The following is an 85,629-nucleotide window of genomic DNA, read 5'->3' as shown; positions in this document are numbered from 1 at the left end:
CGGTGTGCCCGTAAGTAAGAAAGGGGTCCCGGCGATCGTGGTGACCTGCTCGGGGTGTCCCGGGGGATGTAACCGTGCGGGCCGGCCAGCCATTCTGGCGGGGCCCGGGTGTTGCGGGTACCGGGTAGTCAACCGACCCGGGCGGCCGGTCATTCCCGGCGGCCGGGGGTCGGTCCCCGGGGCCGGCGACGAGGCCGCGCGGCACACCATGTTCAACGACCCGGGCCCGCCCATGATTCCGCCGCCCGGGTGGCCCCGACCACGGGACGCGCCACCCCGAACCCGGACACCGCACCCAACCCGGGCAGCCCGCGAACGGGACACCCGGCGCAATCGGGATCCGGACGCCGACCGGACGAGCCGGTCGGCTTCGGGGCGATCGACTCGGGCTCGTCGAAGTCGCGGTATCCGGGCACCGGGACACCCAGACATCACGGAACCCGAGTGGATCAGCCCCCGGCACGGGCGCGAAAGTACATATCTTCCGGCGGGCTTCAACCGCCGCGGTCGCTAGCCGGCGTGCCACATCGGCGCGCTGCGGTTGGCCGTCTTGACGACGACGGCCGGCTCGGCGAGGGCGGCGGCGAGCCGGCGGGAGGCGGCCACCGCGAGCGGGCCCAGTGTCGGGTGGCCGATCAGGGCGTGGCACGCCTGCAATCCGATCTCGGCCAGCTCACGCCGGTTCAGCTCGATCCGCCAAGGGTGGTCCCGCCGCTCGGCTGCCGCGGCCCGGATCCGGCGGCGCAGTTCGGCCTGCTCGTCGCTGGTCTGCCGCATCACCTCGACCGACCAGCGCCAGGCCTCGGCGAGGACGAGCAGGTCGGTCCGGTCGGGCGGCTGGTCGGCGAGCAGCAGCTCCTCGTGGCAGACGCGCAGGGCGGCGGCCGGCTCCCCGTCGTCGAGGAGCAGCCGGGCGAGCAGTCCCGCGCCGATCGTCGCCGGTTCGCCGAGGTCCTGCGCGGCGGCCGTCCGCAGTCGGTCCAGCCGGGCTCGCGCCCGGTCGGTGTCCCCGCAGGCGTGATCGAGCACGGCCAGGAACTCCTCGATGCCGGGCTGCGCCCGCCCGGGCCCGGTTCCGGATCCCGTCCGGCCGGGCTCGGCCGCGTGTTCCGCCGCGCCGACGCCGCCCGCCAGTCGGCGCAGCTCCTCAGCGGCGGCACGCAGCTGCGTCAGCGGCGCACCGGCCGCGATCAGCCGGGCGACGACATCCCGCTGCGCGGCCAGCGACGCCGGCACGGCGGGCGGCGGGAGCGGGGCCAGCAGGTTCGTCAGGCGACGCCACTCGCCGGCGGCAGCGCCGGCCAGCAGCGCGCGGCGCAGCGCCGCCACGGTGAGGTCGTCGGCGTGCCCGATGCTCGCCGCCCGGGTCTGCGTGACGTCGGCGAAGATGCCGAGCGCCTCCGTCCAGTAGCCGGCCCGGGCCAGTTCGACACCGAACTCCTCCCGCAGCCGGCTTCCCCGCCGCCCGGCCGCCGACCCCGCGGCGAGCCGGCTCTGCATCCGGCTGTGCCGGAACCGGTAGGCGCCGGCGGCGTCGCGCAGCAGTCCGACCGTTTCGGCGTACGCCAGGAAGCCGAGCAGCCGGTGCGGCGTGTGGCCGCGGATCGCGAGGGTGGCCCGGGCCAGGGCGAAGCGCAGCCACGCCCCGCCACCCCGCCGGTGCAGCCACCAGCCGAGCCCGAGCCCCGTTCCGGCGTAGACCAGTGCCGGCAGCGGTGGCACGGCGGGCAGCACCCCGGTGAGCCGCAGCGCCGCGACGACGACGAGCAGCCGGAGGAAGGCGTTGGCGACGCTGGACAGTGCGGCGGCGACGCTGGCGGCGCGATCCGCGTCGACGGTTTCAACCACGCTGGTGGCGCCGAGTTCGGCCGCGGGCGCGGCGACGTCGACCCGCAGCCCGGCCCGGACCGCGTCGTAGGCCCACCACAGCAGCCCGACCAGCACGGCCGCCCGAGCCGGGTCGGACCACGACGGCAGTCCCGGAACCCGGTCCAGCAGCGCGACGAGCTGCGCGGACGGGGTGACCGTCGAGAACAGGGCCAGCGTCACGAAGGCCCAGAACGCGCCGCCGACCAGGCCGGTGAGCAGTCCGGTGCGCAGCGCCCGGAGCCCGCCGACGAACGCCACCCGGCGTGGCATCTCCCGGCCGGCCCGGCCCGCGCCGCGCACCAGCGACACCGCGGTGGCCAGTAGGAACGCCATGACGGTGAAGCCGACCGTCTCGCGGGCCAGGCCCTCGAGGAGTTCCCGGGTTGCCGGATCGGTGACCTGGGCGGCGGTCGCGGTGAGGGCGTCGCCGGAGAGCGTCAGCGCCAGGCACACCGCCACCGCGGTGCGCAGGCCGGCAGCGAGCGCCCAGAACGGGCCCGGCTGTGCGGTCGCCAGCTGCCACCAGCGGAACTCCCGGGCGTCCAGCGACTCCAGGTGCGCGGCGAGGAAGGCGAGGTACCGCCGGGCGGTCTCCGGCTCCCAGCGCCACAACCCCTGCCCACCGCCGCGGGACCGCAGGGCGGCGTCCACGGCCCGGGTGAGCAGGTCGTCCTCGACCGAGCGGCGTCCCCGCTCCCGGGCCAGCGGCACGAGGTCGCGAGGGTCGGTGCCCGGCTGGTCGAAGGCGCTGCGGGCCAACGCCACCATCAGCGGCGTGGCGAGCGCGGCGGTCAGCTCCGGGTCGTCACCGAGCGTGTTGGCGACGGTGGACCAGTTGTCCACCTGATGCAGCGGGGCGGCATCGATCAGGTAGTCGGCAACCTCGGTGGGCGCGGGCGGTTCGAGCACCACCACGGCGGTGCCGCGCAGCTTCTCCCCCTGGCCGAGATAGCGCTCGTAGACGGTGGTCCGGCAGGTGAGGACGAAGCGCTGCGTCGGCAGCGCGTTGAGTTCGTCGAGGCAGGCGACCAGGCGCTCCTCGGGCACCTCGTCCAGCCCGTCGAGGACCGGGACGATCAGGTCGGTCTCGACCAGGTCGCGCAGCACGTCGTCGCGGCTCGGGTGGTCGGCCGCGAGCTGCGGATACCGCCGGCCGATCCGGTCGACCAGCCAGTCGCGGAAGCCCTCTCGGTCGGGGTCCCAGGAGTCTGCCAACACCAGCACCGGGATGGGCGCGTCCGGCTCGCGGTGCAGGGGCAGCTCCCGGGCCAGTCGCAGCGCGATGACCGACTTTCCGGAGCCGGCCGGCCCCAACAGCAGCAGCCGCCCGGAGGGTACGGCCTGATAGCAGTTCCACAGTGTTCCGTTGCGGCCGGCGAGATCCACCGGAACCGCATCGCTGGACCGGCCGATGGCCCGCCATGAGGGAAGGAACCGGTCGGGAGCGTTGCGCCACCGCACCGGCAGCGGGTACGGCTCGTCGACGGCGCGCAGCAGCGCCTCGTCGGCCGGGTCGCGGCGGATCAGCTCGGCCAGCTCGTCGGCGGCCGCGCGCCGGTGCGCGGCCGCCGCGGCGAGGCTGGCCGGCCCGGCGCGGAAGACCTGATCCAGCAGGACGTAGACGGCGATGACCCCGGCCACCACGCCCCAGGTCCAGTTGACCTTCTCGAAGTCGTAGCGCAACCACACCCACGCGGTGCCGCCCGCGGCCAGCGCGGCCACGACCGCCAGCAGTCCCCACTTCCACACTCGACGCCGCACCGCATGATTGTGATCGAGCCCGGGCCGCCAGGACACCCCGCCCGTTCCCCGCGAATTGAGGGCTTCCCAGGGCGGTAACCCTTCCCCTCTATCGGGCCGAGAGCGAATGGGTCATACGGGTCAGCTCGCCGAGCACAGCAAGTGCTACTGGTAGGTCTGCGAGCCGGGCGGCGTGTCGCCAGCGCCAGGCGTTCCGGCGGCGCGGCACTGATGCGGCCGCCTTCAGGTGACCGCTCGGCGCAGGGCGGCCCAGTGGTTGGGATCTCCGGCCGTCACGATCCGCCGTCGTCGTCGAACAGTGGCCGCAGTTGATCCAGTAGCTGCGCCCTGCTGACATTCCTGGGAAGGTCCAGCTTCATGTCCAGCCCCGGCCCCTTCACTGTGAGAGTCACCGAAGGCCGCGGATCGCGTAGCCGCCAATTGCGTATCGCTGCGACAAGAGCCCCTACCTGCGGTTGCAGCGTCGCCAACGTCGCCAGGTTCGCGGCCACGCTGATCCCCTCGATCGCCAGGGTGACCGCCGATACATCTCGAACACCTTCATAGGGCAGGTCGAGTTCCTCGAGAACCTCTGGCGGCAGCAGCAGCTTGACGCTGGACATTGTCACCTCTCACCCGTGTCGCAATTTCTTCCCGCACCGGTTGGCTCAACAGACGGAGTGACGCGGACGGCGCTTCGCCGCAGAAGAAGCCCTGAACATGGTGGATCCCGAGGTCGTAGATCTGCTTCAGCGTCACTGGCGCCTCGTCGTCGAAGCCCTCGACCACCACCGCTCGCGGACTCGACGCCTGCCCCAAGTCGCTGGCGTAGCGGGCCACCTGCGCGACGAGGGCAAGCTCCTCCATCGCCAGGTCGTGATGCAGCACCGCTCGATCGACCTTGATCTGGGTCAGCTGCAGTTCGGCCATTCGGGCCAAGGAGGAGTAGCCGACGCCGAAGTCGTCGACGGCGAAGCTGATCCGCAGGTCTCGCGCCAGTGCTGTCAGTCGCTGGTGGAAGTGCGCCAACGGCTCCTGCGGCCATTTCTCGCCGGGTTCCGGATGGATTGGATCCTGCTCGGAGATCTCGAGGGTCACGATCCGTGGGTTGAGGTCCGCCTGCTTGATGGCAGTCTGGACCTGGTCGATGTAGGAGTCGCTCAGCAGTGAGCGGACCGCCACGTTGATCGAGAGCGGCTTCGTGCCATCCCACGGCGTCTCCGCATCGGCGACGGCATAGGAGCGAATCGCCTTTGTCAGGAGCAGGCCGTCGCGCTCGATGATGAAGCGGTCGCCCCAGACGTACGCCATCTGAAGGGCAGTGAGCGGTGCCCGCACGTCGTCTTCATGCCGACGGGCCAGCGCTTCGTAGCTGTGGGTGCGCACGCCTGCCGGTCGCAGGTCGAGTTCGACGACCGGCTGGAACACCATGGTCAGGGACCCGATCAGCTTCTGGTAAAGGCTGAAGGCGTGCTCGTACAACGTGAGGGGCAGCCGCCCGAAGGCCGTCCGCAGTGCGGTCATCACCTGCATCTCGGCATGCAGGGGGTCGTCCAACAGGTTGGAGCTCCAAATCGCCTGAAGCATCACCGCCAGCGGCTCGCCCATGTCGAGGGACGCCAGAGCAGGGTCGACGACGATCAGCGTGAGCGTTCGACCGTTCTGGTGCGAGAGGGGGACGCAGAGGACCCGACGACCGGCGTCGTTGGACACGATGTGTCCCGGCGACCAGGTCCGCCTGGACGTCGCGTCGGCGGCGCTCAACTCGAGCAGGGGCCGTAGCTCCTCCTTGTTGAAACGGGCCGTCGAGCTGACGGGGCCGATGCTGGAGCCGGCGAACTCGACCACGGCCACGGCGTCCGCATCCAGGGCAGCCCGGATCACCTCCACCCGTTCGGCGTTCTCGCTGCGCCGCGGTTGAGGGGCGGGCCGTGACTCGGCTCGGAAAACCCGACCGAGGAGCTGGAGAACCGAGCTGGACATGTCATCGAGCGGGTTTCGGCACGGCCGGGTCGTGCCCGGATTGGCCGGTCCGCTGAGCGGGCGCCGGTCGTGCCGGGAAACCGGTGGCTGAGCGAGCACGGTCGTCGGGCCCCACATCTGCACGAGCTGCACCGGCGGTGGCTGCAGCCCTTGCTCGGCCACGAATGTAGCCATCTGCGCGAACGTCACCCGGCCGTTCGGGTCACCGGCCTCCCCCCGCAGCGCCCGCAGGAGATGGTGGGTGAGCACTCCGTGCCCATGCTCCTGACTCTCCCGGGCTGCGGAGCCGCTCGGGCACGCCAGCAGGGCGCTGTGGCGGTCGACGTTGGTCCGGTAGGTCTGCATCGCCTCGACATGACGCAGGTGGGCGTCGAGGTACATGCCGGCGTGGCAGCAGTCGAGGACGAGGAACGAGGTGCCCGCGAACGGCTCGAAGACGTCACGCTTGAGAAAGGCCATCCGCAGACCATTGTCCGGCTCGTGTTGCAACGCCTGCGAGTCGAGGTCAGCCGTGACCAGATACGCGTCCGGCTGGGTGCTCCATTCGGGTACGAGGGCGTGACCTGCGAAGTACACCAGCAGAACGTCGGAGGGACCCGATTCCATCGCCAGCTCGCGCAGCCTCGATTTTATCTTGCGCCAGGTTGCGGTCTCACCGGTGTACAGCGTGATGTCATCCGGATCGAAGGTGCCGATCTCCTGGTCGAGCAGGACGTCCCGCATCGCCTCCGCGTCGCTCTCGGCGTAGCGGAGTGCGGGCAACTGCACCTCGTAGCCACACTGGTTGACTCCGATCAGCACCGCCCACCGCCGGCCCGGCTTCATCGCGAACCCCCATGGAGAACCGCCACTTAGCTACGTTGTGGAATCGGAGTGACACTTCGCGTAACCCTATCGGATCTTCGAAGACGCTGGATCTGACCAGTGAGTCAGATTCCTGTCAGGGCGCTGAAGCGCCGCTCACGGAGCGCGAGGCGGTTCAGGGAGAAGCTGCCGTCCCTGGGGCGCCGATCAGGCCCGGTGCTCAAGATCAGCAACGAGGCGCAGACCTTCATTGTCGCGAACCACAATCTCTCGGTAGCCCGTGACAACAACGCCAGCTGCACGGAGTTCACTGAGCGCCTTCTGCAGGCTGATCTCAGCCGCGCCGCAGAGCGCGGCCAACTCACCCTGAGTCAAGCGGACGTTGATCACGATGCCGTCCGCGCTGCGTCGGCCATATGCGGCGGCTATCTCCCACAACACGCGCGCCAGTCGGACCTTGACCGGGTAGGAGGCGAAGTCAACACGGCGTCGGTTCGCCCAGCGAAGGCGGTCCGCAACAATGCCCGCCACCTCCATCGCCGCCCCTGGGCTCTCGCGCAGGAAGGCACGGAACGCGTTGCGACACACCGGCTGGAGGATCTGCTCGGAGAGAAGCTGCACAGCGGTGACGCCTTCGAGCAGGCCACATCGTTTGATCTCCTGATCGAGCAGCTCGGGCGTAGATCCGGTGCAGCACCCAGGCAACCGCGCGAGCCGTCAGCAGCCCGCAACGGATCCGCGCCGAATCCGGGCCGAACCGAATGATGGCAGGTTCATCCCTGGGAACGAATTCCGTCAGAGCGCCACGGGGCTGCCCACATCCTACGAGGTGGCTGAGCGCCGCGTCCGCGCCAAGAAACGCCTCGTGACGGTGGGAAACCTGGGCGCCTGGATGCTGAAGTCAACCCCAAGGTGTGGGATCTGGCAGCCTTCATCAGGGACGGCAAAGAAACCCGCCCTCGCGCAACTTGAGGGAAGTGCAGGCCTCGGCGGGCCGGGAAGGGGACAACTTCCCTGAAGTTGCGGCAACCGCAGAGCCAGAGCCGCCGTCAGCTCGGGACGTCGCGGTGGCGGAAGGCGGCGACGCCGGCGGCGAGGAACACCGCCGCGACCCCGGCGAGCAGCACCAGCGGCAGGACCGCCGGGTCGACCGCGGGCACGGCCGGGACGTGCGTGTACGGCGAGAGGTTCAGCGCGGCCTGCGGCAGCTCCAGCACCGCGCCGAGCTGCCCGAGCAGCAGGAAGACCAGCAGCGCCGTCCAGGAGAGCACCACCGACCAGCGGGGCAGCAGGCCGAAGAGGGCGGTCACCACCCCGGCCACCACGAGCAGGGCCGGCAGGCGCAGCAGGGCGGCGCCGGCCAGCGCGGCCGCCTCGCCGAGCGGGTCGCCGGTGACCAGGCCGTAGCCGAGCCCGGTGGTCAGCCCGGCGATCAGCAGCAGGGCGAGCGCGCCGACGGTCGCGGCGAGCACCTGGGTGCCGAGCCAGCGGCTCCGGCTCACCGCGGTGGCCAGGGCGGCCTCCAGCACCCCGTCGGACTCGTCGCCGCGCACCCGCAGCAGGGCCTGCACCACGTACGCCCCGATGGTCAGCGCGAAGAGCCCGAGCATCGCGGTCAGGTACGCGTCGATCAGGTTGGCGCCGCCGCCCATCGCGTTGATCGCCTCGGCGGCGGCCGGGTTCTGCTCGATCATGGCGTTGAACTCGTCGCCGGCGACGCCCATGGAGAGGCCGAGCACGGCCACCCCGACGGCCCAGCCGAGCAGCGTGCCGCGCTGCATGCGCCAGGCCAGCCCGACGGGGCTGAGCAGCCGCGCGGTGGCGCTCGCCGGGCCGCGCCGGGGGGCGACCAGCCCGGCGCCCTGGTCCCGCCGCTCCGCGAGGGCGTACGCCGACGTCACCCCGGCGATCAGCAGCGCGACGGGCAGGGCGAGCACCCACCACCGTTCTCCTTCGAAGGCGCGTACCTGGTTGCCCCAGCCGAGCGGGGAGAGCCAGGACGGCCAGGCGCTGGCCACCCGGGTGCCGCCGGCGCTCTGCTCGCCGAGCACGTCGCCGGCGGCGCGCAGCACGAAGGCGAGGCCGACGGCGGCTGCGGCGAGCGCGTTGGCACCCCGGGCGGTGACCGAGAGCTGCGCGGTCACCGCGGCGATCGCCGTGAAGGCCACTCCGACGCCACCGACGGCGGCGGTCCCCGCGACGGAGCCGGCCAGCGGCAGGCCGGCGCCGGCGAAGGCGAGCGCGAGCAGCGCCGCCGCCAGCACGTTCGCCGCGACGACGACCAGCAGCGCGGCGGTGAGCGGCGCGTACCGGCCGACCACCGACGCGCCGAGCAGCTCGGCGCGGCCGGTCTCCTCGTCCTGGCGGGTGTGCCGGGTCACCGCGAAGGTGCTCACCAGCGCGACGATGAGGGCCAGTGTCACGTACGTCTCGGCGACCACCACCGCGCCGAGGTCGGTGCCGGCGATCGGGCCGTTGAAGGCGCGGGCGACCAGGCTGGACGCGGACGTGGTGGCGTAACCCTGCCGGGCCGCCTCGTCGGGGTAGACGCCGGCCACGCTGCCGGCGAGGGCGTAGCCGAGCAGCGGGGTGCCGAGGATCCAGATCGCGAGGCGGACCCGGTCGCGGCGCAGCACGAGCCGGGCCAGCCGGCGGGTGCCGGTGAGCGCCCTCATCGGACGCCGGCCCGCGGCGCCTCGGCCGGCCGGCCGCTGTCGGCGGCGGCGCGCTGGTCGCTGTCGGCGGCGGCGCGCTGGTCGCCGTAGTGGCGCAGGAACAGCTGCTCCAGGGTGGGCGGGGTGCTGGTCAGCGCGCAGACGCCGAAGCGGATGAGCTGCCCGAGCAGCTCGTCGAGGTGCGCCGGCTCGACCTCCAGGTGGGTGCGCCCGTCGACCTCGCGTACGTCGTGCACGCCGGGCAGCGTCTCCAGACCGGTGACCGGGCGGGCCGTCTCGACGGTCACCGCGGTGCGGGTGAGGTGGCGCAGCTCGGCGAGGCTGCCGGACTCGACGGTGCGGCCCTCGCGAATGATGCTGACCCGGTCGCAGAGCGCCTCGACCTCGGCGAGCACGTGGCTGGAGAGCAGCACGGTGGCGCCGGCCTGCTTGATCCGCCGGACCTCGTCCTGGAACACCGCCTCCATCAGCGGGTCGAGGCCGGAGGTCGGCTCGTCGAGCACGTACAGCTCGACGCCGGAGGAGAAGGCGGCGACGATGGCGACCTTCTGCCGGTTGCCCTTGGAGTAGGTGCGGCACTTGCGGGTGGGGTCGAGGTCGAAGCGTTCGAGCAGTTCGTCGCGGCGGCGCCGGTCGAGCCCGCCGCGCAGCTCGCCGAGCAGGTCGATCGCCTCGCCGCCGGTGAGGTTCGGCCAGAGGTTGACGTCGCCCGGCACGTACGCCAGCCGGCGGTGCAGGCGCACCGCGTCGCGCCACGGGTCGGCGCCGAGCACCTGCGCCGTGCCGGAGTCGCGGCGCAGCAGCCCGAGCAGGACGCGGATGGTGGTGGACTTCCCGGCCCCGTTGGGCCCGAGGAAGCCGTGGACCTCCCCCGCCTCGACCCGCAGGTCGAGCCCGTCGAGTGCCCTGATGGTGCCGAAGGTCTTGACCAGGTTGTCGATCGAGATGACGGGCATGTGCCCCTCCTGCCGTGTGAACGCTTCGATCGGCCTCACTGTACTGACCGATGGAAAGTCGACTCAACGGTGACTCCGCCCACCGGTCAGGACGCCGGCTAGGCTGGCCGGCATGACCGGCGAGCCCGCGGACGACACCCGCACCCGGATCCTGCGTGCCGCGCTCGACCTCTTCGCCGAGCACGGCTACCAGCGCACCTCGCTGCGCCAGATCGGCGAGCGGCTGCGGTTGACCAAGGCGGCGGTCCTCTACCACTTCCCGGCCAAGGAGCACCTGCTCTCGGCGCTGGTCGAGCCGCTGCTGGCCGACCTGGAGGCGCTGCTGGACGTCGCGGGAGAGCAGCCGACCGAGCAGGCCCGCTGGACGGTGCTGGAGGGCTGGGTGGACACCATGCTGGCCCACCGTCGCCCGCTCGGCATGCTCTTCCACGACATCGCCCTGATCACCCGCGGCGACACGTACCACCGCCTGATGGGCATCGCGATGCGGGCGAACGACCTGATCGCCGGGCCGAACGCCGGGCGGCGGGAGCGGGTCCGGGCGGTGCAGGCGGTCGCCACGTGCAGCGACCCGGTGGTCTTCTTCAACGACGTCTCCGACGAGGTGCTCCGCGCCGACATGCTCGACGGCGTACGCCGGCTGCTGACGGCGCCGGGGCCGGCGGCGACCGCGGGCGTCGGGGCCGCGGACGCCGGGGTCGGAAGCGTCGGCCGCGCGGATGCCGGGCCGGCGGCCCGCCGGCGGCGGCCGGGCCGGCCGCGGGCGCTGGGACGCGAGCAGGTCGAGGCGGCCCGGCGGATGCACGCGGCCGGTACCCATTCGGTGGACGCCATCGCCGCGACGCTGGGCGTCTCGCGGGCGACCGTCTACCGGCACCTCGAGGAATGAATAATGAGACGGTTTTAGCGACAGTTTCGAGACGGTTGTGTGACCGCCACGCCCCGGGCGCCCGCGTGGCAGCGGGTCAGCACCGGTCGGCTCGGTCGGCCTTGCCGACCTGCTCGAACGCGCGGGCCAGCTGGACCAGGTCGATGCCCTCGAAGTGGTCGAGGAACCGCCGCCGCACCGCTGCCAGGTGACTCGGCCAGGACTCCTCCACGCGGGCGAAGCCGGCGTCGGTGAGCACGGCGTTCCAGCCGCGGGCGTCCTGTTCGCTGCGAACCCGCTCGACCAGGCCCTGCGTCTCCAGCCGGATGACGGTGCGGGTCATGCCGCTGAGCGAGAGCTGGCAGGCCGCCGCGAGTTCGCTCATCCGCAGCTGGCGGTCGGGAGCCTCGGAGAGCACCCGCAGGGCGGTGTACTCGGTGAGGGGCAGCTGGCGGTCGCCCACCATGTCGGCGTCGATCAGCCGGGGCAGGGCGTACATCACCTGGCCCAGGGCGCGGACGAGCTTCTCCTCGTCGGGGCTGAGGGGCCGCAGCGGTTCTGCGGTGGGGCTGGACATGCATCCATCCTAGTTGCTTGAGCGAACAACAGTGTGACCTCAAACATACCCCTCATATTTGCTTGACCAAGCAAGGTATAGCTAGCGTCTACGAGCCAGGCAAGGACTTCTCTGGAAGGGCACCACACACATGACCAGGATCGGGATCATCCTCGGCAGCACCCGCCCGGGGCGTAACGGTGAGGCCGTCGCCCGTTGGGTTCTCGAGGTGGCCAAGCAGCGCTCGGACGCCGAGTTCGAGCTGATCGACCTGCTCGACTACCAGCTGCCGCACCTCGACGAGGCGTACCCGCCCTCGATGGGCCAGTACACCCAGCCGCACACGCTGCGCTGGGCCAGCACCATCGCGTCGTTCGACGGGTTCGTGATGGTCACCCCCGAGTACAACCACTCGACCTCGGGCGCCCTCAAGAACGCCATCGACTTCCTCTACGCCGAGTGGAACAACAAGGCCGTCGGCTTCGTCAGCTACGGCTCGGTCGGCGGTGCCCGGGCGGTGGAGCACCTGCGCCTGATCTCCGGCGAGCTCCAGATGGCCGACGTGCGGTCCCAGGTGGCGCTGTCGCTCTTCACCGACTTCGAGAACTTCAGCGTCTTCAAGCCGGGCCCGTTCCAGCAGGACGCGTTGAACACCACGCTCGACCAGGTTGTGGCCTGGAGCACGGCGCTCGCCCCGCTGCGCAACAACCGCTGAACCGCACGCCGAGCTGACCGGAAAGATGGCCGCGGGGCTTTCCCGCGGCCATCTTCTCCGCATCCGAGCCCGGCGCGGTCAAGTCGTGGTGTCCACGCCGCCGAGGCGCCTGCGGTGGGTAGGACTCGCGGCGCCGCGAAGCTCAGGCGGCCAGGGTCGCGTAGCGACCGTTGCGGTCGATCAGGTTGTCGTGGGTGCCGCACTCGACGATCCGGCCGTGATCGAGCACCGCGATCTGGTCGGCGCCGCGCACGGTGGAGAGCCGGTGCGCGATGGTGACGGTGGTCCGCCCCTCGGCGAGCGCGTCGAACGCCCGCTGCACGGCCCGTTCGGTCTCGGTGTCCAGGGCACTGGTCGCCTCGTCGAGGATCAGAACCCGCGGATCGCGCAGCAACGTACGGGCGATGGCCAACCGCTGCTGCTCGCCGCCGGAGAACCGGTGCCCGCGCGAGCCGACCATCGTGTCGTAGCCGTCGGGCAGACCGGCGATCAGGTCGTGGATCTGCGCGGCGCGCGCGGCGGCCTCGATCTCGGCGTCGGTGGCGTCCGGCCGGGCGTAGCGCAGATTCTCCCGCACGGTGGTGTGCAGCAGGTAGGTCTCCTGGCTGACCACGCCGACGATCGCGGCCAGATCGGCCAGGGACAGGTCGCGCAGGTCGACACCGTCGACGGTGATCCGGCCACTGTCCGGATCGTGCAGCCGGCTGACCAGCGCGGCGAGGGTGCTCTTGCCGGAGCCGGTCTCGCCGACCAGGGCCAGGCTGCTGCCGGCGGGCACATCCAGGCTCACCCCGGCGACCGCGGCGGTGTCGCTGCCCGGGTAGCTGAAGGTGACCTCCTCCAGGCGCAGGTGGCCACGGACGCGGCGGGGGTCGAGCCGGACCGGGTCGCTCGGGTCGGCCACCTCGATCGGCAGGTCCAGGTACTCGAAGATCCGGGCGAAGAGCGCGAGCGACGCGGTCAGCGAGACGCCCACGTTGAGCAGACCCATCAGCGGACGGAACAGCCCGTTCTGCAGGGCGGTGAAGGCGACCAGGGTGCCGATGCTGAGCGTGCCGGCGGTGCCGGGCAGGCCGGCGCTGAGGTAGATGACCGCCGGGATGGCGGCGAAGAGGATGCTCATCGAGGCCATCCGCCACCGCCCGGCCAGTTCGCTGCGCAGCTCCAGGTCGACCAGGCGGGCGGAGGAGCTGGTGAACCGCTCGATCAGGGCCGGCCCGGTGCCCAACGTCTTGGCCAGCCGTACGCCGCTGATCGACAGTCCCTCCTCGACGGTGACGTTGAGGTCGGCGAGTTCGCGCTGGCGTCGGGCGGTGATGTCCCGGCGCAGGCGGGCCACCCGGCGGGTCAGCCAGATCGCCGGCGGCAGGATGACCAGGGAGACCAGGGAGAGCCGCCAGGACAGCGCCACCATGGCGGCGGCGGTGGCGACCACCGTGGTCAGGTTGGCCGCGACGGCGGTGGCGGTGGAGGTGACCACCGACTGCATGCCGCCGATGTCGTTGGTGATGCGGGACTGCACCTCGCCGGTGCGGGTGCGGGTGAAGAAGCCCAGCGACTGGCGCTGAAGGTGGGTGAAGACGTCGGTGCGCAGCCGGTGCATGACCTGTTGGCCGACCCGGGTCGAGATCCAGGTCTGCACCACGCCGAGCACGGCGGTGACCGCGGCCACCGCGACCATGCCGAGGACCAGCCAGACCAGCAGGGTCACGTCACGCGCCGGCAGGGCCTGGTCGATCACGTGCCGGAGCAGGAACGGCGAGGCCATCGCGACGATCGAGGAGGCCACGATGATCGCGGTGACCGCGCCCAGCGCGCCTCGGTGCGGGGAGAACAGCCCGGCCACGCGACGCAGCGAGACCTGCCGGGCCTGCGCCTTCTCGTCGGCGCTGACGGTACGGGGGCCGCGGTCGCGGCCGTGGGGGGTGGGCTCCAAGAGGGTACCTGCCTTCGTCGGGGACAGTGCTGAGGTTACCTCATCATGAGGGAACAACCGTACCTGCTGCTACGGTATTCCCCGTGATCGAGGCGGACGGCGACGACGAGACCCTGGCCGAGGCCTTCTGGGGGGTGGCCCGCCGACTGCGCCACCGCACCCGGGAGTCGCTCGAGCCGTGGGACGTCACCCCCAGCCAGGCCCGCGCGCTCGGCGTCCTGGCCCGGCACGGCGTGCTGCGGCCCAGCTCGCTCGCCGAGCACCTGCGCATCGCTGCCCGCTCGGCCACCGAGGTGGTCGACGACCTGCAGGCCCGGGGGCTGGTGGAGCGCCGCCCCGATCCGAACGACCGGCGCGCCACCCTGGTCGCGCTCACCGCCGAGGGCGGCCGGACCGCCGCGGCCATCCGGGCTGCCCGGCAGGCCGAGGCGGACCGGTTCTTCGCCGACCTCGACCCGGCCGACCGGGAACAGCTCGCCCGGATCCTGCGTACCCTGCGCGGCTGAACCGCCGCGGCACCCGACCCGCACGCCCGCGGCGCCGGGTTTGCGCAACCCCGCTGCGGGTAGCCGAGCCGCCCGTCCGATGGACGGGACCGGTGCGTGACGGGAGGGAACCGCGGTGCCTGTGCTGACCCCTGTGACCCACCGGCGACGCTGATGTGCGGCGTCACCGGCGAGGCCCGGTTCGACGGGTCGACCCCGGACGCCGCGGCGGTGACCCGGATGACCGAGGCGCTGCGGTCGCGGGGCCCGGACGGCGAAGGGCTGTGGAACGACGGCTGGATCACCCTCGGGCACCGCCGGCTCACCATCATCGACCTCTCCGAGGCCGGCGCCCAGCCGATGGTCCGCGCGGACCTGGGGCTCGCGCTGGTCTTCAACGGCTGCATCTACAACTATCCGCAGCTGCGCGAGGAGCTGCGGGAGGCCGGCTACACCTTCCACTCCACCAGCGACACCGAGGTGATCCTGGTGGCCTACGCCCGGTGGGGTGAACGCTTCGTCGACCACATGGTCGGCATGTTCGCGTTCGCGCTGGTCGACCAGGCCCGGCGGCGGCTGGTGCTGGCCCGGGACCGGCTCGGCATCAAGCCGCTCTACCTCGCCGAGTCCCCCGGCCGGCTCCGGTTCGCCTCCAGCCTGCCGGCGCTGCTGCGCGCCGGTGACGTGGACACCGGCATCGACCCGGTGGCGCTGCACCACTACCTCTCCTGGCACTCGATCGTGCCGGCGCCCCGGACCATCCTGCGCGGGATACGCAAGCTGCCGCCCGCCACGATGCGGATCGTCGAGGCCGACGGGCGCAGCCGCGACGAGGTGTACTGGCAGCCGGAGTACGTCCGGGAGCCGGCCCACGCCGCCCGGGACGCCCGCGGATGGCAGGCGGCCGTCGGGGACGCGCTGCGCACCGCCGTACGCCGGCGGCTGGTCGCCGACGTCCCGGTCGGCGTACTGCTCTCCGGCGGGCTGGACTCCAGCCTGATCGTGGCGCTGCTCGCCGAGGCCGGGCAGCGGCACCTGCGCACGTTCAGCATCGGCTTCGACAGCCGCGGCGACGAGTCGGGCGACGAGTTCCACTACTCGGACCTGGTGGCGCGGGCCTTCGACACCGACCACCAGCGCATCCGGCTGGCCGACGACGACCTGGTGCCGGCGGTACGCCGGACCGTGCTGGCCATGACCGAGCCGATGGGCAGCCACGACGTGGTCGCCTTCCACCTGCTGTCCGAGCAGGTCGCCCAGCACGTCAAGGTGGCCCAGTCCGGGCAGGGGGCCGACGAGGTCTTCGCCGGCTACGGCTACCACCAGCCGCTGGCCCGGGTGGCCCGCGAGGCCGCCGCGGCGGAGTTCGCCGACGCCTTCTTCGACCGGGAACACGCCGAGCTGAACCGGGTCGTCGGCCCGGCGTACGCGCTGGAGCACGACGCCAGCCGGGAGCTGCTCGACGCGCACCTGGCCGCCCCGGGAGCGCAGACCGCGCTCGACGCGGTGCTGCGGCTGGACACCCACCTGATGCTCCCCGACGACCCGGTCAAGCGGGTGGACAGCATGAGCATGGCCTGGGGGTTGGAGGTGCGCACCCCCTTCCTGGACCAGGACCTGGTGGCCCTGGCCGCGCAGTGCCCGCCGGAGCACAAGGTGAGCCAGGGCGGCAAGGGGGTGCTCAAGGAGGTGGCCCGGGAGGTGCTGCCGGCCGAGGTGGTCGACCGGCGCAAGGGCTACTTCCCGGTGCCGGCGCTGCGCAACGTGGACGGTCCGGTGCGCGAGCTGGTCGCCGAGGCGTTGCAGGCGCCGGCGGCCCGCGAGCGTGGCCTGTTCCGTCAGGAGTACGTCGCGCGCCTGCTCGCCGAGCCGGACCGGGCTGCGGCGGCGGCCGGCAGCAACAAACTCTGGCAGCTCGGCCTGCTGGAGATCTGGCTCCAGGCACACAGCATCCGCTGACTGACGGGGCGCCGGGGCGACGAGGCGTGCGTCAGCCGCGGGTCTGGGCGGCGAGGTCGGCGAGGACGGCGCGCAGGTCGCCGGTGCGCTCGAGGATGCGGCGTTGCCGGGTCGCGCCGGTGCCCTCGTCCCGCAGCCGGGCCAGCTGGGCGACCACGTACGCCAGGTCGCCGTGGCGGACCAGCGCGGGGGTGACGGTGGCGAAGAGCTCGTCGACCAGCGCCCAGGCCGGCCGGGCGCCACCGGCGCGCAGATCGATCAGGTCACCGTCCAGGCCGTCGTGGGCGGCCCGCCAGTGCGCGGCGGAGACCAGGCAGTCGCGCACGGGCGGGGCGAGGATCCCGGCCCGGACGTCGTCGAGCACCGTGGCGACCAGCGCGCGCACCAGCGCGGCGACGAGCACGGTGTCGTCGACGGTCGGGCAGACGTCACCGACCCGGATCTCCACCGTCGGATAGGCGGGGGACGGCCGGGCGTACCAGTAGACCATCGCGGCGTCGAGCATGATGCCGGCGGCGATCAGCTCGTCCACCGTGCGGTCGTAGTCGGTGGCGGAGGCGAAGTACGGGGTGGGGCCGATGCTCGGCCAGCGCTCCAGCTGCATCCCCCGCCAGCTGGCGTGCCCGGTGTCGGCGCCGTCGTGCAGCGGCGAGTTGGTGGTGATCGCCTGCACCACCGGCAGCCATTGCCGCAGGTGGTTGCAGACCTGCACGGCCAGTTCGCGGTCGGGCACCCCGACGTGCACGTGACAGCCGCAGACCGCGGGATCGTGCGCCACCGGCCCGTATCGGCGGGACATCGCGTGGTACCGCGGTTTGTCCGGCACCGTCCGGTGCGGCTCGCGCAGCGGCGTCGCGCCGACAGCGACCAGCCGGGCCCCGGCCGCCTCGGCCGCCTCGGCGGCGGAGCGGCGCAGCGCCACCAGTTGGGCGCGCAGCTCGGCCAGGTCGGCGGTGACCGGGGTGACCATCTCGACCATGCTGTGCCGGAACTCCTGCCGGCTCTGGTCCCGGGCCGGGCCGGGCAGCGCGGTCAGCACCCGGTCGGCGACCGGCAGGTTCTCCCCCGTCTCGGGGTCGAGCAACAGGAATTCCTCCTCCACGCCGAGGGTCAACGTGGTCAGCTCGGGCACCGCGGTGGCGACTGTCGGCCGGTAGGTCATGTGCGTCGGCGTCCGTTTCGTCGGGCGGCGCCCCGGGGCGCCGCACTCCGGCGCCACCCGCGTTCCCGCCGCCCCGACCGGCAAACGCCGCCGCGATCGGGCCCGGGCCGGATCAGGCCAGCCGCTGGGCCCGAGCCGTCAGGAAGGCCCGCTCGGCCGCGTTCAGCGTCGCGGCGGCGGCCGTCCGGTACGCGGCGGCGGCCTCCGTGAACCGACCGAGTCGGACCAGCAGGTCGGCGCGGACCGCGTGGAACACGTGGTAGCCGGCCAGGTCGAGCGGCTCCACGGCGGCCAGCGCCGCCGCCGGGCCGGCCACCTCGGCCAGCGCCACCGCCCGGTTCAGCGCCACCACCGGCCCGGGGTCGAGCGCCGTCAACTGGTCGTACAGCTGGAGGATCTGACCCCAGTCGGTCTCCGCGACCCGCGCCGCGTCGCTGTGCACCGCGGCGATTGCGGCCTGGATCTGGTACGGGCCGGGCCGGTCACGCCGCAGGCAGCGGCGCACCAGCGCCTGCCCCTCGACGACCAGCTCGCGGTCCCAGCGGCCGCGGTCCTGCTCCGGCAGCGGCACCAGGTCGCCCTCGTCGGTGGTACGCGCGCCGCGCCGCGCCTCGGTCAGCAGCATCAGGGCGAGCAGCCCGAGCGCCTCGGGCTCGTCCGGCATCAGCTCGACCAGCAGCCGGGCCAGCCGGATCGCCTCCGCGCACAGCTCGTCGCGGACCAGCCGCTGCCCCGAGCTGGCGGTGTGCCCCGCCGTGAAGATCAGGTAGAGCACCGCGAGCACGGCGTGCAGTCGCTCCGGCAGGTCGGCGTCGCGCGGCACCCGGTACGGGATCCGGGCCGCCCGGATCTTGGCCTTGGCCCGGACCAGGCGCTGCGCCATGGTGGGCTCGGGCACCAGGAAGGCGCGGGCGATCTCGGCGGTGCTCAACCCGCCGAGCAGCCGCAGGGTCAACGCCACCCGGGCCGCCGGGGCGAGCGCCGGATGGCAGCAGGTGAAGATCAGACGCAGCCGGTCGTCGCGCACCGGTCCCTCCTCGGCGGGCGTGGTCGGGGCGTGCAGCAGGGCCGCCTGGGCGTGCCGGTCGGCCCGGGACGCCTCCCGGCGCAGCCGGTCGATGGCCCGGTTCCGGGCCGTGGTGATGATCCAGCCGGCCGGGCTGGGCGGCGGCCCGGTCTGCGGCCATCGCCGCACCGCCACGGTGAACGCGTCCTGGACCGCCTCCTCGGCGAGGTCGAGGTCGCCGAGGAGGCGGGTCAGCACGGCGACCGCCCGGCCGTACTCGGCGCGGAACACCGCCGCCACGTCGGCCGGCTCGCGGTCACCCACCGCTCAGCCCTGGAACGGGCGCACCTCGATGGGCAGGGTGGTCGCCAGCGCGTACCGCCGGCCCCACTCCAGCGCCGCGTCGAGATCCGGCACGTCGATGATGGTGAACCCGCCGAGATACTCCTTGCCCTCGACGAACGGTCCGTCGGTGACGAGCACCTCGCCGTCACGCGGGCGCAGCACGGTGGCCGTCTCCGGCGCGTGCAGGCCCTGCCCGAAGACCCACGACCCGGTGGCCGCCAGCTCCTCGCGGATCACCCCGAGCTCGCGCATCACCGTGTCCAGGAACTCCGGGTCGGGCAGCCCGTCGCCCGCGGGCTCGTAGATGCTGAGCAGGTACTGCGCCATGTCTTCCTCCTCGCACGGCGGCCGGCCCTCGCCGACCTCTCATCCTCCACACGAACGCCGCCGACCGGAATCGACAGGCCCGGAGCAGGAATTTCCGGCCGTTGGCGAGATCGACGCCGGGCCGGGCCGGGCGCGCCGGCACGCCGATGACCGGTGCGGGCGCGGGTCCGGTGGGGCTGCGGTGTCGAGCCGTCCGGGCCGGCTCCGATGGTGTAGAAAGGCGGAGTGAGCGCAGCGCTGACCCAGGTGCGGGACACCGACCGTGAAACGGTCCACGGTGGCTGACCACGACCAGCTGCCCGCGCCGGTAAGCCCCGGCGCCGCGCTGGTGCAGCTCGGCGACGTGCCCCTCGCCGATCTGCTGGCCGGCGCCGGTGACGGTGTGCTCGCCCACGTGTTGGGCACCCTCGTCACCGGTGACGACCCGGGCCGACCCGGCGACGTGTCGGCGTTCGAGTCGAGCTTCTGACCATGCCCGCCGACGCGCTGCCGTCGGCCACCCGGCCCGGCCCTGACCGTGCCGCCGACGTGCCGGCAGGGCCCGACGAGGGCCCGGCGCCCCGGGTACGCCAGCTCGTGCTCAAGCTGCACAGCCGCTGCAACCTCGCGTGCGACCACTGCTACGTCTACCGCAACGCCGACCAGGGGTGGCGGGAACGACCCCGGGTGATCGGGCCGGGCACCGTCGACCGGATCGCCGACCGGCTGGCCGCGCACGTCGCGCGGCACCGCACCGAGCGGGTCCGGGTCGTGCTGCACGGCGGGGAGCCGCTGCTGGCCGGGCCGACGGTGATCGACCGGACGGTACGGACGCTGCGCGCCGCGATGCCCGCCGACACCAGCCTGGACGTCGGGGTGCAGACCAACGGGGTGTTGCTCGACGAGACCTTCCTCGACCTCTTCCGCACCCACCGGGTCGACGTCGGGGTGAGCCTGGACGGCGATTCGGCCGCCAACGACCGGCACCGCCGGCACGCCGACGGGCGGGGCAGCCACGCCGAGGTGGCGAGAGCGCTGCGGCTGCTGGCCCGACCCGAGCACCGCGCCCGCTACGCGGGGCTGCTCTGCACGGTCGACCTGGCCAACGACCCGGTCCGGGTCTACGAGGCGCTGCTGGAGTTCGCCCCGCCCCGGCTGGACCTGCTGCTGCCGCACGGCAACTGGTCGCAGCCCCCACCGGGGCGCCGCCCGGGCGGCACGGACGCCCCGTACGGCGAGTGGCTGATCGCCGTCTTCGACCGCTGGTACCGCGAGACGCCACGGCGCACCGGGATCCGGCTGTTCGAGTCGCTGATCGCGCTGGTGCTCGGCGGTCGCAGCGGTACGCAGGCGCTCGGCGGCGCGGAGCCGGACATCATGACCATCGAGACCGACGGCACGATCGAGGGCACCGACACGCTGAAGACCACCGCCGAGGAGTCGATGCGCACCGGCTACGACGTCTTCCGACACTCCTTCGACGAGGCGCTGCGGCATCCGTCGCTGGCCGGCCGACCGACCGGCCCGGCCGCGCTCGCCCCGACCTGCCGGGCCTGCCCGGTGGTCAGCGCCTGCGGCGGCGGCCTCTACGCGCACCGCTTCCGCGCCGGCGCCGGCTTCGCCCACCCGTCGGTCTACTGCCCGGACCTGTACCGGCTGATCCGGCACGTGCGCTCCGTGGTCGCCGCCGACGTCGACGCGCTGCACCGGCGGATCGCGCCGCCCGTCCTCACCCCGGCGAGCGGCGCCGTGGGCGATGGCCCGCCGACGGCCGGCGGCACGTCGGGCAGGGCGCGGCCGGCCGGCGGCACGCCGGGCAGGGCGCAGACGCCCGGCGGCACGCCGGACAGTGCGCGGCCGGCGCGGGTGCCGGCCGGGCGGTAGCCGGTGGCCGTGCTCTCCCCCGGGCAGCTGGCCGGGCTGGCCGCCGGCCACGGCGACCCAGCCACCCTCGACGTGCTGCGCGGTGGGCAGCTCGGCCGACGCCGGCTGCTGACCGTCGCCGCCGCCCGGGCCTCCGTCGACCAGCCGCTGGTCCGGCAGAGCCTGGCCCTACTCACCCGGGCCGAAGAGACCGCCCCGGCCGCGGTGGCCGAGGTGCTGGCCCACCCGCCGGTCGCCGGCTGGGCCCGCGCGGCGCTCGGCGGCAGCGCCGACGCCGGTTACCTGGCCACGCTCTCCGCCGCGGCGGCCGTCCGGGCCGGGCTGACCTTCGAACTGGCCCTGCCGTGCCCCGACGGCACACTGCTGCTGCCCACCCTCGGCGCGGCGGCCGGCCTCGCCCCCGGCGTCGTGTGCCTCCGCGGCGCGGCGGACGGCCTGTCGATCCGCGCCCAACGCGATCCGGTTCGCGACGTCGGGCTGGTCGCGGCGGCCGGCGGCCGGAGCGGCCGGGTCCACGTGGACGGCGCGTGGTCGCCCGCCCGGCGGATTCCCCTCGGCGGGGCACGGGAGGTGCTCCTCGACGACCAGGATCCGTGGCGGCAGCAGTACCACCGGCCGTCGGCGTCCCGACTGGACGACGCGGCGGCGGACCGGTTGACCCGGCTGACCGGCCAGGCGTGGGAATGGATCAACGCCCACCTGCCCGAGCACGCCGACGGGCTGGGCGTGCTGCTGCGCTCGCTGGTGCCGCTGGAGCCCCCACCGTCGGGCAACCCGGTCAGCGCCACCAGCCGGGACGCGCTGGGCGCCATCGCGCTCTCCGTGCCGGCCGACCCGCAGACCCTGGCGCTGCTGCTGGTGCACGAACTCCAGCACACCAAGCTCGGTGCGCTGCTCGACCTGCTGCCGTTGCACGACCCCGGCGGGCCGGCACGTTACCGGGCACCGTGGCGGCTCGACCCGCGCCCGGTCGGCGCCCTGCTTCAGGGCGCGTACGCGCACCTGGGGGTCGCCGAGGTGTGGCGCTGCCGCCGGCACGACGGGGTCACCGCCGCGTTCGAGTACGCGTACTGGCGGGAGCAGACCGCCCGGGCGGTCGGGCAGTTGACCGGCTGCGCCGAGCTGACCTCGGCGGGGCGGGCCTTCGTCGCCGGCATGGCCGCCACCCTGCACCGCTGGCAGGACCCGGGGGACTCCCCGGTGGACGCTCGGGTCGAGGCGGCCGTACGGGACGTGGCCGACGGCGGCGCCCTGCGCTGGGGCCTGACCAACCTGACCCCGGACCCCGACGACGTGCACCGGCTGGCGGAGGCCTGGCGGCGGGGCCGGCCCCGGCCAGCGGGCCGGCCGACGGCGACGATCACGCCCGCTGCCGCCCGCCCGGCGCTGACCACCGGCAGCGGCCCGGAGGCAGCGGTCCGGCGTCGGCTGCTCGGCCCGTCCGGCGATCCTTCCGAGTTGGACCCGTCCGACCAGGCGTACGCCGCCGGACACCCGGCGGGAGCGCTGCCCGGCTACCGCAAACGGTTGGCCGCCGACCCCGGGGACGTGGACGCCTGGGTGGGGCTGGCCCTCGCCGCCCGGCGCGGCGGCCAGCCGGCAGCGGCCCGGGCCCTGACCAGCCGGCCCGATCTGGTCCGCGCGCTCTGCCGGGCGCTGCCCGACGCCGACCCGCTCACCCTGGCCGGCTGGCTGGCCGGAACCACCGCGCCCGACGCCGGTTGACCGCGATTCCCGGGCGCGCCCGAGCCAGCCGCGTGGTCAGAGCAGGGCCGGTTCGATGTAGGCGTTCGAGCGCTCACGCTGACGGGCCTGCACCACTCGCGGATTGTCCCCGCCGAAGACCTGCACCAACTGCCCGAACGCTTCGTCGTAGAGGGCCCGGCCGGCGTCCGCCTCGCTCTCACTGGCCAGCCGGCTCAGCGCCAGGTTGACCGAGGCGGAGAGGGTGTCCGGGTGGTCGGCGCCGAGCGCCCGGGTCAGCTCCACATAGGCGGTGGTGTCGAGCAACAGGGCGGACTCCCGGTCGCCGAGGGCGAACAGGTCGTTGGCCAGGTTGAGGGTGGCCAGCAGGGTGTGCGGGTGCCGCTCGCCGAGGCTGGCCAGCAGTTCGTCGCGGACCCGCTCGGCGAGCTCCCGGGCCTGGAGGTGGTCGCCCTGCTTGCGCAGCAGGACGGCGAGGTTGTTCAGGCAGGCGAGGGTGATCGCGTGCGTCTCGCCGAGCACCTCGTTGTAGCCGTCGCGCAGCCGCCGGGCCATCCGCACGGCGGTCTGGTTGTCACCCACCGCCGACCAGGTGGTGGCCAGCGCCATCTCCGCGGACAGGGTGTCGGCGTGGTCGCCGCCGAGGGTGCGCTGGTAACGCACCACCGTCCGCTCGATCAGCCGGTGCGCGTCGGCGAACCGGCCGAGCTGGCGCAGGGTGAGCGCCAGGTCTTTGGCGGTACGCAGGGTCTCCGGATGGTCGGGGCCGATGACCTTCTGCTGGACGGCGTAGGTGCGGTGCAGCACGGAGTGCGAGCGCCACAGCTCGCCGGTGTCCCGCAGCCCTCGGCCGTAGTTGCTGGCCGAGGCGAGGGTGGACGGGTCCTCCTCGCCGAACCGGTCCCGCCGGCGCTCGTGGATGTGCTGGTCGAGCTGTACGGCGCCGCGGAAGTCCCCGACCAGCCGCAGCGACACCGCCAGGTTGTTCTCGGCGGTGAGGGTGCGGCCGCTGTCCTCGCCGAAGCTGCGGATGCTCAGCTCGAGCGTGAGCCGGTCCCGCGCCTCCGCGTCGTGGTAGCGGCCCTGGGCGCGCAGGTCCGCGCCGAGGCTGCGGGCGGTCATCAGGGTGTAGAGGTGGTCCTCGCCGAAGATCCGGCGCTGCCGCTCGTAGACGTCCTGGTCGATGGCGTACGCCAGGTCGAAGTGGCTCTGCGCGCGCAGCACGTTGGCCAGGTGGAACCGCATCCGCAGGGTGGTCGGGTCGTCCTCGTCGGTGTCGCGCCAGTGGGCCAGCGCGTCCTCGGCGAGTGCCCGGCTGGTCTCGTAGTCGCCGCGCCGGTAGAGGTAGCGCACGGTGTCGGCGACCAGTTGGCGGGCCTCGTCGGCGGTCGAGGCGTGCAGCCCGGACGGGCGGACGTGCGGCCACAGCTCGGCGTACCGCTGCCAGTTCGCCGGCTTGTCCGGGTCGCGCGGGCTGGCCGCGGCGAGCAGCAGCTGGGCCTGCAACCGGGCGTCCTCCGGGTCGTCGAGCTGGTCCTGGATGACCAGCTGGACGAGCCGGTGGATGCGGACGGTGTTGTTCTCCGCGTCGACCTGGGCCAGCCCGTAGCGGCCCAGCTCGCCGGTGACCAGCCCCTGCAGGATCGGGTCGGTCAGCGTCGGGTCGAACGGCGCCATGAAGGCGGCGAACCGTTCGCCGGTGAGCATGGCGACCGGGATCGGCTCCGGCGCGTAGAAGGAGCAGAGCTCCAGCAGGCGCGCGGCGGCCGGCTTCTCCTGGCGCAGCTGGCCGAGGGTGACCAGCCAGGTCGCGGCCAGCGCCTTGGAGTAGCCGGCGGACTGCCGCCCCTCCAGGATGCGCAGCAGGCCGGGAGTGTCCAGCGAGGCGAGGTACTGCTCGACCGGCAGCGCGGTGGCCCGCAGGTACGCCGCGCCCTGCTCGACCGCGAGCGGCAGGTCGCCGAGCTTCTCGGCCACCTGGGTGGCCTCGTCGTCGGTGAGGCCGCGTACCCGGTCGCGCAGCAGCTGCACGCTCTCGGCCCGGTCGAAGACGGTCAGCTCGGTCGCGGTGGCGTGTTCGCTCCAGCTCTGGTCGCGGGTGGTGAGCAGCACGTGCCCCGGGCCCTGCGGGATCAGCGCGCGGGTGGCCCGGGTCGGCTCGTCGGCGTTGTCGAGCACGATCAGCCAACGCCGGTCGGCGCCGCCCCGGCGCAGCGCGTCGAGCACCCGGCGGACCGCCTCGCCCCCACCGCCCACGCCCAGGCCCATCGCCTCGGCGAGGTCGGCCAGGCCGCCGCGGATCCGCTCCTCGCTGTCGGCCGGGATCCACCAGACCAGGTCGTAGTCGCGGGCGAAGCGCAGCGCGTACTCGGCGGCGAGCTGGGTCTTGCCGACCCCGCCCAGGCCGTGGATGACCTGCAGGCCGGCGTCGGACGACGCGGTCAGCCGGTCGCGCAGCGCCTCGAGCTGCCCGGACCGGCCGACGAACGGGGTGCCGTGCTGGCGGACGTTCCACACCGGGGGGAACACCGCCGGAAAGCGCCCGACCGGGCGGCCGCCGGCGACCACCGGCGCGCCGGCCACCTCCAGCAGCCGGGCCCGCGCCGTCGCGGGGTCCACGTCGGTCAGTTCGAACGGCGCCCGGTCGCTGTACGGAGTGGCCAGCCGTGCCTCGTCCACCCGCAGCGGCACCAGCACGCCGCCGGTGATCTGATCCCGGCTGGCGGCGAGTTTCCAGGTGTCGGCGGCGAGCGGGGTGGCGGCGAAGTGTCGGGTGAGCACGGCGAGCACCCGGCTGGCGGCGCCGACCGCGCGGTCCAGCTCGGCCCGCCCACCGGCACCCAGCGGCACGTCCAGCGCGCGCCGGTCGACCCGCAGCCCGGCCTCCTCCAACTGGTCGCCGATCCACTCCGCCCAGAGCCGGTCCGCCGCGGCGTAGGCGACCAGCACGCTCTGCTCGGCGCTGAGCCGGGAGCGTTCGAACTCCGCCAGCAGGCGGCGCCGGTCCTCCTCCGGCATCGGCTCCAGCCGGGTCACCCGCCCGCCGGTGACCACCGAGGTGAGCTGCTCGTACGCCGCGAGCAGGGTGCCGCCCTGCTCGGGGCGGTCACCGAACGCGGCGAGGATCTCCTCGTAGGCGTAGAAGGTACGGTAGGGCACCTCGATGGTGTTCCAGTAGCGTGCGGCGGCGGCGTCGGAGAGGTGGTCGAGGAACGGCGCGAACTCGGCCCGGAGCAGGTCGCGCCCGGTCTCCAGCTTGCGCAGCTCGGCGTCCTCCACCCGCATCGGCACCGGCAGCAGCAGCGGCGGATCCTCCGGCCGTTGCGACCGGATCGAGCGGGCCACCGCCGCCGCGCCGCGGATGCTCTGGGTGGACATGGTGAAGCAGTTGACCACGATGTCGGGCAGCTGCACGGTGCAGATGCCGGCCACGTCGCTCAGGCCGGTGCGGCTGTCGACGAGGACGACGTCGTACTCGGCGCGCATCTGGGCGCGGACGGCGTCGATGAAGGCCGCGCCGCCCTGCCGCTCGTAGAAGTTGGCCCAGTCGAAGGTGCTCACCAGCCGCGAGTACGCCGAGTCCTGCTGGCCGGCGGCCACGAAGTCGATCACACCGCCGTGGCTGAACTCCCAGTTCAGAGAGACCGCCCGCCGCTGGATCTTGGCATGCCCGGCGAGCAGCTCCTGGGAGTCCTCGTCCCGGTTGCGCTGCATGGTGGCGACCGAGTAATCCCAGATCATCTCGATCACACCGGGGGTCGCCCGCAGCTCCTTGTCCCGCAGGAACGGATGGAAGTAGCGGTGCAGACCGGGCGACTCGAGATCCCAGTCGACCACCAGCACCTGCAGGCCCTGACTGGCCAGGATCCAGGCCATGTTGGCCAGCGCCATCGTCCGCCCGGTGCCACCCTTGTACGAGTAGAACGTGACGATCTGGCCGCGTGCCGCCTCGTTTCCCGCCATGGCCTGCCTCCCCTAGGGACCTTCGAGGATCGGGCGTTGCCCGGGGCCGTCGGAGGGCGGCTCCTGGTAGACCGTGCCCGTGCGGTAGATCCGGCCCTGCGCCACCACCAGCACGTCCTCCAGCTCCTCCTGGAACCGCGCCGAGCTGGGGATCTCCGTGCGCCACACCTCCCGGTCGTTGCGCAGCACGTGGTGCGGCAGTATCCGGGCCAGGGTGTCCCACATCCGCCGGTTGCCGCCGGCCGCGGCGTCGTCGGCCGCCGTCCAGGGCACCAGCACCGGCGCGACCGAGTCGACCTCGCGGTCGTGGCTGATCAGGGTGAGCTGGTAGCGGGGCAGATCGGCGGACCAGACGTCGACCACCAGCACGACGATCTGGTTGTGCTCGCGGGCCCACTCCCGCACCGCGGCGAGGTCGGTGGCGTCCTCGACCGTCCAGCCGTAACGCTTGGTGGTGGCGATGGCGCCGGCCCAGCTGCCGATCGGCACCGGCAGCTCGGGTTGGTAGGGCCGCCAGTCCCGGGCCACCGCGCCGTAGCGGTCCTCCGCGCCGGGACGGGTGCCGACCAGCTCCGCCGAGCTGCCGGCGGCGAGCACGAAGTAGACGTGCCGGACGCTGGTCGCCCGCGGGGTGTGGCTGGCCGGGACCGGTCCGGACTCCGTCCGGGGCTGCGCCGGCTCGTCGAAGGCGCTGGTCACCTTCGCCAGCACCGGTCGCTGCGCGGGGCGGTGCAGGGTGTGCGCCTTGGCGGTACGCACGATGTGCTTGGCCAGCGCGTCGACGAAGTCGTGGTACTTGTCGTGGTGACGGTGGCGCTGCTTGAGGGTGAGCAGGCCGTCCTCGGCGTAGACGGAGTCGGCCAGGAAGTTGCGGTACTGGAAGCCGGTGATCACCCGCGGCAGGCGGTCGCAGGGGATCCACCGGATCGGCACCAGCGCCGGTGGGCGTACCTCGAACTGCCGCTCGTGCTCGTCGATGCGGTCGGCGAAGACCCGGAACTCGCGTCCACAGTAGTCGCTGACCACGTAGTGCGGTGAGGTGAGCGCGATCAGGCAGGCGCTGCTGGAGAGCGCGTCGGCCAGCTCCTGCGACCAGGTGGTGCCGAGCGGCATCTGACCGTCGATGAACCCGGCCTCGTCCCAACCGACGCCGGCCAGGCCGGCGACCGCGTCGCGGAGGTGGTTGAAGAAGTCCTGCACGTGACCGTTGCGGTTGTCGTCTTGGGCGTAGCTCAGGAAGAAGAGTGGCACGCCCGCCTCCGCTCACGGGTTCCACGACCGGTACGCACAGTATAGGACCGTCGATGCCCGCACACCTGCCTGGCGATCATCGTCGGCGCACCGGCGCAGTCGCGTACCCGACGCTTGCCGGCCGAGCGGCACGGCCGACGGGCCCGGCCACAATGCCCGCCGGGCCCGTCGATGCGGTGCGCTGGTTACGGGTAGGTGGTCAGATACACCTGCTGGTTGGCGGCGTTCGCCGTCCCACCGGTGTTGTTGATCACCCGGTTGATGGTGCCGACGCCGCCGAGTGACACGGTCACCATGTTGGTGAACCGCACGTTCGGATTGGTCGGCACCTCGTAGGCCCGGTCGGCGACCACCGCGGGGTTGACGTTGAAGTAGCAGTAGCTACCGGTGCCCCATGCCTGGTGACTGGTGACCCCGTCGGCCACCTTGTACGCGGCGTAGCCCCGGGTCGCGCCGTTCATCCAGGCCGCCTGGTTCGGCGGGTCGTACGGCATCTCGTTCTGGTAGAAGTACGTCCGGCCGCCGTTGCCGTTCCAGACGGTCTGGTACTTCTGGTAGTGCTCCACGAAGAGTCCGTACATGGTCACGTTGTCGCCGTTGACGGTCAGGCCGGTGTCGGCGGTGTTCAGCGTCCACCCGGTGGGTACGCCGGCGGCGGCGTGGTCGGCCCGCCACAGCCACATGTGGTCGCCGATCACGTTGTCGCTGTTGACGGTCAGCGTGTTGGTGGCCTTGCCGACGTGCGGCCCGCCGATGCGGAAGAACACGTCGTGCAGCGAGGTCGGGTTCGCGGCGTGGCTCGCCGCCGACCCTGCCGGGCCGACCTCCATCAGCACCGGCGAGTTCGTCGTGCCGGCTTCGAACATGATGCCGGCCACCTTCACTCCGTCCACGTCGGCCACCCGCATGCCCACGGCGCCGTTGTCGGCCTGGATGGTGGCCAGGCCGAGGCCGAGGATCACCGTGTCGGGGCGGTTGACCTGGATCGGCTCCGTGACGTGGTGCACGCCAGGGGTGAAGAGCAGGTGCTTGCCCTGGGCCAGGGCCGCGTTGATGGCGGCCGCGCTGGTGCCCTGCTGCACCACGTAGAACTGTGACAGCGAGATGGACGAGCCGGCCGGGGTCTTGCCGTACCAGCTGGTGCCGGTGGAGTTGGTGCGCAGCGCGGGTACGAAGACCCGGTACTCACCGGTGCCGTCGACGTAGAGGAACGGCTTCTCCCGCACCTGCGGGGTCTGCGGGATGACGGTGTGCGACGGGTTCGGGAAGCTCGGCGGCGGCGCCCCGGTGACGCCCTGGAAGACCATGTTCCACACCGAGCCGGTCCAGCCGTTGCCGAACTCGCTGTTGCGCGAGTACCACTGCTGCTGCGAGCCGGAGACGACCAGGCCGTCAACCCGGGTGTCGGCCATCAGGCCGCCGCTGGACCAGCCGTCGCCGCCGTTCCAGAGCTGGATCTGGTTCTGCGCGCCGCGCAGGTGCATCCGGCGGTACGGCGCGGCCTGCGACACCGCCCACCGCTCCACGCTCACCCCGGCGGGCAGGGTGACCGACAGGTTCTCGGCGGCGCGCCAGAAGTTCTGGGTGGCGTTGCCGCCCATCCAGAACGCCTCCACCCGGACGTGCCCGTTGAGGTTCACGTCGTCGGGGCTCATGCCGAGCCCGGCGACCTGGGTGAAGAAGCCGAGATTGACGTCGGCGGTGTAGGTGCCCGGCTTGAAGAGCACCGCGTAGCGCTGCGGGCCGAACTGGTTCTGCTCCTGCTGGGCGAAGAGGGTGTTCAGCCGGCTCTGGATGGTCGACGTCGGGGTGCTCGGGTCGAAGACGAAGGTGTTCGGCCCGAGGTTCGGGTTGCGCGGGTCGGTCGGTGGCACCGGGTCCACGGTCCCGCCGCCGGTGGTGTTCACCTGGAACTCCCAGAGCGAGTAGCCGTACGCGGTGCCCCGCGCCGTGCCGTTCATCCGGATGTACCGGCCGCTGCCGGTGACGTCGAGGGTCTGCGAGCCCCCGGTGCCGGTGGTGGTGCTGTAGATCGTCGTCCAGGCGGAGCCGTCGGCGGAGGTCTGCACCTGGAACGCGCGGGCGTAGGCGGCCTCCCAGTTCAGCACCACCCGGCAGATCGACTGGGTGCTGCCCAGGTCGACCCGGAGCCACTGCGGGTCGCTGGCCACGCTGGCCCAGCGGGTGCCGGTGTTGCCGTCCACCGCGGCCGAGGCCGCCAGCGCGGCGCTCTCGGTGGAGGAGGCGGTGGCCGGCCGGCCCTGGGCGGCGTTGGTGCTGCCGCAGGTCGGGGTGGTGCCGCCGGTCTCGCCGTAGACCTGGAACTCCCAGAGCGAGTAGCCGTATGCGCTGCCCCGGGCGGTGCCGTTCATCCGCACGTAGCGGCCGGCGCCGGTGACGTTGATGTTCTGCGTGCCGCCGACGCCGGTGGTGGTCGACCAGATGGTGGTCCAGCTGGCCCCGTCGTCGGAGGTCTGCAGCTGGAACGCGCGGGCGTAGGCGCCCTCCCAGACCAGGGTCACCTGACTGAGGGTGGCCCGGGCGCCCAGGTCGACCTGGAGCCACTGCGGGTCGCTGAACGCGCTGGACCAGCGGGTGCCGGTGTTGCCGTCCACCGCGGCGGCGGCCGGGGTGCCGGCGTTCTCGGTGGACGACGCGGTGGCCGGGCGGCCCTGCGACAGCAGCGTCGGTGCGGCCTGTGCCGGCGCCGCGACGGCCGGGCTGAGCGCCGCGACCAGGGCCACGGTCAGCCCGATGAGCAGGCGCCGGACCGCGGGTCGCCGGCGCGCTGCCGAGCGTACGGATATTGCGGGTGATGTCATGACTTTGCCTGTCGATAGGGGGCTGCGGACGCCGGGCGCGACGGGAAGGGTTTCGAGCACGACCACGGGGCGCCGGGTGGTGCTGCCGGGGGCGACGCCGCGGGTCGGAGAGCGCTCTCGTAGGAGTGTTACGGCGGGGTTGCGACGCCGTCAAGACATCGATCTATAACACTGTTATTTATCCCGAAGGTCGGTCATAGACGACCCGTGCCATACCCTCGCACCGACCACCGCCGGACGACCTCGGCGGAGACTTACGGGTCACCGGAGCTGTCGAACTGCTCCAGATATGAACCACCCACTTCCCCGTCCCGCCGGCCGCTGCCGCTGCCCCTCCCGGCTCCCGCTGCCCGCTTCCCGTCCCGCCGCCCGCCGCCGCTGCCACTTCCCCACACCGCCGCCCGCTTCCCTCCCCGCCGCGGGTGCCGAACGTCACCGCGCCAAGGTCGCCGACATCACCGGCGCCGTGGGCGGACAGGCAGGGGGATGTTCATATCTGGAGCAGTTCGACAGCGGCGAAGACGCCCTTGCCTGCTCTGGACCGAGGGCGATGACACCGCTCATTCGCCTCGGCGAGGGCACGCGGCAGCCGTGACGGCAGCCGTAGTGGTTACGGCAGCGGCAGTGGTGGTGGCGGCAGTGGTGGTGGTGGCGGCGGTCAGCGGCGCACGCCGCCGTCGCCGAGGAACCGGGCGATGGGCAGGGTGGCCGCGCCGAGCGCGACCGCGTCCACGCCGAGCCGGCACAACTCGATCGAGGCCTGCTCGTACGGCTGGCGCAGCGCCTGCCGGCCGGCGGCCTCGCGGACCGCGGGCAGCAGCTCACCGAGAGCCATCGCCGTCCAGCCGCCCAGCACCACCCGCTCCGGGTTGAACAGGTTGATCAGGTTGGCCACCCCGGCGCCCAGGTAGGCGGCCGTCTCGTCGAGCACCCGACGGGCGGTGGCCGACGTCGCCGCGGCGTCGAGCAGGGCGGCCACCTGGGACTCCTCGTCCTCGCCGGGCACCGGGCGGCCACGGCGCGCCTCCCGGTAACGCTCGATGATCGCCTCCGCGCCGACGTACGCCTCCAGGCAGCCACGGGCTCCGCACCGGCACGGTCGGCCGCCGTAGACCAGGGTGGTGTGCCCCCACTCCCCCGCGCTGCTGGACGCGCCCCGGTAGGTGACGCCGCCGGCCACCACGGCCGCCCCGACCCCCGAGCCGACCAGGGCGAAGACCGCGTGCCGGGCGCCCCGGCCGGCGCCGAACCACATCTCGGCCTGGCCGAGCGTCTTGGCGCCGTTGTCGATGTGCAGCGGCAGGTCGGTCCCGGCGCTGATCAACCGCTCCAGCGGCACCCGGTCCCAGCCGAGGGCCTGGGCGTGCACCACCGCCTGCGCGCCCTGCTCGACCACTCCGGAGACCCCGATCCCGACGCCGAGCACGTCGGCCGGGGCGACACCGGCCTCGCCGGTCACCGCGTCGATCCCGGCCAGCACATGCCCGGCGACCACGGCCGGCTCGGTCCGGGCCGGGTCGAGCGGGTACTCCACGCTGGCCAACTGCGTCATCACGAAGTCGAAGAGCTCGACCCGGACCCGGGTCTCCCCCACGTCCACCCCGATCACGAACGCGAACCGGGGCGCGACCCGCAGCATCATGCTGGGCCGACCGCCGTCGGATTCGGCTACGCCGGCCTCGACGACCGGCCCCTCCTCGATCAGGTCGCCCACCACGTTGCTCACGGCCGGCTGGCTCAGGCCCGTGCTGCGGACCAGGTCCTGCCGGGTCAGCGGACCGTCGAGGAAGAGCTTGGTCAGCAGGGCGGACCGGTTGCGCAGCCGGACGCTCCGGTTGGTGGCTCGCGCCAGCTCCACTCGTCACCTCGATCCCGTCGGTCGTCCGAGGCACTCTAACCGCCCCGTGCTTGACGACCCACTGGACAACCACTTTAATGACGACATTCATTAAGCCGTGATGTAACTCCCGGGAAACGCCGGTGGACTCCCGCCGACGCCACCCGGAACCCCGTCCGCCCGGCCGGCCACCCCGTCGCCCCCACCCCTTCGACGGCAGCGCCAGCGGACTCCCACCACTGCACCGGAAGGGCTGATCGTGTCGACGAGACGACACCTCGGGATATTCGCCGCCGCCGTCCTGGCGGCCACCACGCTGAGCGCGTGCGGCGGCTCCGGCGACGACGCCGGCTCCGCCAAGACGCTCACCTACTGGGCCAGCAACCAGGGCGCCAGCCTGGAGGCCGACAAGGCCACCCTCCAGCCGGAGCTGGACAAGTTCGAGAAGCAGACCGGCATCAAGGTCAACCTTGAGGTGGTCCCCTGGTCGGACCTGCTCAACCGGCTGCTCGCCGCCGCCACCTCGGGCCAGGGCCCGGACGTGGTGAACATCGGCAACACCTGGTCGGCATCGCTGCAGGCCACCGGCGCGCTGGTCGAGTTCGACGACGCCACCCTGCAGGCCGTCGGCGGCAAGGACCGGATCGTGCCCGCCGCGCTCGCCGCCGCCGGCGCCTCCGGCAAGCCGCCGGCCGCCGTGCCGCTCTACAGCATGGCGTACAGCCTGTACTACAACAAGAAGGCGTTCGCCGACGCCGGCATCACGGCGCCGCCGACCACCTGGGAGCAGCTCGCCGAGTACGGCAAGAAGCTGACCACCGGCGGCAAGTGGGGCCTGGCGATCGAGGGGGCCAACCCGTCGGAGAACGCCCACCACGCGTTCACCTTCAGCCAGCAGTACGGCGGTGAGTGGTTCGACTCGGCCGGCAAGCCGACCTTCGACACCCCGCAGAACGTCGCGGCGATCAAGCGGTACGTCGACTTCATGGCCGCCGACAAGATCACCAACCCGAGCAACGCCGAGTACGCGCAGAACCAGTCGGTCTCCGACTTCGCCAACGGCAAGGCCGCGATGCTGCTCTGGCAGTCCGCCGGTTCCAACCTGAAGACGCAGAACATGGCCGCCGACGCGTACGGCATCGCGCCGGTGCCGTTCCTGGCCAGCCCGCCGGCCGGCGGCAAGAAGGTCAACAGCATGGTCGCCGGCATCAACATGGCGATCTTCAAGCACACCAAGAACAAGGACGGGTCGCTGAGCTTCGTGAAGTTCATGACCAGCGACGAGGAGCAGACCATCCTCAACAAGACGTACGGCTCGCTGCCCGCGGTGAAGACCGCCGGCTCCGACCCGGCGTTCACCGCCCCGGAGCAGAAGGTGATCCAGGAGACCCTGGGCACCACAGCCGCCCCGCTGCCCCAGGTGCCGGACGAGAGCACGTTCGAGACCCTCGTCGGCACCGCCATCAAGGAGCTCTTCGCCGACGCGGCCGGCGGCAAGCCGGTCACCGAGGAGTCCGTGAAGAAGAAGCTGACCGACGCGCAGCAGAAGATGCGCTGACCTGGCGTCATCGGTGGCCGCGGCCGGGCGCTCGACCGGCCCGGCCGCGGCCACCACCTTCGAAAGGACCCTGATGGCAACCAGCACCACCGCGCCGGGCGCGGCTCGCCGGCGCGAACCCGGGGCCGCGACACCGCCCGACCGCCCCCGGCGGCCCCGCCGCCCGCGGCGCTCGCTCCTGCCGTACCTGCTGCTCGCCCCGGCCATCGTGCTGGAACTCGCCATCCACGTGATCCCGATGGTCGTCGGGGTCTGGATGAGCATGCTGGAGCTGACCCAGTTCCAGATCCGCAACTGGTCCACCGCCCCGTTCATCGGGCTGGAGAACTACCGGGCGACGCTCGACTTCAACAGCGCCGCCGGCCGCGAGCTGCTGCACTCCTTCTGGATCACGCTGGTCTACACCCTGCTCTCGGTGGGGCTGGCCTGGCTGCTCGGGATGGCCGGCGCGGTCGTCCTGCAACGGCCGTTCCGGGGCCGGGCGATCCTGCGGGCGCTCTTCCTCACCCCGTACGCGCTGCCGGTCTACACCGCCGTGATCACCTGGAGCTTCCTGCTCCAGCGCGACACCGGCCTGGTCAACCACGTCCTGGTCGACCAGCTCGGGCTGCTGAACGAGCGGCCGTTCTGGCTGATCGGCGACAACAGCTTCTGGTCGTTGCTCGTGGTGTCGGTCTGGCGGAACTGGCCGTTCGCGTTCCTCTGCCTGATGGCCGGGCTGCAGAACGTCCCGGGCGAGATGTACGAGGCGGCGGCGATCGACGGCGCCGGGTTCTGGCGGCGGCTGCGCTCGGTCACCCTGCCGATGCTGCGACCGGTCAACCTGGTCCTCGTGCTGGTGCTCTTCCTCTGGACGTTCAACGACTTCAACACCCCGTACGTGCTCTTCGGCGGCTCCGCCCCGGAGCAGGCCGACCTGATCTCCATCCACATCTACCGCAGCTCCTTCAAGACCTGGGACTTCGGGTCCGGCTCGGCGATGTCGGTGGCGCTGCTGCTGTTCCTGCTGGTCGTCTCGGCCGGCTACCTGCTGATCACGAACCGCCGGAGGGACCATGCGTGAGACCGCCGGTGAGCGCTGGGGCCGGCGGATCGTGCTGACCCTGCTCACCCTCTTCGTCGTCATCCCGCTCTACGTGATGGTCACCTCGGCGGCCAAGCCGTTGCAGGACGTGCAGAACGGCTTCACCTGGTGGCCCAGCCGGCCCACGTTGCAGCCGTTCATCGACATGTGGAGCACCGTGCCGCTGGCCCGCTATCTGGTGAACAGCCTGATCGTGTCGAGCATCGCCGCGGTCTGCTCGGTGGCGGTGGCGATCTTCGCCGCGTTCGCGGTGAGCCGCTACCGGTTCCGCGGCCGCGGGCTCTTCTCGGTGACCGTGCTCTCCACCCAGATGTTCCCCGGCATCCTCTTCCTGCTGCCGCTCTTCCTCATCTACGTCAACCTCGGCAACGCCACCGGGATCGAGCTGTACGCCAGCCGTACCGGCCTGGTCATCACGTACCTGACCTTCTCGCTGCCGTTCTCGATCTGGATGCTGGTCGGCTACTTCGACTCCATCCCCCGTGGACTGGACGAGGCGGCCCAGGTCGACGGCGCCGGCCCGTTCCGGACCCTGTTCCGGGTGATCCTGCCGGCCGCCGTGCCGGGCGTCGTCGCGGTCACCGTGTACGCCTTCATGACCGCCTGGGGCGAGGTGCTCTTCGCCTCGGTGATGACCGACGAGGGCAGCCGCACCCTGGCGGTAGGCCTGCAGGGCTACTCCACCCAGTTCAACGTCTACTGGAACCAGGTGATGGCCGCCTCGCTGGTGGTCAGTGTGCCCGTCGTCGCCGGCTTCCTGGCGCTGCAGCGCTACTTCGTCGCCGGCCTGACCGCCGGTGCGGTCAAGTGAGCAATTCCACCGCTAAGGAGAACCAACCCGTGCCGGACCTGTCCAAGCTGCCGCCCGACTTCCTCTGGGGTGTCGCCACCGCGGCGTACCAGATCGAGGGTGCCGTCGACGCCGACGGGCGGTCGCCGTCCATCTGGGACACCTTCTCGGCGATCCCCGGCAACGTCGACAACGGCGACACCGGCGCGGTCGCCTGCGACCACTACCACCGCTGGCCGGAGGACATGACGCTGCTGCGCCGCCTCGGGGTCGACGCGTACCGGTTCTCGGTGGCCTGGCCGCGGGTGCTGCCCCAGGGCGTCGGCCAGGTGAACGCCGCCGGGCTCGACTTCTACGACCGGCTGGTCGACCGCCTGCTGGCCGACGGCATCCGGCCGTTCGTCACGCTCTACCACTGGGACCTGCCGCAGGCCCTGCAGGACGCCGGCGGCTGGCCGCAGCGCTCCACCGCGGAGGCGTTCGCCGACTACGCCGCGGTCGTCGCCGCCCGCCTCGGCGACCGGGTCACCGACTGGAACACGGTCAACGAGCCGCTCTGCGTCTCCTGGATCGGGCACCTGGAGGGCCGGATGGCCCCCGGCGACCGCGATCTCACCCGGGCGGTGCACACCTCGCACCACACGCTGCTCGGGCACGGGTTGGCCACCCAGGCGGTGCGGGCCAACGCGGCCCGACCCGCCTCGGTCGGGCTGGTGCTCAACCTCAGCCCGATCGAGCCGGCGTCGGACCGGCCGGAGGACGTGGCGGCGGCCCGGCGGATGGACGGTCACGTCAACCGCTGGTGGCTGGACCCGGTGCACGGGCGCGGCTACCCCGCCGACATGGTCGAGACGTACGGCGTCGAGCCGCCGGTGCGCGGCGACGACCTGGCGGTGATCGCCACGCCCACCGACTTCCTCGGGGTGAACTACTACTTCCGCCAGGTGGTGACCGACGATCCGGCCGGTCCTCCGCCGCACGCCCGGCAGGTGCCGGTGCCCGGCTCGGTGGAGACGGCGATGGGCTGGGAGATGTACCCGGCCGGGCTGGAGCAGCTGCTGGTAGCGGTCAGCGAGGAGTACCGGCCCGGGAAGATCATTGTCACCGAGAGCGGCTCCGCTTGGCACGACGAGGTCACCGCGGAGGGCGCCGTGGAGGACAAGGAGCGCACCGACCACCTGGAGCAGCACCTGGCCGCCTGCGCCGCCGCGGTCGCCCGGGGAGTCCCGCTCGCCGGCTACTTCGTCTGGTCGCTGCTGGACAACTTCGAGTGGGCGTACGGGTACGACAAGCGCTTCGGCCTGGTGCACGTCGACTACGCCACCCAGCGGCGGACGGTCAAGGCCAGCGGCTACCGCTACGCCGAGCTGATCCGTGCCCACCAGCGGCTCTCCGGTACGACCGGAGCCGCCGCACCGGTGGCCTGAGCGGGCCGACGGGGCCCGGGATCCCTGGGTGCCGCGCCGGGCGGCACCCAGGGCCCGAACCCGCTCGCCAGACGGCTCAGTCCAGGACGCGACGGGCGAACGACGCCGGCAGGCGGCCGGCGAGCAGCCAACCGGCGGCGGCGGCCAGCAGCGGCAGCCCGCCGGTCGTCGCGGCGAGATGCGCGACGGGCACCGAGCCGAGCGGGTCAAGGTCGCGATGCAGCGCGCCGACCAGGGCCAGGTAGGCACCGGCCACCCCCAGGACGGCACCGAGCAGGGCGAGCGCGCCGGCCGTGGTGGCGGTCAACGTGCGGCGTACCCGCCGCGGCGCGCCGGTCGCGGTCAGGGTCCGCAGGTCGGCCGCCGCCTCACCCCGGATCAGCCCGACGGTCGTCGCCAGGACACCGAGGGCGAGCAGCACCCCGACCGCCGTCGCGCCCGTCCGCAGCGCCGTCAGCGACGACTGTTCCCGGCGCGACTCGACGGTGAGCCCGACCCCGGCGGCCAGGTCCTGCGCCGCGGCCAACTCCCCCTCGGTCAGCGGGTGGTCGGTCGCCAGGAACCAGCCGACCCGCGCGGGCTGCCAGCCGTGCCGGTCGAGCGCGCCGGTGGTGATGAGCGAAGCCGGCATCGAGGAGTAGTCGAGCGCGGGCAGCGTCCGGACCGTCGGCCGGACCCCGCGGGCGGGGATGTTCACCAGTTCGAGCTGCCCGGTGCGGGTGGTGAGCACGTCGACGTCGGCACCGACCGCCGCGGCGTCCAAGCCGTGCAGCCCCAGCAGCCCGGGATTGGCGACGTAGAGCGGGTGGGACGTGGTCGAGCGGCCGGGCGGGGCCGGGGCACCGATCTCGACGGCCGGGTGGCCGGTCGGTCCCCCCTCCTGACCGGGATCGGTGTAGTCAGCCACCACCGCCATGTCCAACGGGATGACGGTGGACGCGCCGATGGCCGCCGCGATCGTGTCGGTGCCGGCGTCGAGGTCGGCGAGCTGCGCCGGGGTGCGTTCCGGGATCACCGGGACGGGCTGGCCGATCCGGATCAGCAGCTGACTCTCGGCGAGATCGCCCAGCCCGGCCGCCTCCCGGGCGCGGTGCTCCGCGGCGGCGGAGCCCACCACGACCGCGGCGGAGATGCCGACCGCGAGGCTGATCGCGGCGAGCGCCGCACCGCTACGCGCCCGGTAGCGGACCAGATCGGCCAGGGCGAGCCGGGACGCGACCGGCAGGCGACCGCGCAGCGCGGCCAACGCCGGGATGGCCAGCGGGCCGACGAAGAGGACGCCGAGCGCGGTGCAGACGCTGCCGGCGACCACGAGCGGCGGGTTCGACCCGTTGGAGAGCACAAGCGCGGTGAGGCCCGCCGCGAGCAGCACCGGCGCGGCCAGGGCTGTCCGCCGTGCCGGCGGCGGCGTCGGTGGCCGGGCCGACAGGGCACTCATGATCGGCGTACGGGCGACCGCCCGCGCCGGCCACCACGCGGCGGCGGTCGCGGCGGCGACGGCCAGCAGCATGCCCGCCCCGATCGTCGCCCAGGGCAGGTCGAACCGGTCGATCCGGTGCCCGGCGGCGGTCTCCACGAACCCGGCCGTGACCAGCCAGGCGGCGATACCGCCGGCGGTGCCGCAGATCGCCGCGACCGCGCCCACGGCGGCGCCGTTGGCGAGCACCACGAGCCGCAGGTGCCGGCGGGTCGCGCCCATCGCCGCCAGCATGCCGAGCTGGCGCAGTCGACGCTGCGCGAGCACCACGAACCCGGCGGCGGCCACGAGCGACACCAGCAACAGGCCGACGGCGGCGAGCGCGAGCGCCGCGACGGTGAGCGCGGTCCGGCCCGCGGCTGGCCGGGACTCCCGCACCACGGGTCCGTCGATGGTCTGCCGGAAGGCGTCGAGTCTGCTCCGGTCGCCCGCGATGAGCACGGTGACGGACTGCGGTGCGTCGGCGTGCGCCACGTCGGTGAGGGCGAACTCGTCGGTGAGGTTCTCCGGGTTCTCCACCACCCCGACGACGAGGTGGTCGCGGTCGCCGAGCCGCACCCGGGCGCCGATCTCGGCGCGCAGGGCCCGCGCCACCCCATCGGTCACCGCCACCTCGCCGGCCGCGTCCGGGTAACGCCCCTGCCGAAGGTCGAGCATCGGTGCGCCGTACGCGCCGGCCGGGTCCTGCGCCCGGACGTCGACCGGGTCGAACCGGCCCGGCACCTGCACGTGCCGGTGTCCGATCACGTCGATGGTGCCGAACCACTCCCGGGCGGCGGCGATGCGGGCGCCGGTGGCCGGGTCGTCGCCGGAGAACCGCATGAGCTGGTCGGCTCGGCCGAAGGTCGCGTCGCTCGACGCCGCCAGGTTCCAGGTCGCCGCGGCGCCGAAGGTGGTGCCGACGACGGCGACGGTGATCAGGGTGATGGCCAGCAGTTGCTGGCGCCACTCCCGGCGGAACAGCCGTACCGCCCAGCGGATCACCGCGCGACGGGCCGGGAATCCGCCACCGGCGGGTCTGGCCGACGGGGCTCGGGGCGTCCTCAGCGAAGGGGTCACGACGTCGGATCCGGGGTGAGCAGAGCGTCGGGGCTGGCCGGCGGTGCGGTCTGGTCGACCACCCGACCGTCGCGAATGAAGATCACCCGATCCGCCCACGAGGCGAGCTGGGCGTCGTGGGTCACCATCACCCCGGCGATTCCCCGCTTGCACGCCGCGCGGAGCATCCGCATGACGCCCTCGCCGCTGGCCGCGTCGAGGGCGCCGGTCGGCTCGTCGGCGAGCAGCAGCCGGCGGTCGCCCACCACGGCCCGGGCTATCGCCACCCGCTGACGTTCACCGCCGGAGAGGTCGTCCGGAAAGTGGGCGGCCCGATCGGTCAGCCCCAGTTCCGCCAGCACCCGCAGCGCGGCGGCCCGCGCCGGACGCGCGGCCAGGCCGTCGAGCTCGAGCGGCAGGGCCACGTTCTCGACGGCGGAGAGGCCGGCGAGCAGGTTCAGATCCTGGAAGACGAAGCCGAGCGAGCGGCGACGAAGCCCGGCTGTGGCGTCCGCGGAGAGCGCGGACAGGTCGGACCCGCAGATGGTCACCTGACCGGAGCTGGGCTTCTCCAGGGTTCCGGCGATGGTCAGCAGGGTGCTCTTGCCCGAGCCGCTCGGGCCCATGACCGCGACCAGCTCACCGGCGTCGACGTCGAGGTCGACGGCGCGTAGGGCATGTACGGGGGCGGTGGCGTGGCCGTACACCTTGGACACCTGCCGCAGGCTGAGCACCGGGCTCATCGTCGGGCTCCCGCCGCGCGGGCCTGGCCGGACGAGCGGGTGGCACGTTTCCCGGCGGCTGCGCCGGCGGCACCCTCGGCGTCCGGCGTGGGGCCGGCGGCGGCGGGCGCCGGCGGCAGGTTGCGCAGGCGGGCGTCGGCCGCGTCGAGCCAGCGGACGACCGCCTCGAGCCGGAACAGCTCGGCGTCGACCACCAGGCCGAGGCCGAGGTCCTCGGGCTCCGCGTCGGCCTTGAGGTGGGTGTAGCGCTGCATCTCCTCGACGGTCCGCCGGCGGTGGGCCTGCAGGATCTCGTGCACGTCCACCTTGGGCAGCCGCATCGCCACCTGCACCTTGATGACGAGCTCGTCACGGGGTGGTGGCCCGGCGTGCGGGGGTGTGCGTAGCCAAGTGTGCAGCTCCCGCTCGCCGTCGGCGGTGAGCCGGTAGCGCTTCTGCGCGCCGTCGCGCTCGGCGTCGTCGGACTCGACGTGTCCCTCACGCTCCAGGCGTTGCAGGGTGGTGTAGACCTGTCCGACGTTCAGCGGCCAGACCTCGCCAGTGCGCGCCTCGAACTCCTGGCGGAGTTGCAGACCGTACTTCGGTGCCTCGGTGAGCAGCGCCAACATGGCGTGGCGGATGCTCACCTTCCCTCACTCCGAGTTAGCATACTCGGTATAATACACAGTATCCTCTGACCGCGCGCCCCATCTGTTCGACGCCCGGGCGGCGACGCGCCGTCCGAATCGGACAATGCGCCACCCGTGGTCGTCGCGGCGGATAGCCTGCCGCCATGGCCACAGCAGAGGAGCCCGGGCCGCCTGACGGCGGGCTCAGGATGTCCGAGACCGACCGGGTGAAGGCGTTCAGCGACGGGGTGTTCGCCATCGTCATCACGTTGCTGGTGCTGGAGCTGCGGGTACCGGAATACCACCACGGCGACCTGCTGACCGCGCTCGGCCACGAGGGCCCGTCCTACCTGGCGTTCGTGGTCTCCTTCGCCTACATCGGAGTGATCTGGCTCAACCACCACGCGCTGCTGCGACTGATCAGCGGGACCACCCTGGCGCTCAACTGGATCAACCTCGGCATCCTCTTCGGCGCGGTGATCATCCCGTTCCCCACCGCGGTACTGGCCTCCGCGTTCGCCGAAGGCGACACCGCCGACCAGCGGGCGGCCGTGGCGTTGTACGCCGCGTCAGCGGCCCTGATGTCCGCACCCTGGTTGCTCTTCTTCGGCTATCTGCACCGCCACCCGGCGCTGCTGGCGTCCGGCGTCGACGTCGCGCACGCCCGCGCGCAGCGCGCCCGCCCGATCACCGGGCTGCTCCTGTACGGGCTGGCCGGCCTGCTCGGCTGGTTCGTCGATCCCGTACTCGGGTTGGTCGGCATCATCGTCATGATCGCCTATCACGCGCTCACCAGCGAGGGCCTGCGCGCCGGCCCGCTCGGGCGGCTCGCCGGTGGGCGCCGGCGCTAGCCCCGTCGATCCAGCGGCCGGAGAGCGCTCTCTTGACACTGTTCAAACCGGTGAATAGATTGTTAATTGTCAATCTCCCCGGTGTCTTCACAGTTTCTCATCCGGTTGGTACGCCGAGGCGGGGCCGAGGTCCGGGGACAATCCGAGACCGCAGGGAGGCTCCCCGTGCGCAGAATTCGCGCCATCGCCGCGCTCGCCATCGCCGGCGTGGGGCTCAGCGTCGCGCTCACCGCGACCACCGAGGCCCCCGCCACGGCCGCACCCGGCGCGGTGACCTGGTCCGACGACTTCAACGGCGCGGCCGGCTCAGCGCCGGACGCCAGCAAGTGGCGCTACGACATCGGTGGCGGCGGCTGGGGCAACAACGAGCTGCAGTACTACACCAACAGCACCCGCAACGCGGCGCTGGACGGTAACGGCAACCTGGTGATCACCGCCCGGCGGGAGAACCCCAGCAACTTCTCCTGCTGGTACGGCAGCTGCCAGTACACCTCGGCCCGGCTGCTCACCGCGGGCACGTTCGCGCAGGCGTACGGGCGGTTCGAGGCGCGCATCAAGATCCCCCGTGGACAGGGGCTCTGGCCGGCCTTCTGGATGCTCGGCACCAGCAGCAACAACTGGCCCGACCGGGGCGAGATCGACATCATGGAGAACGTGGGCTACGAGCCGTCCACCGTGCACGGCACGCTGCACGGGCCGGGTTACTCGGGCGGCAACGCGGTCGGCGCCCAGACCTCGCTGCCCGGCGGCCAGGCGCTCGCCGACGCGTTCCACACCTACACCATCGACTGGGCGCCGGACTCGATCACCTGGTACCTCGACGGCGTGCAGTACTCCCGCAAGACCCCGGCCGACCTGCGCGGCAACCGGTGGGTCTTCGACCACCCGTTCTTCATGATCATGAACGTCGCGGTCGGTGGGAACTGGCCCGGCTCGCCCGACGGGAGCACGGTCTTCCCGCAGACGATGACGGTCGACTACGTCCGGGTGCAGGCCTGGGACACCGGCGGCGGAGGCGGCACCGGCGCGCCGATCGTCGGCATCGGCAACAAGTGTGTCGACGTGGCCGGGGCCAGCAGCGCCAACGGCACGGCGGTGCAGCTCTGGACCTGCAACGGCACCGCCGCACAGCGCTGGACCTGGGCCGGCGACGGTTCGGTGCGGGCGCTGGGCAAGTGCCTCGACGTGGCCAGCGGCGGCACCGCGAACGGGACCAGGGTCCAGCTCTGGGACTGCAACGGCAGCGGGGCGCAGCGCTGGGTCTTCTCCGCCGCCGGTGACATCGTCAATCCCCAGGCCAACAAGTGCCTCGACGCCACCGGAATGAGCTCCGCCGACGGCACCCGCCTCCAGATCTGGGACTGCACCGGCAGCGCCAACCAGAAGTGGCGGCGCTGATCCCCTCCCCACCCGGTTGATCATGCAGTTGTGGTGCCTGACCCAGCCTCATTCGCGGCTTTCGGTAGGCACCACAACTGCGTGATCGCCGGGGAGGGCGGCGGCGCGGGCCAGGTCGTGCGGGGTGTCCAGGTCGAGGGGGTGGCCGGCGTCGTCGCAGGGCACCTGGACGACCAGGTCGGGGCGGGCCCGTAGCAGGTCGCGGGCGCCCCGGTCGCCGGTGGCGTAGCGGTCCAGCAGCGGCCAGCTGGCGCGGCCCAGCAGCACGGGGTGTCCGGGCCGGCCGGCGTAGGTGGCCGTCGCGACGGTGGCGCCGGCGGCGTGCGCGGTGCGGACCCGACGGATCGCGGCCGGGGTGAGCAGCGGCTGGTCGACCAGCACCACCACGGCGGCGGCCACCCACTCGGGCATCGAGGCCAGGCCGCTGCGCAGGGACAGGCCCATCCCCTGCTGCCAGTCCGGGTTGTGGACCAGCTCGACGTCGGGCAGCGCAGGCAGTTCGTCGGCGCCGGCGCCCACCACCACGTGTACCGGCGCGCAGCCACCAGCCCGCAGCAGCCGCACCGCCCGTCGCACCAGCGGCTCGCCGCGGTACTCGACCAGCGCCTTCGGGCGACCGAACCGGCGGCCGGCCCCGGCGGCGAGCAGCAGGCCCGCCACGCTCTCGGCTCGCACCCGGCCTCCCTCCTTCCGGGAGCGTCCTGCCGGATTTCTCCCGCTTAGACCCGGTAAAGCTACTATGAACCGGTGCAGGAGGGGACCGGGAACGCCGCGACAGCCGACGCCGAGCGCTCGTCCCGGGTCGCCCTCACCGTCAACGGCACCCGGCGCGAGATGACCCTGGACAACCGCACCACGCTGCTCGACGCGCTGCGCGAGAAGCTGGGCCTGATCGGTGCGAAGAAGGGCTGCGACCACGGCCAGTGCGGCTCCTGCACGGTGCTGCTGGACGGCCGGCGGGTGAAGAGCTGCCTGATCTTCGGGGTCACCCTGGACGGCTGCTCGGTGCTCACCGTGGAGGGGCTGGCCGGTCCGGACGGGCTCTCCCCGTTGCAGGAGGCATTCATCGCGCAGGACGCGTTCCAGTGCGGCTACTGCACGCCCGGGCAGCTCTGCTCGGCCCGGGGAATGCTCGACGAGGTCGCCGAGAACTGGCCGAGCGCGGTCAGCGACGACCTCACCGGCCCGGTACGGCTGACCGAGGCGGAGGTCCGCGAACGGATGAGCGGCAACCTGTGCCGGTGCGCGGCGTACCCGCACATCGTCGCCGCGGTGATCGAGTCGGCGGCGTCCCGGTGAGGGCGTTCCGCTACCGCCGGCCGGCCGACGTGGACGAGGCCGTGGCGCTGCTCGGCGCGGACCCGGAGGCGGCCTACCTGGCCGGCGGGACCAACCTGGTCGACCTCATGAAGCTCGGCGTGCAGCGACCCGACCTGCTGGTCGACGTGGGCCGGCTGCCGCTCGACGGGATCGAGGAACTGCCCGACGGCGGGCTGCGCGTCGGCGCGACCGCCCGCAACAGCGACCTGGCCGCGCACCCGGTGGTCCGCCGGGACTACCCGGTGCTCGCCCGCGCGCTGCTCGCCGCCGCCTCCGGCCAGCTGCGCAACATGGCGACCACCGGCGGCAACCTGTTGCAGCGCACCCGCTGCGTCTACTTCCAGGACACCGCCAAGGCGTGCAACAAGCGCGAGCCCGGCACCGGTTGCGCGGCCCGGCAGGGGCAGAACCGCGACCTGGCCATCCTGGACTGGTCCGAGCAGTGCGTGGCCACCCATCCGTCGGACCTGGCGGTCGCGCTCGCCGCGCTGGACGCGGTCGTCGAGGTCGCCGAGGTCGGCGGAGCACGCGAGGTGCCGGTCACCGAGCTGCACCGGTCACCGGGTGAACACCCCGAGCGGGAGACGACCCTTACCCGCGGCGCGCTGATCACCGCCGTCCGGATCCCACCGCTGCCGGCCGCGCGCCGCTCGGCGTACCTGAAGGTGCGCGACCGCGCCTCGTTCGCCTTCGCGGTCGGCTCGGTGGCCGCGGTGCTCGACCTCGACGGTGACGTCGTACGCGACGTCCGGCTGGCCTATGGGGCGGTGGCCCACCGGCCGTGGCGGGCCTGGCGGGCCGAGGCCGCGCTGCGCGGGCAGCCGTTCACCCCGGAGCTGGCCGCCCGGGCCGCCGACCTCGAACTCGACGCGGCTCGCCCATTGCGGCACAACGGGTTCAAGGTGCCGCTGGTCCGGGCCATCACGGTCCGCGCGCTGACCGAGCTGGCCGAGGTGGCGGCATGAGCGCCGGCGCGGTGGGCCGGGCGCACCCGCGCCTGGAGGGCCCGGAGAAGGTCACCGGCACCGCGCGGTACGCCGTCGAGTACCCCGTGGACGACGTGACGTACGGGTGGGCGGTGCCGGCGGCAGCGGTACGCGGCCGGATCACCCGGATCGACCCGGACCCGGCCCTGGCCGTCCCCGGGGTGCTCGCGGTGCTGCACCACGGCAACGCGCCCCGGCTCGCCCCCGCGCTGGAGCCGGAGCTGCTCCTGCTCCAGGATCCGGCCGTGCACTACCGCGGTCAGCTGATCGCGGTGGTGGTGGCGGAGAACATCGAGGCGGCCCGGGAGGGGGCCCGGCTGGTCCGGATCGACTACGACACCGAGGCGCACAGCACCGTGCTCACCGCCGACCACCCGGGTCTCTACCGACCGGAGAAGGTCAACCCGAGCTACCCGACCGACACCAGCGAGGGCGACTTCGACGCCCGGTACGCCGCCGCCGAGGTGCGGGTGGACGCCACCTACCGGACGCCGGCCTACCACAACAACCCCATGGAGCCGCACGCCACCACGGCGCAGTGGCGCGACGGGCAGCTGCTGGTGCACGACTCCAACCAGGGATCGACGGCGGTGCAGGCCGCGCTGGCCGAGCTGTTCGAGATACCCCGGGAGTCGGTCCGGGTCATCTCCGAGCACGTCGGCGGCGGTTTCGGCAGCAAGGGGTACGCGAAGGCGGCGGTGGTGCTCACCGCGCTGGCCGCCCGGCACGTGGGCCGACCGGTGCGCCTCGCGCTGACCCGCCAACAGCTCTTCGGCCCGGTCGGTTACCGCACCCCGACCATCCAGCGGGTGCGGCTCGGCGCGGACGCGGACGGCCGGATCGCCGCGGTCTGCCACGACGCGATCAGCCAGACCTCCACGCTCACCGAGTTCGCCGAGCAGACCGCCGTCTACACCCGCAGCATGTACGCCGGCCCGCACCGGCGCACCACCCACCGCCTGGTGCGCCTGGACGTGCCGACGCCGTTCTGGATGCGGGCGCCGGGCGAGTGCCCGGGGGCGTACGCCCTGGAGTCGGCGATGGACGAGCTGGCCACGGCGTGCGGGGTGGACCCGGTCGAGCTGCGGATCCGCAACGACCCGGCGGTCGACCCGGACGAGGGGCACCCGTTCAGCAGCCGCAACCTCGTCGCCTGCCTCACGGAGGGGGCGCGCCGGTTCGGCTGGGCCGACCGCGACCCCCGGCCCGGCGTCCGGCGCGACGGCCGATGGCTGATCGGCACCGGGGTGGCCGCCTCCAGTTACCCGGCCCGGGCCCGGGCCGCCAGCGCGACCGCCACCGCCCGGCCCGACGGGAGCTACCTGGTCCGGATCAACGCGGTCGACATCGGCACCGGCGCGCGGACCGCGCTCTGGCAGATCGCCGCGGACGCCTTGGGTGTGCCGCCGGAGCGGGTACGGATCCTGATCGGCGACAGCGACCTGCCCCCCGCCGGCGGCGCCGGTGGGTCGATGGGCACCTCGTCGTGGAGCTGGGCGGTGGTGCGCGCCTGCGAGGGGCTGCGCGATCAGCTCCGGCACCAGTCCGGTGGGCCACCGGCCGAGGAGGTGACCGTCGAGGCGAGCACCGCAGACGAGGTCCGTGCCCAGCGGCCGATGGCGCGCTACGCCTACGGCGCACAGTTCGCCGAGGTCCGGGTGGACGCGGACACCGGCGAGGTGCGGGTCAACCGGCTGTTGGGGGTCTTCGCCGCCGGCCAGGTGGTGAATCCGACGACCGCGCGCAGCCAGCTCATCGGCGGCATGACCATGGGCCTGTCCATGGCGCTGCACGAGGAGGGTGTGCTCGACGAGCGGTACGGCGACTGGGTCAACCACGACCTGGCCACGTACCACATCACCGGCTGCGCGGACGTCGAGCGGATCGAGGCGTACTGGGTGCCCGAGGAGGACTCGGAGCTGAACCCGTCCGGGGTGAAGGGCATCGGCGAGATCGGCATCGTCGGCACGGCGGCGGCGATCGCCAACGCGGTGCGGCACGCGACCGGCGTCCGGGTGCGTGACCTGCCGATCCGCCTCGACAAGCTGCTCGGTGCTTCAGACTTGGCTTAATTAAGCCCGGACTGATATAACTTCTCGGGTGCACGCCTTCGATGTGCTGGGCGACCCCGTCCGGCGCCGGATCCTCGAACTGCTCGCCGAGGGCGAGACGACCGCCGGCGCCCTCAGCGCGGTGGTCCAGCGCGAGTTCGGCATCTCCCAGCCGGCCGTCTCGCAGCACCTCAAGGTGCTGCGAGACAACGGTTTCGCCACCGTCCGGCCGGAGGGGACGCGGCGGCTCTACGCGGTCGACCCGCGGCCGCTACGCGACGTCGACCAGTGGCTCGACCACTTCCGCCGGTTCTGGGCCCCGCCGTTGGCCGCACTGGCCACCGAACTCGCCCGCGGCAAGCGCGAACGGCGGCTGCGCGAGCAATCCACCGACTCCACCGAAGAGCAGGGAGAACGATGATGGACGTGACCGAGCAGATCAACGCCGTGCGCCGCCAGGTCGGCAGCCGCACGCTCGAGGCCGGCGAGGCCCGCGTGAGCACGCTCAGCCAGACGTACGACGCGCCACTCGAGGACGTCTGGGACGCCTGCACCAACGCCGAACGCATCCCCCGCTGGTTCATGCCGATCTCCGGTGACCTGCGGCTGAACGGCCGCTACGAGCTGCAGGGCAACGCCAGCGGCACCGTCGAGCGGTGCGACCCACCCAACAGCTTCGCCGCCACCTGGGAGTTCGGCGGCGAGGTGAGCTGGATCGAGGTCCGGTTCACCGCGCTCGACGGCGACCGGACGCGCTTCGAACTCGACCACATCGCGCACGTCGACGACGACCGGTGGGCCCAGTTCGGCCCGGGCGCGGTCGGCGTCGGCTGGGACCTGGCCCTGCTCGGCCTCGCCTCGTACCTGGCCGGGGACGGCTCCGGGGTCTCACCGGAGGAGGCCGAGGCCTGGTCGGCCTCGGACGACGGGCGGCGGTTCATCACGGCCAGCAGCGAACTCTGGGGCGAGGCGAGCGTCGCCGCCGGCACCGATCCCGAAGCCGCCCGCGGCGCCACCGACCGCACCACCGCCTTCTACACCGGCGTCCCGGCCGCCTGACCCGCCCGCCCCGCCCGCGCGGCGGGGCCCGGCCCGCGCGGTGCGGCGCGCGGTGCGGTGTGCGGTGCGGTGTGCGGTGCGGTGTGCGGCGCGATAATCGACTCCGTTTCGCCGAAGTGGCGTTATCCCGGGCTCCCGGATACCGCCACGTCGACGACCTGGAGTCGATCTCACCTCGACGGGCGCACCTCAGCCCCGGCGTCCTCGCCGCCCCCTGGAACGGCCCGTTGATCAACTCGGGTTCAGGGAAGTCGGGCTGTCCGGGCCGCGTGACAGCCCGACCTCAGGGAAGCTGAGCGACCTTGGGCGCCCGCCGACTGTCCGACCCGGAGCGCACGGTGGTCGTGCTCAGGTCAGCCAGCGAGATGTCCAGGAGCGGCGGCGCGGGACGGGGCGGGGGTAACGTGCTGCGGCATGACCGGTGCGCCGCACTCCCACTGCTCGTTCTGCGGGTCCGCCTATCCGGCGGCGTCCGGCTGGCCGCGGGTCTGCCCGGTCTGCGGGCAGACGGTCTGGCGTAACCCGCTGCCGGTCGCGGTGGCGGTGCTGCCGGTGCGTTCCGCCGCCGGCCTGGGCGTGGTGGTCGTCCGCCGGGACATCGAGCCGGCCCGGGGCCAACTCGCTCTTCCCGGCGGCTTCATCGAGTACGGCGAGGAGTGGAACGAGGCGCTGGTCCGGGAGCTGCGCGAGGAGACCGGACTGATCGCCGCGCCGGAGGACGCGACGCTCTTCGCCGTGCACGGCGCGCCCGCCGGCGGCACCATGATGGTCTTCGGCGTGCTGCCCGAGCAGCGCGCCGAGCAGTTGCCGCCGTCGGCGCCCACCGAGGAGGCGACCGAGTGGCTGGTGCTCACCGAACCGACCGAGCTCGCCTTCTCCACGCACACCCGGGTACTGGCCGACTTCCTCGCCTCCCAGGCCGCCCGCTGAACGGCACGCTGCTCGCCGCCCCCTGACGGCCGACCGGGTGCCCGGGGAGAGGCATGCGTCCCCGGGCACCAGGCGTGATCAGGCGGCGAAGTCGCGGAACAGCAGCGACGCCAGGCAGAGGGCGAGCAGCAGGTTGAACACCGTGGCGCTGGCGAACACGGCCACCGGCCGCCAGCCGGCCTCCCGCAGCGCGGTCACCCGCACCTCGAGGCCGATGCTCACGAAGGCCAGGATCAGGAACCACACCCGCAGGTCGTTGACGACCGCGATGGTGGCTTTGCCGTCCGAGCCGGCCGCGTCGAGGTACCAGGTGGCGATCACCGAGGCGGCGATGAACCCGAGCACGAACTTCGGGAACCGGTGCCACAGCTCCACCAGCTTCGGCCGGGCCGCGCCCGGGCGACGCTCGACCCGCAGCGTGAAGTACGCGGTGAGGGCCACCGCCACCACGCCCATCAACGCGTTCTGGGTGACCTTGACGATGCTGGCGATCTGGAGCGCCTCCTCCCCGGCGAGCGCCCCGGCCGCGGTCACCGCCGCCGTGGTGTCGATGTTGCCGCCGATCCAGGCACCGGCCACCGCCGGCTCCAACCCGAGCACGTCGGCCAGCCAGGGCAGGATGAAGATGGACGGCAGCGCGAAGACGATGACCAGGCTCGCGGCGTACGCCAACTGCTCCCGCCGGGCGCGCACCGCCCCGGCGGCGGCGATCGCGGCGCTGACCCCGCAGATCGACACGGCGGAGGCGAGCAGCGCGCGCAGCTTGTCGTCCAGCCCGAGCCGGCCGGCGAGCCACCAGGTGAACAGGAACACCCCGCTGATCAGCAGAACCGCCTGGGCGATCGCGGGGCCGGCGGCGCTGGCGATGACCGCGAGGTTGATCGAGGCGCCGAGCAGGACGAGGCCGGTCTTGATGAAGAACTCGGTGCGGAACGCGGCGGCGATCCTGTCGCGCAGCCCGGACAGCGTGACCGCCGCGTTGCCGAGCAGGCCGAGCAGGATGGCGTAGACCGGGTACTCGATCGCGGCGGCGACGTCCTCCAGCGCGGTGCCCTCGGCGAAGACGGGCACGTTCTGTTCCAGGTAGCGGGTCAACGCGGCCAGGCCGAGCACGATCAGCAGGCCGAGCCCGGTCCAGGCCCAGAAGGCGCCGGAGCGGGGGCCGGCCGGAACGAGCGGCGGGCCGGTGGGGTCAGGCCGGGCCTCGGCGGCCTGGTCGGTCGGATCGGGCCGGGTCTCGGCGGCCTGATCGGTGAGAAGGGTCCGGGCTTCGGCGGCATGGTCGGGCCGGGCCCCGACGGTGGGGACGGGCCGGGCCTCGACGGTGAGGTCGGGCTGGGTCCTGGAGGCGGGATCGGCCGTGGGAGCGGCGACCGCGTCGGCGGCTACGGGGCTGCGGTCGGTCGCGTCGGCGGGGGTGCCCGGGTCCGTGGCGCGGGTGGCGTCGGTGGTCATCAGGGCACCAGCCCGGTGGGGACGACGCCGAGCAGCACCAGCCCGAGCAGGAGCAGGCCGAGGAGGGTGGCCGCCCAGTCCTCGTTGAGGGCGAAACGGCTCTCGGGCGCGGTAGGGGGTGGGGACGATGGTTCGTCGATGCTCATGAGGTGTTCCTTCGCGATTGCGGCAACGCAGGCGGCAGGGAGGCGGAGGGCGGGGCACGGGCAAGCCGTGGCGCTGGCCGGCTCGGCCCGACCGGCCGGGTCGAGCCGGCTCAGACCGAGCGGCAGCCCGGCGGCGAGCCGAGCAGCGGCCCGGCATCGAGCCGGGCGATGCGGGATCTTTTCGGGCACCGCCCGGCGACCGGGGCCGTCGGCAGCAGCGCCACCGGACCGAGCCGGCCGGTGGTGTCAGGCCGGCCGTCGGCCGGAGCCGGTACAGAGCCCGGAGGCGACCCGCATCAGGTCGACGACCCGGCGGGAGATGAGCAGCAGACCGATCGGCACGCGCCCATATTCCTATTTACCCGATAGGAATACAAGACTCGCCCAGCATCCGGACAACCGGCGAAGGAACGCGAGAGGCGGGGCGTACGCCGCCCCGCCCTGATCGTCGCGGGCGAACCGTCAGGCCGCGGCGCGCTCGGCAGCCGGGCGCCGACGTCGGGCCGGATCGGTCAACGCCGGCGGACGCCAGACGCCGTCCGGGGCGTAGAGGTTCGTGCCGGGCGGCACGATCTCGTCGATCCGGTCGAGCGCCGCGTCGTCGAGGGTGAGCGTGGCACCGGAGAGCAACCCGTCGAGCTGGGCCATGGTGCGCGGTCCGATGATCACGGAGGTGACCGCCGGATGGGCAGCGGGAAACGCCACCGCCAGCTCGGGCAGCGTGCAGCCCAGCCGCTCGGCCAGACCGGCCAGTTCCTCGACCGCCCGATACTTGGCGCCGTTGCCGGGGATGGCCGGGTCGAAGCGGGCCGGCGTGAGGGCGGCCCGCCCACTGGTCAGGTCGACCGGCCGGCCGTCGCGGAACCGTCCGGAGAGGAAGCCCGAGGCGAGCGGGCTCCAGGTCAGTACGCCCATGCCGTAGCGCCGGCTGACCGGGAGCACGTCCGCCTCGATGCCCCGGGCCAGCAGCGAGTAGGGCGGTTGCTCGGTGCGGAAGCGGCCGAGCGCGCGCCGCTCGGAGACGTGCTGCGCCTCGACGATCTCCTCCGCCGGGAAGGTCGAGCAGCCGAAGGCGCGGATGGTGCCGGCGCGGACCAGGTCGGTGAGGGCGCCGAGGGTCTCCTCGACGTCTGTGGTGTGATCCGGGCGGTGGACCTGGTAGAGGTCGATCCAGTCGGTGCCCAGCCGGCGCAGGCTGTCCTGGACGGCGCGCATGATCCAGCGGCGGGAGTTGCCGCCCCGGTTGCGCCCCTCCCCCATCGGGAAGTGCACCTTGGTGGCGAGCACCACCTCGTCCCGGCGTCCGCGCAGCGCCTTGCCGACGATCACTTCGGACTCGCCGGCGGAGTACATGTCGGCGGTGTCCACGAGGTTGATCCCGCGGTCGAGGGCGGCGTGGATGATCCGGACGCACTCGTCGTGGTCGGGGTTTCCCACCGAGCCGAACATCATCGTGCCGAGTGCGTGGACGCTCACCTCGATGCCGGTGCCGCCGAGAACGCGGTAACGCATGCCTGTGCTCCCTGCCGTCGATAACACCCCCGGCGAACCCGCCGTGGTGCGCCCACGCTAGGAGTTCGTGTGCACTGGAAGTCAACGCCGGACCGATGCCCCCGGGCGGGCGGCTCAGCGCGGCACACCCCGCTCGTCCTCGGGAGAACGGGCGAGGTAGCCGCTGGCCTGGAGTTCGAAGAGCTCCCGGTAGAGGCCACCGGCCGTCATCAGCTCGTCGTGGCTGCCCTGCTGGAGAAGGCGGCCCCGGTCCATCACAAAGATCCGGTCGGCGTGCCGGACGTTGGCGAGCCGGTGTGTGATCAGGACGACCGCCCGGTCCGGCCGGCGGCGCAGGTGCTGGAAGAGCGCGTGCTCGGCCCGGGCGTCCAGCGCCGCCGAGGGCTCGTCGCAGATCAGCAGGGTGGCGTCGCGGTAGAGCCCGCGCGCGGCCACCAGCCGCTGCCACTGCCCGCCGGAGAGGTCCTGGCCGTTCTTGAACTCCCGGTCCAGCAGGGTGTCGTAGCCGTACGGCAGCCCGGCGATCATGTCGTGCGCGGCGGCGGAGCGGGCGGCGTCCTGCACGGTCGGTCCCGCGCGCCCCGGCTCCCGGTCGTGCCGTCCGATGCGGATGTTCTGCCCCGCCGTGAACGGGAACTTCCACCACTCCTGGGTCATCACCGCGACGTGCGCGCCGAGCAGCCGGGGATCCAACTCGGCGGCATCCACCCCGTCCCAGCGCACCGCCCCGGCGGTCGGCCGGTAGAGGCCGGCGATGAGCTTGGCCAGCGTGGTCTTGCCCGAGCCGTTCTCGCCGACCAGCGCGACCACCTCGCCCCGGCGCACGGTGAGGCTGACTTCGTCGACGGCCGGCCGGTCGGTGTCCGGGTAGTGCAGGCTCACCCGGTCGAGCGTGATCGCGTCGAACCCGTCGACCCGGCCGTCGCCGACGGCCGCGACGCGGCCCCGGGCCCGCTCCAGGAAGTCGCGGTAGTCCTGGTAGTAGAGGGCGTCCTCGTAGAGCGAATTGGTGGCGAGGACCGCGACGCCGAGACTGGTCCGCGCCGACTGGAGGGCGAGCAGCGCGGTGGCCGCCGCGGCGAGCGCCACCAGCCCACCGAGCAGCAGCGCGCCGAGGACCGCGTAGAGGCCGAAGGTGGCCAGCCCGGCGATGCTCGCCCCGATCACCCGGGTGCCGGTCTGCGACCGGACCAGCCGCAGGTGGGCCCGGGTCTCGACGGCCATCATCGCCCGGTACTCGGAGAGCAGGAAGTCGCGCATCTGGTAGACGCGCACCTCGGCGGCGGTGTGCCGGTTGGCCATCAGGTGCGCGAGCATCCCCATCCGCCGGTGTCGGTTGATCCGGGCCAGCATGGCGAGGTACTGCCGGCGGGCCATCCGGACCGCGGTGACCGCCTGCGGCACCGCGGCGAGCAGCAGGCAGGGCAGCAGCACCGGCTGGATCACCGCCACCGCCGCAGCAGTGGCGAGCAGACCGACCACGCCCGTGACCAGGTCGACGGTGTGGTCCACGATGTACGCCGCCTCGGTCATCCCACGTTCGCGGGCCCGGTCCATCTCCTCGGCGAACCCGGCGTCGTCGAAGGCGGCCAGGTCGACGGCGGTGGTGGTCTCGAAGAGCCGCAGCTCCACCGCGTAGTTGATCTGCGGGGTGAGCCGGGCCTGCGCCCAGCCGGCCGCGATCAGCAGGCCGCCACGGGCGAAGACCGCGACCGCGGCCACCAGCAGGGCCGGCATCGCGGCCCGGACCCGGTCCGGCGTCGGGCCGACGGCGAACAGCTCACGCAGGACGTTGGTGGTGGCGAGCAGGCCGAACGTGGTGAGCACCCCGGCGGCGACGTTCAGCCCGATCGAGGCGACCGTGTCCCGCCGGCTGGTGCCCCAGGCCAGCGCCACCGCCTCGCGGACCAACCGGGGCAGCCGGCGGGCCACCGCCCAGAAGCTGGTGTGCGCGAACTCGCTGGCGTGGTGCATCCAGGCGTAGTCCTCCAGCTCCGGGAGGACCGCTGCGGCGTCGTCGGCCGACCGCTGCGGTGGGGCGTCGCCGGACGGGGGACGCTGACGGGCCATCGACTCCACGGCGCCTCCTCTGGCGGCGGTATCGCCGGGAGCCTACGGTCCGCGATCGTGTCGTGTCTGCCTGTCATCGGCGTGTCGAACGACTGTGCCAACCGCGTGTCCGGTCAGGGCGCGGGCGGAAGCTCCGCGGTGAGCGGCAGCAGCACCCGGAAGGTGGTGTTGCCGGGCGCGCTCTCCACCCGGATGTCGCCGTGGTGCTTGCGGACCACGATCCGGTACGAGATGTCCAGCCCGAGCCCGGTGCCGGAGCCGACCGGCTTGGTGGTGAAGAACGGCTCGAAGATGCGCGGGCGGACCGCCGGCGGGATGCCGGACCCGGTGTCGACGACCTCGACCGTGAGCAGGTCGCCGGAGCGTCCGGTCCGGACGGTCAGAGTGCCCTTCTCCCCCATCGCGGCGAGCGCGTTGTCGATCAGATTGGTCCAGACCTGGTTCAGCTCCGCCGCGTACGCCGGCACCGGCGGGAGGTCGCGGTCGTACTCGCGGACCAGCTTGACCCCGGCGGGGATCTTGGCCTTGAACATCACCAGCGTCGCGTCGAGCAGGTCGTGCACGTCGACCACCTGGAACGGCGCCCGGTCCAGCTGGGAGTACTGCTTGGCCGCGCCGACCAGGCCGGAGATCCGGGTGACCGCGTCGCCGATCTCCCGCATCAGCAGCTCGGTCTCCACCGTGTAGGTGAGCCAGCGCACGGCCGCCTCCAGGTCGGCCGGGCCGACATGGGCCTTCACCCGGGCCAGCCAGTCGATGTCGGCACCGCCGCCGACCAGGGTCGGCGCCAGGTCCCAGGCGCCGCCCACGCCGTGCTCGTCCAGCCAGTCGGTGAGCGCGTCCTCGGCGTCGGCGGCGGCCATCGGGCTCAGCTTCGGCGCGGCGGCCACCCGGGCCACCGCCTCCTCCTGCAGCTCGACCAGGGCCTGCAGGCCCCGCCCGTCCAGCCGGCCATCGGCGATCATGGCGAGCTTGTGCCGCATGCCGGCCACCCGGTCACGCAGCACCGAGGTCGCCCGCACGGCCGCCGCGGCGGGATTGTTCAGCTCGTGGGTCAGCCCCGCGGAGAGCGAACCGAGGGCGAGCAGCCGCTCCCGTTCACCGACGATGGTCTGGCTGGCCCGCATGCCGACGAAGAGCCCCTCCAGCAGGTGCATCGCCATCGGGAACCAGGAGCGGACGGCCTCGGCGAAGCTCTCCGCCGGCAGCACGAAGAACTCCGAGTCGACGACCGCCCGCAACGTGTTGCGGTAGAGCTGTTCGCTCTCGTCGTCCAGGTAGGCCTGGGTGGCCCCGCCGTACACCCCGCGCTGCTCGGTGCGGGACACCTCCACCTCGTCGCCACCGACCAGGCGGGTCATCGTCACCACGCCGTGCAGCAGCACGAAGAAGCAGGTCGCCGCCTCGCCCTCGGCGTAGACGACGGTGCCGCCGGCGCGCTGCTCCACCCGGCCGTGCTCGGCCAGCCAGGCCAACTGGTCGTCGTCGAGGGACTCGAACAGGAAGAGGCTGCGCAGCTGCTGCGGGCCCAGCCGGTCGGTCGGGGTGGTCACTGCGCCTCCAGGTAACGGTGCACGAGCGAGACGGCCATCGCGCCCTCGCCGACCGCGGACGCGACCCGCTTGACCGACTCGGCCCGCACGTCGCCGGCGGCGAAGACCCCCGGCAGGCTCGTCTCGAGGTGGTACGGGTCGCGCGTCAGCGACCAGCCCGGCGGCCGCTGCCCGCCGGTGACCAGGTCGGGGCCGGTGACGATGAAGCCGCGCGAGTCGCGCACCAGCACGCCGTCCAGCCAGTCGGTGCGCGGCTCCGCCCCGATGAAGATGAACAGCCAGGAGGTGTCGACGGTGCGCTGCTCGCCGGTGCGGGTGTCACAGAGGGTGAGGCGTTCCAGGTGGTCCCCGCCCGCGCCGGTTGCCACCCGGGTGTGCGGGTGCACGGTGATCCGGTCGTTCCGGTCCAGCTGGTCGATCAGGTAGCGCGACATCGAGGCGGTGAGGTCCGCACCCCGGATCAGCAGGTGTACGCGGGCGGCGTACCGGGAGAAGTGCACCGCGGCCTGGCCGGCCGAGTTGGCCCCGCCCACGATGTAGACGTCCTGGTCGACGCAGCTCGGCGCCTCGGTGGCGGCGGAGCCGTAGAAGACCCCGCGGCCGGTGAGCTCGGCCAGGCCGGGCGCGTCGAGCACGCGGTAGGAGACCCCGGTGGCCAGGACCACGGTGTGCGCGGCGATCTCGGTGCCGTCGCCGAAGCGCAGAAGTCGGGCCCCGCCGCCCTCGGTCAGGCCGACCACCTCCCGCGTCGTCAGCATCTCCGCGCCGAACTTCAACGCCTGCCGGCGGGCCCGGTCGGTGAGCTGTGCGCCGGAGACACCGTCGGGAAAGCCCAGGTAGTTCTCGATCCGGCTGCTCTGCCCGGCCTGACCGCCGGTGGCCCGGCGCTCCACCAGCACCGTGCGCAGACCCTCGGACGCGCCGTACACCGCCGAGCCGAGGCCGGCCGGGCCGGCGCCGACCACCACCAGGTCGTAGAAGTCGGTGGTCGGTTCGACGGTGAGGCCGACCACGCTGGCCAACTCGGCCGGGGTGGGGCCGACCAGGGTCTTGCCGTCGGCGGTCACCACCAGAGGCACCTCGTCCTCGGTGGCGCCGGCCGCGGCCAGCAGCCGCGCCCCCTCCGGGTCGTCGGTGAGCAGCCAGCGGTACGGGATCAGGTTGCGGGCCAGGAAGTCGCGGACCTTGAACGACGGCGCGGACCAGCGGTGCCCGACCACCCGGATCTCGCTCAGCGCCGCGTCCGGGGTGGCCGCCCACGTCTCCAGCAGGCCGTCCACCACCGGATAGAGCTTCTCCTCCGGTGGGTGCCAGGGCTTGAGCAGGTAGTGGTCGAGGTCCACCACGTTGATCGCCTCGATCGCGGCGTCCGTGTCGGCGTACGCGGTGAGCAGCACCCGGCGGGCGGCCGGGAAGAGGTCCATCGCCGCCTCGAGGAACTCGATACCGGTCATCTCGGGCATCCGGTAGTCGGCCAGCAGCAGCGCCACCCGCTCACCGCGCAGCTTGATCTCGCGCAGCGCCTCCAGTGCCTCCGGGCCCGACCCGGCCCGGACGATCCGGTAGCGCTCGCCGTAGTGGCGACGGAGGTCGCGGGCCACCGCCCGGGAGACCACCGGGTCGTCGTCGATGGTCAGGATCACCGGGTTCGCCATGGCGCCCATGAAACCACTCCCGCCGCCGGGGAACGCACCTGTCCCCCCGCCTGCGGCGTCCGGCCGGGGCAGCCGCGACGGTTGGGCCGCGCCGGGGCGGGTAACCGGGGCCGGGCACCGGCCGGGCCGGGCGAGGCGGTGCCGGTTGCCGTAGACACCTCGGGGGGCCGATGTCGGAGACGCCAGCGTCGTCGACCGGGCCGGCGACGTCCGGCGAGGTCGTCGAGCTACGCGTGCACGGCGTCTCCGGTGCGGATGCCGCCCAGGTGCTGGACCGGCCGCACGCGCACCAGGTGGCCGGAGACCGTAACGGTGGCTTCTTCCGGCCGCGTCCCGGCTACCCGGACAGCACCGGCCCGGACGGGCTGATCCCGGAGGTGTACCGCTGGAGCGACCTGCCGTCAGGGACCGCGGTACGCACCCTGTCGCTGGTGTTCCTGCTGCCGTTCATGCTCTGCAACGTCGCGGTCTGGATGGGGCCGAAGCGGGGCCGGGCGCACCTCGCGATGAAGGTGCTCTGCCGGGTGCTCGGGCTCACCCTGACCGCGCTCTACGTGCTCACCGTCGTCGGAGTCTCGCTGGACATGGTCGGCTGGCGCTGCATGTCCAGCCCGACCTGTCTCTCCGGCCGCGACTGGCTGTCCTGGCTCGGTGGACAACGGATAGGTCTGCGCCTGGCGGTGCTCGCCCTGGTGCCCGCGGCGGCCATCGGCGTGGTCTGGTGGCTCGGGGCTCTGCCCGGCCGGCCGTTCGCCGCGTTCCGCCCGTCCACGGCAGCCGAGTACGACGTGCACCAGCTCGGCGCGGTCGGCCAGTGGGATGCGGGCCCGTTCGTCGGCCGGCTGCGGTCGATCCACGTCGCGGCCGCGTTCGCGACCTTGGACGCGAGCCTGCTGGCCGCCCGGGCCGGCTCGGCGGCGTCCGTCGCCTGGCTCGTGCTGACCATCCTCGTCGGGGTCGTCCTCGGGGCCTGCGTGGCGCTGGTCAGCGCGCACCCGATGATCGACCGGCCGGGCACCGACTCGGTCACGGACCGGCTGACCCGGGGCCTGCGGACCGTCGCCGGCGTGTTGACCGTGGTGGTGGTGTTGTTCATCCTGCTCGACCCGTCGCCGTGGCCGCAGGCCACCGGGCTGCCCCGCTACGGCGCGACGATGGCCTGGATCTTCGTGGCCCAGACGGCGCTGCTGGGCGCCATCGGCCTGGTCGCGCTGCGCCAGCCCCGTCGGCGCGGCCAGTCGGTGCGCGGGCCGGGCGCGCCGGCGGTCGCCGCCGTGGCCACCGGGCTGGCGGTGGCGTTCTCCTCCGAGCTGATCTACCGGGTGTCGGACCTGCTCGACCGCGACAAACCCACCGCCGACCACCTCGTCACCAGCCCGCCGCTGGCGTTCAAGTGGGCGATCTTCGGGTTCCTGATGGCGGTGGCCGGCACCGTGGCGGTCGGCTTCGCGGCCACCGTCCTGTCCCGCCCGGCCCGGATGCGGGTCGCGGCCGACATCGTCGCCCGCGACTTCCCGGACGCGCCACCGGAGGCGGCGCCCCGGCTGCGGCAGGTCGAGCGGACGATCGCCAAGGCCCGGTTCACCGAGCGGCTGGAGCCGCTCACCGTGACCTACGCCTGCCTCATCGCGCTGGGCCTGGTGACCAGCGTCTTCGGGGTGATGGGGCGCTACCCGGCGGAGGTCGCGCACCGCGTCGTCAGGATCCCCGGCGAGATGGTGAACTTCTTCATCGGGCTGGGCAGCTACGTGATCGCGGCGGTCATCCTCGGACTGGTGGTCGGAGGCATCTTCGCCTACCGGACCGCCGAGTTCCGCCGCTACGTCGGCGTCATCTGGGACCTGGGCACCTTCTGGCCCCGCGCGGCCCATCCGTTCGCGCCGCCCTGCTACGCCGAACGGGCGGTGCCGGAGCTGGCCCGGCGGATCACCCACCTGGTTCGGCAGGGAGACCGGGTGCTGCTCTCCGGGCACAGTCACGGGTCGGTGCTGCTCGCCGCGACCGTGTTGCAACTGCCGGACGGGGTCGGCGACCGGGTCGCCCTGCTCACCTACGGCTCGCCGCTGCGCCGGCTCTACGCCCACCTCTTCCCGGCGTACGTCAACGACGAGGTGCTGCGGGAGGTGGGACGGCGGGTCGGCTGGCGATGGATCAACATCTGGCGGGACACCGACCAGATCGGGGGGTGGATCTTCTCCCCGCATCGGGGCGGCGAGCCGGCACCGCCCGACGACCCGGCGGCTCGGGTCGACCGGCGGCAGATCGACCCGAGCGACGTGGTGGTGCCACCGGGTGAGAGCGTGCCGCCGCCGATCCTGGGTCACTGGCCGTGCGAGTCGGAGGACCGGTTCCTCGCCATGGTGCGGGAGCTGGTTCGTCGCGTCCGCGCCACCGACGGCTGAGCGGCGGGTACCGGGGCCGGCGAGTGCCGGGGCCGGCGGCGGCGCGGCGGTTATCCTCGGCCGGGTGAACGCCTCCAGGCAGCCCGAGCGCCGGCTGATCGCCTCGAACAAGAAGGCCCGGCACGACTACACCGTGCTCAAGACGTACGAGGCTGGGATCGTGCTGGTCGGCACGGAGGTCAAGTCGCTGCGCGAGGGGCGCGCCTCGCTGGTGGACGCGTTCGCCCAGGAGCGCGACGGCGAGATCATGCTCTACGGGCTGCACATCGCCGAGTACGGCTTCGGCAGCTGGACCAACCACCAACCGCGGCGGACCCGCAAGCTGTTGCTGCACCGGGTGGAGATCGCGCGGATCGTGGAGAAGACCCGGGAGGGCGGCTTCACCCTCGTGCCGCTGTCGATGTACTTCGACAACGGCTGGGCGAAGGTCGAGCTCGCTCTGGCCCAGGGCCGCCGGTCGTACGACAAGCGGCAGGCGCTGGCGGAGCGGGACGCCAACCGGGAGATCGCCCGGGAGCTGGGCCGGCACCTGAAGGGCCGGACCCGCCGGGCCTGATCAGGGCGGCCGCCGCCAGCTCCACCGTCACCCGCGCCGGGGCTCCCGGCGTGTTCGAGACCGGCACGCCGGTCCACTGTTGACCCCGCCGTGGCCCCGTGGTGTGCTCCATTCACGCCGTTGATGACAACGGTTGTCATTTCTGAATGGAGGATGACCATGTCCCTCACCGTCCCGCCCGCGCTGCTCGAGGCCGCCGACCGCGGCCCGATCGACGACGCCGACTTCGCCGCCTGCGTCCGCGACTCCCTTCCGTACGCCTGGTCGACGGTGAGCCGCGTGGTCGCCGAACTGGAGGCCACCGGCGCCGACCACGCCGACAACACGATCCCGCCGCCGTCCGATGCCGAGCGGGGCCAACTGCTGCGCGCCCTGGCCAGCGACGCGATCCGAGCCGGCCTGGAGCGGCACTTCGGGGTCCGGCTGGCCTTCCAGAACTGTCACCGGGTCGCCGCCTTCCGCCCGGCCGCGGTCGACACGAGCACGTACCGCGAGTTCGTGTCGCCCCGCAGCCAGCTGCTCAACCAGTCACCCGAGCTGCGCAACTGCTGAACCAGCCGGCGCCGCCCGACCCGGCCCGGTCGGGCGGCGCCGCCGCAGCTGCGGGTGTCATTCGGTCACTAGCGCCGCGGAAGCCAGCCGATGCGGGCTTCCAGAGTCGCAGTTGCGGACGCTAGGGTGACCCGATGGGACGGTTCCGGATCGGCGAGGCTGCCGAGTTGCTCGGCGTCAGCACGGACACCGTGCGCCGCTGGATCGACGCCGGCCGGCTGCCGGCCGACCGCGACGCGCAGGGGCACCGGGTGGTCGACGGGGTCGACCTGGCCGCGTTCGCCCGCAGCCAAAGCGCCGACCCCGACGAGGGTGCCGACTCCTCCTCGGCCCGCAACCGGCTACGCGGCATCGTGGTCAACGTCCTCAAGGACACCGTGATGGCCCAGGTCGACATCCAGGCCGGGCCGTTCCGGATCGTCTCGTTGATGAGCCGCGAGGCCGTCGAGGAACTGGACCTGCGGGTCGGCTCGGTGGCCGTGGCGGTGATCAAGTCCACCACGGTCGTGGTGGAACGGGCCGCCCCGACCGCCGGGGCGAGAGGGAGGGCCGGCACATGAGCAACCGACCGATCCGTGCGGCGATGGCCGGGGCGCTCGCCCTGGCCCTGACCCTGACCGCGTGCGGCGACACCGACGACAGCGCCGGCGCGGCCGGTGGCTCCGGCGTCACCGGCACTGTCACGGTGCTCGCCGCCGCGTCGCTGACCGAGTCGTTCACCCGGATCGGCAAGGACTTCGAGGCCGCCCACCCGGGCACGACGGTGGTGTTCAATTTCGGCGGCAGCTCGGCCCTGGCCACTCAGATCAACCAGGGCGCGCCGGCCGACGTCTTCGCCTCGGCCGCGCCCCGCAACATGGCGACCGTCACCGAGGCCGGCAACGCCGACGGCGAGCCGAGCACGTTCGTGCGCAACCAGCTGGTCATCGCCGTCGCCCGGGACAACCCGAAGGCGGTCACCGGCCTGGCCGACCTCACCCGGCCGGGCACCAAGGTGGCGCTCTGCGCCGAACAGGTGCCGTGCGGCGCGGCTGCCCGCACCGCGCTCGACGCGGCCGCGGTGAAGCTGACCCCGGTCACCCTCGAACAGGACGTCAAGAGCGCGCTCGCCAAGGTGCGACTCGGCGAGGTCGACGCCGCCCTGGTCTACCGCACCGACGCGAAGGCCGCGGCCGGCGACGTGACCGGCGTCGAGTTCCCCGAGTCCGCCCGGGCGGTCAACGACTACCCGATCGTCCTGCTCAAGGACGCCCCCAACCGGGCCGGCGGCGAGGCGTTCGTCGGATACGTCCGCTCCGAGGCGGGTCGCGCCGTGCTCACGGAGGCGGGCTTCCAGGCCCCGTGACCACGACGACCGACGCCCCGCCCGCCGTCCCGGCCGACCGGCGTACGGCCGCGCGGCGCGCCCGGGTGCCGCTGCCCCTGCTGCTCCCGGCCGGGCTGGGGCTGCTCTTCCTGGTCCTGCCGCTGGCCGGGCTGGTGGTCCGCGCGCCCTGGTCGACGCTGCCGCAGCGCCTCACCGAGCCGGGGGTGCTGACCGCGCTGCGCCTGTCGTTGCAGACGGCGACCCTGGCCACCCTGCTCTGCCTGCTGCTCGGCGTCCCGCTGGCCTGGCTGCTCGCCCGCGTGGAGTTCCCCGGCCGCCGCCTGGTACGCGCCCTGGTCACCGTGCCGCTGGTGCTGCCGCCGGTCGTCGGTGGGGTGGCCCTGCTGCTGGTCTTCGGCCGCCGAGGGCTGCTCGGCGGCTGGCTCGACTCGACGTTCGGGGTCACCCTGCCGTTCACCACCACCGGCGTGGTGCTCGCCGAGGCGTTCGTGGCGATGCCCTTCCTGGTGATCGCGGTCGAGGGGGCGCTGCGCGGCGCCGACCCGCGCTACGAGGAGGCGGCCGCCACTCTCGGCGCGGGCCGGTGGACCACCTTCACCCACGTGACGCTTCCGCTGGTCGGGCCGGGGCTGGCGGCCGGCGCGGTGCTCTGCTGGGCGCGGGCGCTCGGCGAGTTCGGCGCCACCATCACCTTCGCCGGCAACTACCCGGGCCGGACCCAGACCATGCCGCTGGCGGTCTACCTGGCGCTGGAGACCGACCTCGAGTCCGCGATCGTGCTCAGCCTCGTGCTGCTGACCGTCTCGGTCACCATCCTCGCCGCGCTGCGCGACCGCTGGATCACCGCCCCGTGACCGGCCCGCTGCTCGACGCCCGGCTCGTGGTGGATCGGGGCGCGTTCCGCCTCGACGTGCCGCTGCGGGTGGCCGCCGGCGAGGTGGTCGCACTGCTCGGGCCGAACGGGGCTGGCAAGACCACGGCGCTGCGGGCCCTCGCCGGCCTGCAACCCCTCACCGACGGGCACGTCACCCTCGGCGGCTCGGATCTCGACCGGCCGGCGCGGGCCACCTGGGTGCCCACCGAACGCCGTCCGATCGGCGTGGTCTTCCAGGACTACCTGCTCTTCCCGCACCTGACCGCGCTGGAGAACGTGGCCTTCGGCCCGCGCCGGCACGGCGCCGGGCGGGGTGCCGCCCGGGGCACCGCTCGGGAGTGGCTTGACCGGGTCGGGCTGGCCGAGCAGGCGCACCGCCGGCCACGGCAGCTCTCCGGCGGGCAGGCGCAGCGGGTCGCGCTGGCCCGCGCGCTCGCCGTGACGCCGTCGCTGCTGCTGCTGGACGAGCCGCTCGCCGCGCTGGACGCCCGGACCCGGCTGGAGACCCGCGCCGAGCTGCACCGCCACCTCACCGCGCACCCCGGCGCGACCCTGCTGGTCACCCATGATCCGCTCGACGCGCTGGCCCTGGCCGACCGGCTGGTCATCGTGGAGGGTGGCCGGGTGGTGCAGGAGGGGGACGGGGCGAGCGTCACCGCCCAGCCGCGCACCGACTACGTGGCCCGGCTCGTCGGGCTGAACCTGCACCGGGGCCGGGCCAGCGCCGGCCGGGTGCGGGTCGCCGACGAGCTGACCCTCACCGTGGCCGACCGGGTCGACGGCGAGGCGTTCGTGGCGTTCCGGCCGGCTGCGGTGGCCGTGCACCCGAACCGCCCGGACGGCAGCCCGCGCAACGCGTGGCCGGCCACGGTTGGCGGCATCCAGCGGCACGGCGACTACCTGCGGGTGCGGCTGGACGGCCCGATCGTGGTGGCCGCGGACATCACCCCGGCCGCCGCCGCGCAGTTGCGGCTCGCTCCGGGCCAGCCGGTCTGGGCTGCGGTGAAGGCGGCCGAGACGCACGCCTATCCGGCCACCGGCTGAGCCCGCCGCCCGGACCTGGCCCGGCCGGACCTGGCCCGGCCGGCACCGTGCCGAGGCGGGGCGGCCCGGCCCACCGCCCGGACCTGGCCCGCCCGCCACTGCGCCGAGGCGGGGCGGCTCAGTCGGCGAGCAGGTCGGCGTGAGCGGCCCGGAGGCGGGCCAGCGCCGGATCGCCGCCCGGTGCGGCCCGGCGGTCGAGCTCGGCCCACGCCTCGGCCAGCGCGGCACGCACCGCGCGTAGCTCGGCGGAGTGCCGGCGGGCGCTCTGCCGGTGCTGCTCGTCGAGGCGACGGGCCCAGCCGGCGGTGACCGCGGCGAGCCGGTCGGCGTCGGCCCGCGCCTGGGCGGCGCTGCGGGCGGCGGCCGCCGGCACGATCGCGGCGATCGGACGGGGATCGCCGTCGCGGGTGAGCACCGTGACGGCGTCGGTCAGCTCGGCGAGCGCGACGAGCTGGGTGAACCGGGTGCGCGCCTCGCGCAGCGGCACGGTGCGCGGCTGGTCGGGTGGAGGGGTCAACGCGGGGACAGCCATGAATGCATGCTGCCGTCGGGGTACGACAGAACGAAGCGCGCGACGGGGGTGGACACTGACAGTTAACAATCCTAATAATTGTGCATCCGTCGATCAGACGGCCCTCGCCCCGGGAGGTCCGGATGCGCCGCCATGCCCGAACCCTGCTGCTAGCCGCGGTGGCGGCGCTCGCCACCGCCGCCACCACGCTCACCCTGGCCGGGCCGGCGCGCGCCGCCGGGCCGACCGCCACGTTCGTGAAGACCGCCGACTGGGGCACCGGTTGGGAGGGCAAATACACCGTCACCAACGGCGGCGCCGGCACGCTCACCAGCTGGCAGGTCGCCTTCACCCTGCCCGTCGGCACCACGCTCGGCTCCTACTGGGACGCCACGGTGAGCAGCTCCGGCCAGCGGCACACCTTCAGCAACCGGTCCTGGAACGGCACCATCGCCCCGGGCGCCTCGGTCACCTTCGGCTTCCTCGCCACCGGGTCGGGCTCGCCCACCGACTGCACCCTCAACGGGGCCCCGTGCGGCGGCGGCACCACCCCACCGCCCACCACTCCCCCGCCCACCACACCGCCGCCGACCACACCGCCGCCCACCACGCCCCCACCGACCACGCCCCCGGCGACGGGCCTGCCCCGGCACGCACTGATCGGCTACCTGCACGCCAGCTTCGCCAACGGCTCGGGCTACCTGCGGATGGCCGACGTCCCGGCCGACTGGGACATCGTCAACCTCGCCTTCGGCGAGCCCACCTCGGTGACCTCCGGCGACATCCGGTTCCAGCTCTGCCCGGCCAGTGAGTGCCCCGGGGTGGAGACCGAGGCGGAGTTCACCGCGGCGATCCGGGCCAAACAGCAGCAGGGCAAGAAGGTGCTGCTCTCCATCGGCGGACAGAACGGCCAGGTGCAGCTCACCACCAGCGCCGCCCGGGACACCTTCGTCCGATCCGTCGCCGCGATCATCGACCGGTACGGGCTGAACGGGCTGGACATCGACTTCGAGGGGCACTCGCTGTATCTGAACGCCGGGGACACCGACTTCCGCAACCCGAGCACCCCGGTGATCGTCAACCTGATCTCGGCGATCCGCACGCTGAAGCAGCGCTACGGCGCGGGCTTCGTGCTGACCATGGCGCCGGAGACCTTCTTCGTCCAGCTCGGCTACCAGTTCTACGGGCCGGGCCCGTGGGGCGGGCAGGATCCGCGGGCCGGGTCCTACCTGCCGGTGATCCACGCGCTGCGCGACGACCTCACCGTGCTGCACGTACAGAACTACAACTCCGGTCCGATCATGGGGCTCGACAACCAGTACCACACCATGGGCGGCTCCGACTTCCACGTCGCGATGACCGACATGCTCCTCGCCGGCTTCCCGGTCGCCGGCAACACGGCCGCGGTCTTCCCCCCGCTGCGCGAGGACCAGGTCGCCTTCGGCGCCCCCTCCTCGGTCAGCGCCGGCAACGGCTATCTCGCCCCGGCCGGCGTGCAGGCGGCCGTCAGCTGCCTCGTCCGTGGCCAGAGCTGCGGCAGCTACACCCCGCGCAGCGGCACCAACCCCGCCTTCCGCGGTCTGATGACCTGGTCGATCAACTGGGACCGCTACTACAACTGGGAGTTCCGGCTCAACCACGGGCCCTTCCTCAGGGCGCTGCCCTGACCGCCGGTGGCCCGCCCGATGCCGGGCGGGCCACCGGCACCGCACGCGTCGACGGCGGCGAAGATGCGCCGGGCACCCCGATCCGGGCGCGGGATGACGGCCCCGAACCCTCGAGGCGCTGAACCTGGACCGGTCGCCCCGGTCACTCGACGGCGTGCTCGCCCCGGGTTGAGTCAGCGGCCCGCTCGCCGGCGGGCAACCCGGTCCGCTGCTCGTCGGCGGGCGAGGTGGACTGCCACTCGTCGGCCAGCACCGACCAGATCTCCAGGTCGAGCCGGCCGGTCGGGCCGGGAAGGACCTGCCGGAGCGTACCGTCGCGGCGCAGGCCCAGCCGGCGGGCCAGGGCGATGCTGCGGACGTTGTCCGCCCTGGTCCGCCACTCCACCCGCTGGATACCGCGCTCCCGCACCGCCCAGTCGACGAGCGCACGCACGGCACGGCCGACCATGCCCCGCCCCTGCGCGGCCGGCTCCGACCAGCAGCCGACCTCGCAGACGCCCCGGCTCACGTCGAACGAGACGAGCATGACGCCGCCGACCAGCGTCCCCCGCCACCAGAGCCCCCAGACGCCGCCAGCGTCGCGGGCCCAGGCGTCGGCTGAGCGCTGGAGCACGGCCCGCGCCGCGGTCAGGTCGGTGGCCACGAAGGTGGCCGGCACCCAGGGGGCGATGTGCTCCCGGGCCCGGTCCAGGTGGGCGAGGAACTCCTCGGCCCGCCAGGGTTCGAGCGGGCGCAGCTCGACGTCGGTGGTGAGGGGCAACGCGAACAACCGGACCTCCGGTGGCTGGTCGAGGGTCGACGGGGGCGGCCGACCCGGGACACCATCCTGCCGTCCCCGCCCGACCGGCTCAGCGGCGGCGCAGCTGGGCGAGGATCGTCGGGTCGGTGATCTCGGTGTCCCGGGCGAGCAGCAGCGCCTTGCTGAGGATGACGCCGAGCATCCGGTCGCCCTCGAACGGCAGGAACACGTCGCCGGCCCCGACCGCCGCCGACTGCTGCGGCACGATGCAGAGATATTCGTCGTTGGGGCTCATCAGGATGTTGCCCGACCCGAGGTGGATCTGGTAGCTGCGCAGGTCTCCCCGGACCACCAGGAACCTCCCCTCGACCCGGCACCGGTCCGCGATCGCCAGCCGGGGCACCAGCCGGGCGAGCAGGTCCCGTCGGGTCTCCGCGGTGCCGGAGAGCTCACCGAAGCCGTACGAGTGCCAGTACTCCCGGTATCGCCCGGCCGGTCCGCCGTCCTGCCAGGTCGGGTCGTTGCCCACACTGGCCACGCCGACGAAGAGGTCGACGTCGCGCATCACCTCGCTGAACACCAGCGGCGGGATCTGCTCCAGCGGCAGCGGCGCGACCGGATCCGCGCCCGGGCGGACCCACTGCTCGTAGCCACCGCCGCCGGCGTGCGCGTTGTTCTCCGGCGCGGCCAACGGGTAGAAGCGCACCTGGTCGGTCACCACCCGCAGGTAGGCGCCCGCCTCGGTGGTGTCCGTGCCGTACTCGTCGCCGGCGCCCTCCACCCAGTACTCGGCACGCAGGCCCCACTCGGGCAGCTCCCGGCTGGCCGGCGGATAGCTGTCGTCGACCATCAGGCGCAGCCGGTTACGCCAGCCGCGCACCGCCGCCAGCGCGTGGAACTGGTGCTGGCGCAGCACGTGCGCGGCGAACCGGTTGGAGTAGACGCCGGTGCGCTCCTCGGCGGCGGTGAGCAGGTAGACCTCCCGGTGGGCCTGTTTGAACGGCTGCACCACGGCGTGCCGCTCCAGCCACTCACGCCAGGCCAGCACCTCGGCGACGGCGCGGCCGATCGGGTGCCAGAGCCGCACCTCGGCGTCGTCGCCCGGTGCCACCGCGGCACCGTCGACGGTGCGCAGCGCGCCCCCGGCGAAGCCGCACGGCACGCCGTCGACCAGCCAGATCAGCCGCCGCCCGAGCGTGCCGACGAGGGGATGGTCCAGGTAACGGGCCCGCCAGGCGGCGAAGCGCCAGCACCGCTGGGCGAGGAACTGGCGGTCCAGCCGCTCGGCCTGCGCGGAAAGCATCTTGTCGACGTCCTTGACCGCCGCCTTGAGCTCGCGCAGCTCGTCGGCGTGGTCACGGCGCACTGCGGCGGGCACCGTCCGAACCGGACGTCCGGCGGCGTTGCGCCAGCGCAGGGCGACCCCGCCGGCCTCCACCACCAGCTCCGCGGTGGCGTCGCCGAGCGTCTCCACGCGGCGCCCCACCTCGGTCAGGCCGTACGCGGGCACCGCCAGCTCCTCCACCTCGGCCCGGGACAGCCTGAGCGCGGTGGCCCGCCGGTCGAGCGCCGCGTTGAGCTCCTTGAGCGTGCCCTTGTAGGTGATCCGGGCGGTCAGGCGGGCGAGCTGGGCCAGCGCGTGCTCGCCGTCGAGGCGGGAGAGCGCGTGCACCGCCGCGTTGGCCACCTTCGGGTTGCGCGGCCCGAGGCCGGGCACCTTGCGCAGCGAGGTCTCCACCAGCCGGCCCAGCTCACGGGTGGCGCCGGCGTCGTCGGCCCCGGCCAGGGCGAGCAGCCAGAGCACGCCCCGCAGCGCGGTCGCGTTGTAGGGGTCGTACGCCTGGGAGATGTCGTAGCCGAAGGCGGCGGGCCGCAGTGGTGCGGTGCGGGGCCAGCCGACCAGGGACAGCCAGCCGAGCGCGACGTCGCGGTACGCGTCGCGCCCGACCCGGTCGAGCAGCGTGCCGGCCTGCCGCTCCCACTTGGCGGTGGGCCGGGCCGCGGTGGCGGTGAGCGTGTGGGCCACCAGCTCCGGCCAGCCGGCGCCGAGGCCGGGCAGCTCGGCGAGCACCCGGTCGGCCCACGCCTCGCCCGGGTTGAGCAGCGGTTCGCGGACCTCCCGGACCAGGTCCTCAAGGACGGCCCCGCTGCGGTAGACGTTCAGCAGGGTGCGGCGCAGGACCGCGACGAGCTGCCCGGGCAGTGTCCCGTCGGCGTCGTGGACCACCCGGGCGAGCCCGCCGAGTTCGTCGGCCGGCCACCACGTCCACTGCCGCGCGGCGTACCCGAGCAGGCGCCGCGCGTCGGCGACCGGGACCACCGCGCGCAGGTGCCGGACCAGGATGGTCAGCAGGGTGTCCAGCGACGTGCCGTCGTCGGGGTCGCCGGCCTCGAGCCGGTCGACCAGCGCGGTGGCGAGCCGGATCCGCCGGTCGTCGGGGAGCCCGTCGAGCACGTCGGTGACCGCCCGGCCGTCGTAGCCCCAGTGGCCGCCGTTGAGGCAGGCGATCTCGGCCAGCTCCGCGACCAGCGCGGCGGTGTCGTCGTCGGCGGCGTGCCGGCGGACGGCCTCGACGCGCTCCGGGTAGAAGGAGGTGGTGGTCATCAGCCACCGACCAGCGGGACGAGCTTGAGAAAGCAGACCTCGGTGCCGGAGCTGAGCTGCACCTCGGCGTCGAGCTGGTCGACCTGCCGATCGTCGACGAGCACCACGAAACCGTTGCGGCCGAACGCCTCGACGGCGCGGGTGAACTGCTCCTCGGCGTCGACCCGGCGGGGCTGGCGCAGCCGGTAGCCGTTGAGGGTCTGCTCGGCGCCGCCGGGCTGCACCAGTCCGCGGAAGACCTCGGGCTGCCGGGCGTTGTACTCGGCCACCTCCTGGAAGACGCGGCGGCGGATCAGCTCCCGCAGCGCCAGCCGCTCCTCGAAGATCTCCAGGTGCCACGCCTCGGCCCGGGAGCCGGCGGTGGTCTCGTCGACGAACCTCACCATCACCATGGCCGCGGAGTCTAGGGACGGGCACCGACAGGAGGGCGTCACCGCTGGCCGCTCAGATGACGACGTGTGTCCAGTAGGTCAGCCACAGCACGAACAGCGCGCCCTGGACGAGCGCGAGGACGGCGGTCAGCCAGACGTCGAGCGTGGCGTTGCGGGCCCACCGGGCGAGCACCAGGCAGACCGGGAACGCGGCGAGCAGGTACCGCAGCAGACTCTTGTACACGGGCGGGCCCATCGAGAGCGGCACCAGAACCATGAGCAGCCCGTAGACGAGGTAGGGCAGCTCGCGCCGGCGCAGCCCGACGACCAGGACCGCCAGCACGGCGATCGCGAAGCACACCCGCACGGCGTCGAGCGGCCCCGCGACGAGCCCGCCGGCCAGCACCCCGAACGGGTTCTGCACCCTGATTCCCCACCCGGTCTGCTGGGCGTGCTGGTAGGCGAACCAGTCCCCGCTCTGCCACCGGCAGAACGCCATGAAGCTGAGCCAGCCGGCGGGCAGCAGCAGCAGCGGCCAGCCGGTGCGGACGTACCCCCGCAAGGCCCGCGGGTCGAACCGCCAGCCGTGCTGTCGCAGCAGCAGCAGGGCCAGTGGCAGCACCACGAAGAACCCGACCGACCGGCTGAGCGCGAGGAAGAAGCCCACCACGCCGACCACCAACCATCGCCGTCGTTCGGCGTAGTGGAACGCGGCCAGCGCGAGGCAGAGGAAGAGCGACTCGGTCAGCGCCGCATGGAAGAGGAAGGCCGCCGGCATGAGCAGCAGGTAACGGAGAAATCGCCGGGCCGCGGCGTCGTCGCCGAGCAGCCGCTCCCCCAGTCGGTAGCCGAAGTACAGCAGGAACAGGAACGCGACGTTGCTGATCAACAGCAGCGCCAGGGCGTTGTTTCCGCCCAGCACGGCCCCGACCGGCCGGGCCAGGAACGGGTAGAGCAGCGGGAAGCCGAAATCGCGCCACGGTTCGGTCAGCGGAAGCTCGGTGAGCCGCAGGTAGAGAAACGAGTCCCAGGCGAACCAGAGCGAGATCCAGCGGTGTCCGGAGATCTCCCGCTGCTCGGCCCACATCAGCGACTCGTCGGCCGGAGGGGCGCCGGGGATGCCGTCCCAGGCATGCAGGACGACCAGCCCGACCAGGGTGAGCACGACCTTCGACCCGACGAAGAGCCCCAGGACGAAGGGCCACGGAGCCGGCACCCGCCGGCCGATCCGGGCCGCCCCGGCGGAGAGCTCCGCCAGCCGGGCGCGCTGGCCCGCCACGCGACGCCGCGTGCCCGTGGTGTTCCGCCACCGCTCGGCCATGGTGTCCCCCGCGGCCCGCGGCCGACCCGTGAGGCCGCGAACGCCCCGCCGGATCCCCTTTGCCGCGCCGTTGACACCTCCGGCACCGCAGTGAACATCGGCGCAGGGTGGGGTTCATCCGCTCCGCCGGGTGACATCGCCCGGATAGCGGGTAGGCGGCGCGCCTGGACAGCGGCCCGGCTACAGGGAGCGCGACGAATGGGCGAGCAGCACGGCACGGTGGTCATCGGCGCGGGGCCGGCAGGCCTCACGGCGGCATACGAGCTGCTCCGGCGGGGCGAGCTGGTACGCGTGTTCGAGGCCGACGAGGTGGTGGGCGGCATCAGCCGGACGGTGGAGCGCGACGGCTGGCGCTTCGACATCGGCGGGCATCGGTTCTTCACGAAGGTGCCACGGGTGGAAGCGTTCTGGCACGAGATCCTGCCGGACGAGGACTTCCTGCTCCGGCCCCGGATGAGCCGGATCTTCTACCGGGGGGCGCTGTTCAACTACCCGCTCAGCGCCGTCAACGCCCTGCGCAACCTGGGCCTGTGGGAGGCAGCGCTGTGCATGGGCTCGTACGCCCGGGCCCGGCTGCGCCCACCACGGGACCAGTCGCACTTCGAGGGCTGGGTGTCGGCGCGCTTCGGCTGGCGGCTGTACTCGATGTTCTTCAAGACGTACACCGAGAAGGTCTGGGGCATGCCCGCCGACCAGCTCCAGGCGGACTGGGCCGCGCAGCGGATCAAGAACCTGTCGCTGGCCAGGGCGGTGCGCAACGCGCTGCCGCTGGGGCGCGGCCGCGACGACGTGACGAGTCTGATCGAGGAGTTCCAGTACCCGAAGTACGGCCCGGGCATGATGTGGGAGCGCTGCGCCGAACAGGTGCGCGGCCGAGGCGGGCGGATCGACACCGGGACCTGGGTGACGGCGGTACACCGGGATCCCGCCCGGCGGCGGGCCGTCGCGGTCACCGTCAACGGCGGGGGCGGCCAGCGGTCCGAGCCGGCCGAGCACGTGATCTCCTCGATGCCGATCTCCGAGCTGGTGGCCGCGTTGCGCCCGGCGGCGCCGGCAGAGGTGCTCGCCTGCGCCGCCGACCTGCGCTACCGCGACTTCCTGACGGTGGCGCTGGTGTTGCCGGCGAAGTTCTCGTTCCCGGACAACTGGATCTACGTGCACGACCCGGCGGTCCGGGTCGGCCGGATCCAGAACTTCGGCTCGTGGTCACCGCACCTGGTGAAGGACGGGCGCACCTGCCTCGGGTTGGAGTACTTCGTGTTCGAGGACGACGAGATGTGGCGTACCCCGGACGCCGACCTGGTGGCCATGGCGACCGCCGAGCTGGAACGGCTCGGCCTGGCCCGGCCGGGCGCCGTCGAGACCGGCTACGTGGTGCGGATGCCCAAGGCCTACCCGGTGTACGACGAGCGCTACCAGCACAACATCGACGTGATCCGGACCTGGCTGGCCCGCGAGGTGCCCAACGTGCACCCGGTCGGGCGCAACGGCATGCACCGGTACAACAACCAGGACCACTCGATGTTGACCGCGATGCTGACCGTCGAGAACATCGCGGACGGCGCGGCGCACGACGTCTGGTCGGTCAACGTGGAGCAGGACTACCACGAGCAGGCCACGAACCGTCCCGGGCGGCACGGCACCGGCCGGGACGCGCCGGTCGTACCGAGCCGGACCATCCGCGCCGGCGCCGCCGTGCCGGGCGACGGGCGGACCGTGACCGAGCCCCCGGCCCAGGTGCCGCTGGTCTGAACGGCGTTCCGGCCGAGCGGCAGGGTGGCCAGCGACCGGGAGACCGGTCCCCCGGTCCTCGGGGCGCGGTCGCTGCGGCCGGCGGTCGCGGGGCGGCGCGGACGGCGGCGGCCCTACTACCCTGGCCCCCATGCGGCGGGTTTCGACGGCGCACCGGCCGGCCATGGCGCGGCCGGATGGTGCCGGATGAGCGCGCCGAGCCCCACCCAGCGTCCCCTCACCCCGGACGACGTGTCCCGGCTGATCCGCGCCTCGTTCGGCCCCGCCGCCGTGGTGGCCGACTGTGGGCCGCTCGACGGCGGCGGGTTCGCCGCGGTCTGGGCGGTACGCCTGGACGACGGTCGCCAGGTGGTGCTGAAGGTCGCGCCGCCGGGCGGGGTGCGGCTGCTGCGCTACGAGCGCGGCCTCTGCGCCGCCGAGGCCCGCTACTTCCGGCTGGTGGCCGAACACGTCCCGCGGGTGCCGGTGCCGCCCGTGCTGCACCACGGCACCGACCCGGCGTACGGCGAGTGGCTGGTCACCGGCCGGCTGCCCGGCCGGTCACTGGCCGAGCTGGCGGCCGACGGCGGAGCCGACGACGCGCCGGCCCGGCACGATCTCGGGGTGGCGCTGGCCGCGCTGCACCGGGTCAGCGGCGCCCGGTTCGGCTACGACGACGCGCGGTCGTCCGGGTCGACGTGGCGGGCGGCGTTCACGTCCATGGTCGAGGCGCTGCTCGCCGACGCCGCCGACTGGGAGGTCCGGCTGCCGGGCGGGTCCGATCGGGTCCGCGCGCTGCTCCGGCGGCACGCCGCGGCGCTGGACGCGGTACGCCGACCGGCGCTGCTGCACTTCGACTGTTGGGACGGCAACGTCCTCGTCGCGCCCGGCCCGGACGGCCGGCTGCGGTTGACCGGCCTGGTCGACGGGGAGCGCTTCCTCTACGGCGACCCGCTGCTGGACCTGGTCTCCCCGCTGCTGCTGCGCCGGGCCGAGGACGAGCCCGACCATCTGGTGCTGCGCGGCTACCGCAGCGCCAGCGCCGAGCCGTTCGACCTCGACGCCGGCGCCCGCCGCCGGCTCAGCCTCTACCGGCTGCACCTCTACCTGCTGATGACGGTGGAGATGCCCAGCCGGGGCATGACCCGGCAGACCCACCCCGAGCGGCACGCCGGTCTCGCCGACCTGCTCGACGCCGAACTCGACGCGCTCGGCCGCGGCTGAGCCGGGACCGGTGAGCGGCCGCGGCGGTGGCAAACCCGTTGCCGGGCAGCGGTGGCGCTCCTAGCATGCCCACCGTGCAGATCCGGGAGTTCGCGACGCAGGACTGGGACCAGGTGTGGCCGATCGTCGAGGAGGTCGTCCGCGCCGGGGACACCTTCCCCTACGACCCCGCGTTGAGCGCCGACGAGGCGTACCGCATCTGGGTGGAGGCCGCGCCGGGCCGCACGGTGGTCGCGGTCGACGGTGCGCGGGTGCTGGGCACGGCGAAGATGGGCGCCAACCGGCCCGGCCCCGGATCGCACGTCGCCACGGCGAGCTTCATGGTCGCCGCGGACGGGCGCGGCCGGGGCGTCGGCACCGCGTTGTGCCGGGACGCGGTCGACTGGGCCCGCCGCAACGGCTACGCGGGCATGCAGTTCAACGCGGTGGTCGAGACGAACCGGTCGGCCGTCGAGCTGTACCGGCGGGAGGGCTTCACGGTGATCGGCACGGTGCCCGGGGCGTTCCGCCACCCGAGCCTCGGCCGGGTCGGCCTGCACGTCATGTACCAGGAGTTCTGAGCCGGGGCGCCGGCCCCGAGACACCCGGGGAACCGACGGTCCAGGTGGACCGCCCGGTTCGCCGCGTGGTCGGGGCCGGCGCCCGGTCGTCGGCGCCGCGGGCGCCCGCCCGGCTCAGCGCCTCGGGGCGTAGGGCGCCAGTGGGTTGGCCAGCGTGCCGACGAGTTGCAGCGCGGCCGACGGGTCGGCGAGGTCGACCATCTGCTGGTTGTCGCGCAGCTGGAGCCGGTTGAGGCAGGAGAGCGCGAAGTCGTCGGCGAACAGGTCGTAGCGGCGGGCCCGCTCGGCCAACTGCGGCACGCTCGCCAGGTAGTCGGCCCCGCAGGCGGCGACCGTCCGCCAGAACGCCTCCTCGCTGAGCACCCCGGCCTCGACCAGGACCGCGTTCAGGTACCGCAGGAAGCAGTCCACCACGTCGGTGAAGATGGAGAGCAGCTTCATCGCCTCCGGGACGTCGGCGCGGATCCGCTCGACCGCCGGCGGCAGCGGCCGGTCGGCGCTCATCACCACGATCTCCTCGGCGATGTCCTTGAAGATCACCCGCTCGACCGTGTCCCGCTCGTCGAGGACCAGGATGACGTTCTCCCCGTGCGGCATGAACGCCAGGTGGTGCGCGTAGAAGGCGTGCAGCAGCGGGGTCAGGTAGGCGTCCAGGTAGCGGCGCAGCCACGTCTCGGGCGCGAGCCCGGACCGCTCGATGAGCGCGGCGGCGAGCGAGTTGCCGTCCGTGTCGACGTGCAGCAGCGAGGCCATGGTCGCCAGCCGGCGGCCCGGCTCCAGGCCGGGCACCGGGCTCTCCCGCCACAGGGCGGCGAGCATCTTGCGGTACGGCGAGTACCGGTCGGTGGCGGCCTCGTACTGCCGGTGCCGGTAGCCGACGGCGGCCCGCTCCCGGATGATGGTGAGCCCGGTGGCCTTGAAGACCTCGTCCGCCGCGATCAGCTCGGCGAGCCAGTCGTTGATCGCCGGGGTGGCCGCCATGTACGCGGCCGACAGGCCCCGCATGAAGCCCATGTTCAGCACCGAGAGCGCGGTCTTGACGTAGTGCCGACCCGGCTCGGCGCGGTTGAAGAAGGTGCGGATGGACTGCTGGGCGAGGTGTTCGTCCGGGCCGGGGCCGAGGTGCACCAGCCGGCGCTGGGCCACCTCGCCGGCGAAGGTGACCGCCAGCTTGTTCCACCACTGCCAGGGATGCACCGGGATCAGCAGGTAGTCGGCGAGGTCGAGGCCGAGCCCGGCCATGCTCTGCGCGAATTCGGCCAGCGTCTGCGCGCCGAGTTCGCCGCGGATCAGGGTGTCGTAGTCGAGGTCCTCGGCGCAGCTGAACGCGGCGTGGTCGCGGTGCGCGGCCAGCCAGATCAGCCGGACCGGCTGGGCCGCTTCCGGGGCGTACCGGTGGTATTCGTCGATCCCGAAGCCGAGCCGGCCGTTGTTGGCCACGAAGCACGGGTGACCCTCGGTCATCGAGGTCTCGATGGTCTGGAAGTCGGCCCCGGCGAGCTGCGCGGCGGGCACCGGCGGCCGGCCCAGCTTGTACGCGATGCCGGCGAGCGTGGAGGTGATCTCCTCCAGGTAGACCGGCAGGACCCGGGCGGAGAGGCCGAGCGTCGTGCGCAGCTCGATGACCAGGTCGACGGCGTCCAGCGGCAGCTCCTCGTGGCCGCGCCACCGGGTCACGCTGTCGGCGTCGATCTGCCAGTGCTCCAGGGTGAGCACCCGGGCGGCGAACCGGTAGGTCACCGCGCCGTCGTCGCTGCGCACCGCGTACCACCGGCGGCCCTCGCCGGCCGGCGCGCCGGCGGGCGGCCCGGTCGGCTCGGGGGTGAGCAGCCGTTCGTGGGCGAACTCGGCGAGCGCCTTGCGGACCAGCAGCCGGTTGGCCCGCGCCCAGTGCGTCGGGGTGAGGTGGGCGACCGGATCGGCGGCGCTCACGCCGGGGTTCCCGAGGGGATGGGCGCACCGGTGGCCGCCAGGAATCGGGTACGGGTGCAGATGCTCAACAGGGCGTCCTTCTCGGGCTTGGCGACGGTGCCGACGACCTCGAAGCCGACGGCGGAGTTCAAGGCGTGCACCGCGGTGTTGCGCACGTCCGGCTCGACCACCACCCGGTGCGTGGCCGGATCGGCGAAGATCCAGGCCAGCACCGTGGTGATCACCGCGCGGGTGAAGCCGTGCGTCGGGTCGTCGGCGGGTGCGCAGAGGAAGTGCATGCCCACGTCGCCGGGGCGGGCGTCGTGCAGTCCGACGAGTTCGACGTGCGCGGGGTCGTACCGTTCGGCGAGGAAGGCCGGGCGGCCACGCCAGGATCCGAGGTACGCGTCGTGGTGCGGGTGCTCGGCGATCCGCCGGTACTCGGCGGCGACCCCGGCCTCGTCGGCGTCCTGCATCAGCCAGAACACGGCCTTGGGGTGGGTGACCCAACGGTGCAGCAGCGCGGCGTCGGTGTCCGGGTCGACGGGCCGCAGCGTGAACTCGCCCAGCCCCGGGTCGACCCGGGTGAAGACGTCGGTCATGACACCCCCGCCGGAGCGCCGAACTCCTGGAAGGTGATGCTCTTCTCGATCGGATAGTGCTCCCGGCCGAGCAGCTCGCGGATGATCCAGGAGTTGCGGTAGGGGCCCATGCCGAGGTCCGGCGAGGTGATGCTGTGCGTGTGGGTGCCGGCGTTCTGCAGGAAGATGCCCCGGCCGGTGTGGTCGATGCTGTAGTTGCGGGCCACGTCGAAGCGGCCGTGCGCGTCCCAGCGGATCCGGTCCCGGACGGGCTCCAGGAACGCCGGGGTGCGGTAGCGGTAGCCGGTGGCCAGCACCAGCCCCTCGGTACGCAGGGTGAAGTCGCGCTCCTGCTCCACCTGGCGCAGCCCCAGCGTGTACGCGTCGCCGGCCTCGTCGTACTCGGCGGTGGTCAGCTCGGTGTTGGTGAGCAGCCGGGTGTTCACCGGGCCGGGCACGCTGCGCTCGTAGAGCAGGTCGAAGATGGCGTCGACCAGGTCGGCGCTGATCCCCTTGAACAGGCCCTTCTGCTCGGCCTCCAGTCGGTAGCGGGTCGACTCCGGCAGCGCGTGGAAATAGTCCACGTAGTCCGGTGAGGTCATCTCCAGGGTGAGCTTGGTGTATTCGAGCGGGAAGAACCGGGGCGAGCGGGTGACCCAGTTCAGCCGGTAGCCGTAGGTGTCGATGTCACCGAGCAGGTCGTGGTAGATCTCCGCCGCGCTCTGCCCGCTGCCGAGCACCGTGATGCTCCGCTTCAGCCGCAGCGCGTCGCGGTGCTCGAGGTACCGCGAGTTGTGGATCAGGCCGCCACCGAGGCCCGCGCAGGCCGCCGGGACGTACGGCGGGGTGCCGGTGCCGAGCACCAGGTGCCGGGCCCGGTAGGTGCTCGTCCCGTCCGAGGTCTCGGCGCGCACGGTGTAGCAGCCGTCGGCCTCGTCGTACTCCACGGTGGTGACGCGGTGCCCGAAACGCAGGTTGGGCAACTTCGCCGCGGCCCAGCGGCAGTAGCCGTCGTACTCGCTGCGCAGCGGATAGAAGCTCTCCCGGATGTAGAACGGGTAGAGCCGGCCGATCTCCTTGAGGTAGTTGAGGAACGAGAACGGCGAGGTCGGGTCGGCGAGGCTGACCAGGTCGGCCATGAACGGGGTCTGCAACCGGGCCGACTCCAGCAGCATGCCGGGGTGCCAGTCGACGCCCGGTCGGGACTCCAGGAACACCCCGTCCAGTTCGGGGATCGGCGCGGTGAGACAGGCCAGGCCCAGGTTGTACGGGCCGAGGCCGATGGCGATGAAGTCGTGTGTGGACATCCGGCCCTCCAGGCGCGGGTTCGGGGCTGACGCGGTCAGCCGACCTGGCAGGTGAGGTCGGCGGCGGTGGACCGCTCGTGCACGTACCGGCTCGCGTGCTCCGCGATGAGTTCCAGCACGTGCCCGACGTCGTCGAGGGTGGTCTCGGGGTTGAGCAGGGTGAACTTGAGGAAGTGCCGGCCGTCCACGGTGGTGCCGGCGACCAGCGCGGCCCCGGAGGAGGCCAGCGCCTCCCGCGCGTAAAGGTTCGCCGCGTCGGCCAGCTCACGATCCGGTCCGGTGGGCAGGTAGCGGAACACCACGGTGCTCAGCGACGAGCGGGTCACCACCTCGAACCGGGGGTCCTCGCTGACCAGTTCCCAGGCGCCGGCCGCCCGGTCGACCACCTCGTCGAAGAGGGCGCCGAGCGCGTCCGGGCCCATCACCCGCAGGGTGAGCCAGAGTTTGAGCGCGTCGAAGCGGCGGGTGGTCTGCAGGCTCTTGTCCACCTGGTTGGGGATGCGCTGCTCGACCATCCGGGCCGGGTTGAGGTAGTCGGCGTGGTAGGTGGCGTGGCGCAGCACCGCGCCGTCGCGGACCAGCAGGGCGCTGGAGCTGACCGGCTGGAAGAAGGACTTGTGGTAGTCGACGGTCACCGAGTCGGCCCGTTCGATGCCGTCGAGCAGGTGCCGGCGGGTCGGCGAGACCAGCAGCCCACAGCCGTACGCGGCGTCGACGTGCAGCCACGCCCCGACCGTGGCGCAGATCGCGGCGACCTCGGCGAGCGGGTCGATGGAGCCGAAGTCTGTGGTGCCGGCGGTGGCCACCACCGCCATCACCACCAGGCCGTCGCGCCGGCAGCGGGCGATCTCGCGCTGCACGGCGGCGGGCACCATCCGCCGCTGCGGGTCGGTCTCGACGGTGATGACCGCGTCCGGGGCGAGCCCGAGCAGCTTGGCGGATTTCTGCACGCTGAAGTGCCCGGCCGCGGAGGTGATGACGCGCAGCCGGGGCAGCAGTTCGCGCCGGGCGTCCCAGGTGGACGCGGACCGGCAGGCCTCCTCCCGGGCCAGCAGCAGCGCTTGCAGGTTGGACTGGCTCCCGCCGCTGGTGAAGATCCCGTCGGCGGCCGGGCCGAACCCGATCCGGGTCGCGGTCCAGTCGATCAGCCGGCGCTCGATCAGCGTCGCCCCGGCGCTCTGGTCCCAGGTGTCCAGGGAGGAGTTCACCGCGGTCAGCACCGCCTCGCCGAGCAGGGCCGGGATCGCCACGGGACAGTTCAGGTGCGCCAGGTAGCGGGGGTGGTGGAACCAGACGGCGTCGCGCAGGTAGACGTCGTCCAGCTCGTCGAGGGCGGCGCCGGCGTCGCCGAGCGGCCGGTCCAGGTCGATCCCGGCGATCTGCGGGGCCAACGCGTCGGGGGTGATTCCGGTGAACGGACGCTCCGCGCCGGCCACCCGGCGGGCGACCCGGTCGACGCCGTCGGCGAGCGCCGCGCGGTAGCGGGCGACCGAGTCGCCGTTCAGCAGGTGGGCGCGGGCGGTCGATCCCGGCGAGGCCGGGACGGCCTCCACGGTGTGTGCCGGCAGAGTCATGGGCAGGTCCTCCACGCTCGGTTGCGGACGGAGTGGATGAGGGCAGCCGGAACCCGCCTCCGGCGGGGCGCCGGAGGCACGGGGCTGCGGTGGATCGGGGCGCTCAGGCGGTGGCGTCGGCCAGTGCCTCCGCGCGCAGGGCGTCCTCGCTGACGCCCTGTCGCCAGTAGCCGGAGAAGGTGACCCGGCGGCGGTCCAGGCCCCGCTCGCCGACCAGGTGCCGGCGCACGGCGCGGACCATCGAGGACTCGCCGGCCACCCAGGCGTACGGGGTGCCGGCCGGCAGGCGGGCGGCGCGGACCGCGTCGACCAGCAGGCCGCTGCCGGGCGGTGTGCTGCCCCGCACGATCCAGCGCACCTCGGCCCGTGCCCCGACCGGCAGCTGCTGGATGTCGGCCGCGTCGGGCACCTCGATCCAGGCCCGCACCGGGGTGTCGGCGGGGAGCCAGTCGAGGATCCCGCCGACGGCGGGCAGCGCGGTCTCGTCGGCGGCGAGCACGATCAGGTCGGTCTCCGCAGGCGGCCGGAAGCAGACGCTGCGGTTGTCGGCGACCGCCGGGCCGAGCAGCACCACCCGGTCGCCGGGCCGGGCCCGCCCGGCCCAGCGGGAGGCGGGACCGACGTCGCCGTGGCTGACGAAGTCGATGTCCACCTCGGCGCGCTCCGGGCGTTGCGCCCGGATGGTGTACGACCGCATCACCGCCCGGGTCTGCGGGTCGAGCGCCCGGTAGGCGCCGAACCAGTCGTCGCCCTCCTCGGCCGGGAGCACCGGGGCGTCCTGGCCGGGGTGCGGCAGGAAGAGCGAGACGCTCTGGTCGCGCCCGCCGCCGTCGAAACCGGCCAGCTCGGCGCCGCCGAAGGTGACGCGGATGGTGCTGACGCCGATCCGGCGCACGCCGGCGACCTGCGCGGCGTAGAGGCGGTACTGCACGGCGAGCGCACCGCCGAGGGCCATCAGCTCACCTTCTTCGCGGCGCGGATGGCGTTCGCGAGGTTCTCCAGCAGCGGGGCCGCGCCGGCGTACGAGAAGCGGGGCACCGCGTCCCAGGGGGTGACCTGGTTGGCCTTGACCGCGGGCAGCTGCGCCCAGGTGGGCTTGGCGCCGAGGTCCTTGGGCTGCAACGCGGTGTTGCGGTTGTCGAGCAGGATCAGGTCGGCCGGGAACTTGCCCGCGTTCTCCCAGCTGAGCGCCTCGAAGTAGTCGCCGCTCTCGAGCTTGGTGGGCACCACGATGTCGACGCCCAGTTCGGCGAAGTACATCAGGTCGGTGCTGACCTTCGGGTTGGAGACGTAGAACAGGTCGGGGCTGCCGGAGGCCGCCATCACCTTGATGCCGGGGTTGGCCTTGACCGCCTGGCGGACCGACTCGGCCGCCGCCTCGAAGCGGGCCTTGGCATCGGTGACCTTCTTCGCCGACAGGTCGGCGCCGAGCGACTCGGCGAGCTGGGCGTAGCGCTCGATCGGCTTGGTCATCGGCACCCGGGCGGTGGTGATCGTCACGCTCGGTGCCAGCGGGAGGATCTTGCTCTTGCTCTCGTCCGGCACGTACCAAAAGGCGCCGGGGTCGTACATGTGGGTGACCAGCAGTTCCGGGCGCAGGGCGGCGTACTTCTCGACGCTGAACTCCCCCCACACGTTGCCGAGCACCTCCACGTTCTCCACGTTGAGCTCGCCGGCCTGCGGGTCGGCGGTGCCGTCGGCCCGCTTGGTCTCGCCGAACACGCCGACGATCTGCTTGTCGAGTCCGAAATCGACCAGCGCGGCGGCGGTGCCGGTGAAGGCCACCACCCTGGCCGGCCGGCCGGCGGCGGTCACCTTCTCGTTCCGGTCGTCCGTGAACGACCAGGGGCCTGCGCTGGTGCCCGCCGCCGCTTCGGGCGATTTCTCCCCGCCTCCGCAGCCGGTCATCAGGACGGCGAAGGTGGCGGCACCGCCGGCCAGGAGGCCACGGCGGGTCAGGCGACGGGAAGATACGGAATCAGGCATGGGGTCGACTTTCGATCAGGGTCGGGGGGTGACCATGGACAGCGGGGTTAGGTTAACCTAACCTAATTCGCTGTCAAGTCCTGTTCGGCGTTTCCCCACCCCGGAGTTCACACTGTCCGTCATCGAGTCACCACCCGAGGGTGGCCGTCCCGCGCTGGCGCCGCCACCGCCCACACCTCGGCGGGGCCGCGTCGCCACCCGCAGCGCGGGCCTGGTCGCTGCCGTGCTGCTGCTCGTCGCCGTCGCCGTACTCAGCATCGCGGTGGGCGCGAAACAGCTCCCGCTCGCCGACGTCTGGTCGGGCCTGCTGCATTCCGACTCCACCGAGTACGCGGTGGTGCACCGGATGCGGCTGCCCCGCACCCTGCTCGGCCTGCTCGCCGGCGCGGCGCTCGGGGTGGCGGGCGCGGTGATGCAGGCGCTGACCCGCAACCCGCTGGCCGATCCCGGGCTGCTCGGCATCAACGCCGGCGCCTCCGCCGCCGTCGCCACCTCCGCGCTGCTCGGCGTGACCGCCCTCAACGGATACGTGTGGTTCGCGCTGCTCGGCGCTGCGGTGGTCACCGCGCTGGTCTACGCGGTCGGCGGCGGGCGCGGGGCCACCCCGGCCCGGCTCGCGCTGGCCGGCGCGGCGCTCAACGCCACCCTCTTCTCGTACGTCAGCGCGGTGATGCTGCTCGACTCCGCCTCGCTGGACCGACTCCGGTTCTGGACGGTCGGTTCGCTGGCCACCGCCGACTCGGCGACGGTCAACCGGGTGCTGCCGTTCCTGCTCGCCGGCCTGCTGGTCGCGCTGGCCACCGCGCGTCCGCTCAACGCCCTCGCGCTCGGCGACGACGCGGCCCGGGCGCTCGGCGCGCGGCCCGCGCTGATCCGGGCGGCCGTCATCGTGGCCGTCACCCTGCTCTGCGGCGCGGCCACCGCCGCCTGCGGGCCGATCGTCTTCGTCGGGCTGCTCGTGCCGCACCTGGTCCGCGCCCTGACCGGGCCGGACCTGCGCTGGCTGCTCCCCTACTGCGCGCTGCTCGCGCCGGTGCTGCTGCTCGGCGCCGACGTGCTGGGCCGGGTGCTCGGCCGACCCGGCGAGCTCCAGGTCGGGATGGTCACCGCGGTGTTCGGCGGGCCGCTCTTCCTCTGGCTGGTCACCCGACGCAGGGTGGGCAAGCCATGACCGTGCTGCGTACCCCGGGCGGTTTCTCACTGCGCTTCCGCCCCCGCGCGCTCGCCGTCGGCGCCGGCTTCGCGGTGCTCGCCGCCGGGCTGGGCGTACTCTCCGTCGCCGGCGGCGACTACCCGATGACCCCCACCGACGTGCTACGCACCCTCACCGGCGGAGGCACCCCGGCCGAGGAGTTCATCGTCACCGAGCTGCGGCTGCCCCGGCTGGTCACCGCCCTGCTGGTGGGCGCGGCGCTGGCACTGGCCGGCGCGGTGTTCCAGGCCCTGGTCCGCAACCCGCTCGGCAGCCCGGACGTGCTCGGCTTCACCCAGGGCGCGGCGACCGGCGCGCTGGTGGTGGTCGTGCTCGGCGGCAGCAGCCTGGCGCTCTCCGGCGCGGCGGTGGTCAGTGGCCTCGCCACCGGCCTGCTGATCTACGCGATCGCCTGGCGCAACGGCGTGCACGGCTACCGGCTGGTGCTGGTCGGCATCGGGATGTCGGCCATCCTCACCGGGATCAACGGCTATCTGCTCACCCGTGCGCCGCTGATGGACGCGGCCCGGGCGATGCTCTGGCTCACCGGCAGCCTGGACGGACGCGGCTGGTCCGACGCGCTGCCGCTGCTCACCGTGCTGGCGGTGCTGACGCCGGTGGTGCTGCTCGGCTGCGGCCCGGCGTTGCGGATGATGGAATTGGGCGACGACACCGCCAGCGCGCTCGGTGTTCCGGTGCGGCGGCTGCGCCTGGTGCTCCTCACCGCGGCGGTGCTGTTGGTCTCCTTTGCCGCGGCCGCCGCCGGGCCGGTGTCGTTCGTGGCGCTGACCGCGCCGCACCTGGCCCGGCGACTCACCCGGGCGCCGGGGCCGAACCTGCTTCCCTCGATGTGCGTGGGCGCGACACTGCTGGTCGGAGCCGACCTGCTGGCCCAGCGGGCGTTCACCGACCACCAGCTCCCGGTCGGGGCGGTCACCGGCGCGCTCGGCGGGGCCTACCTGGTCTGGCTGCTGGCGATGGAACGAAGGGCGGGGCGGCTGTGAGCGCGAGGAGTGAGCTTGCGAGCCCCGCAGCCGCGAACAAAGGCCGCACCGTG

67 protein-coding genes and 1 pseudogene are annotated in these 85,629 nt (G+C 73.2%); 32 read left to right on the top strand and 36 right to left on the bottom strand.

Features of this window, described 5'->3' with window-relative positions; translation table 11 throughout:
• Positions 1-510: 510 nt before the first annotated feature.
• The 6 genes and pseudogenes from AB0C04_RS22840 to AB0C04_RS22815 all read right to left on the bottom strand — a co-directional run bounded on the left by AB0C04_RS22840 (position 511) and on the right by AB0C04_RS22815 (position 10,027).
• Complete coding sequence (locus AB0C04_RS22840) at positions 511-3,630, bottom strand: hypothetical protein (RefSeq protein ID WP_357057797.1); 3,120 nt, start codon at positions 3,628-3,630, stop codon at positions 511-513.
• Between the two features lie 272 nt (positions 3,631-3,902).
• Positions 3,903-4,232 (bottom strand): hypothetical protein, encoded by a 330-nt coding sequence (locus AB0C04_RS22835; RefSeq protein ID WP_357057795.1) that lies wholly within the window; start codon positions 4,230-4,232, stop codon positions 3,903-3,905.
• Entirely contained in the window at positions 4,171-6,393 is a 2,223-nt protein-coding gene (locus AB0C04_RS22830; RefSeq protein ID WP_357057793.1) for an EAL domain-containing protein, read from the bottom strand. The genes AB0C04_RS22835 and AB0C04_RS22830 overlap by 62 nt, the downstream gene beginning before the upstream one ends.
• A gap of 210 nt (positions 6,394-6,603) precedes the next feature.
• A pseudogene (locus AB0C04_RS22825) lies at positions 6,604-7,005 on the bottom strand (Crp/Fnr family transcriptional regulator); the annotation flags it as partial.
• Positions 7,006-7,445: 440 nt separating this feature from the next.
• Positions 7,446-9,071 carry an anibiotic ABC transporter gene (locus tag AB0C04_RS22820; protein WP_357057791.1) on the bottom strand — a complete coding sequence of 542 codons (1,626 nt, stop codon included), beginning with the start codon at positions 9,069-9,071 and terminating at the stop codon, positions 7,446-7,448.
• Positions 9,068-10,027, bottom strand: coding sequence for an ABC transporter ATP-binding protein (locus AB0C04_RS22815; RefSeq protein WP_357057789.1), 960 nt, complete (start codon positions 10,025-10,027; stop codon positions 9,068-9,070). Before AB0C04_RS22815 ends, AB0C04_RS22820 begins: the two co-directional genes overlap by 4 nt.
• 112 nt (positions 10,028-10,139) lie before the next feature.
• On the opposite strand from AB0C04_RS22815, the gene AB0C04_RS22810 reads away from it, so the two are divergent.
• Entirely contained in the window at positions 10,140-10,916 is a 777-nt protein-coding gene (locus AB0C04_RS22810; protein WP_357057787.1) for a TetR family transcriptional regulator, read from the top strand.
• Positions 10,917-10,992: 76 nt separating this feature from the next.
• Here the strand turns inward: AB0C04_RS22810 and AB0C04_RS22805 are convergent, their stop codons facing one another.
• A complete protein-coding gene (locus tag AB0C04_RS22805; RefSeq protein ID WP_357057785.1) occupies positions 10,993-11,472 on the bottom strand; it encodes a MarR family winged helix-turn-helix transcriptional regulator in 480 nt (159 codons plus the stop codon).
• Between the two features lie 130 nt (positions 11,473-11,602).
• Between AB0C04_RS22805 and AB0C04_RS22800 the strand changes: the two genes are divergently transcribed.
• Positions 11,603-12,166, top strand: coding sequence for an NAD(P)H-dependent oxidoreductase (locus AB0C04_RS22800; RefSeq protein ID WP_357057783.1), 564 nt, complete (start codon positions 11,603-11,605; stop codon positions 12,164-12,166).
• A gap of 142 nt (positions 12,167-12,308) precedes the next feature.
• Here the strand turns inward: AB0C04_RS22800 and AB0C04_RS22795 are convergent, their stop codons facing one another.
• On the bottom strand, positions 12,309-14,102 hold the full coding sequence (locus AB0C04_RS22795) for an ABC transporter ATP-binding protein (protein WP_357057781.1): 1,794 nt from the start codon (positions 14,100-14,102) through the stop codon (positions 12,309-12,311).
• A gap of 83 nt (positions 14,103-14,185) precedes the next feature.
• Here AB0C04_RS22795 and AB0C04_RS22790 point away from each other — a divergent pair, with 83 nt between their 5' ends.
• Together AB0C04_RS22790 and AB0C04_RS22785 are read left to right on the top strand one after the other, a co-directional pair.
• Positions 14,186-14,608 carry a MarR family transcriptional regulator gene (locus AB0C04_RS22790; RefSeq protein WP_357057779.1) on the top strand — a complete coding sequence of 141 codons (423 nt, stop codon included), beginning with the start codon at positions 14,186-14,188 and terminating at the stop codon, positions 14,606-14,608.
• Positions 14,609-14,761: 153 nt separating this feature from the next.
• The gene (locus AB0C04_RS22785) at positions 14,762-16,546 is read left to right on the top strand and encodes an N-acetylglutaminylglutamine amidotransferase (RefSeq protein WP_357057777.1); all 1,785 of its coding nucleotides are present in this window, start codon (positions 14,762-14,764) and stop codon (positions 16,544-16,546) included.
• A 31-nt stretch (positions 16,547-16,577) separates the two neighbouring features.
• Here AB0C04_RS22785 and AB0C04_RS22780 read toward each other — a convergent pair whose 3' ends face one another.
• From AB0C04_RS22780 to AB0C04_RS22770, 3 genes are all read right to left on the bottom strand, one after another.
• On the bottom strand, positions 16,578-17,708 hold the full coding sequence (locus tag AB0C04_RS22780) for a glutamate--cysteine ligase (protein WP_357057775.1): 1,131 nt from the start codon (positions 17,706-17,708) through the stop codon (positions 16,578-16,580).
• A gap of 112 nt (positions 17,709-17,820) precedes the next feature.
• Positions 17,821-19,038 carry a sigma-70 family RNA polymerase sigma factor gene (locus AB0C04_RS22775; RefSeq protein ID WP_357057773.1) on the bottom strand — a complete coding sequence of 406 codons (1,218 nt, stop codon included), beginning with the start codon at positions 19,036-19,038 and terminating at the stop codon, positions 17,821-17,823.
• Positions 19,039-19,041: 3 nt separating this feature from the next.
• Positions 19,042-19,386 carry a YciI family protein gene (locus tag AB0C04_RS22770; RefSeq protein ID WP_357057771.1) on the bottom strand — a complete coding sequence of 115 codons (345 nt, stop codon included), beginning with the start codon at positions 19,384-19,386 and terminating at the stop codon, positions 19,042-19,044.
• A gap of 277 nt (positions 19,387-19,663) precedes the next feature.
• Between AB0C04_RS22770 and fxsA the strand changes: the two genes are divergently transcribed.
• Genes fxsA through AB0C04_RS22755 form a run of 3 tightly spaced genes read left to right on the top strand, consistent with a single transcriptional unit; the run spans position 19,664 to position 22,974 of the window.
• Complete coding sequence (fxsA, locus tag AB0C04_RS22765) at positions 19,664-19,855, top strand: FxSxx-COOH cyclophane-containing RiPP peptide (RefSeq protein WP_357057769.1); 192 nt, start codon at positions 19,664-19,666, stop codon at positions 19,853-19,855.
• A gap of 2 nt (positions 19,856-19,857) precedes the next feature.
• Positions 19,858-21,249: an FxsB family cyclophane-forming radical SAM/SPASM peptide maturase gene (locus AB0C04_RS22760; protein WP_357057767.1), complete on the top strand. Its 1,392-nt coding sequence runs from the start codon at positions 19,858-19,860 to the stop codon at positions 21,247-21,249.
• A gap of 9 nt (positions 21,250-21,258) precedes the next feature.
• Positions 21,259-22,974, top strand: coding sequence for an HEXXH motif-containing putative peptide modification protein (locus tag AB0C04_RS22755; RefSeq protein WP_357057765.1), 1,716 nt, complete (start codon positions 21,259-21,261; stop codon positions 22,972-22,974).
• A gap of 36 nt (positions 22,975-23,010) precedes the next feature.
• On the opposite strand, the gene fxsT is transcribed toward AB0C04_RS22755, so the two are convergent.
• The 4 genes from fxsT to AB0C04_RS22735 all read right to left on the bottom strand — a co-directional run bounded on the left by fxsT (position 23,011) and on the right by AB0C04_RS22735 (position 32,847).
• Positions 23,011-26,916: an FxSxx-COOH system tetratricopeptide repeat protein gene (fxsT, locus tag AB0C04_RS22750; protein WP_357057763.1), complete on the bottom strand. Its 3,906-nt coding sequence runs from the start codon at positions 26,914-26,916 to the stop codon at positions 23,011-23,013.
• Positions 26,917-26,928: 12 nt separating this feature from the next.
• A complete protein-coding gene (locus AB0C04_RS22745) occupies positions 26,929-28,167 on the bottom strand; it encodes a TIR-like protein FxsC (protein WP_357057761.1) in 1,239 nt (412 codons plus the stop codon).
• A gap of 185 nt (positions 28,168-28,352) precedes the next feature.
• Complete coding sequence (locus tag AB0C04_RS22740) at positions 28,353-30,989, bottom strand: discoidin domain-containing protein (RefSeq protein ID WP_357057758.1); 2,637 nt, start codon at positions 30,987-30,989, stop codon at positions 28,353-28,355.
• 658 nt (positions 30,990-31,647) lie between these two features.
• Positions 31,648-32,847, bottom strand: a complete 1,200-nt coding sequence (locus tag AB0C04_RS22735) for an ROK family transcriptional regulator (RefSeq protein ID WP_357057756.1) — start codon at positions 32,845-32,847, stop codon at positions 31,648-31,650.
• A 238-nt stretch (positions 32,848-33,085) separates the two neighbouring features.
• On the opposite strand from AB0C04_RS22735, the gene AB0C04_RS22730 reads away from it, so the two are divergent.
• The 4 genes from AB0C04_RS22730 to AB0C04_RS22715 all read left to right on the top strand — a co-directional run bounded on the left by AB0C04_RS22730 (position 33,086) and on the right by AB0C04_RS22715 (position 37,685).
• On the top strand, positions 33,086-34,384 hold the full coding sequence (locus AB0C04_RS22730; RefSeq protein ID WP_357057754.1) for a sugar ABC transporter substrate-binding protein: 1,299 nt from the start codon (positions 33,086-33,088) through the stop codon (positions 34,382-34,384).
• A 73-nt stretch (positions 34,385-34,457) separates the two neighbouring features.
• Positions 34,458-35,447, top strand: a complete 990-nt coding sequence (locus AB0C04_RS22725; RefSeq protein WP_357057752.1) for a sugar ABC transporter permease — start codon at positions 34,458-34,460, stop codon at positions 35,445-35,447.
• Positions 35,440-36,279 carry a carbohydrate ABC transporter permease gene (locus AB0C04_RS22720; protein WP_357057750.1) on the top strand — a complete coding sequence of 280 codons (840 nt, stop codon included), beginning with the start codon at positions 35,440-35,442 and terminating at the stop codon, positions 36,277-36,279. The genes AB0C04_RS22725 and AB0C04_RS22720 overlap by 8 nt, the downstream gene beginning before the upstream one ends.
• Before the next feature lie 29 nt (positions 36,280-36,308).
• The gene (locus tag AB0C04_RS22715; RefSeq protein ID WP_357057748.1) at positions 36,309-37,685 is read left to right on the top strand and encodes a GH1 family beta-glucosidase; all 1,377 of its coding nucleotides are present in this window, start codon (positions 36,309-36,311) and stop codon (positions 37,683-37,685) included.
• Positions 37,686-37,761: 76 nt separating this feature from the next.
• Here AB0C04_RS22715 and AB0C04_RS22710 read toward each other — a convergent pair whose 3' ends face one another.
• The 3 genes from AB0C04_RS22710 to AB0C04_RS22700 all read right to left on the bottom strand — a co-directional run bounded on the left by AB0C04_RS22710 (position 37,762) and on the right by AB0C04_RS22700 (position 41,569).
• The gene (locus tag AB0C04_RS22710) at positions 37,762-40,146 is read right to left on the bottom strand and encodes an FtsX-like permease family protein (protein ID WP_357057746.1); all 2,385 of its coding nucleotides are present in this window, start codon (positions 40,144-40,146) and stop codon (positions 37,762-37,764) included.
• A gap of 71 nt (positions 40,147-40,217) precedes the next feature.
• Complete coding sequence (locus tag AB0C04_RS22705) at positions 40,218-40,943, bottom strand: ABC transporter ATP-binding protein (RefSeq protein WP_357057744.1); 726 nt, start codon at positions 40,941-40,943, stop codon at positions 40,218-40,220.
• Positions 40,940-41,569, bottom strand: a complete 630-nt coding sequence (locus tag AB0C04_RS22700) for a PadR family transcriptional regulator (protein WP_357057742.1) — start codon at positions 41,567-41,569, stop codon at positions 40,940-40,942. Before AB0C04_RS22700 ends, AB0C04_RS22705 begins: the two co-directional genes overlap by 4 nt.
• A 146-nt stretch (positions 41,570-41,715) precedes the next feature.
• On the opposite strand from AB0C04_RS22700, the gene AB0C04_RS22695 reads away from it, so the two are divergent.
• A complete protein-coding gene (locus tag AB0C04_RS22695; protein WP_357057740.1) occupies positions 41,716-42,402 on the top strand; it encodes a TMEM175 family protein in 687 nt (228 codons plus the stop codon).
• A gap of 165 nt (positions 42,403-42,567) precedes the next feature.
• Entirely contained in the window at positions 42,568-43,800 is a 1,233-nt protein-coding gene (locus AB0C04_RS22690) for a family 16 glycosylhydrolase (protein WP_357057738.1), read from the top strand.
• A 48-nt stretch (positions 43,801-43,848) separates the two neighbouring features.
• On the opposite strand, the gene AB0C04_RS22685 is transcribed toward AB0C04_RS22690, so the two are convergent.
• A complete protein-coding gene (locus AB0C04_RS22685) occupies positions 43,849-44,475 on the bottom strand; it encodes a nucleotidyltransferase family protein (protein ID WP_357057736.1) in 627 nt (208 codons plus the stop codon).
• A gap of 72 nt (positions 44,476-44,547) precedes the next feature.
• Between AB0C04_RS22685 and AB0C04_RS22680 the strand changes: the two genes are divergently transcribed.
• The 6 genes from AB0C04_RS22680 (at position 44,548) to AB0C04_RS22655 (ending at position 50,146) form a co-directional block, all read left to right on the top strand.
• Complete coding sequence (locus AB0C04_RS22680; RefSeq protein WP_357057734.1) at positions 44,548-45,099, top strand: 2Fe-2S iron-sulfur cluster-binding protein; 552 nt, start codon at positions 44,548-44,550, stop codon at positions 45,097-45,099.
• Entirely contained in the window at positions 45,096-46,085 is a 990-nt protein-coding gene (locus tag AB0C04_RS22675; protein WP_357057732.1) for a xanthine dehydrogenase family protein subunit M, read from the top strand. The genes AB0C04_RS22680 and AB0C04_RS22675 overlap by 4 nt, the downstream gene beginning before the upstream one ends.
• Positions 46,082-48,178 carry a xanthine dehydrogenase family protein molybdopterin-binding subunit gene (locus AB0C04_RS22670; RefSeq protein WP_357057730.1) on the top strand — a complete coding sequence of 699 codons (2,097 nt, stop codon included), beginning with the start codon at positions 46,082-46,084 and terminating at the stop codon, positions 48,176-48,178. The genes AB0C04_RS22675 and AB0C04_RS22670 overlap by 4 nt, the downstream gene beginning before the upstream one ends.
• Before the next feature lie 28 nt (positions 48,179-48,206).
• Positions 48,207-48,578: a metalloregulator ArsR/SmtB family transcription factor gene (locus AB0C04_RS22665; RefSeq protein WP_350870064.1), complete on the top strand. Its 372-nt coding sequence runs from the start codon at positions 48,207-48,209 to the stop codon at positions 48,576-48,578.
• Entirely contained in the window at positions 48,575-49,216 is a 642-nt protein-coding gene (locus AB0C04_RS22660; protein ID WP_357057728.1) for an SRPBCC family protein, read from the top strand. Before AB0C04_RS22665 ends, AB0C04_RS22660 begins: the two co-directional genes overlap by 4 nt.
• Before the next feature lie 414 nt (positions 49,217-49,630).
• Entirely contained in the window at positions 49,631-50,146 is a 516-nt protein-coding gene (locus AB0C04_RS22655) for an NUDIX domain-containing protein (RefSeq protein WP_357057726.1), read from the top strand.
• A gap of 78 nt (positions 50,147-50,224) precedes the next feature.
• Here the strand turns inward: AB0C04_RS22655 and AB0C04_RS22650 are convergent, their stop codons facing one another.
• The 6 genes from AB0C04_RS22650 to AB0C04_RS22625 all read right to left on the bottom strand — a co-directional run bounded on the left by AB0C04_RS22650 (position 50,225) and on the right by AB0C04_RS22625 (position 58,537).
• On the bottom strand, positions 50,225-51,601 hold the full coding sequence (locus tag AB0C04_RS22650; protein ID WP_357057724.1) for a putative sulfate exporter family transporter: 1,377 nt from the start codon (positions 51,599-51,601) through the stop codon (positions 50,225-50,227).
• On the bottom strand, positions 51,601-51,747 hold the full coding sequence (locus AB0C04_RS22645) for a hypothetical protein (RefSeq protein ID WP_357057722.1): 147 nt from the start codon (positions 51,745-51,747) through the stop codon (positions 51,601-51,603). Before AB0C04_RS22645 ends, AB0C04_RS22650 begins: the two co-directional genes overlap by 1 nt.
• 462 nt (positions 51,748-52,209) lie before the next feature.
• Complete coding sequence (locus AB0C04_RS22640) at positions 52,210-53,259, bottom strand: aldo/keto reductase (protein WP_357057720.1); 1,050 nt, start codon at positions 53,257-53,259, stop codon at positions 52,210-52,212.
• Between the two features lie 114 nt (positions 53,260-53,373).
• On the bottom strand, positions 53,374-55,329 hold the full coding sequence (locus tag AB0C04_RS22635) for an ABC transporter ATP-binding protein (protein ID WP_357057824.1): 1,956 nt from the start codon (positions 55,327-55,329) through the stop codon (positions 53,374-53,376).
• Positions 55,330-55,442: 113 nt separating this feature from the next.
• Positions 55,443-56,882, bottom strand: coding sequence for an ATP-binding protein (locus AB0C04_RS22630; protein ID WP_357057718.1), 1,440 nt, complete (start codon positions 56,880-56,882; stop codon positions 55,443-55,445).
• The gene (locus AB0C04_RS22625) at positions 56,879-58,537 is read right to left on the bottom strand and encodes an FAD-dependent oxidoreductase (RefSeq protein ID WP_357057716.1); all 1,659 of its coding nucleotides are present in this window, start codon (positions 58,535-58,537) and stop codon (positions 56,879-56,881) included. Before AB0C04_RS22625 ends, AB0C04_RS22630 begins: the two co-directional genes overlap by 4 nt.
• 170 nt (positions 58,538-58,707) lie before the next feature.
• On the opposite strand from AB0C04_RS22625, the gene AB0C04_RS22620 reads away from it, so the two are divergent.
• The 7 genes from AB0C04_RS22620 to AB0C04_RS22590 all read left to right on the top strand — a co-directional run bounded on the left by AB0C04_RS22620 (position 58,708) and on the right by AB0C04_RS22590 (position 65,292).
• The gene (locus AB0C04_RS22620; RefSeq protein WP_357057714.1) at positions 58,708-60,939 is read left to right on the top strand and encodes a hypothetical protein; all 2,232 of its coding nucleotides are present in this window, start codon (positions 58,708-58,710) and stop codon (positions 60,937-60,939) included.
• Positions 60,940-61,003: 64 nt separating this feature from the next.
• Positions 61,004-61,495 (top strand): SsrA-binding protein SmpB, encoded by a 492-nt coding sequence (gene smpB / locus AB0C04_RS22615; protein WP_357057712.1) that lies wholly within the window; start codon positions 61,004-61,006, stop codon positions 61,493-61,495.
• Positions 61,496-61,654: 159 nt separating this feature from the next.
• Positions 61,655-62,047: an SCO5389 family protein gene (locus AB0C04_RS22610; protein ID WP_350870082.1), complete on the top strand. Its 393-nt coding sequence runs from the start codon at positions 61,655-61,657 to the stop codon at positions 62,045-62,047.
• 134 nt (positions 62,048-62,181) lie between these two features.
• Positions 62,182-62,607, top strand: coding sequence for a MerR family DNA-binding transcriptional regulator (locus tag AB0C04_RS22605; RefSeq protein WP_357057709.1), 426 nt, complete (start codon positions 62,182-62,184; stop codon positions 62,605-62,607).
• Entirely contained in the window at positions 62,604-63,392 is a 789-nt protein-coding gene (modA, locus tag AB0C04_RS22600) for a molybdate ABC transporter substrate-binding protein (protein ID WP_357057707.1), read from the top strand. The genes AB0C04_RS22605 and modA overlap by 4 nt, the downstream gene beginning before the upstream one ends.
• A 65-nt stretch (positions 63,393-63,457) precedes the next feature.
• Positions 63,458-64,228 carry an ABC transporter permease gene (locus AB0C04_RS22595; RefSeq protein ID WP_357057822.1) on the top strand — a complete coding sequence of 257 codons (771 nt, stop codon included), beginning with the start codon at positions 63,458-63,460 and terminating at the stop codon, positions 64,226-64,228.
• The gene (locus AB0C04_RS22590) at positions 64,225-65,292 is read left to right on the top strand and encodes an ABC transporter ATP-binding protein (RefSeq protein WP_357057705.1); all 1,068 of its coding nucleotides are present in this window, start codon (positions 64,225-64,227) and stop codon (positions 65,290-65,292) included. Before AB0C04_RS22595 ends, AB0C04_RS22590 begins: the two co-directional genes overlap by 4 nt.
• A 118-nt stretch (positions 65,293-65,410) precedes the next feature.
• On the opposite strand, the gene AB0C04_RS22585 is transcribed toward AB0C04_RS22590, so the two are convergent.
• Positions 65,411-65,824 carry a type II toxin-antitoxin system Phd/YefM family antitoxin gene (locus AB0C04_RS22585; protein ID WP_357057703.1) on the bottom strand — a complete coding sequence of 138 codons (414 nt, stop codon included), beginning with the start codon at positions 65,822-65,824 and terminating at the stop codon, positions 65,411-65,413.
• A gap of 143 nt (positions 65,825-65,967) precedes the next feature.
• On the opposite strand from AB0C04_RS22585, the gene AB0C04_RS22580 reads away from it, so the two are divergent.
• Complete coding sequence (locus AB0C04_RS22580; RefSeq protein WP_357057820.1) at positions 65,968-67,470, top strand: cellulose binding domain-containing protein; 1,503 nt, start codon at positions 65,968-65,970, stop codon at positions 67,468-67,470.
• 142 nt (positions 67,471-67,612) lie between these two features.
• Here AB0C04_RS22580 and AB0C04_RS22575 read toward each other — a convergent pair whose 3' ends face one another.
• The 4 genes from AB0C04_RS22575 to AB0C04_RS22560 all read right to left on the bottom strand — a co-directional run bounded on the left by AB0C04_RS22575 (position 67,613) and on the right by AB0C04_RS22560 (position 72,464).
• The gene (locus AB0C04_RS22575) at positions 67,613-68,239 is read right to left on the bottom strand and encodes a GNAT family protein (RefSeq protein ID WP_357057701.1); all 627 of its coding nucleotides are present in this window, start codon (positions 68,237-68,239) and stop codon (positions 67,613-67,615) included.
• A gap of 79 nt (positions 68,240-68,318) precedes the next feature.
• Entirely contained in the window at positions 68,319-70,814 is a 2,496-nt protein-coding gene (locus tag AB0C04_RS22570; protein ID WP_357057699.1) for a DUF4132 domain-containing protein, read from the bottom strand.
• Complete coding sequence (locus AB0C04_RS22565) at positions 70,814-71,206, bottom strand: hypothetical protein (protein WP_357057697.1); 393 nt, start codon at positions 71,204-71,206, stop codon at positions 70,814-70,816. Before AB0C04_RS22565 ends, AB0C04_RS22570 begins: the two co-directional genes overlap by 1 nt.
• A gap of 52 nt (positions 71,207-71,258) precedes the next feature.
• The gene (locus tag AB0C04_RS22560) at positions 71,259-72,464 is read right to left on the bottom strand and encodes a hypothetical protein (protein WP_357057695.1); all 1,206 of its coding nucleotides are present in this window, start codon (positions 72,462-72,464) and stop codon (positions 71,259-71,261) included.
• Between the two features lie 240 nt (positions 72,465-72,704).
• Between AB0C04_RS22560 and AB0C04_RS22555 the strand changes: the two genes are divergently transcribed.
• The 3 genes from AB0C04_RS22555 to AB0C04_RS22545 all read left to right on the top strand — a co-directional run bounded on the left by AB0C04_RS22555 (position 72,705) and on the right by AB0C04_RS22545 (position 76,021).
• The gene (locus tag AB0C04_RS22555; protein ID WP_357057693.1) at positions 72,705-74,258 is read left to right on the top strand and encodes an NAD(P)/FAD-dependent oxidoreductase; all 1,554 of its coding nucleotides are present in this window, start codon (positions 72,705-72,707) and stop codon (positions 74,256-74,258) included.
• Between the two features lie 186 nt (positions 74,259-74,444).
• Positions 74,445-75,461 carry an aminoglycoside phosphotransferase family protein gene (locus AB0C04_RS22550; protein WP_357057691.1) on the top strand — a complete coding sequence of 339 codons (1,017 nt, stop codon included), beginning with the start codon at positions 74,445-74,447 and terminating at the stop codon, positions 75,459-75,461.
• Positions 75,462-75,535: 74 nt separating this feature from the next.
• Positions 75,536-76,021 (top strand): GNAT family N-acetyltransferase, encoded by a 486-nt coding sequence (locus AB0C04_RS22545; RefSeq protein ID WP_357057689.1) that lies wholly within the window; start codon positions 75,536-75,538, stop codon positions 76,019-76,021.
• A gap of 114 nt (positions 76,022-76,135) precedes the next feature.
• On the opposite strand, the gene AB0C04_RS22540 is transcribed toward AB0C04_RS22545, so the two are convergent.
• From AB0C04_RS22540 to AB0C04_RS22515, 6 genes are all read right to left on the bottom strand, one after another.
• Entirely contained in the window at positions 76,136-77,953 is a 1,818-nt protein-coding gene (locus AB0C04_RS22540; protein WP_357057687.1) for an IucA/IucC family siderophore biosynthesis protein, read from the bottom strand.
• Entirely contained in the window at positions 77,950-78,534 is a 585-nt protein-coding gene (locus tag AB0C04_RS22535; RefSeq protein WP_357057685.1) for a GNAT family N-acetyltransferase, read from the bottom strand. Before AB0C04_RS22535 ends, AB0C04_RS22540 begins: the two co-directional genes overlap by 4 nt.
• Positions 78,531-79,820, bottom strand: a complete 1,290-nt coding sequence (locus AB0C04_RS22530; protein ID WP_357057683.1) for a lysine N(6)-hydroxylase/L-ornithine N(5)-oxygenase family protein — start codon at positions 79,818-79,820, stop codon at positions 78,531-78,533. The genes AB0C04_RS22535 and AB0C04_RS22530 overlap by 4 nt, the downstream gene beginning before the upstream one ends.
• 35 nt (positions 79,821-79,855) lie before the next feature.
• On the bottom strand, positions 79,856-81,394 hold the full coding sequence (locus AB0C04_RS22525; protein WP_357057681.1) for an aspartate aminotransferase family protein: 1,539 nt from the start codon (positions 81,392-81,394) through the stop codon (positions 79,856-79,858).
• 103 nt (positions 81,395-81,497) lie between these two features.
• Positions 81,498-82,349 (bottom strand): siderophore-interacting protein, encoded by an 852-nt coding sequence (locus AB0C04_RS22520; RefSeq protein ID WP_357057679.1) that lies wholly within the window; start codon positions 82,347-82,349, stop codon positions 81,498-81,500.
• Positions 82,349-83,380, bottom strand: a complete 1,032-nt coding sequence (locus tag AB0C04_RS22515; protein WP_357057677.1) for an ABC transporter substrate-binding protein — start codon at positions 83,378-83,380, stop codon at positions 82,349-82,351. The genes AB0C04_RS22520 and AB0C04_RS22515 overlap by 1 nt, the downstream gene beginning before the upstream one ends.
• Positions 83,381-83,603: 223 nt before the next feature.
• On the opposite strand from AB0C04_RS22515, the gene AB0C04_RS22510 reads away from it, so the two are divergent.
• Together AB0C04_RS22510 and AB0C04_RS22505 are read left to right on the top strand one after the other, a co-directional pair.
• A complete protein-coding gene (locus tag AB0C04_RS22510; RefSeq protein ID WP_357057675.1) occupies positions 83,604-84,551 on the top strand; it encodes an iron chelate uptake ABC transporter family permease subunit in 948 nt (315 codons plus the stop codon).
• Positions 84,548-85,576, top strand: a complete 1,029-nt coding sequence (locus AB0C04_RS22505; RefSeq protein ID WP_357057673.1) for an iron chelate uptake ABC transporter family permease subunit — start codon at positions 84,548-84,550, stop codon at positions 85,574-85,576. Before AB0C04_RS22510 ends, AB0C04_RS22505 begins: the two co-directional genes overlap by 4 nt.
• Positions 85,577-85,629 lie beyond the last annotated feature (53 nt).

Origin of the sequence: Micromonospora sp. NPDC048909 (assembly GCF_040649635.1) — a bacterium.
Taxonomy (GTDB): Bacteria; Actinomycetota; Actinomycetes; order Mycobacteriales; family Micromonosporaceae; genus Micromonospora.
Note: the sequence above shows the minus strand (reverse complement) of the source record. Positions and strands in the feature narration are given on the sequence as shown.

Bases quoted from the DNA above. Each gene is read 5' to 3' on its own strand.
- AB0C04_RS22610 (WP_350870082.1), top strand. From the start codon at position 61,655: ATGTCCCTCACCGTCCCGCCCGCGCTGCTCGAGGCCGCCGACCGCGGC.
- AB0C04_RS22585 (WP_357057703.1), bottom strand. From the start codon at position 65,824: ATGGCTGTCCCCGCGTTGACCCCTCCACCCGACCAGCCGCGCACCGTG.
- AB0C04_RS22815 (WP_357057789.1), bottom strand. From the start codon at position 10,027: ATGCCCGTCATCTCGATCGACAACCTGGTCAAGACCTTCGGCACCATC.
- AB0C04_RS22515 (WP_357057677.1), bottom strand. From the start codon at position 83,380: ATGCCTGATTCCGTATCTTCCCGTCGCCTGACCCGCCGTGGCCTCCTG.
- AB0C04_RS22565 (WP_357057697.1), bottom strand. From the start codon at position 71,206: ATGGTGATGGTGAGGTTCGTCGACGAGACCACCGCCGGCTCCCGGGCC.
- AB0C04_RS22520 (WP_357057679.1), bottom strand. From the start codon at position 82,349: ATGGCCCTCGGCGGTGCGCTCGCCGTGCAGTACCGCCTCTACGCCGCG.
- AB0C04_RS22800 (WP_357057783.1), top strand. From the start codon at position 11,603: ATGACCAGGATCGGGATCATCCTCGGCAGCACCCGCCCGGGGCGTAAC.
- AB0C04_RS22725 (WP_357057752.1), top strand. From the start codon at position 34,458: ATGGCAACCAGCACCACCGCGCCGGGCGCGGCTCGCCGGCGCGAACCC.
- AB0C04_RS22550 (WP_357057691.1), top strand. From the start codon at position 74,445: ATGAGCGCGCCGAGCCCCACCCAGCGTCCCCTCACCCCGGACGACGTG.
- AB0C04_RS22570 (WP_357057699.1), bottom strand. From the start codon at position 70,814: ATGACCACCACCTCCTTCTACCCGGAGCGCGTCGAGGCCGTCCGCCGG.
- AB0C04_RS22635 (WP_357057824.1), bottom strand. From the start codon at position 55,329: ATGGCCCGTCAGCGTCCCCCGTCCGGCGACGCCCCACCGCAGCGGTCG.
- AB0C04_RS22770 (WP_357057771.1), bottom strand. From the start codon at position 19,386: ATGGCGCAGTACCTGCTCAGCATCTACGAGCCCGCGGGCGACGGGCTG.
- AB0C04_RS22670 (WP_357057730.1), top strand. From the start codon at position 46,082: ATGAGCGCCGGCGCGGTGGGCCGGGCGCACCCGCGCCTGGAGGGCCCG.
- AB0C04_RS22695 (WP_357057740.1), top strand. From the start codon at position 41,716: ATGGCCACAGCAGAGGAGCCCGGGCCGCCTGACGGCGGGCTCAGGATG.
- AB0C04_RS22810 (WP_357057787.1), top strand. From the start codon at position 10,140: ATGACCGGCGAGCCCGCGGACGACACCCGCACCCGGATCCTGCGTGCC.
- AB0C04_RS22655 (WP_357057726.1), top strand. From the start codon at position 49,631: ATGACCGGTGCGCCGCACTCCCACTGCTCGTTCTGCGGGTCCGCCTAT.
- AB0C04_RS22605 (WP_357057709.1), top strand. From the start codon at position 62,182: ATGGGACGGTTCCGGATCGGCGAGGCTGCCGAGTTGCTCGGCGTCAGC.
- AB0C04_RS22820 (WP_357057791.1), bottom strand. From the start codon at position 9,071: ATGAGGGCGCTCACCGGCACCCGCCGGCTGGCCCGGCTCGTGCTGCGC.
- AB0C04_RS22705 (WP_357057744.1), bottom strand. From the start codon at position 40,943: ATGAGCCCGGTGCTCAGCCTGCGGCAGGTGTCCAAGGTGTACGGCCAC.
- AB0C04_RS22740 (WP_357057758.1), bottom strand. From the start codon at position 30,989: ATGACATCACCCGCAATATCCGTACGCTCGGCAGCGCGCCGGCGACCC.
- AB0C04_RS22620 (WP_357057714.1), top strand. From the start codon at position 58,708: ATGTCGGAGACGCCAGCGTCGTCGACCGGGCCGGCGACGTCCGGCGAG.
- fxsT (WP_357057763.1), bottom strand. From the start codon at position 26,916: ATGGCGGGAAACGAGGCGGCACGCGGCCAGATCGTCACGTTCTACTCG.
- AB0C04_RS22760 (WP_357057767.1), top strand. From the start codon at position 19,858: ATGCCCGCCGACGCGCTGCCGTCGGCCACCCGGCCCGGCCCTGACCGT.
- AB0C04_RS22835 (WP_357057795.1), bottom strand. From the start codon at position 4,232: ATGTCCAGCGTCAAGCTGCTGCTGCCGCCAGAGGTTCTCGAGGAACTC.
- AB0C04_RS22555 (WP_357057693.1), top strand. From the start codon at position 72,705: ATGGGCGAGCAGCACGGCACGGTGGTCATCGGCGCGGGGCCGGCAGGC.
- AB0C04_RS22625 (WP_357057716.1), bottom strand. From the start codon at position 58,537: ATGGCGAACCCGGTGATCCTGACCATCGACGACGACCCGGTGGTCTCC.
- AB0C04_RS22780 (WP_357057775.1), bottom strand. From the start codon at position 17,708: ATGACCTACCGGCCGACAGTCGCCACCGCGGTGCCCGAGCTGACCACG.
- AB0C04_RS22505 (WP_357057673.1), top strand. From the start codon at position 84,548: ATGACCGTGCTGCGTACCCCGGGCGGTTTCTCACTGCGCTTCCGCCCC.
- AB0C04_RS22805 (WP_357057785.1), bottom strand. From the start codon at position 11,472: ATGTCCAGCCCCACCGCAGAACCGCTGCGGCCCCTCAGCCCCGACGAG.
- AB0C04_RS22525 (WP_357057681.1), bottom strand. From the start codon at position 81,394: ATGACTCTGCCGGCACACACCGTGGAGGCCGTCCCGGCCTCGCCGGGA.
- AB0C04_RS22660 (WP_357057728.1), top strand. From the start codon at position 48,575: ATGATGGACGTGACCGAGCAGATCAACGCCGTGCGCCGCCAGGTCGGC.
- AB0C04_RS22785 (WP_357057777.1), top strand. From the start codon at position 14,762: ATGTGCGGCGTCACCGGCGAGGCCCGGTTCGACGGGTCGACCCCGGAC.
- AB0C04_RS22720 (WP_357057750.1), top strand. From the start codon at position 35,440: ATGCGTGAGACCGCCGGTGAGCGCTGGGGCCGGCGGATCGTGCTGACC.
- AB0C04_RS22645 (WP_357057722.1), bottom strand. From the start codon at position 51,747: ATGAGCATCGACGAACCATCGTCCCCACCCCCTACCGCGCCCGAGAGC.
- AB0C04_RS22530 (WP_357057683.1), bottom strand. From the start codon at position 79,820: ATGTCCACACACGACTTCATCGCCATCGGCCTCGGCCCGTACAACCTG.
- AB0C04_RS22535 (WP_357057685.1), bottom strand. From the start codon at position 78,534: ATGACCGACGTCTTCACCCGGGTCGACCCGGGGCTGGGCGAGTTCACG.
- modA (WP_357057707.1), top strand. From the start codon at position 62,604: ATGAGCAACCGACCGATCCGTGCGGCGATGGCCGGGGCGCTCGCCCTG.
- AB0C04_RS22640 (WP_357057720.1), bottom strand. From the start codon at position 53,259: ATGCGTTACCGCGTTCTCGGCGGCACCGGCATCGAGGTGAGCGTCCAC.
- AB0C04_RS22650 (WP_357057724.1), bottom strand. From the start codon at position 51,601: ATGACCACCGACGCCACCCGCGCCACGGACCCGGGCACCCCCGCCGAC.